This is a genomic window from Paenibacillus sp. J22P90, from assembly GCF_059692195.1.
Genome location: NZ_JCAUAY010000002.1, coordinates 461374 through 576716, shown reverse-complemented (window position 1 = coordinate 576716; position 115343 = coordinate 461374). Strand labels below are relative to the sequence as shown.

Here is a 115343-nt window from a genome sequence, read left to right as displayed (position 1 = left end):
ATTTTGCGGGATTACACCTGTTCGCATAACCGAGATCGGACCGGTAAAGCCATCTTCACCAGAGAAGCGAGCCCAATGGTTGGAGAAAGTGAAACATCTTGGGACGAAGCTAGCGTAGCTCGTACATGCTATAGCTGATGGTTTGGTTGCGACCGCGACGTTTGGCCTCATATAAGGCTTTGTCAGCAATTTCAATCAATGTATCCTTGTCTCCGGCGCATGCAGGATAGGAGGCAATGCCCAGCGATAACGTGACAGGACGGCCGACTGGACTCAGGCTGTGGTTCATTGTATGGCGAATCCGCTCCGCGACAATGTGGGCCTGTTCTTCTGTTGCATAAGGCTGTAAAATCATAAACTCCTCGCCGCCGAACCGACAGCATACATCCCCGCTGCGAACTTCTTTTTGGATCACCTGTGCGAGAAATTGAAGTACTTCATCCCCTTTAGGATGGCCGAATTCGTCGTTTACGGCTTTAAAATGATCGAGATCTAGCATAATGATGCTAAATGGCAGCTGCAATTTCAGCCATTGTTGCATGTGATCGTCAATCATCCGACGATTTCCGAGTCTGGTGAGCGGATCTGTATTTGCCTCTTGTTCGAACGTTGCAACTCGGTTTTGAAGCAGACTGACCACTCGCAGTATGGTTCTGTTTAACGCATTGGCTTCATAGTTCCAGTGATGAATAAGAGGCGGAGCAGTGGGAGCAGCTTCATGATCAAACTGCAGCGCATATTCGGATAAACGGGTCAGTGGATCCGATAGTTTCTTTGAAATCCAAAGTACAATTAGGATAAGAAGCAGCATGAGCGGTAGTGTATTCGCCATCATATTCTTGATAAGCTTGCGAGAAGCGATGTGAACGTTGGCCTCCGGTGTTTGCGAGACAAAGCCCCATTTACTTTCATGAGCAACAGAGTATCCTGCCAAAAAAGGGACGCCTTTAGAGTTAATTAGCGCTTCCTGACCGCTTTCGCCATTCATCAGTTTTTGAACGACAGGATTGATATCTCCAACGAAATCACCTACCCGTTCAGGAAACGGCGAGTAAATGATTTGACCTTTTGCATCGACGGCGTAAAAATAGGAGCCGTTCTCACTGATTTCGTTTACTCCGAAAATTTGTTGAATGACATTTGAATCATGCAGGTAAATATTCCCGCCTAACATACCCTTGTAGTTGCCGTTGTCATCAAAAATAGGTTGATTAACAAAAATAACTAACCGATTCGTAGTTGAGGTGAACGCATCAGACACCATTGGCTGCTTAGATTCTAGTGCTTTTACGCCAGCAGGAGCGAGTACCTTTGGAAGTGCTTTGACGATTTCGTTAGGGGAAGAAAGCTTAACAAACCCATTAGCATCAACTAAAATGAGCGAATTGAAATAGTTGTTGGAACTGCGAAATGTATCCAAGTAAAACTGTTTCTCGGCATCATCTGGAAGACGCTTCAAAACATCTACGGATAAGGCGAGATTATTTTTCATGGATTTGAACAAGGAATCTGCTGTATTGCTAAGCTTCTCAGCGTTAATTTGATTAAGCTCGAGCATATTGTTAACAATCGATTGTTTCTGAGCTCTATAACTAGACAACGTACTTACTGTAAATGTCACGATCATAGCAAACAGCACAATGAAGCTTACAATATAGGTCAATTTAATGCCCTTGAAAGGTTTATGCATATCGATTCCCTCTATCGTAGTAGTGTTTTGGTAAGAAATGAACGGGACAAATGGACTATTGAATTAAGAATATAGACAAAATTCGACAAATTTATTCTGGTTTCCTTCCTTAAACGAGATAAGAATACAATGAAATTTTAAAAAATAAAGGCTATCCCTTAAGTCTTTTTCGGACTTTGGAGATTGCCTTTTCGTCATGGAAAACACTAAGAGCTTTACTTGTCTTTAGCTTCTTGCAGCTCTTTCACAATTTGCGGGAATTGCTTATCTAATTGATAAAAGTAAAGAATAATGGCCATGAGCACGCTAATAATGATGGGCAAGTAAATAAACATGAAGAGGATGGAAGAACGAGCAGATTCGCTGATATGGTCTTGACCTCCGACATAGCCTCCGAATGCGAGCAACCAGCCGACTAATGCCGCGCCAAGCCCGCTGCCAGCCTTGGAACCGAAGCTTCCGGCACTATAAACAAGGCCTTCTGTACGCATGCCTGTTTTCCATTCGCCATATTCGACTGTGTCTGCCAGCATAGCGAACATCGTTGCGGCTAGGGGGACGCCGCCGAGTGATTTGACCACGGATGCGATGATGACAATCGTCAGATCTGTCGGGTCGATGATCGTAATCGCGGCTCCTACTATGGAGATGAGTAATCCCATAATAGCGGAATTGCGTTTACCGAACCTTTTAATAATCGGAGCAACGAGCAGCAGTCCAAGCACCAACGGGACAAAGGAAATGAGGCCAAGAACGGACATTAAACTGGCATCACCAAGAATATATTGCGCGTAATAAATGTTAACGGCTGTACTAACAGAAGTCATGATGAAGCTAAGAATCAGGAAGATCACAAGCAACGCCCAATACTTGTTGTGGAATAGCGCCTTCATGGATTGGCTCAGCGGTACAACATCTTGGACAATCGCGGGCTTCACACGTTCTTTCGTTGTACGGAACGTAATTAAGAAAAGTAGCGTCGCAAGAACACCATACATAACGAAGGTCATTGTCCAACCGTGCTTGCCTCCTCCGAAACCATCAACAATTGGAACGGTTAGTGTTGAAACCAAGACAGCGCCAATAATCGCCATGAACATGCGGAAAATGTTAAGCAACGTTCGATCGTAAGGATCCTGCGTGATCAGAGAGTTGAGAACGCCATAGGGCACATTCGCGCCTGAATAAATCACATTAATTAAAAAGTAGGTAACATAGGCATATACGAGTGCTCCTGTAGGGCCTAAATCTGGCGCTGAGAACAGTAAGACACCGGAAATACCAAATGGAACAGCTAGCCAAAGCAACCAAGGACGAGCTTTACCGTGCTTGCTTCTTGTTTTATCAACTAACACGCCGACACCAATGTCTACGAAAGCATCAAAGAACCGGGCAAGCAATAACAAGGTACCTACGGCGGCTGCTGAGAAGCCAACGATATCCGTGTAGTAAAAGGTTAGAAATGTGGCGGCTGACGTCCAGATCAGATTACTAGCCAAATCGCCTACGCCATAGCCTAGCTTCTCAGAAAATGTGATTCGCGTTTGTTCCATCATGGGTTCCTCGCTTCTATGATTAGTTTTGTCCGTTTAGTTGGAGGAGGAGATGATCAACCATCTCATCTGAAAATGCGCCTTGGCTGAACGAAATCAGGTTGCGAAGCGGCATGGATATGAGTGCAGCTTGCATGATTTTGGCCATTTTTTCATCACCGTCCGAAATGCCCAAAGAAGCTTGGAAGTTCTGTGTAAGCGCCTGCATCATGGGTGCAGCAACAGGATTGCGCATGAGATCTCCGAGCAAAGAGTTGCGCGTATACGTTTGACGAAGCACGACGGTGGAATTCACTACAATCGTAGCTCGTTGTGCAAGCTGTCTAGACGATCCACCGATATGAATCTCAAACTCGCCACTCTCGACGTGCCAATCCTTCAGTTGGGTGTTGTAATAGGCAAAGGAACGCTTATCCAGTGTAAAAGTAATTGTCTTTTGTTCGCCTGGTTGGAGCTCTACCTTTGCGAAGTCTTTCAGTTCTTTGTCTGGTCTGGTCATGGAACTTTCGATGTCTCTTACATAAAGCTGAATGACTTCCTTTCCAACACAAAATCCTGAGTTTGTAACGGTAACCTGCACATCCACGGTATCTGTATCCAGCAGCTCAGTGCGGCTCACGGTAATATTAGAATATTCGAAAGTTGTATAGCTAAGCCCATGTCCGAAAGGGAAAAGAGGGGCCATTTTTTTCGTATCGTAATAGCGATAACCTACAAAGATACCCTCTCTATACTCCACGCGATCACCTTCACCAGGGAAATGCAGGAAGGATGGATTGTCTTCCAGCTGCATAGGGAACGTTTCTGCAAGCTTGCCGCTAGGATTGACATTCCCGAACAGTACATCTGCAATGGCCCCGCCAACGGCTTGCCCGCCTAGGTAAGCTTCAACGATACCGTCTACTTGCGGTGCCCAAGGCATTTCCAACGCGGAACCGTTCATGAGGACGACAACGACGTTGTTCTGTACCGCTGTAACGGCTTCAATAAGCTGTTGCTGGTTCTTAGGCAGCTTCAAGTGTGCGCGGTCGGCCAACTCGGATTCGAAGCCATCGGGTAACCCAGCGAAAATAATGGCGACCTCCGCCACTTGCGCTGCCAACTGGGCTTCTTCTAGCAAGCTGTTGTCGACTTCTTCGGAGTCCAACGCGTAGCCAGGTGCATAAGTGATCGAATCTGGCTGTGAAGCGATTTGTTTGATTTCTTCTAAAGGAATGTCCACCCGCGTCGGTACAACAAAGGCACTACCGCCGCCTTGGTATTTCGGTTTCTCAGCTAGTGCACCGATGATGGCTGTTTTGCTGCTTTTCGCAAGAGGAAGTATTCCCTCCTCATTTTTAAGCAGAATAAGGCTTTCACCAGCTGCTCTGCGTGCCAATCGATGGTGTTCATCCGCATTGAAAGCAGCATTTTCTTTTTTGTTATCAAGGTGCATGAAAATCAAGAACAGCAGTCTTTCCACTGCATGGTTTAACCTTTCTTCGGTCAAAACCTCACTTTGCACAGATTGTATGATTTTCTTAGCACTGATGCCATTGCCGGGCATTTCAAGATCAAGGCCGCCATGGATGGCATCCACAATTTGGTCAACAGCCCCCCAGTCGGAGACGACTAATCCTTCAAAGCCCCATTCATTTCGGAGTACGTCATTTAACAAATGTTCGTTTTCCGAGGCGTAGTTGCCATTTACTTTGTTATAAGCGGTCATGAGCGTCCATGGCTGCCCTTTCTTAACGGCACCTTCAAAGCTAGCCAGATAGATTTCACGCAGTGTGCGCTCGTCGATAATGGCGTCGTAAGACATCCGGTGGTGCTCTTGATTGTTCGCGGCAAAGTGCTTCAATGAAGTCCCAACACCTTGGCTTTGCACGCCTTGGATATGACTAGCGGCCATTTCAGCGGATAGGTACGGGTCTTCTGAAAAGTATTCAAAATTGCGTCCACCAAGCGGTGAACGTTTGATGTTAGCGCCTGGCCCAAGCAGCACGGCGATATTTTCAGCTTGGCACACTTCGCCAAGCGCGACACCCACCTCGCGAATCAAGTCGCGATTCCAAGTGCTTGCGAGTCCAGCAGCAGTTGGAAAGCAAGTGGATGGCATCCCGCCATTCATCGCGAGCCCTTCCGCGGAAGGGCTTTGTTTATGAACGCCATTTGGACCATTGGCTACCAGAATAGATGGAATACCTAGACGTTCAACTCCTTTTAGATGCCAAACATCCAAGCCAGAGCACAGATCAGCTTTTTCCTCCAATGTCATTTGTGAAACGAAATGCTGTATATCATGGTTCATTTTGATTCCTCCTATGTGAAAATGGGGATTTTTTAAGCGCTTTCATTTCCTTGTACAGACTTATTATAAGGAATGAAATGATGAAAATATGGTATAATTCTTTGAAAAATCGTAAATTTTGTAGGAGCTATTCGATGGAATTTAATCCTTTATTTTTAGCTAAATTGATACATGAAAGTTTGCAGCTACCTGTCTTTTGGCGGAGTGCGGAAGATCAAGGCGATCAGGCGTTTTTTGAACATGAATCGCGTATTCCGATTGCTTCCTTAGAAAATCCCGACTACTTGCAGCAATTAATTCAACGCAGCTGGGATAAGGCTTTTCCAGTCATTCAGACGACAGAGTTTCTGGAGCAGTTTGTTTTGCAGCCTGTCTATGTGGAGGAGAAGCGGGTAGGGACGATCGTCATTGGTCCTACCATCGATCACATGCCTAACGAGGAAACCATTCGAAATCTGATGAATGATAGTCAGATTCCGAGTAAATTTCATTTATTTTGGGCGGATTATTTGCGTACTCTTCCTCTTGTTACCAAACAGCGATTATTTCACATTGGATTGATGGCACATTGGATCGTGAATCGTGAGGCTTTAGAGCTGACTGACGTACTTGAATCTAATTTTCGGATGGAGCAACGATTCTTGTCAGAGGAAGACATTGAGCATACGATGTCCGATATGAAGGAGTTTAATGGACTTCATACGAGTCCAGAACTTGAACAAATCATATTGCGGCATATTAAGAACGGGGATAAAGAAGCGCTTAAAAAAATGTTTGTATTGGGATCAATCGGAGGGGAGGCTGGGACACTTTCCAAACGAAGTTTATTGAGAAGCCGCAAAAATTTGGCTATATGCGCAATTGCGATTGGCGTTCGAGCGGGGATGGAGGGTGGACTTTATACCGAGCTTGCATACCGATTAAGCGACACGTACATTCAGCATATTGAAGATCTGAACGATATTCGATTGGTGGAAACTGCGATGATTGATGCATTTTTGGATATTGCGGGGCGCGTAAGCGAGAACCGAAAAGGGTCGGTCTCGAAGCCAATCGCGCAGTGCCGCGAGTACATATACAATCATATTTACGATGCGATTCCCATTTCCGAGTTGGCTGAGAAAACGGGCTTGAATGGGACGTATTTATCTTCCCTTTTCAAAAAGGAAACCGGTATGACAATCAGCCTCTTTATTCAGCAAGAAAAAGTGGAAGAAGCGAAGAAATTGCTGGATTTCACAAGTGAATCGGTTTCTACGATTGCGACTCGCCTGAACTATTATGATCAGACCCATTTCATCAAGTCTTTTAAGAAAATTGCCGGTGTCACCCCGAAGCAATATCGGGATCGTAAGGCGGTTAAGAGCTGAGGGCCAGTGAATGACAGAACTAAAACCCCCATGTCAAGGACATGGGGGTTCTTAGCGTTAATCTCACTAACCTAACGATGTTCAACCAAATCAATGGCTCCCAAGATGACATGGGCAACGCCAAAGCCAAGGACGCCGACTACTATTCTTCAGGTAGTAACATTGACCATTCGTGAATACAATTGGTTCTGAGGAGGGGACTTATGGCGATGTTTGTTCGGCAGGCATGGAGCAATGAGAAAGCGGAAAAGCATCTCGATACATATTTTACGAGCGTACTTAAGAACAGCCGCTATCAGAGTGGCTTGCAAGTGTTGATTGAAACCAGCGGATTTCAGTATGTCTATGCCGCAGGGAAAATGTCAGCGAGGAATGGCGCAGCAATTTCAGCCCAGCCCCCTTTTCATACGGCGAGTATTGGAAAAGTGTTTACAGCTGTGTTAATCATGAAACTGGCGGAAAGAGGCTGTATTTCGCTGGAAGATACGGTTGCTACTTATTTGCCGTCTTCTGCTCTGGAAGGACTCTTTGTGTATCGAGATCAAGATTACGCAGAGAGCGTGACGATCAAACAGCTGCTGAATCACACATCGGGGTTGGCGGATTATTTTGAAGATCCTGTCTTGCAGAAACCTGCGTTTATGCAACGAATAGTTGAGAATTCCGATGAGCGGTGGACACCGGAGGCTTTAATCGATTTTACGCGACATAATCAAACCAATCTCGGGCCGCCAGGCTTGCGGTTTCATTACTCCGATACTGGTTATATCCTGTTAGGGCATATTATTGAGCTTGTTACGGGGCTATCGTTCAGCGATAACCTTCATAAAGAAATCTTCAATCCACTGCAAATGAATGATTCCTATTTGATGATTTATTCGCAGCCGAAGCATACACCCGTGGAACCAATTCAAGATATTTGGTTGAATAAGGTTGAGATTAGCCGTTTTCCAAGCTTAAGCTGCGATTGGGCGGGGGGAGGCATCGTGGCGACGCCGCAAGATCTTCTGCTTTTTCAAAAAGCACTCTGGAATGGAACATGTATCAGTGCTGCATCGCTTAAGGCAATGACAACCTTCACACATAAATTCCGCAGCGGCATTCATTATGGATTGGGGATGATGGAACTCCATTTCGAGGAGTTTTTCTTTTTGCTCAGAGGCTTGCCGAGGCTGCAAGGACACAGCGGGATTCTAGGAACACAAATGTACAGTCATCCTGAAACGGATACGCATATTGTGATGAATTTTGGCTCCAGCAAAGCGATCGTTAAAAGCATGAAGGCGTTGATTGAAGTGGTTATGACGTTGAGGAGGATGGGGTTGGTTTAGTGGATACACTACATCACCAATCCGTTACCCCAGGTCCCGTAGCAACCGCTACCCCCGCCATCCCACCATCCTTTCTTCCCCGCTAACGGACACAGTAGGCACTATTTAGCTGTTGCTCTTTTTAAACAGGTAGATCTGAGCATTTAGCGTCGTTCGTGTCCGTAAGCATGCACAAATAGCCAGATTTGCAGAAATAACGGCACTGGTGTCCGTTACGCATCACAATTAATGTTGCCTGCTCCAAGCCGTCACCACGCACGCAAAGAACCCTCATGATTTCATGAGGGTTCTGTTTTTCTGCAAGCCTCGCTGCGCTTCCTCTCGGTAAGCTTTCGGTGATTTCAAGGACACTCGTCTGAACACTTTGTTGAAGAAGCTCAAATCCTCAAAACCAACCTGCTCTGCGATGACAGCAATTTTATCTTCAGTGCGGACAAGCAGGTCCTGCGCCACCTGAATCCGTATTTGATTCCGGTACTCGACGAAGGTGTGGCCGAAGTGGGACTTGAATTTTGAAGAAAACGTGGATAAGCTCATCCCGCATAACGCGCTCATTTGTTCCAGACTTAGTGGACTAGCATAGTGAAGTGAAATAAATTTGGCCATATCTTCAAACAAATCCTGCACGTCCTGAACAGGCGGCCAAGTGGGTTGGACGTAGTTCGCGTAGCGTCGGCTCAAGTCGATCAGCAGCTCAATTAGCCGATTTTTAATCACAATCTGGTAGCCCATTTCCTTGCTATGAAACTCTCGCAGCAGACGGTCGAGATGGAGAACGATCTCTAGATGCTCATGGTGACTCAGAGTCAATCTTGTCTGAAAATCCGTATAGTTCCGAAAAAACGGCTCCATATAATAAAAGTTTAAGAAAGAGGCTTCCTTGGACAGAGCCCCAATCTCCGAATCTAGGACGGATGACTGAAAAAGTACATTGTAGACAACCAACGGGCCAGTTCCCGCTTTATATGCGTGAGGAACATTGGGTTCGATGACGAAGACATCGCCTTTAGCAATTTCGTAAGTCTGTCCGCGATATGTATGTTTGCCAGCACCTTCCGTTACATAAACGAACTCCACGAACTGGTGCGCATGCATGGGAATGACCTCTCCAGGTTCGAATATATATCGTGCGGTGTAAAAGGGAAAGTCCTTACTCTCCAACCACATCTCGTCCGTATAAAATAGCGTCTCTAATTCCACCTCGCAGAATCACCTCATTGAAACACAAAATCGACCAAGATTGCGCAAATTGAATTCGCTTACAATAAGAACAAAGCAACACTTCTTTTATTCTCACATGGAAAAGAGGATTTGACAATGACACAGGCGTTTCCTATTGAAACCTTCCAATCCGAATCGTTTAAAAATCAACTAGGCGGCTACTGGATGCGAGTTGCCGACCAAATTCAGACGTTGAATAGACTCGTCTTTCTAGAATGGGCATCCGCCCGCGTCATCGCAGGTTGGGTACCTGCTGCCCCAGAGCTGGAATGGAAGTGCGAAATGTCGCACATCATGTGGCATCAGATGACTTTCGCTGAGCGTTTACTCACCCGTAAGGAAGAGCTGGCCAGCAACCGCAAGGTGACGATTCCGTCGACCGCGCTGGAAGAATTGCTACAAAACGTCTCGCGTGCGGATACGTTTTTTGCCTTCATGGCGGGATGGTTCCTTGAAATGAATCGCTCCATGGTCGATGCGTATGAGCGGTTACTGGATGCGCTCGATCCCATCTTCGATGCGCCCACCATAGAGCTGATCGAGGACATCATTCCCAAAAAACGGAAGCATAACGAATGGGCTCGGTTAATTGTCCATGAAGCTGTTAAGCAGCCAGACGTGCTGCATAGCATAGAACGATTTAGAGCTTACGCAAGAGCTTCACTTAAGCATATCGGCAGTGTCGACGAGACGCAGCTCGAAGCCACAGGCAGCACGCCTCCTGCTTTTCTAATTAATGAACCTTTAGGGCCAGCACCTCGTAAACGCGCCAAACCCAACAAGGTGAAGACTACGTCCGAATTCATTCCGCCAGATGAGGTTGCAGACAGCTTAAAAATCTTCATGTGGCACTACATGACAGAAATTCAAGTCGTTGATCCGATGTGCTACGTGTTCTACGGACTCTCGGATATGCCTTTTGAATTTTACATTGACTTTAGCCGTCATATTTGGGATGAAACGCGCCATCATCAAATGGGTGTGCGTCGCTTGCAGCAGATGGGCTTTGATACATCTGAGTTCGCTATTCCGTATGGCGAAGATGCGATCAGCGAGTTTGAAAATTATTACTCAGAGTTGTCGATGGTTGGAGAGACATGTTCGTTCACAAGGAAGAAGAAATCGATGGAATCGTATTATGAGAAAGGCGATATGCTGTCAGGAATGACGGCAGAAATTGATATCATTGATGAACGAACCCACGTGAAGTTTGGCAAGAAGTGGATACCCGTGATGCATAAGAATCGATCTGGGCAGGAGCAAAGTTTGGATGAAATTATTCGCGAGATCATGAATCGCTGGATCGATCAGGACCAGTCTGGACTAGGCAGTCTGCAGGGGAATCCCGAGCTCGCCAAGCTTCCGGAAGAGGAGAAGCGGAGTATTAAACATTTTGCCTTTTGTGGGAAGATTGAGTTTAAGGATTTGAATTTTGAACGGTTGTAAACCTAATGCCCTCATGGATTTCCTTGAGGGCACTTTTCATTCTCTACTCAGCAAACCCGAAGCTAGGTTGGTGTTGGGCGGGGAATCCGCATACATGGCTTGGATCTGCTTCCTGTCTGACTAGAATAGGAGCGTGCAACTAAACGATTTTCATGATCTTGCCATCCTGTGTGCACAAGTACAGCTCGCCAGCTGCGTCCGTTCCGAAGGAAGCTATATGCAAGCCTGATTGGAGTAGGGTTTTATTTTTGACAGTGCCGTCACTAGGTTGAGACAATGCCCAAATGTTACCCGAACCATAATCCGCGTACACATACCAGCCTTTAAGGTCCGGGAGTTTGGAGCCCCTGTACACAAAGCCTCCAGTTACGGAGACACCTTGATCACGACCATAGGTGAAAATAGGTTGCTCTAAGCCGGTCTTATTGCAGCCAACCTTCGGTTCGTAACACTCGAATCCTTCTTGTATGTGCCAGCCATAGTTTTTGCCTTTTTCCACGATATCAATTTCTTCGAATTTGTTTTGGCCAACATCTGCTGCCCAGAGCTTGCCAGTAGCGGTGTCGAAGCTGAAACGCCATGGATTCCGCAGTCCGTATGCATAGATTTCCTTAGCCCCTTTGTCGATAAATGGATTGTCAGCGGGAATCGCATAATGGAGCCCGTTAGCTTGTTTATCTACGTCGATGCGCAGTATTTTTCCTAGTAAAGATTGCAGGTTCTGGCTGTTATTTTGCGGATCGCCGCTGCTGCCACCATCTCCGGTTGCTATGTATAAATAGCCATCCGGCCCGAATGCTAGTTGTCCGCCATTATGATTGGGGTAGGGCTGTTTAAAGGTCAGCAGTACTTGTTCACTCTTTGGATCAAGAAGAGCAGGGTTCGTGGAATCAGCGTCATAACGCGCTATAATCGTATGCGTTTCCGTTGTGTAATTCACATAAGCCTGATTCGGATGCTTCGGGTGGAAGGCTAATCCAAGTAAACCTTGCTCATTTCCGCTATCGTTTACGCGATCGGTAATATCTAAGATGAGTGTCGGCTTTTCCTTCGGCTGATTGACGTTCACGCTCTTGATTCGACCCGGCTGCTCGATGACATACAACAGATCAGGTTTGCCAGCGCGATGTTCAAGCCCAACGGGACGTTCAAAGGTGTGCGGATCAAAAATATTGCTTAGCGAAATGCCGTTCGTTGTCGTGGACGAAGGTTCTGTTTCCTTTGACCAAAAGCAAGCTGTCAGGAAAACCAAAAGGAATAAGCTCATCAAAGCAAGGCTATAACGCTTCATCAATAACAACCTCCAAGTTCATCTTATAGGAATGTTGGCAGCTATCATTCGAGATTTTTCGCCAGCAGTGCTATACTAGAAAGAAAAAAGGGAGCTTCCACATGAAAGATTCGGACAAAGCAGTATGGCTCAAGAGAAAAAAATTAGGTCGTTCCAAATATTTGGTTATGTATGGAATCGTTCCTTGGGGAATAGGGGCAGCGCTCTTAACGACCCTCATTGAATTCATATTTTTCAATTCCGTTAATTCGGTTTGGATTCCAATTCGTTTGCTCGTATTCGCGTTTGTCGGCTTTTTCGTTGCAAACGGACGTTGGATGACGATGGAAAATCGTTTTGAACCACCTGCACCTAGACGACCGTAAGGTCGTTTTTTCTTTTTCAACCACTCGGCATGACCCATATTTCCCGAAAATCAATCCATCCCAAATCGTTAATTGTCACGCCTTTAATCGAGTCGTGATACGTCGTTTGTTGCGAGCGATGCAGCACGAACAGGAACGATTTCTCCGCTTGAAGCTCATCAATCAAGGCATGTAAACCCGCAATTCGCTCATCGAGACTAGGATTGCTAAGAATCCCCTCCATTTGCAAATCTACCCACGTTAGCCGCTCTCTATTCAAATGTGCACGAACATAGCTGTTGCTTTGTTTCAACGTTTGGATTATATGAAGGTCATAATTGCTTTCCATACAAATGTGGTAAAAAATAAGATCCGCTTCATCAATCGTATCCAGCTGCATCATGTCAGATTCACTCCGAATCGTGATTTCTACGGGAATCCCAATCTGTGCACACTGACGACAAATCCACATGGCATCGTCATTGTTATTCCGATAAACATACATGTGCAGTTTGTCGCCTTTGTAGCCCATTTCATCCAGCAGACGCTTCGCTTCAGCAATATCCGTTCTCGACATCACAAGGGCATCCATTGTGGGCAAAAAGCTGCCTGCAGGCGCTTCTCTAAAACCGCCAAGCTCTTCAATCATCCGCTCGCGATCAATCACGAGATCAACGGCTTTACGGAAGTTTGGATGGCATTGTGGACCTCTTTTATTTCGATTAAACGTTAATAAACTGCAGCCCATAATCGTCTGTTCAATTTGATGCCATTCGGAATCCTTATCAATCGCGCCTACGGGATTATGCGAATTCGCCCCTCCACGAAACACCTGAACCGTATCCCAGCTTGGTGTCGCTTCTTTCAGATCAGAGGGCAAGAGCCAAATTTCAATGAGATCTAGATGCGGACGCACGCCAAAATAATTATCAAACGCTCGCAGCTTACAAATGTAATCATCGTTTCGTTCCAGCCTGAACGGACCTGTGCCAATGGGCATCCGGCCAAAAATAGATTCATTATCCCGGCAAATTTCTTCTGGAACAATAGCTGTAGAAATATGTGCTAGCTGCTGAAGAAACAGCACATTAGGCTGACTTAATTCAATGGCCACTGCACTTCGATTCAGCACAGTTATCGTCTCAATACTCTGGGTCATCCAGCCTTGCGCTGCGGCATGACCTAGTTTTTTTAAACGCGATAACGTGTAACTAACATCATGCGCGGTCATCTCTCTGCCGTGATGGAAAAGCACGCCTTTTCGCAAATAAAAGGTATAATGCAAGCCGTCTTCACTGATTTCCCAGTAATGTGCGAGGTGCGGTTCGATCACTTTCGTTTGCGAATTATAACGAACGAGGGAATCGAAAATTTGACTAACCAGATGAAAATCAAAAGCATAAAATGAGTGGGCTGGATCCAGCGTTACCAGCCATTTGTAAACAGGAATACGCAGCGTATCCTTGAAACGCTCCTCGTGTTCAACCGTCCGATAGCCAAAAAAGCTGAACAACCACTCGATGAAGGAGTCTTGCAGCGCTTCTCCCTTGCCAAGTTGATGAATCAGCTCAATGGTGCCTAAATAATCGCCCCGATTAGCAAGCGACATCGCTTGTTCCGAGACCATATCCTCTGAAGAGACCAAAAAAGTAAGCTCGGAAATATTCCCTCTGCCTCGACCTGGCTTCCAGGAAAGCCAATTTTGATCGCTCATTTTTTTCAATAAAATCTTAACATTGCGTGTGGAACAGTACATTCGATCCGCTAATTCTTCTAATGTAATCGGCTGCGGCTTATGCTCAATACCATGCTCAAAACCCGCACGAAGCTCCAAAAAATGAGTCAGTAGCTGCATCTTCAACGTCCTTTCAATAAAAGGGGAAATCATTGAAGTGAATTATACTCTTTTTGTTCCCCTTATTCCAGCGTAAACTAAGGGTATCAGGAAAAGAAAGGAAAGTGAACCGCATATGCAACCAACAGACCTCTATGTATCAGAGAAATTAATGGAGTGGCAACAGCAAGATCTGGAAAGCCAATCCCGCGAACATTGGAAATGGAAATCCGTTCGCAAAAGAAAAGTCTACGTGCTTCTAACTAGCTTGTTTTTTTGGATCTAATTCGTTTTCTTATCACGACCACCAACACAACCAGAATGAGCGCACACACTATACCAACTCCATCGACGAAGACATCGATGCCGTGTCCCGTTCGGTCCTTCACGAACGACTGATGCCATTCATCCGACATTGCATATAGCAACGATATGAGGAAGGAGCTGATCAAAGCTATGTTCATTCTGACAGGCTTCGCTAGCAAGGCTATCGACCAAAGCAGGGCAAGCACAGCGTATTCGCTAACGTGCCCTGCTTTTCTTATGAAGAATTCGATTAAATTAATCGGATCTTGCCATGAAATCACCTGTTTATCATATGTAAACTTAACTTTGGGGATATGCTCTTTTAACTTCTCCGTGGAAAACTTTGATTCCAAGTAGGGCTTTAAGCTCTGCTGATGATAAGGTTCGGCAGACTTTATATAGATGAAGACCATCCATAAAATGGCTGCAATGAGGAACACGTAGAATACCGCTTTCGATCGTGTTAACTTCGGCATAATTGCCCCTTTCTCTTATGGGTTTAATTTTTTGCGAATGCTGAACAAGGCAAAGAATTCAATAACCATTAAATTCACAGCGGATACGCCGTAAAAAGCCATCCCGAACATCATCTGGAACTTATCTGTTGTTACCGATTTCCACCAAAAGACGGCCAATAGGGTAAGTACAATATTCAATGCCGTCGTGATCCAAAACGAAAACCCTAAGCGGTTCGTTTTCCGCATCAAGAGAACACCAATGACAAACGGCACCACAAAAGCGACACCTAAGAAAACCCAATATAATACTGCGTTTGACACTTCCACGTCACTCCTAAACGATCTACTAGTTTATAGTACTAGGTTAGCATGAAAATACGCATGAAAACAACGTTGAGCACCTTTTGCAACAGAAATGACAAACAGCTGGCTGGAAATATTTATGAATCAAAAATCTGATGAAGCAGGTATTGCCTGTCATCTCATATTCATGTATAATACAAAAAGTCGACGTTTGTAAGCGACATCACGGGGCCTTAGCTCAGCTGGGAGAGCGCATCGCTGGCAGCGATGAGGTCAGGGGTTCGATCCCCCTAGGCTCCATACAAAAAGAAGCACTGCAACCTAATGGTTGTGGTGCTTCTTTTTGTTATGGAGACACGGGGCGGTTCGCCGTCTTCTTGAAATGTACGGTTGAGAAAGACGTAAGCGAAAAGGGCAGGCGATTCCGCAAGCACGGTCGCGCCGTTTCGCGTTTATGAGGACGGTGCGCGTGCAGTGCCTGCGTCACCCCCTGCGCGAACGCTGATTATCAGTAGCTAAGAGATAAAGAAAATAAGGTGCCCCTATAATGGCAACAATTATCCCTGTGGGGATACCGGCAGGCGGTAGAATAACCCTGGATAAAGTATCCGCAACAGACACTAGCAAAGCGCCAACCAGCGCACACACGGGGATCAGGATAATATGTCTGGAGCCTACTAACCGTCTAGCGAGGTGAGGTGCAATCAGCCCCACGAAGCTTATACTTCCGCTGACAGACACACAGGAAGCCGCCAAAGCCACAGAAACGAATAACATATTTCTGTGCTGTTTCGCAACCGAAAGACCTAAGCTGTGTGCGGTGTCTTCACTCATGCTCAGTACATCTAATTTTCTCGATTTGTAAATTAAGTAGGGTATTAAGATGAGAAGCCACGGAAGCAGGGCTAGCACAAATCGCCAATCCCCTCCCCATATATTTCCTGCTCGCCACACGGCTACAAAGTCGAACTGTTCCTCGTCTAGCTTGATGACAAGAACGGTGGTCAGGGCAGAGATTCCCGCCTGCATGGCAATTCCTGTTAAAATCAATCGCATAGGCGCAATGCCATCTGTTTTTTTGTAAGCAAGGACATTTATCAAAATAGCCGTCAACCCGGCACCTATTAAGGCTAAAAAAGGCAGAGTAAAAACAGACAAGAAAGATGCCGTGCCAGCAAACATGGTAAATAGAATAACCATAAGCCCTGCGCCTGCTGATATACCAATCAGTCCAGGATCTGCCAACGCGTTTTTTGTTACTCCCTGAACTACACATCCAGATAAAGCGAGCCCAGCACCTACAAGTATTGATAAGGTTATTCGTGGCAACCGGAAATCAAATAATATGACATTTTCCCTCTCCGTTCCTCCCCCGAATAAAGTGCGCAGGGTATCAAGCGCGGAGAGCTTTGTGTGACCAGTATTCATACTAACAATAAAGGAAACGGTAAGTGCGCACACAAACATGAGAACTATCGTTGTATTTCGAAACGCCACCTTTTTCTTGTACGCTTGATTCTTCTTAATCAGATCATTCATTACACCGCCCTCCTTTGCCTGCGCGATAAATAGAGGAAGAAAGGAATGCCAACCAACGCAGTCAACACACCAACAGGTGTTTCAAACGGTGGGTTTAACATACGCGCACCCAAATCCGCGCTCACCATCAAGATTGCTCCTAATACAGCCGATACAGGTATAATCGAGCGGTAATCAACTCCTACCAGAAATCTTGTTACGTGGGGTACGACCAAACCCACGAAACCTACCGCGCCTACCACTGATACCGAAGTGCCGGCTAGAACCAGCACAGTCAGTGAGCATAGCATAGTTATAAGCTTAGTATTTAAGCCCAAGCCCTTTGCAACATCTTCTCCCATATTGAGGATCGATATATACCGAGAAAGGACAATAGCACTAATTAATGCTATGCATATCCAGGGAGACATGAGAATAATCTGTTTCCACGTGGAACCAGCAACACCGCCCGCCATCCAAAACATGATGTTTTGCGCAACTTTGCTATAAAGCGCAATACCCTGGCTTAGCGCGGTAAACAAAGCACCGACAGCCGCGCCTGCCAGCACGATACGCATGGGCGTTGCAGCGCTACGGCGAAACATTGCGATTCCATTGACCATTAAGTAGGCGATTGATGCACCGATAAAGGAAAAAACAATGATATTACTGTATCCAATTTGCGGAAAAAATGCGAAACAAACGGCCAGAGCCAAGCCAGCGCCGGCATTAAGACCCAAAAGGCCGGAATCAGCCATGGGATTGCGCGTTATGCCTTGCATGACTGCGCCTGAAACTGCAAAAGCAGAGCCGACAAGTGCGCTAACAAGCACACGAGGGATGCGTGAGTCTACAATGATTATGTGTGACATGTTGTTGCGGTCAAGGTTGAAGATAGCTTCCCAGATATTTGAAAGCGGAATATTTTTGGCTCCCTGTGTAACAGAAAATGCCATCAAAAGTAGCAGGGCGATACTTCCGCCAAGCATAATAAGTAAAGCTGTCATTCCGTTTTTATTATGAATGACGGAAGATGTAGCAACGGATTTAGAAACCATACTGAACGCCCTCATTCTACTGAATATAACACAAGAAATCGGGCCGACTATACCAGTCTCCCGATTTCTTATGCGGTTTTATTCTCTATTTAACAATGCTTTCTACCACTTTTTCTATAGCAAGTTTCTGGCTTAGTGGGGCACCTGCCATAGAGCCAGGAGGAAGCTTGAAAACGTTATTATTTTTTACAGCCTTCAAATTCTTCCATATTGTAGTGTCCTCTGTACCAGGCTTAGTCCAAGTTGGCGTGTAATTGTCTTTCTCCGCACCATCTATATTATCTAAGAATATGTAATCCGGATCCAATTCTGCCAATCCTTCTAGTGATATCTGGGTATATTTCTCAGGGTAACCTTTCGGTGGGGTCAAGCCATACCCTACAGTCTTATCAAACCATGCGGTTCGATTCGTAGGACCGGAGCCAACAAGGCCAAAGGTTTTATTACCCAGGTCGCTCATAACAACAGAAGTTTTGTCCTTGTATGGAGCCAACTTTTCACGGGATTTCGTTATTAAGCTTTCTAGATCGGCGATGATTTTCGCAGCTTCTTTTTCTTTGCCCAGGATCTGAGCATAGTCGTTTAAAAGATCTTGCCAAGTTTGAGAGTCATATATCAGTGTGGGTGCAACCTTATTGTATGCTGCATAATCACCTTTATCATTAGCAGTTACTACAATTAAATCTGGAGAGACTCCCATCATTTGCTCATATTCTTTTGAGCCACCTAATTCTTTAATGTTCAATTTATCTGCCATTGGCCTGAGCGCTTGTCTAGTCATAACAAACGATTTTGCGGTTGGTGCTGCAATCGGCGGCACACCAAGCGCGATAAGCGTTTCTATGTGTCCGAAATAAGCTGGAATTATTCTTTCAGGGGCCTTTGCAAAAGTAACGGTATGCCCAAAATCATCCGTGATAGTTCTCGGCCACACGCTTGCGGAAGTTGATGCCGTTGGCGCCGCTGAAGGCGTTGACGCTGTTGATGCCGTTTCTGCAACCTTGCTTTCTGAAGACGTGGATGCACAACCTGTCATCATACCCACAACTAATCCGATAGATATGATTGTACTAATATTTTTCTTCATTATTTCCTCCTGGTTTATGACATTGATAATGATTATCAATATCGTTTTCTTTCCAGAATTTTAAAGGCATCAGCGTTAATTGTCAATACTTTTTTTAAAATCGGATTCGACCAACAAAAAGATGACTCCTGATCAATCCGATCAATCCAGAAGCCATCTTTTCATAATGGCAATCAGATATATGACTACTCAACAAATTAACCCTCGTTCTTTATTGATTTTGTTAAGGAGAAAAGTGGGACAGTTTATGAAGTCTACAAAGACGAGGGAGTAAGCGGAGACGTGAGAAGGCTAAGAAAGGGAAAGTTTAACTGCTCGAATGGCCAAGGTGATCTGGCTGTAATGAGAAACGTACGAAAAAATAGTTGGAAAGTTCGAATTGTATAAGTTGCTGGATGAAAGCAGGGATGCATTGAAGAAGAAGGTTCGACCTTTTCGTGAGGCACTTGCAGACATCGAGCAGGGAATTCAAGAGTGAGCCTAAAGTATCTATTAGTGATCACTGAACTGGTAGAATCGGATTTGCGAGACATCGCTAACTATATCGCAAACGAATTATTGGACCCGACGACTGCAAGTAAATTGATTAGCAGAATCGCTGAGGCCACTTTTCAATTGGAGCAAATGACTTTTAGAAATGGATTAGTTCACGATGAACGATTGGCAGCGAGTGGCATTCGACATTTACTTGTGGACTCTTTCATCGTGTTATATGTTATCTCGGAAATAGAAGAAACCGTTACAATTATTCGGATTCTTTACGGAAAGAGGCACTGGAGCAGCTTGCTCTAAGCTTTTTGGTTCGATCCCCTAGGCTCCATATAAATAAAAACCGCGATCCTTTTTGATCGAGGTTTTTAATATGGATCAAGCAGAGAGACCCCTCATGTTTCGGACATCCCTTGCTTTTGGGTTTTTACTGGCATCCAAATTTCGCTATATACATTTTCGTAAGTACCAGTGTGTTTTGTAAAAGAGATCCCAGGTATATCTGCAATTTCATAACCAGAAGAAGGCAGCCATTCCGAATAAATTTTAGCGGTAGTTTCTTGAAGCGTAACAGGAAATGGTCCTTGATTAGGGAAAATTGCCCATAAGCTTTCTTCAATAGAAAGGTGCTCTAAATCATCGAATGTAGTTTCTTTTGTAGTTGCAAAACCGATCATATGAGTTAGATATCCTTTTTCTTCCAAGTATCCATCATCAAAATCATAAGATACATTTAAGACTTGATGAGGATATAAATCAGCTAATTGATGCATTTCATTTCTTTGTTGCTCGGTAATGGACTTGGCTAGTTCTATGATAGAATTATTTACACCTTCGAATTGAATGGGCACTCGTTTAGATAGTCCTACAATATTAAATTTCGCCTTCTTTTCGATTTTGAATTCCATTGATATTCCTCCTCTTATATCTATAAAAAATGAAAATTTGGGAAATGATTTTTGAATCTTGTTTTTGATTACTTCTGAAGGTAAAAAACCACTCCAATCACGAAAGGCTCTCGAAAATCCTTCTACAGATTGATAACCATATTTATAGGCAATATCTGTCACCTTTGCTCCGTTAATTAATTCAACATTTGCAACGGATAATCTCCTATTTTTGATGTACTCATTCAACGACATATTAGCCATATACGAAAACATTCTTTTAAAATGATAATCAGACAGGCCAACAATTTTGGATATGTCTTTTCCAGAGATTTCTTCCGTTAGATTTGTTTCAATGTAGTCCATTAATTGATTGAATTGTTGTATCATTCATTTCCCTCCTTTACAAAACTATTTTATCGGTAAAATTAATTATTTACTCGATATATAGTATACGGAATTTATCGGATATCCTTGCTTTTGGATTATTAAAGGTATCCCCAATACTAATGGCAGAAATGCCGTTTTTCTCATTCTCTTCGCCTAATTTTCTAATCGAGCAAATATGTACAAACTCCCAAACTGAGTTTCCCATATTCTACTAGAAAGTAAGCAAGGGAGGGGTTTGCGATTAGTCAAATTAAAGTCATTGCGACGATTCCAGTAGGGAAAAGGCCGTCAGATATCGCGTTAAACCAAAGAACGAATTTGATATATGTGCCGAGTAATGGAAGTGATACTGTGTCCGTGATTAGCTCTCGATCCAATCGCGTGATTGCGACAATAGAAGGGATTGAAGGGGCGGTTTCTGTGGCTGTCAACCCGCGAACGAATCAGATTTATGTGGCTGGATTGTCAGGTAAACTGTTCCTCATTGACGGTAGGAAAAATAAACTTACCCATACATTCAATGTAGGAGGGGGCTTTGCAGCGCTCGCTGTGAATGTCAAGACGAATAAAGTGTACGCGGTAAATCTTGATCGAAATTCGGTAACGGTTTTGAATGGGAACCAAAAGAAAATCGTTGCGACAATAAGCGTAGGCGCGCAGAGATCGAGCGTTGCGTCCCCGCACTCGATTGTTGCCAATCCGTTTACGAATCGCATTTACGTGCTGAATCCGGGAGCAGACACCGCAACAGTCATCAAGGGCAGCACCGATCGCGTAACGGGCACGATTAAAGTTGGACAGGGACCGTTTTCACTCGCCATTAATTTGCGAACCAATCGATTATTTATCGCACTCGAAGAGAACGGCAGCGTCGCTGTTGTGAGTGGGCGAACGAATAAATTGCTGACGACCATTCCGAATGTTGGCGATATCGATACGCTCGCTGTCAATCCTGTAACAAATCGTGTCTATGCGCCAGACGATACGACGAATAGTTTCAAGGTAACGGTGATTTCAGGAAAAACCAATAAAATCATCGCCACGATCCAAAATGGCGAATCGCCGCGAATTCCTGTCATTAACCGCAAGTTGAATCGCATTTACATCGCAACTTCGGGGGAAGAAACGCCGACTAGCCTAGCGAGTGTCTTGAACGGAGTGAATAACAAAATAATAAAATCAAACCTGCAAATCGGGCGTGGGGCATCGGCAGGTGTTGTCAATGAAAGCAACAACCGCGTTTACTTTACTAACGAAGAAGGAAATACAGTTACGGTGCTTTCGGGATAAAATCACTTTACATGTAGGCTGATCGTGGTATATGATTAATTGTGACACCGATTGGTGTCTTAATTAATTGAGAAAAGAGGGTTCAGATGTTCATCCTATCCATTGTTATGCAAAGTTGGCTGCTGTTCTCCATGGCCTTCTTTGGCGGAAGCAAGCTCGCAGGGGCAAAGCATCAGATTGATCTGTTTGATTCGGTTAAACTACCTCAATGGTTCCGCGTGGTTACAGGCTGTATTCAAATTTTAGGATGCATCGGGCTCATACTCGGGTACTGGTATCCGGGCATTGCAGCGTGGACCGCAATCGGGATTGGTGTCATGATGGTAGTAGCGATCATCTCGCATCTCAGAGTCAAGCATCCATTTGGTAAAATAATGCCGGCTACATTAAATCTTGTGATAGCTCTTGTTGTAGTACTTTTATATGCGGATGAACTGTCTCATCCTTTTAGTTAGTTCTACAAACCCTCCCTGGAGGGTTTTTTCTATTTGTCTATGGTAGTATTTTCCCATAAAATGCTTGTACTACATCCATATTTTAGTATAATGAAAACACATACATTAGCAGTTACAGGATGCATCATCGTCACAAGCGATAACGCAAAGGCAAGGATCACCGTTTTCCACTACAAGGAATTCCGATGGACTACCAACCTCTTAGCTGCTAAGAGGTTTTTTTGTTATGTTTGAGAGATTGTACATCTATGAACAGGAAGGGACATCCTTGATGAAAACCGTAAAAACAAAGATCATGATTGCCATTATGTTGTGCTCGGTCGTTGCAGTTCTTGTAGTTGGACTAATTGGAATTAATACGGCGAATCAAATGCTTAAACAATCCTCCGACGAAGCGGCTAAGCTGAACGTTGACACGAAGGCGAAGAGCTTAAATCTAACGATTGAAGCGATCGAACAGTCAGTAAATGGCCTTGCCATTTCAGCCGTCTCCATGCTTGACGATGTAAAGAAGTTTAAGACAGATGCCAAGTATGTGACGGAGTATCAAGAGAAAATTAGACCGTTAGCCGAGCAATTCTCGCAAAATACGAAAGGCTCAATGGCGTTCTATATGAGGTTTAATCCTGCATTTACCGCGCCTACCTCAGGATTATTCCATGCCGATTCGGACGGAGACGGTAAGATCGAGAAGTTGACGCCTACTGATTTCAGTCAGTACGACCCGACCGACCTCGCTCATGTTGGGTGGTATTATATCCCGGTTAAAGCAGGCAAGCCCGTATGGCTAGACCCGTATGTGAACGAAAATATTAATGTCAAAATGATTAGTTATGTCGTGCCCATTTTCAAAAATGGAGAGTCCATTGGGATTGTAGGCATGGATATTAACTTCGCTTTGTTTACTGATATCGTCAATAGTATCAAACCATATGAGAATAGCTTTGGTGCTTTACTCAACGCAAATCTCGATTTCTTAATTCATCCGGAAATGAAGCAAACCGATAACTTGGCAAAAGTGCATGGAAGTCTTGCAGAAGAAATCAAAAAACAAGAACTTGGGGTGATGACGGTTCAAGAAAATAACGAAGACAAAATGATTTCCTTTGCAAAATTGTCCAATGGCCAAACGCTGCTGATCGACTCTTCGAAAAGTGATATTTATAGCGATGTGAACACGCTCACGAAGCGCATTATCATCGTTTTGATCATTGTGGCAATTGTAGCTGCTCTTGTTGCTTTCTTCATGGGAAGCCGCATTTCCAAGCCGCTGAAAACACTCATTCTCGACATGAGACGTGTAAAAGAAGGCGACTTTATGGTTCGCACATCAATACGTAATAAAGACGAGATCGGTGAGATTGGTTCGAATTTTAATGGTATGGTCGAAGAGTTGGAAAACCTGACGAGAAATATCCGAGCGGTATCCAGTCAAATTCATTCTTCGTCTCGTTCCCTTGCTTCCGTTGCTGAGGAGGTAACAGCTTCATCGGAGGAAGTTTCCGCTTCCCTGCATGAAATTGCTGAAGGCAATCGAATGCAATCCCAGTCGATCGAGAAAAGCTCGGAAATTTCCGAGAATTTGTCCGACAAGTTTAAGCAGCTATACGACAATACGAACGTCATTCTTCAAGTCGTAGACGGCATGCAGGCCAATAATGAGAACGGTATGTCATTAATGAAAGATTTGAACGCTATCAATCAAGATAATGGTCAAGCCATTAACAATATTGAACGAGAAATTTTTAATTTGAATGATAAAACACAAAACATCTCCACAATCGTTGAGCAGTTAAGCCACATCGCTAGTCAGACAAATCTGTTGGCATTGAACGCTTCCATTGAGTCATCAAGAGCGGGTGAGGCTGGAAGAGGCTTTGCTGTTGTAGCGAGCGAAATTCGAAAGCTGGCCGAACAGTCGAGGATTTCGACGGAAAATATTAATGAAATCATTGTGAATGTGCAAACGGATGCTAGCCATACTGTCGAAGCGATGAAGCAAGTGAAAATGCGGGAGATGGAGCAATCCGAAGCCGTTCAGCAGTTAAGTCAAGCGTTCGGGCTATTATCAGGCACCATCAATCAGATTACAGAAATCCTGAAAACAAACGGAGCCTTCATCACGGAAGTATCGGGCGATTCAAGTCTATTGGCCAGTGAAGTCCATGAGATGTCGTCGATCTCCGAAGAGAGCGCAGCTTCATCTGAGCAAGTTTCGGAAACGATGACAGAGCAAGTAAAAGGCTTCGGAAAAGTCGTCGAGGAAGCAGATGCGTTAAATCAATTGTGTGAGAATTTAAATGCGTTGGTTAAGAGATTTAATGTCAGGGAATAGCGGCAAAATGAGAGAGTGTTGGTTACGGAGATAAATCCGAAGCCGGCACTCTTTTATATTCCAGATGAACAATTGCCGCATAATATGGTAGTATAAGGAAGTTGAAAGGGGGAAGGACATTGCTTTTAAAAATATTAATCTTTGGTTTACTGTGGCGAATTGTTGGTAATCCGTTTCTTGCGCTGCTCATCTTACTCGTGATTCTGTATGTCTTGGATCGAAGATACGTTGGCATCATGCCGAATATTTGGCGGCCGTTCCAGTTACGTCGGAAGGCAACTCGCTTGCGCGCTGATCTCCATGCCAACCCGCACAATACGTCTGCGAAGCTAGACTTGGCGCGTATCCTGATTGAACGCAAAAAATATCAAGAAGCGCTGCCCTACTTGGAGCAAACGTTACCGATCATGCAGGAATCTGCTGACGTTCATTATGAAATTGGGCTATGTCAACTGAAGCTAGGACGAATAGCCGAAGGGGAAACGTTCATGCTGAAAGCGATCGAGCTCAATCCGCGTGTAAAATATGGCGAAGCCTACCTCCGCCTCGGCGAGGCTTTGGCTCCCCTTGCGCCGGAGCGAGCGGCGCAGTTTATCGAACACTTTCGCGACCTTCACTCCTCATCGGTCGAGGCTTACTACCGGCTCGGCCAGCTGTACCAGCAGCTAGGCCGCCTAGAAGACGCCAAGCGCGCGTATCGCGAGGCGTTGGACATTTACCGCGGCTTGCCACGCTACAGCCGCAGACAGCAGCGGCGCTGGGCTTGGCTGGCGCGCATGAAATAAAAGGTTCCGCTCATCTGCGAGCGGAACCTTTTTTTACGACGCGAGCGTAGCCCCGCGTGAGCAGCCAAGCACCTAGCAGCCCGATGAGGACGGCTGCTACGGTGTGTAGATCGTAGAGCCAGATGCGCTGAGGCGCTGGCTCTGGCGCGACGCGATCCCACAGGGTGAGGATCGCGGGATGCACGAGATAGATGCCGAAGGACGCTGCGCCTAAGGCAGATAAGAAGGCACCGCAGCGCGAGCCGCGTGCCAGCAGTTTGCGCGCCCACGGCACGCAGAGCAGTGGGATGGACAAGCAGTAGGTGAGGAGCGCGAGCTCGAACCAGGTGTTGTCCAAATCCGTGTGACCATATTGCTGCAGCATGAGCATGCTCACAAAAGCGCCCCCAGCAAGGAGAGCGGCGGTCCAGATCCACTTTTTAAACCGGGAAGCCCATGCCATTAACGCATTATAATAAATGCCCGCAAAAGCGCCGAAGCTGAACATAGCCGTGTAGCCTAGGAACAAGGAGGCGTATTCCGGCAGCGGAAAAATCCAGTAATGCAACGTATAGGATACGGCTTGAAAGGCGATACCTATAGGAATCAGACCTCGACGCAGCCAGCTGAATCGCTTGACCGCTGTGAGCAGAAATGGGAATAAGATATAAAATTGCACAATAATGACGATGTAATACAAATGATAGCTCGCATTGCCCGATAGAAGCAGCTTTAGCACATAGAAAGCATCGACATGCAGGGTACCATGGAACAAGATTTGGTTATAGCCATAATAGAATAGGGACCATAGGACATAGGGGATGAGAATCTTTTGCAGCCTCTTTGTCCAGAAAACACGCGCCATCCCTGGCTCCCACCGGTCATAATACGTGTAAAACAACACTAAGCCGCTAATCCAAATAAAAAGAGGAACGGTAAACAAGCCAGCTTTGTTAATAATGAAAAAAATAGTCTGTGAGCCAGTCCCTAAGGGAAGCTGAGTCGCACTGGATGTCCCATGAATGAGGACGACAGCAAAAATCGCAATCGCGCGAACAATATCGATTTCTGATAGTTTTGGTTTGGATGACATGACACAAAATCCCTTTCTTCTCTCTCTCCGTTCAATGTATCATGATCCTCGAAGTAGGACAATAACTCTATAAATGAAAGCATGCGTAGCTTGACGCTCACATCCACGAGAGATAAACTGTTGATAGCATGTACAATGAGAACAATCAAGAGGGTGAATGAACGTGAGTTATGAATATTTGATGCAAGCTGTTTTGCTCATATTTTTGGTGATTATCACTTTTTTTGCTATGTTGGCTTGGACGAAATGGCGAAAAAGAGGACGGAGATAGATCATGTACTTTATTAATCATGAACAAATTTATGGACTAATCGAAGGAAAGATACAATTTTTATCCTTTTTATCAGAAGCAAGCCTGCAACTAATGACACAGTGGACACAAGGCCATAAAGATCTGGTGTGGCAGTTTGCTCAAGAACGTGTACTGCATTTGGCGATCGAGACTGTGACTGATATTGGCAGCTTATTAATTGATGTTTTTATTTTGAGAGATGCTAGCAGTTATGAGGATATCGTTGACATTGTCTACGGCGAAGGGGCTTATTCAGACTCATTAAAAGCGACTTTGCTCCAATTAATGAAGCTGAGAAAACCGCTTGTTCAGGATTTTGTAGAGTTGGATCGCCAAGCTTTGCATCCGCTAATTCCTCAACTCCCATCAGTCTTTGAGGAGTTTACATCGAGTGTACGTGCCTTTATCAAGAGCGAAATGGCATAACATACATAAGTGTTTCTTAATTTACTTATTGCCTAGGATGCTGTAAAATGAGTCCTAAATGAGGTCCGAGGGTAGGTGAGCGCGTGAATCAAACACTAGAAACATCAACACGTAAAGTGATTCTTTCCATGCTCAAAACGCAAGGGCCATTAAGTGTACAAGAAATTGCTAAGCAGCTTGAAATTACGGAGATGGCGGTTAGAAGGCATATTCATTCGATGGAAAAAGATGATTTGCTTGAGGCTAAGCTCGTTCGACAAGCGATGGGGCGTCCCACAAGTGTGTATACCTTAGCACCGCAGGCGGACGAATTATTTCCCAAGAAATATTCGCAGTTAACGTTGGATCTGTTAGACGAGTTAGTGGAAGATGAAGGCCATGAGAAAATTGAACGGCTCTTTGTAGGCAGGCAGGGGAAGCTTGAAGCTCGTTATCAATCTCGGATGCAAGCCAAGAGTTTAGAAGCTCGAGTAGCTGAGTTGGCGCTCATCCAAAACGAGAATGGCTACATGGTAGACTGGTCTGCGCAAGGTGAAGACGCTTATATATTCAACGAACATAACTGTCCAATTGCTATGGTCGCTAACACGTTCCAGCAGGCTTGCCAGTGTGAGCTGTCCCTGTTCCGTAATTTGCTGGATGCGGATGTCGAGCGTACAGAGTGTCTTGCCAAAGGTGCTAACAAATGTGTGTATATCATACGTCAAAATAAATAGTTTTGTTTAAAGGAGTTAGGCAGATGGGAATCTGCTTGGCTCCTTTTTTGTGTTGAATACACGTATTGTTGGCGGTAGCCATTTGGCGTAACTCGAAAATTTCGAGTTACGGATCTGCATTTATCTTTGTTGCCCTACATAACTCGATTTTTAAGAATGTCGATTAACTAATGATCATGAATACCTTATGCAACCAGTTGGGGATTTTGTGCGCGAGCAAGCAGTAGCCGGCTTTGACAAGCCCAAATGCACGATTATTTAGAGTTACAGACCTGGATTTGCCATTGCCGCCCTCCGCAACTCGATTATTTCGAGTAACGCACCTGGATTTGCCATTGCCGCCCTCCGCAACTCGATTATTTCGAGTAACGCACCTGGATTTGCCTTAGCCGCCCTCCGTAACTCGATTTTTTCGAGTAACGCACCTGAATTTGCCTTTGCCGCCCTCCGCAACTCGATTATTTCGAGTTATAGACCTGGATTTGCCTTCTCCGGCTCGCGTAACTCGATTATTTCGAGTTACAGACCTGAATCTGCCTTTGCCGTCCTCCGCAACTCGACTATTTCGAGTTACAGACCTGAATTTGCCTTCTCCGGCTCGCGTAACTCGATTTTTTCGAGTTACGGACCTGAATTTGCTTTTTTGCATTCCGTAACTCGATTATATTGAGTAATGCACCCGAATTACCTTTGTCGCCCTCCGTAACTCGGTTCTATCGAACTACAACTCCTTCTTTTTATCTACTTGACACCACTACGCCCCCATCCCGCCATTATCAGCCTCACTCCCGCAGCAGCCGCCAATCTCCCACCTTCAGTAAACTTTCAGCTAACATTCATTCCCTTATCAGCCCAATTTAAGACTCACTTCAGGTTAGCGGCCTATACTGAACCTATCAAACGAGAGGCGGTAATCCTATGAACGAAGATATGAACATGAATACTAATAAGGACACGAATGATATAAAAATTAACAACAAGCTTAACAACTCCAAGGTGAAGCCGATATTTGCAGCATTTATGGCCGGAGCCGTTGTTGTCGGCGGATTGATGTTTACTTCGGATAAGCTAAACCTTTTTGGCTATGATACGCAAACAGTGCAGTCCAGCGTCGCTGCTCCATCAGCAGCTAACTCGGCTGCGGCCGGCGTCCAAACAGCATCGCTGAACAATTTAGGGACGAACAGCATTTCAGCCATTTCGAAGGCGTCGAGCCCTGCCATTGTCAAAATTGAAACGAAAGTCAAACAAACGGCCACACAAGGAAATCGAAGAAATCCCCTTCAACAGGGGACAGAAACTGGTGACACTATCGAAAATGGCATCGGTTCAGGCTTCATTTTTGAAGACAGCGGTTATATTTTAACCAATGAACATGTCATTGAAGGTGCGGATGAGATCGACGTTTACGTACAGGGTTATGATACCCCGTTTACAGCAACGTTACTTGGAAGCAGCTATGATTTAGATTTGGCTGTGCTCAAAATTCAAGGAGATCAACCATTTCCTGCACTGAAATTGGGCAAATCGGACGCTACGGAAGTAGGCGAATGGGTCGTCGCGATTGGGAATCCGTATGATTTTGATTACTCCGTGACCACGGGTGTATTAAGTGCCAAAGAACGTGAGATCAGTATTGACGATGAGCAGGGCACACGTAATTACAAGCATTTGCTGCAAACAGATACGGCGATTAACCCAGGTAACTCTGGAGGTCCGCTTTTGAATTTGAACGGTGAAGTGATTGGGATTAATACGGCTGTGAACGCCGAAGCGCAGGGGATGGGCTTTGCCATTCCAGCGAGCACCATTAATGCTGTCGTAGATAAGCTGAAAAACAACGAAGAGATCCCGAAGGATCCAGCACCGTATATCGGCGTAGCGCTGCAGAACATCTCAAATGACATGCTGCAGGATTTGAAGATCAACAGCACGAATGGCGCCGTAGTAGCGGAGGTGCAGCAAGGCTCGCCAGCTTTCAAAGCGGGCATTCGCCAGTATGATGTGATCACGGAAGTGAACGGTAAAGGTATTGCTAACTCCGAGGAACTAACGAAAGCAGTCCAAGCCGTGACAGTTGGCGAGTCTTTGAAAGTAAAAATCTCGCGCGATGGTCAAACGAAAGACGTGACGATTCAAGTTGGCGATAAAAACACTGCGACAGCATATCAAGGTTAAAAATAGGGTTAAAAATAAAAACGGAGTCTCGCAATTTTGCGGGCTCCGTTTTTTTCACTTTAGGCCCGCGCAGCCGCGAGCAATTGAATAGCCTTGTCTGTAATCCAGCCGAAATTACCGGCTTCAATCTCTTTCAGGTTGATCAGCGAGCCGCCAATGCCTAAGCCGTAACAGCCGATGCTCAAAAATTGCTTGATATTGCCCTCCGTAACGCCCCCGACAGCCATCATCGGGATTTTGTCCAGAGGTCCCATTAATTCCTTAATATAAGGCAAGCCTAGGCTTGCACTTGGAAATATTTTAACCGCTGTAGCCCCAGCTCTCCATGCTTTCACAACCTCTGTTGGTGTCATCGCACCAGGGAAAATCGGAATCCCCTCCTGCCGTGACCAGCCAATGACCTCTTCATCCAAGTTTGGTGTGACGAGAAATGCCGCACCGGCAGCAACAGCTTGCTTAGCATCCTCCAGATCCAGCACAGTGCCAGCACCAATGAACATTTGCTCTCCCCATTGCTTCTGAAGATTCGTGATCATGGTCAGCGCGCCAGGCGTGTTTAAAGTGACCTCCATTACGGTGACGCCGCCTGTGAGAAGTGCTTCAGCAACAGAGAGGATGTGCGCCTCCTGCACGCCGCGGACGATTGCGATGATACGAGTACGTTCTATTTCTTGTAGACCTTGTTCCCTGTTCATATCGGTTTCCCCCAACTCATCTAGCATGCTTTTGTCATTTATTATGACAGGTTCCAGAAATTTTTCCAATCCGTTTGTGTCAAAACAAGCCCTACCTACCTATACTGTAGTAATTCATAGGCATTCGTCTAGAAGCCTCATCAACCCATAAAGCTTTCAGTCTACTTGGAGGTGACCATCATGACTTGGAGCGAGATCAGTATCGTTAGCTTGGCTGTCGCTTTTTTAGTGCTCATTGTGTTTACCGTTCGTATGTTCATCACGGCTACACGAACGCTTCGCTTGTTAGGGGACACGGTTGTTGAAGTTAAACAACATATTGGCCATACTACAGAACAAGCGGAGAATCTAATGAAGCAATTAGGGCAGCTTACGGAAGAGGTACATTTGCAAATCCTAGCCTTAGAGCCAAGTATACAATCGGTTGAGAAAGCAGGAATTGCTGTCGGGGAAGTCGCTTCCACGCTGCGCAAGGTCTCACGTATGATGAACGAGTCCTTACATGGTGCGGAAAAAGTCGTACATACGCACCAGAAGCGTATACACGACGTCATGGAATGGGCAACGACAGGGTTTGAGCTGTGGCAGAGATGGCAGGCGCATCGGAATGCGAAATCAGAACATTAAGGAGTGGATATTACATGTCCAATGGAAAAAAAGGTAAAGATCTTCTTATCGGGGCTGTCGTAGGCGGTTTGGTTGGCGCAGCAGCAGCGTTGTTGTTTGCACCGAAATCCGGTCGTGAGCTGCGCAGTGACATCGCAGAAGGCGCGACTGCGGTCAGCGACAAAACAGTTCAACTCGCAAGCACGGTGAGTCAAAAAACGCAGGCAGCAGCCAAAACAGTAAGCTCCACCACAACGGATCTTGTTGGTAAAGCGAAAGACACGGCAGCTAGTGTTGTTGAGACAGTTCGCTCTTGGAAGGATTCCCAAACAGGTGATGATGTTGTGGATGAGATCGCAGCATCGGAAGCTGCAGAAGACTTAGTCATCGTAGGCCGCTAAACGCCAAAAAAACAAGCAGAGTTCTCCATTAGGGAGCACTCTGCTTGTTTTTACGTTTTACACGGTTACCACTTGGACGGATCAATTTTAGTAATATCGAGCCCTTCCCAGACGTTCTTAATGACAGCTGTTTCCGGATTATCGAAAAGCAGCCAAGCGGTAGGGAGGTATCTTTCGCCATATTCACTAGATGGTTTATTGATGATAGCATTATTATGGACAAGCACCGTTGAAGCTCCCCCATCTAGGTTCGCCGCGGTAATTGCACCATGAGCTAAGAAAATTTCTTGTATATCGTAAAGCGTTGCGCCAATGCTGTGCGTTTGTCTGCCATCGATAATCGCAAACAGAATAGAACCGTCTTTGGTTTGAGCCATGCATGTACGCGGCGCAATACCCCAGCCATCCGCTTGACTCTTAATTTGTCCAACACCGTTAACGATGAAGCGAGGGCTAAACGAAACGGCCTCCTGGACACCCATTTCGAGCAGTTCAGATACTTTGTATTTGCCAGAAATCATGCGGCCTTGCTTATCAATTCCGACGATCTGTACAGTTCCGTTCATACCCTTATCATTGTAAAAGATTTTACCGCCTGAGATGACGACGCCTTCTGGCTGAAAGCCGTTGCCTTCCCAATTCGGATCGATGAATCCGCCGCCGTTAACACCTAGAATGGCTCCGGTGCGTTTGACCATCGAGGAAACCTTTTCGCCTTTGCCTGCTTTCTCTGGCACCGCGATTCGAAGCTTAGTAGGGTCCGTAATGGTAACGAGCTTGCCCTTGAAGTTTGTGCCTGAAATATTTTCAATCGTCACGAGCTCTTTTTTAACGGGAACTTCAACAGCTGGCGTGTAAGAAGGGACCGGTGCAATTTCTACGAGTCCTAGATCCTTTTCCGTACCCATTTCATCAAATTTTTTGGAGTAAGCCTCAACCCGCTTTTGCAATTCGGATGTACCAATCAAATATTTGGCCCAATCTCGGTGCTGAGTTGTAATGATGGTATCCGCCATCATGAAACGCAGACTGGAACCAGAGGACGTTAAGAAAAACCAGCCTAAACCCAAGGTGGCAATAATGGTCAAACTAAGGATGGTAACCAACATAAATTGCAGTCCCGCAGATCGTTTATGTTTTATACGACCTTGCCTGGTCGACTGTGGGGTGGTTGTTTGTTGAACCGCCATGGTAAGTCATCTATCCTCTCTAACGCAAATCAAGCCATATTGTCATCTATTAAGACGAAAAGAAAGGAGAATAAGTTTCAGATTTCACTGAAATTTTTCTCCTTTTTTTGTAAAATGCTTAATTTTGTCGTTGGACTGATGAAAGTCTAGCGTCTGCTAACCGATTTTTATCATAGTGAAATTCAAGCTCAATCCCAGAATTCTTGGACACACTGCGAATGATGAGATCATGGTATTTTTTTTGCCGAAAAGCCGCCATTGTCACACTCACACTAACACCCAGTGGATCAAAATAAAGCTTGCCTTCATGGGCATCATACTTCTTAACGTGAGACAAGTTAACGAATAAATCGGTATCCATTTTCTTAAAGCCTTGTTCTTCTAGTTGGTCTAAGAAATGACTGAAATCCAATAGGGACATCATAGGGATCCTGCGTTTACCGATCCGCGTATGGTAGATCATTTCGGTGGAACCAATTTCGATAAAAAGTATGTCTGTCAAAGGAAGTGCCAAGGGTGAAGTAAGACTATCTTCGAGGTTCTCTTTTTCAAGATAGCCAGCTTTCTCCATGAGATCTGTATATGAGAACTTATAAGCGTCAGACAGTTTCTTTAAAGTGACAGGGGATGGCTTAATTTTTTCATTCGTCGAACGATTTCGTTCTAATTCCAAATCTCGAATATAGGCATGGGACAGTCCACTCTTGTTGGCCGCTTCACGCAAGGACATTTTCCCTCGCAAGCTCTCCAAAAATTTACCGAATCCTTCAAATTGTTTCATCATAGGAATCCCTCCATATGTTAATTGTAATAGAATTGGCGCAAAATAGAAACGTTAATAGCACTTAATGGTACTAATTACCTGAGCGATGAGAAGACTTCATATATTGTTCGTAAGCAGTTTGTGAATTTAGTAGGTCGAGAGAATCAATCCCGTGACTTCTTTCTTCTATTTTTTTATAATGGGTAGTAGAAAGGGGACGATATCAAGATGAACAAAAAATGGTTAAGAGACAACGGCATGCATCTATCTTGGTTCATTGCCTTAGTAGCCACGCTAGGAAGCTTATATTTTTCGGAAATTATGCATCTGGCGCCTTGCAAGCTTTGCTGGTATCAGCGCATTCTTATGTATCCATTGGTCATTATTCTAGGGATTGCAGCTGTCCGCAGAGATTACAAATTAACAATTTATGTACTGCCAATGACGATTTGGGGTGCATGCATCTCGATCTATCACGTTTTATTACAAATGGGTGTTTTCAAAGAAACAGGTACAGGGTGTGGCCCCATCGCTTGTGATACCGATTACTTAAACTGGCTTGGATTTATTACAATTCCGATGTTAGCCGGGACAGCGTTCATCTTACTTACTGTTTTACAATACTTAACCTATCGAGCTACAAAATAACCCTCGTAAATCAAAGGTTGGGCAGGTAATTTGTCAATCACTGTCGAATAGGATGGAAGAAGAAGTCATTTCCTATCGAGGTGTAACTCATGACAAAACGTACCCATAATGCTGCACTGCTGATCATCTTGAGCATCAGTTTGGTCGGTTGTGCAGACATCAGCCTGACAGCTCCTGTAGGCAATGAAGCTGCTTCCCAAGCAGTTCCTACACCTTCCGCTAAAATATCGCCAACACCTGTGCCTACGCAAGTACCGACGCCGTCACCAACTGCTACACCTAAACCTACAGCCCAAACAACAACACAGCCAAGCGCGGCACCTAGCGTGACGCCTACTGCGACGCCAAGTGCATCACCGAAAGCGGCAGATGCTTCCAAACCTAAAGCATTGCCAGCCGATCGGACGCCGTATTCTTGGTACTATATGAAGAAAAAAACAGGCCAGGTTCCTGATTTCCCGCATGAAACCAAAACCTTTACCAGTGACCAGAAAGCGGTCTGGGTGGGGACAGGGAAAAAGGTCTATTTAACCATCGACGCAGGTGGACCTCTAATCGAGGTTGATCTAATGTTGAAATCGCTCAAAGCAAATAACGTCAAAGCGAATTTCTTTATCACGGGCAATAACATCAAGAAGAACCCTGATTATTTGAAAAGAATCGTAGCAGACGGTCATTACGTTGCTAACCATACGATGACACATACGGATTTTAATGAGTTGACGGATGATCAAATTCGCAAGGAAATTAAAGATTTTGAAGTGATGTATAAGCAAATAACCGGCACAGAGGTGGGGAACTATTTCCGATTCCCTTACGGTCACTATAATCCACATAATTTGAGCTTGGTATCGGAGATGGGCTATACGTCTGTGTTCTGGTCTACAGCGATGCGAGATTGGGAGCCCAGAGCGAATGGCGCGGAGGATCCGTACAACGATATCATGAATAATCTGCATGACGGCAATGTGATTTTGATGCATCAGGGGTCTATTGAGAACATGCAGGCGCTGGATCGCATTTGTAAGGAAATCAAGAAGAAGGGCTATGAATTCGGACTCGTGACGGAGCTGCAGCCTAAGAAGTAACAAACATTTGGTCTAAAACTGTGTAGTACTCTTGGTACCTTTAAGCTTGTCCTCACATATCCTAACCATGTGGTTTATGAATTCATCAACCGGCAAAGGAAGCGGATATGTGTGCAGCAAGCGATAGCCGTACTGGACTCCGGAGTCGGAGGATTAACTGTTGTAAAAGAAGTGATGAGACAGCTGCCGCATGAAAGAGTCATTTATTTTGGAGATACAGCAAGGAGTCCTTATGGGCCTCGACCTGCGAATGAAGTTCGTCATTTTACACGTCAAATCGTAGAGTACTTACTTCAGTTTAATCCCAAAATGATTGTGATTGCCTGTAATACAGCGACTGCTGTCGCGATAGAAGACATTCGAGCATGCGTCTCGATACCTGTTGTAGGCGTCATATCACCGGGGGCTAGAGCAGCTATTAAAATGACACGAAGCGGGATGGTCGGTGTCATTGGCACGGATGGAACTATTCGCAGTCAAGCATATGAAACAGCATTGAAGCAGATTTCGCCAGACATTCAAGTCTATAGTGAAGCATGTCCGTTACTCGCACCTTTTGTGGAGAGAGGGCTGTTTAGCAGCGATAGCGCGCATAGCGTCGTGGAACAATCCTTGCGTCCATTAAAAGGGAAGCCTATAGATTGTTTAATCTTGGGGTGTACGCATTATCCTTTTCTTATGGAATCCATTTCGAAGGTCATGGGCCCGGATGTGATGTTGATTTCTTCGGCAGAAGAGACAGCCAGAGATATAAGCACGATTCTGTTTCAAAGAGGGATGCACACCCAATCCCGAGAACTGCCGGTTCATCAGTTTTTCTGCAGCGGCGCACCTAACATCTTCCGGCAGATTGCGGAGAATTGGCTGAAGGAATATATTCCTTTTATGCCTGTTGTTTGGCAGGTGCCGACTATTATCTAAGCGACGAAAATAGACCCTTCTGGGTCTATTTTTTATTCCTGCCAGATTCGCAGATGCCGCATGATTCCTGGACCAAGGGCATAAGCATAGCCATACGAAAGAAGTAAATGGGTGTGAGGTGGTCTTATGCTAGGTTATGATTATGAGACATTGACTAAGGAGCTGAATCGTTTAGGCAAAATATACCCCTTTCTGCAAATCGCTTGCATCGGCGAAAGTGTGATGGGCAGAGACTTATATGCGCTTCGCATTGGTCACGGTTCGAGGGAAATCCATTTCAATGCGGCTATGCATGCGAATGAGTGGATAACTGCGCCGCTGCTGATGCAATTCGTTGAGGATCTAGCTTGCTCCTATGCCAGAGGGACGGCGTGGGAGGGGCGTAACATAAGGCGGATTTTATCGGAGTATTCGCTATGGGTCGTTCCCATGGTTAACCCAGACGGGGTCGAGCTTGTACTTCATGGGCTGACAGAAGAGCATCTTCATCGGGAAGCGTTATTGGCATGGAATAACGGCTCATCGTCGTTTATCAACTGGAAAGCGAATATTCGAGGCGTGGATCTCAATGATCAATTCCCTGCCCATTGGGAAGAAGAGAAAGCAAGAAGAGAGCATGATGCACCTGGCGAGCGTGATTACGGCGGAGAAGCACCATTATCTGAACCAGAGGCCGCGGCACTAGCACATTTTACCGAATGCCATGAATTCGAGCTTGTCGTTGCGCTACATACACAAGGTAGAGAAATTTATTGGAATTATCGTGACTATGAACCTGCCGAATCCGAAGCGTTAGCGGAGCGGTTAGCCCTAGCAAGTGATTATGAGGCGGTTAAGCTGTCTGGCAGCGACGCTGGATACAAGGATTGGTTTATTCAACAGTATCGCCGACCAGGCTTCACTGTCGAGGTTGGGCTAGGCGTGAATCCGCTGCCTGTAGAAACATTTGCTTCCCTATATGAGGAAGTCGTTCCCATCCTTTTGACAGCGTTGGAATTGTAAAAGAGGAAAAGACAAGTCGTGCCAACTTGCGTGTGCTCGCCACGAACCGATTAGCCCAGCCTTCATATACTGAAGCAAGGAAGCTGTTGGGGAGGCGTTAATATGGCACCACCTAAAGGTAAAGGCAAAGTAATTAAGAAGAAAAAAGAACCTTCATCTCGCGCACAATACACCATGAGAACAGTTGAGTCAGCTACGTGTGCGGTGTGCAAAACACAGTGTGCAAGGGGGTTGCGCTATCTGGAACATATGTCGCATCCAGGTGCTGTTGGCCATGGAGTCCCGTGTATTTTGACACGTAAGAGAATCAATTAGATGGATCCGCCCCTTGGATGGGGGCGGATTTATTGTTTTATAGGAGCCGGAGCGGGGAGTTCGCGAAACCTGTCCTGTCCGACTCGTCGTTAAGGCCCCAAAAAGGCGTTAACGGTGCCCGCTTGAGCGTCCGCCGCAGGAATAACGCCTTAAAAGGGCGTTAGGGCCGTCGAATACGGCTAGTTCGGCGCACACCTCAGTCGTTAACACCCCAAAGGGGCGTTAACAGTGCCACCCCGCCCGTCTGCCGCAGCAATAACGCCCCAAAAGGGCGTTATTGCCGACGGACTCGGCCATCTTACTCTCTAACTAGCTCTTTTAGGCAGTGCGAGTCCAAGCTTATAATGCTCCATTCGGGCTAAGTGACCCGCGCTGGCAAAATAGGCTCATAATAAATAAAAGCCCCGCGATTTAGCATCGCGGGGCCGATATGTGTATGAATTAATGGTTAGGTGTGAGTAGTTTATCTGCTAAGGTTTGTTTCAGCTTCTTGATTGCGTCTGTTTCGATTTTTTGATTTTGGACGAATTTCGCGCCAGTTAGTGCAAGCGCTTCCTTGACTGTCATTTCAACACGAATAATTTCTTCGCCATGCGGAATTTGTAACATTTTCATCACTCCCATGTCAGCTTTTTATTTCGAAAACGTTGATTCTACGCACTTTTAATATAACACATCGTGTAAGGTTAAACAAGGGGCGAGGGTGCCTATTTTTCAAGAAATTGGGAGTGCTTGTCCCACTCAATTGATCCTTATGACGTGTCCCAAGGCGGATAACCAGGACTGTTTTTCAAACTCACAAAATGCTAAAAGAACCGATCGCAACCACAGCTCGCGTGGCCAAATCGGTTCTTCCAGAAACCTATTTTAACAATAACAACGTAATTCCACGATTTCGGCGCGCGCTGAGCCATTCGTTGACGCAACAAGGACACGAAGACGGTTCGTCGATACCGGACTGCTTAATTTATGAACATGATGCCGAGTGTGATTGTTCGTCTGCTCAGCAACTGTTGTCCATGATTCCCCAACCCAAGCTTGCAATGAATAATCCTTGACTAATTCAGGAATGATTTCGAATTCCGTGCGATGGTGATGCAAGTTAATCAAGTCCTCGTTCACGTCATCATTGAACGTTACATGCACTTCGCCGATGCTTTGAGTATCTGTCCAGCTGGCTTCGAGCCATTCCTCAGCACCGCCACCAGCTGAAGACCATAGGTGTGGACTGCCGTATGGTCGCTTGTGCCCGTCAGCTGCTTTTTCAGCCGCAAAGGCGGAAGTAGGCGAGAGGAGTCGGAAGCAGATCGGTTTCCGATTGAAGTTTTTCGGACTCCAGTCGATCACAGGTTGATCAGGTTGCATTTCCCCGAAATCAGCGGTACTTGTCGTGACGGCATTGTTTTTGAAGGACAGCACGCCAGATTGCGGGCGATCCGATAGATGAACAGCGAGAGCAGAGTTGCCTTTGAGCACGATAAAAGCGTTCTGAGCGTATGCTGGCTCCCAATTTAGTGCAGCAGTAACCCATTGCTTAGTTCCCTCAGCTACTGGTACGACAACAGACGCTATAAGCATATGAGGGACGTAATTCTGAGGCTTGCCTGTGTCCCACAGTTCGACAGTAAGCTTTGTAGCGGCAGTCGCATCGACGAATAGCTCTATGCCATTAATAAACGGATCTACGGGCACTAGAAGGCCCAGAGGCGTCTCCATAGGATAAACACCAGCCGACTGCTCCAAAGCCAGCTCTGTCAGCGTGCTGGAGGCCGTCAGCGTCGCGCTGTGAATAAGATCAGCCTCGTCGTTATTCACGACGCCGAGAATCGACGCATCCTGCCGCAGCAGCGTCTGCTGCAGCTCGTTTAAGTGCTCGCCGTGCAGCTCACGCGGCGAGATGCCCTTCTCCGCGCACAGGGCTGCGCCCGTGCCCGCGGCTTCGCCAATGACCGCACACGTCGCCATGACGCGTGTGGTGCCAAATGCAACGTGGGACGCGCTGATATTGCGTCCAGCCATGAGCATATTCGACACGTTAGTCGAATAGAGGGAACGGAACGGGATATGATAGGAACCATCCATATGCATATGTTTAGAGCCGCTTTCCGTCGAATACATCCCTTGCGGCGGATGCAAATCAATCGACCAGCCGCCGAAGGCAACGCGGTCTTCGAAAAGCTCCTGGGCGATTACGTCATTTTGATTCAGGACGTAGTCCCCAACAAAACGGCGGTATTCCCTTTTCCCCGGAATAGAGCCGATCCATTCCAAAGTTAAATTGGCGCTGTCAAATTTCCCTGAGTTTTTGATATAGTCCCATATCCCGTAAATCACAGAGGAGAGCTCATCCCGAATTCGCTCATTCTCATGGACTGTATCATGCTCGCCCCCCCATTCAATCCACCAGTAAGCGCATCCATTGTCACCGCTGCGAATGACTCGCTTCATCGGAATCGAGGTTTGGGTAATATCTTTCGCGAAGCTTGGCGCTATATATTTGACAGGTCGGCCTGCATCCTTCGTATAGAAGAGCAGTGTGCTTCCTAAAGTAATATCATCCGGAACAAGAGGAGCCCATTCCTCGTTAAATTCATGTTGGGCTTCACGGCCAATACGGAATTTAGCGCCTGCTAGGAAACCAACGAGACCATCCCCAGTACAGTCGAGAAACACACGACTTTCGAAACGAATTCTACGTTCAGAGCCCATCATCCAACCTGTGACGGCTTGAATGGTGCGATTATGATCATCACCTGAGGCATCGACCTCATGCACATCTGTGTTTAAAAATAAGGTAATATTCGGCTCAGCTTTCACCTTTTCAAGGACAATTAAATCCCAGATATAAGGGTTGCCATCGATATTGCGATATTGATTTTCGACGAAAAGCTCGCCCATGATGCCGGTTTCCCGTGCATTGCGGTGGACACCATGTGAGGTGGCACCACACACCCATACGCGTACTTCACTGCTGGCATTACCGCCAAGCACCGGACGATTTTGAACTAGAGAAACAGTTTGACCTAATCGTGCTGCAGCAACTGCTGCACAAACGCCTGCCAAGCCACCGCCAACGACTGTGATATCAGATGTAACGATTTCATGCTTCATTATGAGCACCTCACTAGTATTTGAATATCCATGCTTTCATTTTAAAATAGGTGATATCCTTTTAACATACAGTGAGTTACAATTAGCATATACTTTATTTCACTATTTGGAGAGTGTGACATGGCCTATCGCGATCCAGCCTTGAAACTCCTATCTCATGTGTATTGGCATCAGAAAAAAGAGTTTATGTTTGAGCGTGATGACTACCCTTGCTGGACGTTGTTTGCGGTTGAGGAGGGGAGCTTCTTCTATGAAATTCGTGCGGAGCAGGGGGAGGCTAGATTCGGAGATCTTGTGCTTTGTCCCCCTCGTACCGTGTTTCGTAGAAAAACATTGGAGCCGCTGACCTTTCACTTTCTACAGTTTATTGGGGAGCCCCATATGGAACAGGAAGCTACTTGGAAGGGGAAACTGTCCGTACAAGATTTGCCGCGCCTGACATCCGGTTATCGGTATTTGCGTACTTTGCAGGGCTGGGATGAAGAGAGTACAGCGCACAAACTGCATATTGTGAATGATCTCATGCGAATGGTGCATATGGATAAGCTCATCGAGGAGAGTCCTCCGGCCACAATCTTGGATGGACAGATGGACGAAGCGCGGAGCTTTCTCACGGATCATGCATTCGGGAATCTGTCGATGTTGGAGTTAGCCACGACATTGGGAATGACGCCTGTTCAATTTACCCGCAGGTTTCGGAAAGCATTTGCCCAAACACCAACCGAATTTATTAACGACTTGCGCCTTACACGTGCGAAACATCTTTTGGAAAATACGACATTCACCCTAGATATGATCGCATCCCAATGCGGTTATGAGAATGGCTTTTATTTGAGCCGGGTATTCACGCAAAAAATCGGCAAGGCTCCCTCTTTATATCGCAGCATGCATCGGGTCTAGCAAAAGAAAAGGAGCTAAGCGCATTAATGTGCTTAGCTCCACTTTTAGTTGCCCGTATAAGGCAGCTTGCCTTCTGTATACTCATTTTCAGGCCGACGAATCCAGCGCTGTAGATATCCTTGCGTATGTAAGGCCTTGATTAGAATGATCAGAACAGGCGACAGGATGACCCCTGCGACACCAAATAGCGAAAGCGATACAATCATGAATGCTAACGTTGTGAATGCCGATACGCCTAACGATTCACCGGTAATTTTCGGCTCCATGATTTGTCTGACGAGAATCACGACAAGGAGCAGTGCGCTTAGCCAAATCGCGAGTGTCGTATTGCCAACGATGAAGAGGTAGATAATCCACGGTATGAACAAAGTGGAAACCCCGAGCAATGGCAGCACATCGAAAATTGCTGACAGAAGTGCGATCGAGAATGCGTTGTTCACATTAAGCACAAGCAAGGCGATAAAAACAACGATGAAAGTCAAGGTGATCAGCTTGGCCTGCGCTTTTATGTAAGACACAATACCTTTAACGACGTTCTCTTTGAGGAAAAAGAAGGCGGATTTAAAGGTATTTGGCGTTTGTTCACTTGCAATCCGTTTCCAAGATTCAATTTCGATGCTTAAGAAGTATGCGAGAATGATGCCGACGATGAAATTGAACATGAACGTAGAGAAGGAGGTAAGGGAAGCAACCAAGCCTGATAAAAAGGCAACAAGGAACGTAGAAGCTTTTCCGGCAATTTGACCCGCATAGTCTTTGGCTTTGCCAGTCACATCTTCAGGCATTGCTTGAAAGCGATCGTTCAATTCGGCAATCCGATGAATGACCTGGTCATTAAAAATCGCTGCGTAATCATCGATTTTATCAACGAGACTCATGATCTGACTGGTGAAAATTACGATGGCCCCTGCGAATGCCCCAAGGATGACGAGGACGAACACCAAAGTCGATATCGCGGAAGCTAATGATTTGCTCATCCCTTTTCGATTCAAGAAGCGAGCTAAAGGCTCGATCATCATGAAAATGATTAAAGCCAGAAAAATTGGCGTGGCGATGGCGTACAAATAACTGAATAACAGCATGAATAAGTAGACGGTTAGTGCGATGAGCCCAATGTCAAATACCGTTCGCCAATATTTCTTGTAAAAAGAAAGCATCCCTGTTCCTCCAAAAAAGTTATTGTTCAGTTAGAATAATCGGTCCATTGCTTGTAATCGCAATCGTATGCTCGTACTGTGCAGATAAGCTGCCGTCGTACGTTCTAGCTGTCCATCCATCTTGGTCTACTTTGGAATGATATTTCCCAACGTTGAGCATCGGTTCAATCGTGAAAACCATACCTTCCTTAATACGCGGCCCTTTCCCGGCAGGTCCATAGTGAGGCACTTGCGGCTCTTCGTGCATCTCGGAGCCAATGCCATGGCCAATGAAGTCTCTCACGACGGAGAAGCCTTGTGACTCTGCATAAACTTGAATAGCATGAGAGACATCGCCGATGCGATTGCCAACCACAGCTTTTTCAATCCCCTTGTAGAGGGATTCCTTCGTCACTTGAAGCAGCTTTTCAGCTACTGGAGAAATGTTGCCAACCGCGTAGGACCAAGCAGAATCGGCTAACCAGCCGTCGATGCGCACAACCATGTCAATCGTTACAATATCGCCGTCATTTAATGGTTCTTTTTTCGGGAAGCCATGACAAATGACATCGTTAACCGATGCACAAGTTGCATATGGGTAGCCATGGTAGCCCTTTTGTTCCGGAGTGGCCCCGTGTTTGGCCAAGAAGCCTTCAACGAATTGATCGATTTCCCATGAGGTAATGCCTGGGCGAATCATTTTGGCAATTTCTTTATGGCAATCAGCAAGAATCCGGCCTGCTTTGCCCATGGCTTCAATTTGTTCTTTTGTTTTAATTGTAATCATCAAGTACCTCTCCTCTTCGTGGATCCCTAAATATACATTATGTCCATTTTGCTGACCAAAGCTTCATCTCTTTAATAATTTGATGCAAATCCTGCCCTTTTGGTGTCAACGTATACTCGACGGTAACAGGTACGGTCGGGAACGCCATGCGCTCCAGAACCCCATGCTCTTCAAGATGGCGCAAAATATCCGTGAGGGATTTCGGGCTAATGCCTGTAATTTGACGCTGCAGCTCGCCAAAGCGCTTCGTTCCGCAGAACAATTCTCGAAGAACGAGGAATGCCCATTTTCCGCCAATAACTTCAAGCGTTCGTTCAATGGAACATTCGATTTCCTTCGGTATTTTGGGAACATAATTGCTAAGTGGAGCGACTTTTTCATTTTCAAGAGTTGACACGAGATCGCTTCCTTTCATCAAAGTCGAGTAGGATACTTACTTTGAGGTAAGTAAGTTAACATTTTGTAATAAGGGATGATTAGTCACACTACTATTTATTTTAAAGTTCCCTATAGAATTTGGCAATAGAAGGGCTGGAATTGGACAGGTTGATTTCGTGCCGTAGATTCTTTACAATAGTATTAAAATTTATTGTTTCAGGAGATGTGTACATATGAAAGTCAAAATTTCTCGCAACGCAGCAAAAGTACTTCAATTGGAGCTTAATAAAGAAGAAAACAAAGGTTTGTTGGTTCGTGTACAAGTGACACATAAGCATGGTGATCATGCTCACTATGGTTTGGGTCTTGACGATAAAACAGCAAATGATGTTGTAATTAGTACTGACAAGGGTATTGATGTTTTGCTAGATCAAACAGAGCCGCTTCTAGACGGTATTCGTATTGACTACTTCTACACGCCAGAAGAAGGTTTCATGATCACGAACCCAAGCAAGGGGAACCACGGAGACCACTAATGCCGAATGATATTCGCATTTGTGATAAATGCAAACACATGAAGGTGAAATCGGCGCTTGCCAAAATAAGTGCCATTGCACCCGACACCGAAGTCAAAGTTGCGTGCAAATCGTATTGCGGTCCATGTTCGCGGTTCGCATTTATATTTATTAATGGCCGATATATTACGGGCGCAACGGAAGACGAAGCGATCGAAAAAGCGAAGAAATACGTGAAATGAGCAAAAAGCATCCGTCCATTGAGGACAGGATGCTTTTTTTTATCTCAGCTAGGCGAGTTAGGCATGAGCAGGAGACTTTTCCAGCAGCTTCTGAATTTGCTTTTCAATATTGCGCGGCGTCGTTGTCGGTGAGAAGCGTTTGATTACTTTACCGTTCTGGTCCACGAGGAATTTGGTGAAATTCCATTTAATACCGGAACCGAATAGCCCAGTTGCCTCACTCTTCAAATGACGGTATAGCGGATGCGCATCAGCGCCATTTACATCGATCTTAGAGAACAGCGGGAAATTGACGCCGAAATTAATTTGGCATGCTTGTTCAACCTGTGCGTCATCACCAGGCTCCTGATCTTTGAATTGGTTGCAGGGGAAGCCAAGTACGCTGAAGCCTTGATCTTTATAGGTGTCATGCAGCTCTTGAAGCCCTTTGAACTGAGGGGCAAATCCGCATTTCGTTGCTGTATTGACAATAAGCAGGACTTGGTTTTTGTAGTCGGCAAGGGACTTATCCTCACCGCGAATCGTCTTCACTCGAAATTGATGTACGCTCATAAGGTCACACCCTTTATTTAATATATTTTATACAATTCAATTGTACACAATTTTAATCCGAAAGGGAAGTTATTTTTTCACACTGAACAAATCTCCAAGTGCTCCTGCCAGATAAGGGTGCCGAAAATCAAATCCATACTGTTGCAGAACATGCGGCAGCACCTTCTGTCCTTCTAGCAGCAAAACCGAAAGCTCTCCAAAAATCAGCTTCATCATGATAGCCGGAACTGGAAATAAATTCGGCCTTCGCAACGTGGTCGCAATCGTGCGTCCGAATTCTTTGTTCCTGACAGGGTGGGGGGCGGTGGCGTTTACGGGACCGGAAATGGCTTCATTTTGAATGCAAAAATCGATCAACCTCACCATATCTTCGATGTGAATCCACGAATGCCATTGTCTGCCGCTGCCGACAGTACCGCCTACGCCAAGCTTATAAGGGAGCGCCATCTTGGGGAACGCGCCTTCTTTATTGTCCAAAACAAGTCCAACCCGAACCTTGACGATGCGAGTTCCACGAATTTGATCAGCAGCAGCCTCCCACTGCTTGACAACGGCAGCCAAGAAGTCCGTATTGCGAAAGGGACTCTCCTCATCAAAGGTTTCCGTTTCAGAAGTGCCGTAATAGGACATGCCAGAAGCATTCACAACTACCATAGGTTTAGGATTTAGCTTTGCAACAAGCTTGGCAACACGATCTGCCGCCTGTAGTCGGGATTGAACAATCCGCGTCTTGGCCGCGGCTGTCCAGCGCTGACTGATGGATTCACCAGCCAAATTGACGATGGCATCAAGATCTTCTAGGCTTTCCGTGTTTCGCTCCAATTCGTCCCACGTGATCGTTCTGACACCGGGTACCTGCGTCCCGGATGAGCGAGATATATTGATGAGTTCGTGACCTTGTCTCAACCAGAACTCAATTAAACGTCGGCCAATAAAGCCGCTGCCGCCTGTGATCGCTATTTTCATCGCAAGCACCTCCATATCGCCATTATAGAACCTTCACCCAATAAATACCATCTGCGCGAAAGGAAGGTGACAAGGTAAAAATCCCAGTTCGAAATTACGACACAGTTCCCTATTTTCGTGTATAATTGGAATTCAGTGTTTTTTATTAACCATGGGTAATTTATTTGTCGGCGAGAGGAGTCAACATCTAATGAATCGTATGCGTCATTTTCTTCAATCCTATCATCCCATTGTACATACGCTAATCTTAGGTACTGTGATGGCTCGAGCTGCCTCCTCAATGAGTTTACCGTTCCTAGCCATTTATTTGGCCAAGCACTCTGATATGAGCCCCGGACTCATTGGTATCGTGATTGGAATGGGCGCTTTAGCCGGAACGTTCGGCGGATTTGTTGGCGGCACGCTGTCAGACCGATTTGGAAGACGAGTGATCATGCTCGCTGCTCTCTTTGGATGGGGGTTCGTTTTCTTAGGCTTCGGTGTTGTAAAACTACCTGTCCTGTTTATGCTGCTCAATATGCTTAATGGGCTATGCCGCTCATTCTATGAGCCTGTATCGCAAGCGCTAATGGCAGATTTAACGGAGCCGGCCAAAAGGAGGCAAGTATTCTCACTCCGCTACATGGCGATTAACGTCGGTGTGGCCGTAGGTCCTCTACTGGGCGCATTCTTTGCGACAATGAACGGAGCCTTGCCCTTTTTGCTTACAGGGATTATCTATTTGATCTATGGGATCACACTTTACGCACTTCTCATTAAGTTCGGCATTAAAAAAATCGAAGGCGAAAAGAAATCCATTATTACTTTCCGCTCGGCGTGGGATGTTATTCGTAAGGATATGACCTTCCGTTTATACATTATCGGTGGCATTATCGGAGCGATCGGTTATTCTCAGGTTATGGTGACGTTGTCACAGTACCTTCAGAGGGATTTTGCAGATGGGGTCAAAATGTTTGCGATCCTCATGAGCGCCAATGCCATTGTCGTCATCGCGATGCAGATCCCCCTTGGGAGATGGGCGGAAAAGTATTCACCTTTAACAGCCATCGTCGTTGGAAACTTGATGTTTGCGATTGGTGATTTCGGCTTCGCTTTGTCACATTCGTTAGCTTGGCTCATCGTCTCGATGGCGATCTTCACGTTCGGTGAAATTTTGAATTATCCTGCGGCTAACATGCTGATTGATAAGCTGGCGCCTGAGCATATGCGTGGAACCTATTACGGTGCTCAAACGTTAACGAACATCGGCCATTTTATGGGACCTTGGATTGGCGGCTTTTTACTCGTATCCTACGGTGGTCAAACACTATTTATGATCATTGCAGTTTTATCGTTGGTTGGATCAATTTTCTATTGGAGAGGCACAAAACGTCAAAAAAACGTGAAAATATCGTCGAAAATGCAAACTTTTTGATGAATTTCGTAAAAATAGTTCCTCCGCACTATTCGATTTCAAATCATCATCCCTTATCCTTGAAGTATAGGAAGTCATGATTTAGTAGACTCAACTTCACAGATTTTGCAAGTACTCACGACAAAGGCAAAACTGGCGAAAGCCAGCGACGCAAAGCTACAGGGGCTTTACTTCTCCTGCACAGGACAAGCAGCCAGCCAGCCGCCGAACGATTGGGAATTCACTTTAGAACCCCTCTAGTCGGTTCACTACGGTGGGGGTTTTTCTCTGTCATAGCGAAAAAAATGAACAATTTGCACTAAGGAGGCCCTAGCGGCATGAAATCGGACAATCAATTACATGAGGAACAGAAGGCAACATCGTTATGCGGTAACCATGTTGCGCGTTTGGTGCCATCGATGGATGGACCTAAGCTCATGATCAACCGTGAAGAATATGCGCTCAACGAAGCTTGTTGGGATGTCGAAATGTTTCACGGAAGAAACAATAGCATTCTCATTTTTTACTGGAAAGGTGAAGTTAAGCTTTCTGTGAAAATGCCCCCAATGGCGCAAATCGAAGGCTTCGTCACAAGACTTTTCCAATGTCTTTCATCCAAATTGAGAGCGGTTCAACCTATCTAGGTGAATCGCTCTTTTTTTCGCACAAAAGTTAGAGATTTTCTCGTTGTCACGAATCGACACTAGCTGATATAATACTTACAATTAGTAGTTCTTAGGGACTATGTCGAGGGAGATGCATAGCATATGAGATTGATCACACGTTCCGATTTCGATGGTTTAGTATGTGCAATGCTCTTCAAACAATTAAACATGGTGGATGAAATGAAATTTGTCCATCCCAAAGATATGCAGGACGGGCTGATCGAGGTCTCTGAGAACGATATTTTGGCGAATGTCCCTTATGTACCGGGGTGTGGGCTATGGTTTGATCATCACTCCAGTGAGCTCACACGGATGGGGGAAGCCGTCGAATTTAAGGGGGAAACGCGGATCGCTCCAAGCGCAGCGAGAGTTGTGTATGATTACTATGGCGGAAAAGAAACCTTCGGCGATATCGATGATATTATGCAAGGCGTAGACAAAGCGGATTCCGCGCAGTTTAGCAAAGAGGATATTTTGAATCCGAGCGGCTGGGATTTGCTTTCTTTTATTATGGATGCTCGTACTGGGTTAGGGCGTTATCGGGATTACCGCATCAGCAACTATCAGTTGATGGAGGATCTGGTTGAGCATTGTGCAACGAAATCCGTTAGTGAAATTATGGAGCTTCCGGACGTGAAGGAGCGTGTTAGTCGATACTTTGAGTTGGACGCGCTCTATCGGGATATGCTGCAAACGTACACGCGGGTGGAAGGTAATGTGATTATTACGGATCTTCGCGATGTGGAAACCATTTATCCAGGCAATCGTTTCATGGTTTATGCACTTTATCCGGAGCAAAACACATCCATTTGGATCGTAGATGGCCGAAATAAACAAAACTGCGTATTCGCATGCGGTCACAGCATAATTAATCGTACCGCACAGACGAACATTGGTGATCTGATGCTTCAACATGGCGGAGGCGGTCATCAGGCTGCAGGAACATGCCAGGTGGCTTATGAGCAGGCGGATGAGATTTTGAGTAAAATTGTTGAAACGATGCAAGCAGCAGGTTAGAATAGATAGATAAGCCGCAGGATGGGTGCAGCCCAGCATGCGGTTTTTCTTTGTAAGGAGGTGTCACAGAATGGAATTAAAGCAAATTCATCATGTTGCGATTATTAGTTCGAATTACGAAATTTCTAAGCATTTCTATGTGGAGTTACTCGGACTCACCTTCATTCAGGAAACATATCGCGCCGAAAGAGATTCGTATAAATTGGATTTACGCATTGGGAACACGGCACAAGAGATTGAATTATTTTCATTTCCGAACCCGCCTTTACGGGTCAATCAGCCGGAAGCGCGGGGATTACGACATTTAGCCTTCGTTGTTGCGGATATGGACCAAAGTGTACAAGAACTAGAAAGTAAGGGAATCACGGTTGAACCTGTGCGAATCGATCCCATTACGGGTAATCGTTACACGTTTTTCGCCGATCCGGATGGACTGCCGTTGGAGCTAGTGGAGATTGTGGAGTAATGGGGAGTAATGGGCGTTTCCAGCGGACAGATGAGGAACCCAAATTAGCGATGGCCAAAGGGTGCCTCTGGAGCATTCTCTTGTCCATTCCCTTGTGGGTGCTGTTGATTTATGTCATTTGGGTAAAATAAAATCCCTCCAAGCGCACTCTCCTACTGCTGATAAACAGCAGGGAGGTGAGTGAACTTGTGAGGGATTTATTGTAATTACGGATTACCTGCGCGGAGGCAGAGGTCCGAGATATTGGAACAAATTACATTCGATCCGACCGTTAAATAACTTGCGCTTCTTATCGGCGCGGCGGTTCATATATGTCTCCAGCTGAGTGCTGGGGCTTAAAATGAACAGACTCCACGACGGCATCGGTCGTGTTAATGCGCCGAGCTCGCGCAGCGCGAGCTCAACATCCGGTGCTTCACCAAGTCGCTCGCCATACGGCGGGTTGGTGATCAAGCAGCCATAGTCGCCGCGCGGCCGCGCTTTGGCGATCGGCTCAACCTTCAGCTGGAACTGCTTCGTCAGTCCAGCTGCCTTAGCGGCCGCCTCTGCCACTGCGATGGCAGAAGGGTCAATATCGCTGCCGACGATGTGCAGCGGCACGTTGTCTTTCACCGCGTCGAAGGCTTCGTCGCGGGCTTTGTCCCACAGCTTGCGGGGAATGTTCCCCCAAGCTTCACTAGGGAAGCTGCGCCGCAGACCTGGCGCGATGTTCCAACCGATCATGGCCGCTTCGATCGGGATGGTCCCCGACCCGCAGAACGGGTCGTAGAGCGGCCGATCAACGTTCCAGCGGCTCAGCAGGATCATGGCAGCCGCCATCGTTTCCTTCAGCGGCGCTTCGGTCACGAGCTTGCGGTAGCCGCGCTTATGCAGGCTTGGGCCGGTTGTGTCGATCGTCAGCGTTGCGATATCGTTCAGCAGCGCAACTTCAATCACGTAGCGTGCCCCGTTCTCGGGGAACCACTCCGTGCCGTAGCGAGTCTTCATTTTCTCAACGACAGCTTTCTTGGCGATCCCTTGGCAAGCGGGAACGCTGGAAAGCTGTGACTTATGGGAACGGCCCTCGACAGGGAATTCAGCATCGTTCGGAATCCAGTCAGGCCATGCGAGAGCTTTGGTGCCTTCAAATAGCTCATCGAAAGTAGTTGCTTTGAATTGCCCCATAAGCACGAGGATACGATCTGCCGTACGCAGCCAAAGATTGGTGCGACAGATGGCCAATTCGTCACCAAAGAAACGGACACGTCCATTCTCAACGGTCATTTCCTCATAGCCGAGGTCACGGATTTCACGGGCAACGATAGCTTCTAGTCCCATCGGGCACGTGGCGATTAGTTCAATTTTTTGTGGCATAGGTGTAGTCCTTCCATCCGGGTTGTGCAACGCTCAGAAAACTCATACAATTAACAAGTATAGGACAAATAGGTTACACTTACAAACGGGTATTACAAAGAGCGTACAATTGTTGCGAATTTAGGAGGACAAATACATGGAAACGATGACACCAGAGAGCTATATGGAAGGTTTATATGAAGAAGATGCTGTGCTAGCACGGGTTAAGGAAGTCATTGTCGCTAACAATATGCCGGAAATCTCCATCGCGCCAGGTTATGGCAGACTGCTAACAATGATGGTTACCATGATTGGTGCGAAGCGAGTGCTAGAAATCGGTGCGTTAGGCGGATATAGCGGAATTTGCTTGGCGAGAGGGTTAAAAGAGGGCGGTAAGCTCATTTCGCTAGAGCTGAAGCAGGATTTCGCCGATGTGGCGAAGCAAAACGTGATTGACGCCGGTCTTGGCGAATTCGTTGAGTATCGGATTGGCGAGGCTCTCCATCACTTGAATGAGCTGTTGGAGCAGGGGAAACGCTTCGATTTCTTCTTTATCGATGCGGATAAGGTGAACTATCCGAACTACTTGGAGCTGGCGATCCAGCTGGCAAATCCAGGCGCAATCATTGCTGGTGATAACACGCTGATGCGTGGCAAAGTCGTTGATGAGAAGCAAACGAAAGCATCGGTTCAAGCGATGCGAACGTTTAATCAACGTATCGCAACGGATGAGAGGCTGGAAAGCACCATTTTACCAGCATATGATGGATTGGCTTTAGCTCGCGTGAAATAATGCTAATGAGAAAGAGCGATCGACTGCAGTTGCAGTTAATCGCTCTTTCTCTGTGTTTAGGATGCTTTTTCCTTCGTATGTAAATCTGAATCGATTTTATTCGTTTCTATAATAGGTCGTGGAACCTGTGTAAGGGGGACCTCAGGCTGCTTCTGCTTGGTAGGGGCGAGGTGAGTTGTCTGCTGTTTCTTAAAGCTCATAGTGCTCAGGCTGTTCCAGTAGATAAACAAACACTCCGCACAAACGATAATTAGTAAGATTCTACGCCAATTTAGCCTCATTCGTTTCCATACCTCACTTTCCATCGTACACCTATATTAGCATGTAATGGAATTGATTTCCATAAAGTTTCGGTAAAGAATAAAATGTTACGGAATCCGTTGAGGGTCTTATCCTACCCCGAAAACCGGCGAACCCCAAGCCCATCACTGTAACCTCCTTATGAGAGTGTCGATTATTCTTTCAAAGATTAATAAGCATGCAGCTTAGTGAATTTTTATGAAAATGGTCGATTTCAGAAGCAGTTTACCCCTATGTTACAAAGGTGCGCTTACAATTGTGAGCAAGAACTATGTCGAAGCCGGCAGTTGCTTGCTAGGGCACAAAAATTGTGCGCATCTGCCTTAAGACAGTCTCCTATTGGGCGTTAAGTCGTCCACTGCCCCTCACTCCCCCAAATGCACCAACCCCGTCGTAATCTCTAACTCATACCGTCGACTATCCGGCATCTGCACCTCATACGCCATCTGAACAGCTCGCTGGACATCATAGGGAACTCGCACAAATTGGAGCGAAAACCCTGATGGGATCTCCGGCTCCTTTTCGCCTTCAATTACACAGTAGCTCGCCTGAGGTACACCATCATAAGGTACCCCGACGCTCCCTACATTGAAAAGCAGCAACCCGCTGCGTTTGACTCTTGTAGACTGTTCAGAATTATCATTCTGCAGCAGCACCTCCCTCTCGCTCGAAGCATCGCGCCTCAGCTCGGCGACTCTTGTAGACTGCTCAGAATTATCATTCTGCAGCAGCAGGCCCTCCCCCGAGATATCATCCCTCTCCGAAGGATTATCCAACGTCAACATATAAGGGATATGAATATCCCCATAACCGACAATATCCGGCTCATTCCCACCCAAAGGGGAACCGGTCATCTCCGTATTTTCAAACATCGCTAATCGCTCAACCTTAGAAGCTTCTCGCTTCAATCGGTGGAAGACGCTCTGTGCTGATGCGTGGAACAATCGGAGATGCTTCCCACTTAGCACCAAATCGATCGAGAACGGAAGCTCACGCAGATAATGCAGACGCTCATCGCCCAAAGCTTGCTGCTGCCACAAGCCAGCAGGCAGCTCCTGCGGCATCGTAATGCCGAGATCCCAATTGCCCTGCACAACGGCTTCACACGTCCCTCGAACGAGGTCCACCACTTCAACTGAGCTGGGCCCTTTGCCAACAAGATCGCCTAAACAAAAAATACGCGATATGCCACGACGCTTAATATCGAGAAGGACGGCTTCTAAAGCAGGCAAGTTTCCGTGAATATCTGAAATAATAGCGATTTTCTCCAAGCGAATCGTTTCCTCTCTTTTCCAATGCAATGATTCTGTTATACCACAAGGCAGGCAATCTGAAAATGTGACTCACTCACTATTACCCAACGATGTCGACATCTGTTATAATTTGTAGGGGGAAAGGGGAATGTTTTAATTGGAATCCAGACAAGATCGTCACGGTAAATCGAAAAAAAATTCAAATCCGAGCAAAAAACCTTCACTTAAAGTGTTAGGCGGCTTCACAGTTGCTGCGGTTGCTTGTTTTGCTATTGGAATCGGGGCTTCCTATTGGACCTCCAATTATAATAATGGGGAAGAAGATGGAGCTGCTTCAACACCTATGGCGGTCATTTCGCCTAAACCAACGACATCCACTGCGAATGGCAATTCGGCCCCGCAAGTTAGTCCCAAAGCTTCTACCACCGTTACTCCGACATCGACACCAACACCATCTGCCAATGCAACTGTGGTTAAGCAAGAGGGAACAGGCTCACAAGTGAAGTTAACTTTTGTGGGTGATGTCATTATGGCCTCTAAGGTGGAAGATATTTTAAAGCAAAAAGGCTACGATTACCCGTATATGCATGTGAAAGACTTTTTAACGAAAGCAGATTTTACGATTGCTAATTTGGAATCTCCGATAACTACGGGAGGTACTCCTGCTAAGAACAAAGACTTTGTGTATCGTTCTTCGCCGGAGGCACTGCCACCACTTAAACAAGCAGGCGTCGACATTGTCAACTTAGCCAATAATCATATTAAGGATTATGGGGACGAAGGCTTATTGGATACGATGAAACTACTAGACCAACAGGGCATTAAGCGAATGGGAGCAGGCAAGGACAATACCGAAGCTTATCAACCTGTTATCGTGGAAAAAGATGGCCTGAAAATTGCTGTATTTGGCTTCAGCCGCGTCGTGGAAAATGCTTCTTGGAAAGCTGCGCCTAACCATCCTGGCGTTGCGGAAACGTATAGTTACAAGGTTCCTGTTGAGGTGATTGAGAAGGCCAAAGCATCCGCCGATCTTGTCGTTGTTGTCGCCCATTGGGGGATAGAACGCGATGATAATCCAGATAAAAATCAAAAAGAGCTCGCGCACCGTTACATCGATGCAGGTGCTGATCTTGTCATTGGCGGGCATCCACATGTGCTGCAAGGTTTTGAGCAGTACAAAGGCAAATGGATTGCGTATAGCTTAGGCAATTTCATCTTTACAACGAACGACACGCCTAAAACGTGGGAAACCGTTATTTTAGAAGCCGCGTGTACCAAGGATAAGTCCTGTAATATTCATCTTGTACCGATATTGACCAAAGCAGCACTGCCAACACCGATGAATGCTGAAGATGGAGCAAAGCTTTTTCAACGATTAAGCAAAATCTCGATTGGTGCTGAGGTGGATGCGCAAGGTAATGTGATTAAGAAATAAGATAAGGAGTTCAACTACCATGACAACAACGATTCGCAATATTTATTGCGTTGGACGCAACTACGTCGCACATGCGGCAGAGCTTGGGAACGATGTTCCTGATCAGCCAATGATTTTTACTAAGCCTACGCATGCATTAGCTTCTATTGATGGAAGTGCGCTAACGCTTCCTAGTGACCAAGGAGAGATTCACTATGAAGCTGAACTCGTTCTACATATCGCTAAGCCATATACAGAAGGCGTGAAAGTCGATGAGCTCGTGGATCAATACGCGCTTGGGATCGATTTTACACTCCGTGATGTACAGAATGTGATTAAGAAAAAGGGCCAGCCTTGGCTGCCTGCCAAAGGGTTCCTGAAGTCGGCGCCGATTACGGCTTTCCGCCCGTTCCCAGGAGCGTCCGAGCTTACGAAATCGAACTTCCAGCTTCGTAAGAATGGACAGGTTGTGCAAGATGGCAATATCTCTCTCATGATCTTCGATCTTCAGACCATCGTGGATTACATTGCGAAGCACTATGGACTAGGTCCTGGCGACATTATTTACACAGGAACGCCTGAAGGTGTAGGCCCTGTTAAAGACGGCGACCGTTTGGAGCTTCTCTGGGGAGAAGAGCAATTCGGAGCTTTTACAGTAAAGGTATAGCATAAAAGGGCAGTCTCCTAAGGTCTTGATCGACCTGAGTGAGCTGCCCTTTTTGTTAGTTTTTGTTTATGTTTCAATAGGATTCGCTAAGGCTGCATCCGAGTACTGCTCTCTTACACGAAGAATTGCGGGCAGTTGTTTGAAAAAGGCATCAACCACTTGAGGATCGAAGTGCTCACCGCGCTCCTCTTGAAACAATTGAAGAATCCGGTCGAGCTCCCATGCTTTTTTGTAGACACGATCACTGCCGAGTGCATCGAAGACGTCGGCAATGGCTGTGATGCGGCCGTAAATATGGATGTCTTCTCCCTTAATGCCGCGGGGGTAACCACGACCGTTCCATTTCTCATGATGCTCGTAGGCAACTACCGCGGCCGTTTTGAGTATATGGCGGGTTGAGTTCCGAAGCAGGTTGTAGCCAATCACGGTATGATTTTGCATGAGCTTGAACTCGTCATCCGTTAGTTTGCCGGGCTTATTGAGCACCGCATCAGGAATCGCGACCTTCCCGATATCGTGCATTGGCGAGGCTATTTTCAATAGCTCCGCTTCCTCTTGACTCATGCCTAACTCTAGCGCCAGCAAATACGAATACTCGGCAACACGTTTCACATGATTTCCTGTTTCTTTAGAGCGGCTTTCGCCAATTTCGCCCATGCGGAAAATAATTTCTTTCTGCGTCTCTTCGATTTCCATCGTTAGCAGCGCAGACTCCAGTGATTTACCGGCATAGGAAGAGGCCAGCTTCAAATATTCCATATCTTTATCAGAGAATTGCTCGCTGGCGGTTAATTTATTAATCGCTTGATAAGCACCCATAATCTCGCCCTGACTGTTTCGGAAAGGGATGACCATTAAGGCTTTCGTGCGGTATCCGGTTTGTTGATCCGTGCGCAGGGCACCATTTTGCAAATAAGATTTATATTCTTCATTGGTATAAGCATCATGTATAAAGACAGCTTGATCATTCGTCACGGCATAGCCAACTAGGCCAGCGGTGCTTGGGATGCGAATTTCATCCAGTCCATGAGCCACTTTGGACCATAGCTCATTCTTTTGGGTATCGAGCAGCCAGACGGTACAACGATCGGAGACGATCATCTCACGGCCCATATCCGCCATTAGCATAAGAACACGATCTAGCAGCCGTTCATTGGGAATCTTGGCAGCATAGTCGAAAATGACACGCAGCATTTCCTCGGGCTCCAGATCTCTTTTGAATCGGGAGTTGGTTATGATTTGATCTTGCTCCATGTCAGCCTCCAATCGCTTGTCTCTCTCATAGTATCATATATTTGCCAATTATTGATGAACATTTTGCAGAAAAAACCGAAAAATGTCGAATTTATTTTACGAATAGGGAAAGTAAAGAGACTTAGGCGGAATATGATACAATACTCATAATCAATCTATGCTTCTATAATTGGAAAATGAAAGGGGAGTGCTTCCTATGCCGTTGGTCTATGGATTCGTTGGAAGCCTTGTGATAGCTGGCGCAGCTTATTGGAAACGTTCTTTGTCAGTATCCGGGCTAATTGCAGCCGTGCTGCTCGGAACGACGATGTACGCGCTAGGCAGCCTTGCGTGGTTTGGCACGCTGATCGCATTTTTCATCTCCTCGAGCCTTCTCTCTAAGCTCAAGCATCAGCGGAAAGCTGAAGCAGAAAGCGGTTATGCCAAAGGGGGCAGAAGGGACGCCGGACAAGTTGCTGCTAACGGGGGACTAGGTTTATTGCTTTGTATCGGAAATGCCATTTGGCCTAGTCCTGTATGGTGGTTTATATATTTAGGAGTTATGGCAACGGTCAATGCGGATACGTGGGCAACTGAAATTGGCGGAATGAGCAAGTCGGTCCCCAGGTCCATTGTAAATGGGAAGCGGGTCACGGCAGGAACTTCAGGGGGCATTACGGGATTAGGATTGCTAGCTTCCTTGCTTGGCGGGGCGTTCATCGGTCTCATAGGGGGACTATTCAATCAACTTGGGGCATCACAAGAGGTGAGCAGCTCACTCGGTATCATAATCTTGATAGGTGCAATTGCCGGATTAGGCGGATCTCTAATCGATTCTTGGCTCGGGGCGACACTGCAGGTGATGTTTCGTTGTGAAGTTTGCGGTAAAACGATTGAGAAGCAAGAGCACTGTAATCGCAAAGCAAGGCAAATTCGTGGTCTCCGATTGATGAGCAACGATGTGGTTAACGCAGGCTCCTCTTTCGTCGGAGGGTTTATTTGCCTAGCTTTAGGCTCAATTCAAATTATACACTAGGCTCGTTCTGTTCAAGGTTGGATCCAACTGACGACGATTCGGCTGCCGGATGAATTGCATCCTGAAGCTGTTTCTCCAATTGCTTTACTTTCCGCTGCAGCTTGTATTGACGAACCATACCGAAGAGACCCACAATGAGACCGCCTAATAAGGTTGAGGTTAAAATGACAAGAATGAGAGGCGTGGATGTTGTTGTGAACACGAAGTTCACTTGGACTGGCTCCACATTCACGACAGCAAATACAGCAGTAATTAGAGCAAATACTAAAGCGCTGATGAGAATCCATTGCATCTTCATATAGCCATCATCCTCTCTACGTTGAGAAAAAGGTTGAAAGCCTCTGCTTTCAACCTTTTTGTTTTATCCCTGGAGCTTACTTCGTTAGCTCTTCCATTTGATCCAGCAACGAGCTGAATACGCTCATTGCTTGTTTAATCGGCTCCGGTGTGGACATATCCACGCCGGCTTTCTTAAGGATGTTCAGCGAGTAATCGCTGCCGCCGCTCTTCAGGAAGCCAAGGTAGCGATCCACCGCTGGCTGGCCTTCATCCAAAATCTGCTTCGCAAAGGAAGTAGCAGCCGAGAAGCCTGTCGCATATTTATACACATAGAAGCTGTTGTAGAAGTGAGGAATGCGAGCCCATTCCATCTCGATATCTTGATCCACAACCATGTCATTGCCATGGTAGAGCTTATTCAAGCCATAGTAAATTTCACTGAACTCTTGTGGCGTCAAGGAGTCGCCTTGTTCGGATTTCTCATGTGTAATCATCTCGAATTCAGCAAACATCGTTTGACGGAATACCGTCGTCCGGAACTGATCTGCATAGTAGGTCAGCAGGTACATTTTTTCCTTCGGATCGGTTACACGTTTCAATAGATAATCCATGAGCAGGGCTTCATTCAGCGTTGACGCGACTTCGGCTAAGAAGATCGTGTACTGCGCATAACGATATTCCTGGTTCTCATCAGACAAATAGGAATGGATCGCGTGACCCATCTCATGTGTCAACGTGAACATGCTGTTTAAATTGTCTTTGTGGTTCAACAGCACGTAAGGATGCGTACCGTAAGCACCCCAGCTGTAGGCACCATTGCGCTTATTTTTGTTCTCATACACATCGATCCAGTGGTTGTCGAAGCCGTCTTGAAGAATTTTCAAGTAATTTTCGCCGAGCGGAGCCAAGCTTTTCTTGATTTCTTCTTTTGCTTGCTGGTATGTAATATCCATTTTGAACTCTTCGACTAGCGGTGCAAATAGGTCATACATATGTAACTCATCGACCTTGAGCAGCTTTTTACGGAGTTTGAGATACCGCTGCAGCTGTGGCAAGGATTCATGAATGGTGGAAATTAAGTTCGTATACACTTCTTTCTTAATGTTATCCCCGAATAGCGTGGACTCAAGAACAGAAGGGTAGTGACGTGCTTTGGCATAAAAAATGTTTTTGTTGATGTTCGCGCTTAGTGTAGCACCAATCGTATTGCGGTTGTTGCGATACGTTTCATAGACAGCTTTGAACGCATTTTTCCGAACCTCAGGGTCACGGCTCTCCAAGAACTGGATATAGCTGCCGTGGGTAAGCTCGACTTCTTCCCCTTTTTCGTTCTTCACCTTAGGGAACTTCAAATCCGCATTGTTCAGCATGCCGAAAATCGTGCTTGGCGCGCCCGCCATGTTGCCCGCTTGCGCAAGAAGGGCTTCTTGTTCTTTGGACAACGTATGAGGCTTCTGACGAATCATTTCTTCTAGCGTATCTTTATAAAAAGATAAGGAAGGATCATTCACAAGCTGCCCAAGCTTCTCTTCCGAAAGGCTTAGAATTTCTGGCGAGACAAAGGAAAGCGCTTCGCCGACCTCGACGCTGATTTTTTTCGCTTTTTCCGATAAGGCTTGATAAGTAGGTTCCGCTGTATCTTCATGATGCTTCATGTTGGCATAAACATATAATCTTTCCATTTTCACCGAGAGTTCATCTTCCAACTGGAAGATTTGCTTCACCGATGCAGCATCGGTAAGTTTTCCTTGGAAGGCACTGACTTTGCTAAGCGAGCTTTTCACATCTTGAAATTCCTGATCCCAAGCCTTCTGATCGGCAAAAATATCCTCTAACTGCCAACGGTGCTCGGCCGGTACTTGCTTGCGGTCCAATAATTGAGTCATCGGAGCCCTCCTGTCCTTGTTTTGAAATTGGGGTAAGCTGGTATCCTTTGCGTGTAAATCAGCGATGGGGACGGTGCTTAGAAGAATTCCCATTGCTGCCGTTACATAAAGAAGGCGCATTGCGGTCACGCTCCCGGCATGTTCCCATGAGGGACGTTCTAACTGAAATCCCATTTCATGGTTTTCACCTAGTATGACCGATTGCATGTTCAATTATTATACAAAACAAACGACTCCGTCGTCCATTGAGGACGATGGTGTACGAATGGTTTATATCACGAAATTCAAGTTCCTGCTCGGAAGAAGCTTAGCACAATCAGTATGAAGGAAATGGAAACCATCACAATCGCCAATAAGGCAAGATAACGTTTCATTTGTGCTGGGAGAGAGTCTTTTTTCATTATCAAAATAATCGCCAGGCAAAAGGATACAATTACAAATGTGAGAATAGATCCAGAATCGGTCATCGAAAATCATCCTTTTTCCTATAGAGTATGATACTTGTTCCAAAATATAGAATTTATATGTTCACTTAATAAATCGGCTATATTTCTCCATAAACGCTCTCGTCCGCATAGGACGGCGGAGTCGTTTATTTTGTATCATACTAATTTTCGCTACATGGGGTCAAACTCCTTTTTCATCCGGCATGCTGCATCGTATCTCTCGTTGATTCCTCATCTTCTTCCTCTTTAACGAGGATGAACTTGCCGCGCGAATCCATCTTGACCGTATAGCGGTCCTCAGGGGAAATTTGTGCTTCTTCACTTAACTCTTTAGGCAGTGTTAACTGTCCGCTATCCCCGACATGTACTTGATAGCCAATCATTTTGGACCATTTGCCTGCACCGAGCACAAGGACGATAAGCAGACCGATAAATAACCATTTGCCTAACGGGTTAGATGCGAAGAAAGGGGATAGGAACTTTTCTCCCGTAATCATTTTTCCTGCCGTAAGTGCAAGCACACCCGCACCGATGTAAATAATCGAGGGAAATTTTTCGATCCATTTGATGAACAGAGTGCTTCCCCAGACGACGATAGGGACACTAATTAAGAGACCGATAACCACAAGCAGGAAATTTCCGTGTGCCGCGCCAGCGACAGCAATGACATTATCTAACCCCATGACGGCATCTGCGATAATAATCGTTCGAATGGCGGCCCACATGGTGTCTTTGACTTGCATATTCTCGTGATTTTTCTTCTCGCTGAGAAGCTTATACGAAATCCATAGCAGCAGGATCCCACCGATCAACAGTAGACCAGGTATCTTGAGCAACGTTACAACCAACAGCGTGGCTAGTGCACGAATGACAATCGCTCCGACCGTACCCCAGAGAATAACCTTCTTTTGCGTTTCTTTTTTCAAATTCCGTGCAGCCATCCCAATGACAATTGCGTTATCCCCTGCCAGTACCAAGTCAATTAGAATAATGCTAAGCAGTGAGACGAAAAAGCCTGTTGATAACCAATCCATACGCGAACACACTCCTTCAGGTTTTTTAGATGCAAAAAGAGCCCAGCACCATTGTCCGGTGAAGGCTCTAATTCATCAAAAAAGACCTTCACCAATTGTATTTGGCAAAGGTCTTGCTAACAACGTTGTCGTTGCCAATAAAGCCGGGACCTGATGAGGATCCGAATTGACGACTTTACTGTATCAGCTACTCCCCTTTGGAGTGTTACTATGAGTTTATACGTTTAGTATATGCGATGCGTTTCAAAATAGTCCTACTTTTTAAACGTTTTTAAAAGCGTCCATAATGGCTTGCCATTCTTCTTCTGTGCCATCGAACTTATCTTTGGCAAAACGCTCGCCAGCCCAATGCAGCATGGCAGGTCGTCCAATAAATGTGTGGCACTCTTCGCCCCATTGATCGCTGATTTCTGTCAGGACAATTTTCGTGCCTTGCACCTCGACATTTAGCATGTTCCATTTATCTTTTTTATAAATCGTATGTCTCTTAAAGGGTTGATGTGACATGGCTGTTCCTCGTTTCTGTAATAAGCTTATAGATGTAACAATGGTATCATAAAATCTAGCTATTTCCAAACAGGCTTATCTCATGTTAAAATCCTCCTAATCCTTTCCAGAGGGAAGGGGTTATGAGCCGAGTTAGATGAGGAGAGATGAGCATGGAACAGAAGCGTGTTTATGAGCAAGTTGGGGTTGCAATGACCTCGAGATCGTATGTGGAATACGAGAAAATGTTTATGTTGCAGACAGAAGATTTAATTGGCAAACGAGTACTAGATGTCTCCGGTGGTGCCTCTTCGTTTACAACAGAAGCAAGGCAGCTGGGAATCGACGCAGAAGCAGTTGATCCCTTATATGAGAAGTCGCCAAACGCAATTGCTGAGCATGGGATGCAAGAAATTGAGTTTGTTGCCGTCAAAATGGCGAAGTTAGTAGATGTCTATGACTGGACGTTTTATGGTTCTATCGAGCAGCATAAGCAAGGAAGGGTTCAAGCGCTGCAGCGATTTATTGATGATTATTCCAGCTCAGAAGGTGCGGCTAGGTATCATACAGCTTCCTTACCTTCGCTGCCGTTTCATGCGGAGAGCTTTGATCTTGTCATGTGCAGTCATTTTCTATTTCTGTATGAAGAACAGTTTGATTATGCATTTCATTTAGCAGCCCTTAGAGAGTTACTTCGTGTGTGCAAACGAGGCGGCGAGGTGAGAGTGTACCCGCTGCTGAATTTCCGTACCGTGGAATATACACATCTTCAAGACCTTATTGTTGAATTGGAAAATGAGGGATTCACCCTCCAGAAGAGAGAAGCTAGTCTACCTTTTCTACCGAATTCTCACCAATTTTTAAGCATAAAAAAAGAGCCCTCTGCATAGTGGAAAACCTTGGTGCATCAACAAATTTCAGCTTATCCACCGCGGAATTTCCGTTGATTTTTCACCATGCAAATGGTATAATTTCCTTATTCGTCATAGATGGCGATATTTTTAGGAGGTTGTTCATTTGAAGGGTACAGTGAAATGGTTTAACGCAGAAAAAGGGTACGGTTTCATTTCTGTTGATGGAGGCGACGATGTATTCGTTCACTTCTCCGCAATTCAGGGCGAAGGATTCAAAACATTAGAAGAAGGCCAATCCGTTGAGTTTGATATTACTCAAGGCAACCGTGGTCCTCAAGCAGCTAACGTCACCAAATTATAAGATTCTGGGACTCCCTACTTATAAATAGTGTCATAGCACAAGCAATAAAGACAGTTCTCGGGTTCACTCGGGGCTGTCTTTTTTGTTTGCTGGGCATGGAATAAATTGCAAAAAAAGCAAGCTTAGCACTTCCTTAACAGGGAGTTTGCATAGGCTTGCTTTTTTGTATGCTTATTTCGGCGGGTATAAGCCGTGCCATAGGATGTCAATAATTTGCGTAGCGGCTTCCCCTTCATGAGGAAACATTTTATCCCCATTGCCATCATGCGCATGTCCCATCATGAGAAGCGAGGTATAGGCGCGTGCTACGACACGAGGATCTACTGCACCAATTTCACCGGACGCGATCGATTTGCGGAACTCCTCCTCCAACGCATCCAGAATGCCCTGTTCGGATTTGCGCATGGCTTTCATTTGCTCCTCGGAAAGTGTAGCTTCCATCTTGCGCATGAAGGAATGCAGATCGAAATCGATCGCTTTCAGATGTCCCTCGGTAATCCGAAGCAGTCTTTCGCGAAGCGATGTAGGCGCGCTTAAATGCTTAATCGTTACGCGTCTCACATTTTCCATCAACTGTATCATGGAGGCAGTTAGAAGGTCTGATTTGGAAGGAAAATAATAATAGACCGATGCTTTCGTGACCTGACATTCTTTGGCGATATCGTCCATGGAGACAGAATCGAAGCCCCGCGACAAGAACAAGGGGATGGCTGTCATTAAAATTTTTTGATTAAGAGGCAATTCGCCCTGTGAGACACGGGGTCTGCCCAGAGGTTTTGATTTTTTTTCCATAAGTTGTGTCACTCCTGAGGCGTTTCTAAATAACGCTTGATTAATTAACTATGTAGTATATATAATTAATTCTGCACTAAGATTAATTATATCACTAATTCATTTAATAGGAGAGAGGCTCACGATGCACGAAAATCCTTTGTTCAGTAAAATAGGCGGTATGGTTGCAGGTCGCCGCAGCAAATGGGTAACTCTGGCCGTCTGGATTTTACTTACAGGCATATTATCTGTCTTTTTACCTAACGTCAATTCACAAGAAAATAACGCAGCACGGCAGCTGCCAACTGATTCATGGTCGCTTGAAGCAGCGGCGCTCATGAAGGAGCAGTTCCCAAGTAACGAAGGCGTCCCGGCGCTCGTTGTTTGGTATCGTGGAGCAGGATTAACGGATGCAGATTTGGCTGGGATTCAAAAGGTTTCCAAACAGCTAACCGATGTCCCGTTAGCCGGTCAAAAGGGATTGCCTCCACTGCATACGATGCCGGCGCCAGCGCTAAAGAGCATGGTATCCAAGGACGGCAAGCTCTTGGTTATGCCGATTTCGTTTAATGAAGGGACGGAAACGGAAGTCCTTCAGGAAAGCATGACGAAGCTGGAAGAGGTCGCTGTCAGTCAATTAGGGAGTGATCCCTTTGAGGCTAAGGTAGACGAAGAGGGGCTGCATGCCCGCATTACCGGGCCAGTCGGCATTCAAACGGATGCTACGGCGCTTTTCAAAGGAGCAGACTTTACGCTGTTGTTAGCAACGGTGCTGCTTGTACTTATTCTGCTTATTTTATTATATCGCTCGCCAATTCTAGCTATCATTCCATTGATCGGTGTCGGATTTGCCTATGGCGTCATTTCACCTCTACTGGGATTCATGGCTAAACAAGGCTGGATCACAGTTGACGCACAGTCGATCTCGATTATGACCGTATTGCTGTTTGGTGCTGGTACGGATTATTGCCTCTTCTTCGTTGCCCGTTATCGCCAAGCGTTATTGGAGGAGAAAGACAAGTATAGTGCACTTCGCACTTCATTTGGAGGATCAACAGGTGCCATAGGGATGAGTGGACTCACCGTTATTGTTTCCTTACTAGGCTTATTATTTGCTCAGTATGGTTCGAATCACCGATTTGCAATCCCGTTCAGTGTTGCCATCTTCATCATGGCTTTAGCAAGTCTTACGCTTGTACCAGCGCTGCTCGCCATCATTGGCCGCGTGTCGTTCTTTCCGTTCATCCCATTGACCGCGGAGATGCGGGCAGAGAAAGAAGCGCGCAAAGGGAAGCGTATTCGCGAGCAAAAGCCTGTTGGTGCAATGAATGCAGCACTTGGCCGTATCGTGACGGAAAAACCGAAAAGTGTACTTGCCGTCTCTTTGATAGTTCTCATCACGCTTGCGGCGTTTGCGCCGCAAATCAAGTTTACGTATAACATTTTGGAGTCTTTCCCTTCCACGATGGCGTCCCGCGAAGGCTTTAGCTTGTTATCCGAGCATGTATCGCCAGGCTCATTAGCGCCAGTTAAAGTGGTCGTCAATACGGAAGGTAAAAGTGTGGATGTCCAAGGAGCGCTTACGAAGCTGCCTTATGTAGAATCGGTAAGTAAACCAGAGGATAGCAAGAAGGACGCCAGCTATAAGGCGTATGAGTTGATTTTCAAACAAGATCCATATGATTTGGAAGTGATTGATCGGATTCCTGAAATTCGGAGCACGGTGGAGATGAAGCTGGCAGAGGCAGGTGCAGCTGCGGGGCAGGTTTGGGTTGGCGGTGAAACCGCAACGCAATATGATACGAAAACCGTTGTAGAGCGCGATACCAAGATTGTTATTCCTGTTGTTATCACCGTAATCGCGATACTTTTACTCGTATATTTGCGTTCCATTGTTGCAACCATCTATTTGATCGCGACTGTGTTACTCTCGTATTATTCGGCTTTAGGCGCCGGATGGCTCATTTTGCACTATTTCATGGATACAGCAGCCATTCAAGGATTAATCCCGCTGTACGCGTTCGTCTTCCTCGTGGCCTTAGGAGAGGACTACAATATTTTCATGATTTCGAGCATTTGGCAGGAAAGAAATCGATTGAAGCTGAAGGATGCCATTCGATTAGGCGTGAGCTCAACGAGCAGCGTCATTACCTCCGCCGGATTGATTTTGGCAGGCACCTTTGCGGTTCTAGCCTCGCTGCCGATTCAAGTGCTTGTGCAGTTCGGCGTCATCTGTGCAGTCGGTGTAATCCTCGATACGTTCATTGTAAGGCCGTTCCTCGTACCTTCCATAACGATGCTGCTTGGTGATGCTGTTTTCTGGCCAAGTAAAGTGAAGAGAGGGTCGCAGGTTCAGGAGACATTAACCAATAATTAGTAGAAAAAAGGAGCTGCCCGCATGTTGCGGACAGCTCCTACTAGTTAGTCGATAATTTGAAGAATCTCGTCTACTTCTTTACGTGCCATTTTACCAGGCTTTTCCTTCGGATAACCGAGGGAAATGACCATGTTGATTTGATATTCAGCAGGAATATCAAGATAAGCTCTGATTTGATCCTGTGCAAGCAATACAGGACCTGTCATCGGGCATGTTGCTAAGCCTCTAGCATGAGCGGCAAGCATCAGGTTCTGGGAAGCTAAGCAGGAGCTCTTGATACCTTCCTCGGCCCAAACATGGTCATCAACCAATTGAATCGGGTCGAAGATACGATCACGGAACTTGGACTCATACGGTGTCGCCAAGCAAATGATGAGAACAGGCGCATCCGAGAAAGCCGTTGCGTAAGGTCCGAATGATCTTACGAGCATGCGCGCTTCTCTGGATAGTCCCTTCTCCTCAGCCTCCGCGGCACGCAGGTGGAGCTGATCCCAGGTCAATTGCTCAATATGTTTGATTTTTTCTGTATTTCGAATGGCGATAAATTTCCACGTTTGTGAATTCGTATCACTAGGAGCATAGCGTGCACAGTCGATAATCTCACGAATATCTTCTACTGCGACTGCTTGCTCTGTAAAGTTGCGGATGCTGCGTCGTTCTAAAACAATTGCTTTGAAATCTTCATACTTCATAGTAAATGTGTACCTGCCTTTGCTGCTCATATTATTCTGTAGAATTTGTTACTTGGTACTAAGACTATATCCTTATTATAGGGGAGATAGGCTGGGAGCACAACTACCGCGAAGCGTATAGATGTGACGTTTTTCTTATCATCGACTAGGAAGAGCATCCTCATTCTTTTGAAACAGATATGTACACAGAAAACCGATGGCTGATGTTGTCGATAAGCAAGCGGCTATGAAATATACGGTACTTCCACCTGCTGCATTATAGAGCCAACCGCCAGCTGTGCCGCTAATTAAGCCCGCGATACTGGACCAGGCGACAGCGAAAATAGCTTGGCCTGAGGAGCGATACTCATCCGGAATAATTTGGCTCAAATAACGATTCGCCGTGAATAAGAAAACACCGAACGTTAAGCTGTGCAAAAGCTGAATGCCGATGACCCATGTTGGATCTTGGATAATGCCCATCATGATGAAGCGGAACGCATAAATCACCCCGGCAAAGGCTAGTAAGGGAAGCTCTTTAAACCGATGCCCGTGCTTGCTGAGATAGAAAAAGACAGGAATTTCACTAAGCGCCGAAGTCATCCATGCGTAGCCAATGAGCGAATCCGATGCGCCTAGCTGACGCATATAGAGGGCTAAGAAACCGTCATTGAATCGATGTGAAACCGACATGATGACCACGAGCAGTAGGAACCATAGGAATTTTTTGGAGCGAATGATTTGCACCATCCCCCCGAAAGCCATCTTCTTGCCGCCTTGACGCGTATCTTTTAATAGTAGAAGAATGACTAACGTACAGCTGATTGTGATAAAAAGCAGGACAGGCGTTAGCCCTGTGCCGTATAAGCGAAGCAATAAACCGAAGACGCCAGCAGACACCGCAAAGCCGATGGATCCGTACGCGCGGAAAGAGGCGTAGCTTTTCCCGCTGGAGCGAATATGCAGCATGACTTGACTGTCATTCAAGGAATTTACCGGCTGCTGAAAGAAGAAAAACGCAGCCAAGCAGACATAGAGCAGGGAAAACCAGCCTGCCGTAAATACCAAGACCGCGGTGACAAGCTGACCGAGGATCAGAATAATCATGATTTTTTTAACAGTTTGATAGCGATCGCTGAGGAACCCCCAGAGAAGGTTGGTTGCGATGCCAATCAAAGGTCCGATGGCATATAACAAGCCGATTTGGATTTTAGAATACCCTTTGTAATCGAAATACAGCGGGAAAAAAGTAACAACAATTCCCATCGTCATAAAAAAGGAAAAAGTAAACATTTTAAGTAAGCGGTCATTCGTATCCGCCGGATTAGATCTAGACAAGCGTAATCATCACCATTTCATTACTTATTTTCTTGCACTTGGCTAGGTTGCTGTACGTCAGCTGTTCGTTTGAGCACGTAGATAACGACGAGCAACTCTGCCAGCATGCCGATAGATTGTGCCAGCGCGCCAATCATGCCGTTCCAGCCGGGAACCGTTGCAATGGCAACGAATAAAGTGAATACCGTAATAGTAGCATTCGCAGATTGCGAGAAAACCATGATTTTTGTTTGGCCCCGCAGCATAATAATGCCATTCATATAATCAAGCCATGGGAATACAATCGTCATAATCATAAAAATACGCATAGCGCTTAAACTCGCGTGTTTTAACTCGGCATTGACGCCCATCACATGTGTCATAAACCAAGGGCCAATCGGTGTGTAGGCCAGTATGGCAATGAGTGTTCCTGGAATGAAGCTCAGCAGGAGAATGAATTTTTTAACACGTTCAGCATCTTTGCGATAGAAATTAAGAACGATTTGATGTATGTACGAGAAAAAACTCATCACTAATTGAGTCAAGGAGCCAGCGATCGCAAAAGACGAGATGGCGAGATGGATATGTGTTGTTTTGCCTAACATCGCATTAATAGAAGGCCCGATAATAACGGCAATTACAGATGAATATAAGAGCGGTTTATAAAATGTGAAAATTTGCTGCTTCGTCTCAATTGGATGGTTCGGTGCTTTTTCAGGAATGACGCGCTTCAGTAAGCTTGTACCTTCCCAAATCGCAATAGAGGCCTCAATGATCATCCCGACGAGGAAAATAATGGCACCTACTTTGCCGCTGGAGACATTATCCGTTGTGATGAAATATAAAGATAACAAGTACATGGCAATGATTCTGACGCCCATACCAATGGTTAGCCATTTGGTCCGCATGTTGAAAATAATAATCCCGTGAAATAAACAACGTAGTCCCGAGAAGATGCTCACGTACATGAGAATACGGTAAACACTTAACGTTGCGGCAAGTATTTCGCGTTCAACGCCAAAAAAATAAAGAAACACCCATTCGCCAACCGGTGTGTAACAGAGTATGAGACCAAGCAGTATGATGCAGGCAAACACATAAGAGCTGACAACGCCCATGGCGCGGAACGAAACACGGTCCCTGACAAGTGCAGAGCAGGCTTGTCGGAGCAAGACGACGGGTCTTTCCGTCAATCCTAGAAGACTTAGGGGAATAGCATAGGTGGCGATGACGAGCTCGGGATTATCGGCTCTGGCCAACGTACTATTGATAATAACATGTGAGAGGGTTACAAGCGTTGCAGAAAGTCCGAGGGGGAGGAAAAAGGAGATGAGCTGTTTCCATGTGATTGTTTCTGGTAATGTCTTAGCGGTCATCCAAATCGCACTCCTTCGTGTTTTGCAAAACATTTCTTAAGTATATCAGAAAATGAAATGAGGATGACATACAATTTTAACTGGAAACCCAAGGATTGAAGTGATACATTTAAAGGTAGAATGTTTCTTGAACAAGACATACTGCTTTGCCTGCAAGGAGGTATTAAGGCATGAATAGTTATTTTCAGTTCGATGAGAGGCTCGGTATTGAGATTCCCGTTTTGGATTTGGAATGGGAAATGTACGATGCTGCTGTTCGCATCGATCTCTTATTAAGGTGGGAGCAAATACGAGGCGTTATTCCAGATCGTATTGTGAAATTGGAAGCACAAATTATTGAAAAGCAAAATAAACTCGATCAGGAAGACGATTTTATAACCTCTTGCCGTTTGAATTCCGATATTGCTGACTTGGCTTCAATCATAAATGATCTTCATCTCTGGTTCCGTACTAATCAGGATTTGGAATCAAAAACGCACCATTAATGGTTGTCTATGAAGGGAGAATGACTGCATGCAAAGCAATAAGGATGGGAATAACTGGGTAGGGACGATAGCCAAACCTCTTCTGGAACATCTCCCTGCGCTTTATCCGATTGAAGAATGGGATGTGGCGATGGATGCACGTATAGATACGCTGTCAGCTTCGCTGATTACGCAAGGAAGTCCTGAGCAGCTGCCCTACGGTCTAGCGATTAAAGCCGGTCTTTTTCTTCTCAATGAAAGCCTTGATAAATCACACGAAATCGCGCAGGACATTACGAATCCAACTGGAAGCTACTGGCATGCGCTGATGCATCGTATGGAAGGCGACTATAGCAATGCGAAATACTGGTTTAACGATGTTGGCCATCATCCTATTTTTTCTAATCTAATCCAATGTGTAAGAGATAATTTATCGCTCAAGGACTTTATGGAGTTGGAAAATGATGCTCTGCGTCATAAGCTTGAAGTACTTGTAACATCGCCTGTCTGGAATCCTTATGTATTTATTGATGTGGTTGAGATCCAAGTCTCTTTAGTGCAAAATCCAACCGTGGACGGCTGGTTACGGCACATACAGCGAGCTGAAATGCAGTTATTACTTCAATTTTGCTATGAACAAAGTTGTGGAGGAAGTTTGCTTGAAGCAATTGGACAGAAGTAGGATAAGGATTAGGAGCCATGCGAAGGTTCCGCAAGGGCCTGTTCGGTTAATGTTTAGTGTGTATCGCTATATTTTACCAGAAGTTAATGAGCAGTTGACCCGCTGGAAAAGAAAAGCCGCGAATATTACCGATGAAGAGCTTCGTACTCAAGCGCTAGCTAGCATTGCGACGAAGCAATTCCATTGCCAAGGAGGAGCTGTGTATGCAGCTGCTCATTTATCGATGCGCCATGTGCTCATTCCACTTATCGTAGCTTTCCAATCGATCAGCGACTACTTAGACAATTTATGTGACCGCAGTACGTCACTGGACCCGCTGGATTTTCGCCAATTGCATCAAGCAATGCTGGATGCGGTGGATCCTGCGAAGCCTCAGCACGATTATTATGCGTTCCGAGATGAGAAGGAAGACGACGGTTATTTACTTGAGCTTGTCCAGCAATGTCAGACATCAATTAGTCAGATGCCTTCGTATCCGAAGGTCGCCGACCAAGTGAAAGAATTCGTTGCTTTGTACTGTGATTTACAGGTGTACAAGCATATTCGTAAGGATTTGCGTGAGGCCCAGCTGCATCAATGGTGGAATAACCATCACCATAAGTATCATCAAATCGACTGGAATGAATTTGCTGCCGCTACGGGTTCGACCTTAGGCATGTTTATGCTGTTTCTGGCTGCTTGTGATCCTGATCTGACGGATAAGCAGGTGGAAGCTATTCGAGAAGCGTATTTTCCTTATGTTTGTAGTCTACATATCCTGCTTGATTATTTAATAGATCAAGAAGAAGATAAGGAAGGCGGAGACCTCAATTTCTGTACCTACTATGACTCCTTGGATACAACCGTAGAGCGAATCGCTTTCATCGTGCAAGAGGCGAGAAGTAAAATTTTGTTCTTGGAACATCCGAGATTTCATCGTATGATAATCGAAGGTTTGCTTGCTCTCTATTTATCTGACCCGAAGGTCAACAGTCAACACCATGTGAAGAAAATCTCAAAGCGTCTGATGAAAAATAGTCCATTAACCAGGCTTTTTTTCTGGATAAATAGCATGTATATCCGTACGACATCATGAATGTCATGCACAAGAATTATGAAGGAGGAAATGTAAAATGTCAGCAGTAAAGTCAATTGCCGTTTTAACAAGTGGAGGAGATTCTCAGGGGATGAATGCAGCCGTTCGAGCTGTCGTTCGAAGTGCATTATTCCATGGGCTCGAAGTGTATGCAGTACAACGCGGGTATCAAGGTCTGATCAATGATGATATTCGTAAAATGGATTTGCGCAGCGTAGGTGATATCATCCAACGTGGTGGTACGATCCTGCAAACAGCTCGTTGCAAAGAGTTTATGACACCGGAAGGACAACAAATCGGTGCGGATAACTTGCGTAAACGCGGTATTGATGGTTTGGTTGTCATCGGTGGGGACGGTTCTTATCAAGGTGCTAACAAGCTTAGCAAATTGGGAATCAAAACAATGGGGCTGCCGGGAACGATTGACAATGACATTCCATTCACAGATTTTACCATCGGATTTGATACAGCGGTTAGTATCGTAGTTGACGCGATCAACAAATTGCGTGATACGATGACATCCCACGAGCGTTCATCTGTCGTTGAAGTTATGGGACGTCATTGCGGTGAGATCGCGTTGTACGCAGGACTTGCGAGCGGTGCTGAAACGATTATTGTTCCTGAAGTGGATGTTGATATTACAGAAGTAGCGAATCGGATGAAGGATAACTTCAACCACGGCAAGCGTCACAGTATTATTATTGTGGCTGAAGGAGCAGGTACTGGCGAAGGTATTGCTAAGCAGATCACAGAGACGAACGGTATCGAGCCGCGCGTTACAGTGCTTGGTCATATTCAACGCGGTGGCGCACCTACGCATAACGACCGTATTTTGGCAAGCCGTTTAGGTGATTTCGCAGTTCGCAAGCTTATGGAAGGTGATTCTTCCAAGGCATGCGGTATCATCAAAGGTGAGCTTGTGGCAACAGATATCGATCTTGTTGTAAACACGAAGCGTACCTTTAATATGGAGCTTTACGAATTGGCGAGCCGTTTGTCACAGTAAGCCTAATTTCGGTAAAGCGTGTTGATCTTCTAGCGGTTTTCGGTTATAATAGCCAACAACGTACACATCAACATTATGTCAATGAAGAGCATCCAACTCGGAGACACTTATGACGATCGGAAGGATGTTTCCTTTCTCACTAAATAGGTCGGCACCGCCCGTTATCGCGGAACCAAGCGGATGAATGACTGTCATGTCATTATCAAGTTGGGTGGCACCGCGAGCAGAACGCTCCTCGTCCCAATCGGACAGAGGGCGTTCTTTGTCTTTTTCACACATTGGAAGAGGGAGCGGTGACGGAAAATGCTGGATATCAAATGGATTCGTAACAACCAAGAGCAAGTGAAAGCTGCAGCAAAGCTAAAAGGAGTGGAATGCCACGTAAAGGAACTCCTTGAAGTCGATGAGAAGAAAAGGGAAGTGCTGGGGCAAGTCGATCAACTTCGTGCAGACCGTAATCGAGCTTCGGAGCAAATTGCGACTTATATGACGCAGCGGAAGGTTCTCGAAGCGGAGAGCTTGAAGGAGCAAGTGCGTGGCTGGAATCAGCGCTTAACCGTTCTGGAAACGGAATTGAATGCCTATGAACAAAGGTTCAAGGTGCTCATGCTGACCATCCCCAATTTATTGTCGCCGGAAACGCCGATAGGAGCGAGCGATCAAGACAATGTCGAGCTTCGGGTCGTGGGGGAAAAACTAACATTCGGATTCGAGATGAAAGATCACCTGCAGCTTGGTGAAGCGTTAAACATAATCGATGTTGTTCGTGGCGTTAAGGTCGCAGGCAGCCGAAATTATTATCTGAAAGGCATGGGGCTCTATTTGCACAGAGCTGTGCAACAGCTCGCCATTGACCTGCTCACCGACCGCGGCTTCACCGTGATGGATGTACCACTTATGGTGCGGGAGGAAACGCTGTTGAACGCGGCTTTTTTCCCAGCAGGCAAGGATCAAACCTATGAGCTATCGGATGAGAACACATGGTTAGTCGGGACTTCGGAAGGCCCATTGGTTTCGTATTATGCCGGAGAGATCGTCGATCTATCGGAGGGACCGATGCAGTTAGCAGCCGTTTCGAACTGCTTCCGCAAAGAAGCGGGTTCGGCGGGAAGAGATGTAAGAGGACTGTATCGTGTTCATCAATTCGCGAAAGTGGAGCAAGTGATCCTCTGCGAGAATAACGCAGAAGAGGCGGATTGCATGATGCATCAGATCACCCAAAACGCTGAAGATTTACTTGCTCTCTTGGAATTACCGTATCGGGTAGTCGCGGTGTGTTCGGGAGACATGGGAGCCAAAAACTACAAGCAATTCGACATCGAAACCTGGATGCCAAGCCGCGGAGCTTACGGTGAAACACATTCGTCGTCGAGCTTGCTGGACTTTCAAGCGAGACGGAGCAATTTGCGTTATCGGGATCAAGAGGGCGTGCTGCGCTATTGCTACACGCTTAACAATACAGCTGTAGCCTCGCCGCGTATTCTCATTCCTTTGCTTGAGAATCATCAACAGGCGGACGGTTCGATTTATATCCCGCCTGCGTTGCGACCGTATATGCGGGGACTGACTGCAATCCAGGCGCTCTAATTGAAAAGCACCTTATCCTAAGTAGTGCAGTAGGATAAGGTGCTTTTTTCATTCCTTCTAGTAGCCTTCCGCTAAGTCCACGACATTGATCATCTCTCCGCCATCGAGCATCACACGTAAGTTGTGGTAAAAAATGGACGAAACACGATCCGTATAATGCACAGACGACCCTGCGATATGAGGGGTTAGGATCACATTTTTCATTCCCCATAGTGGAGAAGTGGCAGGCAGCGGCTCTTGTTCAAAAACATCCAACGCTGCGCCAGCAAGCTTGCCTTCCTGCAAAGCTTGGATCAATGCTTCTTCGTCGAGAACATCACCGCGCGCTAAATTAATGAAAAAGGCACTCGGCTTCATAAGCGCTAGATGCTCTTTTTGCAAGAAGCCACGCGTTTTCACTGTGCTTGGAAGCAAAACGACAATGAAATCGCTTTGTGACAGCAGCTGCTGAAGTCCATCTTCGCCATGAACCGTCGTATCAAAGGCAGCTTGTGGTGTCCCTGAGCGATTCAGGCCGATGACCGACATGTCGAATGCTTTGGCCTTGCGGGCTACGGCTTCACCGATGGCGCCAGCGCCTATAATACCAAGCGTCTTGCCGTGCAGCTCGCCAAAGCGGACTTGGTTGTCCCACACGTGCTGCTGTTGGTTATCATGAAGCAAATTAGCTTTCCGCACCCATTGCAGCATGAGACTCAGTGCGAATTCACTCATTTGAATGGTGTGAACACCACGGGCATTCGTAACAATGATTTGACGTTGCTCAAGCTCCGCGAGAGGCAGTTTATCAACACCAGCGGATATGGTTTGCACCCATTTCAAGTTCCTTGCTTGTTTAACGATGTCAGGGTGTAACCGCCCTGCTGTCATGATCACATCTGCATCAGTAATCAGGTCTCCGGCTTCTTTTGAAGAGGAGAACCAGTGGAACTGGGAGCGCTCTTTCAAGTCTTGCGGCATCTGCTCTTGCATAGAAGATAAATTCATACCTGTCATAGCTACGATTTTAAGCATTGACTCACATCCTTACAAGATTTCGAAATGAATACTACCATGATAAAGCAAATTGAAACTGAATGTAAACTTTAGCCCCATGTGAAAATACCCTGAAAGCGAAATGTGCTCCCAGGGTACTTAAATGCTATACAATTAATAGTTTACACCAGCTGTATAGTTATTGTTGGCGTTCCATAATAGATACTCGTTAATGCCGTTGTCTTTAAGGGCACGAATTTGCTCATCTAATTCATGTTTGCCGTATTTAATATAGCCAGGTACCCAAGATGCGGTGAAATCCTGTATCCAAGGGCGAACAACCGGCTTCCAACCTTTTTTATCAATATTTTCGAGCTTCTTAATTGTATCCTTGGAAGCGCCATTGATCGTAGCGTACGGTGCTGCATCCGGTACTTTGGATCCGAACCAGCCTGTGCTGTAATGGCTTGGATAAATCATCGGAGCGATAACGTCGACATTCTGCGAGATTTTTTCGAAATCTTGACCGATACCTTCGGCAGCAGGCACAGAAGCCGCATAGCCAAATATATCGACCGAAACGCGAACGCCTAACGGTGTCAATTGTTCTCTCGCATATTTCACGAAGGAAGAGACAGCATCAATCCGTGAACGCTCATCTTTGGTGTATTTGAGAATGTCTGCTCTTTTCTCGAAGCCTTCCGGGAAACGGACATAATCAAATTGAATTTCTTTGAAGCCTGCTTTGACAGCTTCCTTGGCAACAGCGATGTTGTAATCCCATACTTCTTTGCTGTATGGATTCACGAAGCTGTCAGGTGGGTTTTTCCCATTTCCCCACAGTGTGCCATCAGGATTAACGAAAGATATTTCTGGTTTCTTTTTGGCAAGAACCGTATCTTTGAAGACAACAATTCGTGCAATTGGATAAATGTTATGTTCTTGGAGTGTAGTCATGAGGCCTGGCATATTGCCGATGATTTTCTGAGTGGTTCCCATCGCATCAAGCTCGGCATTCCCGGTTTCCCAGGTGATGTAACCCCAGTCATCTTTCACATCGACAACCATGGCGTTCAGATCGGTATCATCAAGCAGCTTTACAAGCGTATTGAGTCGCGAACCGCCTGCACTATGGGCAGTTGCGTAGATCCCTTTCACAACAGGGGCATCTTTCTGCGGATCTACCTTGTTGACAGGCGCGAGTGGATCCGTCGCTTCTGCAGGGGTGGCTGGAGTTACAGGTTGAACGATCGCTACAGCATTCTTCGCATCAAGCGAAGCCTGAACAAGCTGTTCGAAGCTTGCATCGGGGTTTGCGGCTGTAACATTCCCCCAAATGAGGGCAAGTGAAGCTAGTAAAATTTCCATGATGTATAAGTCCACTCCAATCCTTGTTTCTAGCTTTCATTATAAGGCAAGCAGGAAACTACGCACAGAGGAAATTTGTAGGCTTTTGTAGAAGTTTGTTATGAGTATTTAGACGCATATGCAGCAAGTCTTTTGTAGAAAAAAATAAAAACACCCAGAAGCTCGGCCTCCAAGTGTCCAATTATGTGTTACTTATTAACTTGTCCTGATTCGCTATTCGTGACTTCAGGGTTAATTTCTTTCCGTGCGATCGTAGGTTGATCATCCGTGGATGAGTTGTTGCCATTGCTGTTCGTTGCATCTTTAAATTCGCGGAACATTTTGCCAAAACCACGACCAAGCTCAGGCAGTTTATTCGGCCCAAACAAGAGTAGGGCAACAATCGCAATAAGAATGATGTGCCAAGGAGATAAAGCTCCCATTCCAGACACCTCCAGTAAAATTTATGTTAACCTTATTATATCATGGACTTATCATAACCTATATAGCCTATTTATTACAATTTTAATAACACTATGCGTAAAAGAAATGCAAAAAAAGACACCCTCAATGGTACAGGGTGTCCTTATGATGTTCCGAAATGCTGAATTGAATAATTTCCATGACATCTTCCGCTGCGAGTGCCTCTATACCGAACCGTAGTACGATCTCGGATTCCAACTCATTGCTGGTTAAAGAGGGGTATAACTCGGGCGTTAATTTCATTACAATCCTGGATAATTTGACTGTCTCCACAAGCATCACCCTTCCAATCAGAAGATTAGAATAAGAACTACGCCTGAACCTACCATCGATGAAAACCAGAACTATATGAAATTACATTCATTATAACACAATTCAAACTGGAATAAAGGGGCAGTTGGCTGATTTATCATTTGGGCTTTCTAAATTCCCCAACAACACCAACTGTTTCGACGATATTCACGAACGCTTTCGGATCGATCTCTTTAATAATTCGCTTTAATTCTACGAGCTCATATCGCGTCGTAACCGTCATCAACATATCATGCTGCTGTTTCGTATACGCGCCTTCCGTTTTAATTAATGTAACCCCTCTGGGGATCATAAGAAGCTTATTTATGATGGCATCCTTATGTTTAGTGACAATAAACGCGGTTACTTTAACATGGCGGATATGTATCGTATCAACCGTTTTTCCGCTTATGAAAATGGCTAACATGGAGAATAGGGCGAGATCCCAGTTATCTTTAAAATATCCGAGTGCAACGATAACGATACCGTTCATTCCAGAGAGAATGGTTCCAAGCGGAAAGTCGTATTTCCGTGTTAAAATCAAACCCACAATATCGAATCCGCCGCTGGAGCCGCCGATGCGAAGCGTGATCCCGCTGCCGATGCCGATCAGCACACCGCCAAAAACAGCGCCTAACATCGAATCTTTAGCAACGAAGCTCGTCGGAATAATTTGCATCATCCACGTTGTGAGAACAACGGATGCCACGCTGATCATGATAAAACGTTTCCCAATGGAAACGAGACCCCAGATCATTAATGGCATGTTGAACAATAAATAAAGAAACCCGATATTATAGTCTGTAAAATAACCAATAATCATGGCGATTCCTGAAACGCCGCCGCTGAGCAGCTGATGGGGAATAAGGAACATATTGAAGCCTACTGCGACAAGCAGTGCGCCAACTAGAATGATTAGCACGTCTAGCGCTTTTTTCAAAACAAATCACCTCTAAAATAGTATGCAGCATATTGCAAGTATAATTCATTCTTCTAAAACTGCAATCATTATTTAACCAGTGGATAATTAATCGAAAACGCATGAAAAAAGCTGTGCCCAAGGATGGACAACAGCTTTTCTTACCACATAAGAATTAATAAGTTTCCGGTGCACGGAAAACAAATTTTTATTGGCGATAAAAACTACCTTTAAAACGCGGTCGCTCATCCTCGAAGTACTTCGATAGAAGTTTTTCTCATCGGCGCTTGAAGGAGCCCGTTTTTTTGGTTGTAGAAGGCTTGCTAGTTGATGGCTTTGTTACCTTATTAGGGGTTGAGCCGTCATTCTTACGGGCATTTGAAGAGCTCCCGGAGCTTGGGTTCGCTGCACCACTCGTAAAGCCACCGGTTCGATCTGTCGTAGTAGGCTTCGTTTCTTTGGTAGTGCCCGTCGTTGGTGTAGTTTTGGTCCCCGAGCCTGATTTGTAATACGGTGATTGCGTGTAACCGCGGTAATCATAGGACCCTTTATTGTTATACCAGCTTCCACCAAATAAGGATTGAAGCAATGTGGCAGTTAAATAGCCTTGTAAAAAAGAGGAGTCATAATGGCTCTTCGCGTATTCGATGCTGTCGAGCTGTACTAATGTATTCTTATTATCGCTGGGATCCTTCTGGATGTTAATAACCTTGTCCTTATAAACAAGGAACATCTGATCCTCAGATTCCTTACTTTTCTCAGTAGGTTTTTCTTTGGCGGCTAGTTCACTCGCAACTGTCGGCACGTTCTTGCCTTCAACAGAGTAAACTTTGGACATACTACTTCCTTTGCCATCTACGCTTACTAAAGGATATTCATCTTTGATATAACGTCCGGCATCAGCGCCACATGCGGTTAGAAGAGCGATAATGATGAGAAAAGAAAGCCATGAAGTCCATCTCTTCATTTTCGAGTAGTCCTCCTTTCAGGGTTCATCGGAAGCTTGTTTCCATGATAACATACGTTCAACGTCATCAGTGTCAATTTCAAGAATTTTTCAAAAATTTGATTTGATTGCCGGGCGTGCGCTCGCCTTCGAGGGCTACAAATTTACCATCCTGCCATTGAAGGAAGAAGAAGCGCTGATCTGGTCCGAAATAACGCCAGAAGATGATATCGTCGCCGCTACGGAAGTCTGTGTTGCCTTCAGTGCGGGAGACATCGTTCCGATGGAACTCTAAGTCGAAGGTTATATCCCCATCGAGCTCTAGTCGAGTAGGTACATCATTGGGGTCATCCAATGCTCCTTCAATAAAGCTGCACAAGAAGCAGTCATAGGTTCTGCCTTTTTCCACAATCAAACACTGAATATTTTTGCCGCTTTGTAGATAATAGGCATAACGATGTGGCGCAAAGCCGCGGTCAAAATAAATGACTTTTCCGGAAATCACATATTCCTCTAAGTCGACATTCACAATATCACCTACACGTGCATCTTCCAGCGGGTTGCCGTAGGCTTGGGTGGTTGGTGGAGCTTGCTTTTGACTGCGCAGGATGCTGCTAACTCGTTTGAAAATAGACATAAGAAACTCTCCTCTATAAGGTCCGTTTTATTGTTCTCCCCTTTAATACGAGTTACTTATTCATTCGGTTTCGTTCAAATGTTTATCCGGCAGCCACTGGCAATGGCATATCACATGTGCTATAATATTTTAGATGTTCTTAAGGGCGGCCAGTTGGATCATGGAAGATGACGAGTCGAAGTGTATTCCATCAAGATACTATAGAGACGGATAGGAAGTCGTACTTAAGGGTAAAAAAGATACAAGGCATTAGCCTGCCCTGTACAAAAGGAGATTGAATTTATTTGAAAACATTTCAGGAGTTTGGTTTAGACGCATCGGTATTACGTGCGATTACGGAAATGGGCTTTGAAGAGTCCACACCAATTCAAGAGAAAACAATACCATTGGCCATGGATGGCCGTGATTTGATCGGGCAAGCACAAACGGGAACTGGTAAAACCGCTGCGTTCGGTATTCCACTAGTGAACAAAATCAATATAAAAGAAGAGCGCATTTCGGCATTAATTATGTGTCCAACACGGGAACTTGCCATTCAGGTTGCGGAAGAGATTGAAAAACTCGGTCGTTTCAAAGGCATTCGTTCTTTGCCAATTTACGGTGGACAGGATATCGTAAAACAAATTCGCGCTTTGAAAAAGAAACCACAAATCATCATCGGTACACCAGGACGTCTTCTTGACCATATTAACCGCAAAACAATTAAGCTTGATGATGTTCAAACGGTTATTTTGGATGAAGCGGATGAAATGCTTGACATGGGCTTCATGGAAGATATCCAATCTATCCTTAAGCTTGTTCCAGAAGAGCGTCACACAATGTTGTTCTCGGCTACAATGCCAACGAACATTCAACGTCTTGCTCAGCAGTTCCTACGTAACCCAGAGCACGTTTCCGTTATCCCTAAGCAAGTTAGTGCTCCTACAATCGAGCAAGCATACATCGAATTGCACGAGAAGCAAAAATTCGAAGCGCTTAGCCGTTTGATTGATATGGAAGCTCCAGATCTAGCGATCATCTTCGGACGCACAAAGCGTCGTGTAGATGAGTTGGCAGAAGCTCTTCAAAAGAGAGGCTATGCTGCTGAAGGTCTTCACGGTGACTTGTCCCAAAATCAACGTGATAACGTAATGAGAAAATTCCGTGACGGCAGCATTGATGTGCTTGTAGCAACTGACGTTGCAGCCCGCGGTCTAGACGTATCAGGCGTTACTCACGTAATTAACTTTGACCTTCCGCAAGATCCAGAAAGCTACGTTCACCGTATCGGCCGTACAGGTCGTGCAGGTAAAGAAGGTACAGCTTGGACTTTCGTAACGCCAAGAGAAATCGATCACCTTCACTTTATTGAGAAGGTTACACGCCATAAAATTAACAAAAAACCTTTGCCAAGTTTAGCAGAAGCTGTTGAAGGCAAGCAAAAAATGACAGCTGAGCGTATCTTGGATATGCTTCAAAAAGAAGAGCATGGCGAATTCAAAGGTCTTGCTATTCAAATGCTTGAGCAATACGATTCCGTTAATTTACTTGCAGCAGCGATGAAACTTCTTACAGGTGACAAGAAAGATCTTACGATTGAATTGACACCAGAAGATCCGATTCGTGCAAGAAAGAAAAAATTCGATGTTCGCAGCTCAGGTAGACGTGTTGGCGGTGGATACGGTTCAGGATCAGGCTCCAGCGATCGTCGTCAAGGCGGCGGTTATAGTGGATCAGGTTCAGGTTCCTCCAATGGTGGATCCCGTTACCCGCGTAAGGACAGCAGAGACTACGGTTCAAACAGAGAAGGCGGAAGCAGCTCATCTTCGAGAAACCGTGAGTACGGAAGCAATAACTCCGGAAACCGTGATCGTTCCAGAGCGCCGCGTAAAAGTGAAGATACACTTGTAAATAAATAAGATTAGCACCAAAAAGGCGGAGATCCTAGGATCTCCGCCTTTTTATTACATTGTATATTGGATTAGAGTACGAAAGCGCTAGTGATGATAACTAACAAGATGAATAGCACCAAAATTGCAGCAGCGGATGTTCCAACAGGATAAGACATAGTATCAACCTCCTGAATAAAGATATGGGGGTGGTGCGACTAGACAATACTATAGTATGTAAAAGTACCTATAACGACTAGACGGCTACCTATATGATGAAAAATAGGCTATAATTAAAAATATAGACAAATATGACATGCTTATCGTCATGTCCTAGCAATCAACGTAGAAAGTTTCCAGATGGAAACGCTAAGGAGGAAGCAGTTTTGGAGTTTAAGGGAGTTATGGGAGGGCTGTACAGAATATCGGAGTGGATTATGCGGTTCTCCGTTATTAATTTACTTTGGATGCTTTGCTCGATTCCGGTATTCTTTTTCCTCTTTATGGGGTTGGTAAGCCAAACACCGGACGCGTTACAAGCGACGCTGCCGATTCTTGCAATTTTGGCACCGTTTACTTTATTTCCGGCAACGACTGCCATGTTTGCAGTAGCTAGGAAATGGGTGACTGGAGAAGAAGATGTTCCATTGTTAAAAACGTTTTTCCGCGGTTACAAAGAAAACTACTTGCAAAGCATGCTCGGTGGTATCTTCTTTGTACTCATCTTCGTCATTATTGGCGTGAACTATTTCTTCTATTTAAAGCAAGGCAGCTCGTTGAAAGTTCTAGCCGTCTTGTTTATCGCTTTTACGGTTATTATGATCATTGCTTTGTTTAATTTCTTTTCAATTATCGTTCATTTACACATGAAAATTTTTCAAATTGTTAAGAATTCAATCCTCATTACCATCGGTAACCCAATTAGTTCGATTGTTTTGCTCATTTGTAATGGTGTTATTGTTTACATTTGCTTAACGAAGTTCAATTTCTTCCTAGTTGTTTTCTTCATGGGATCGATTGTTGCGACGTTCTCGTTCTGGCAGTTTAATCGTAGCTTTACGAAGTTGCAAACCAAACAGCAAGAACTGGAAGAGAAGGAACAACAGAAGCTGGCTGAAGCAGAAGCAGCAGAAAATGAAAATGATGCTGATGCTGAGCGTGTAGAGAACGATTCACCAATTAGTCTGCATAAAAAAGATGAGAATGACAAGACTAGAGAATAATCCTACCAGTTGATAATCAGCGAGGTTGGATCTATAATAAGAAAACAGAAGAAATCTGCGATGCTCGTAACGGTTTTAAGTTGTTTTAAACCAATGACTGTTTCTAGGGAGACCTATATCGAAGTGTGGCTGACATGCCCTCGAAAGGGGACCTCAAATACACCTCTGCGGACACCCACCTGCGAGAGCGGGTTTGAAGCACAAAAACCGGACGGCATAGGCGGGTTTCTTCGAATAAAAAAGAGGTTGAACAGGATTCCTGTTCAACCTCTTTTTTTTTGCTGTTTAGTTTATTGTCTCTGCTAAATCCGTTAATTGATGGAACGTGCTTTGTAACGTTGGGTATAGGGTACGATAAACCTTGTAGTAGGCTTCATATTTTTGTTGATTAACCGGGTTAGGCTCTACGCGGTCTGTCACTTGAATCCAGTCTTCGCAAAGTTTAGGAATTTCAACTTGAAGCACACCGGACGCAGCCATGATCGCTGCACCATAAGCAGGGCCATCTGTTGAATTGACGGTAACCACCGGTATGCCGAAAATATCAGCAATCATTTGACGCCAGAAGCGGCTACGCGCTCCACCGCCGTTTACACGAAGCTCTGTTACTTCGATGCCCGATTCACGAATTAATTCCATGGAATCGCGCAGACCGAATGTAATCCCCTCGAGAACAGCGCGGGTTAAGTGTGCTTTCTCATGTCGGAGATTGAGGCCGATGAATCCGCCGCGTGCTTTAGGATCAGGATGCGGCGTCCGCTCACCTGATAAATAAGGAAGGAACAGCAAGCCTTCGCTGCCAAGCGGTGCAGTTGCAGCATCAGCCGTCAATATTTCATAGACGTCTCTGCCTTCTTGCTGCGCGCGCTCAAGCTCTTCGCTGGCAAAGTGGTTGCGCCACCACTGAAACGAGCCGCCAGCCGCGAGCATAACCCCCATGCGGTGCCATTTGCCTGGCACGCCGTGACAGAAGGAATGAAGCCGGTACGCTTCATCCACTTGATAGGTGTCGTCGTGGACGAAGACGACACCGGAAGTGCCGAGCGCCACCGAGGCGATGCCTTGGCGGACGACGCCGACACCGACGGCGCCGCAGGCTTGGTCGCCGCCGCCGACAACAATCGGCGTGCCTGGGGCTAAGCCGGTGAGCGCTGCTGCCTCCGGCAGCAGGTGCCCGGCGATGTCGCCGGACTCATAGAGCGGCGGCAGCCATTCGAGCGGGATCTCTAACCGCTCCGCGACGGTTTGGGACCAGCTGCGATTGGCTACATCAAGCAGCAGCGTTCCGCTGGCGTCGGCCATGTCCATGCCGAACGCGCCCGTCAGGCGCAGCCTGACGTAATCCTTCGGCAGCAGCAGATGCCGAACGCGGGCGTAGTTCTCCGGCTCATGCTGCCGGAGCCAAAGAAGCTTGGGCGCGGTGAAGCCAGTCAGCGCCCGATTGCCTGTGAGGCGGCCGAGTTCGGCTTCGCCGACGGTCGCCTCGATGTAGGCGCACTGCTCCGCGGTGCGCTGATCGCACCAGAGCAGCGCAGGCCGGATGACCTGCTGCGCCTCGTCAAGGAAGACCGAGCCGTGCATCTGGCCAGAGAAGCCGATGCCGGCTATGGCATCAGCAGATACGCCTGTGCTGGCCAAGAGACCTTGAATGCCTGCGATGGTGGCGTTCCACCAGTCTTCAGGATGCTGCTCAGCCCAGCCTGGATGTGGTTGTTGCAGTGGATATTCGGCAGAATGTGAGCCAATGACAGTGCCGGCTTCATCCACGAGAATGCATTTAATCGCAGAAGTACCAAGATCTAAACCCATAAAATAAGACATGAGGATCACCCTTTTATAATGAATTATGGTCATTCTTTTGATATTCTTTGTTTGTTTATTGAATATACAAAGATAACTATTTCAATGTATTCGCCCATGCTTTCAAATATCCTTCTTTTTAACTCCATTTTTCGCATGAATTTTTGCTGAGAGTAGCTTGTACTAGAAGATATTGTATAAAAATTTTCCTTAGGGAAAAATAATTTCACTGTCACATAAATGTTTACCTGTAGCATAAGATGAGGATATGTAGTATACTACATATAAAAGTTTCCCTAGAACAACATTATTGGTCTTGCGAAAGAAGGGTGAAGCTATGGATTTTGCAATGAAGAAACCAGACCAGGAACCGAGCGGATGGCGCAAAGATTCCTCCATGCCAAGTTTACCTGAAGTTCATCATAGTATGAAAGTACCTAAAAAAGCGGGTTTTTTCCGAAAGCTGTTAGCCTTCGTGGGACCCGGTTACCTAGTAGCTGTCGGATATATGGATCCAGGAAACTGGGCGACCGATTTAGCGGGCGGCTCACAATTTGGATATACACTCCTTTCAGTGATTCTAATTTCGAATTTAATGGCTATTCTCTTGCAAGCATTATCTGGGCGTCTTGGTATTGTGACGGGGCGAGATTTAGCACAAGCGTGCCGTGATCATTACAGTAAGCCAGTGTCTTTCGTGCTTTGGATTTTATGTGAGCTTGCCATTGCGGCTTGTGATCTAGCTGAAGTCATCGGTGCCGCGATTGCCTTACAATTACTCTTTGGATTACCGCTCATCTATGGTGTGATTCTGACAGCGTTAGATGTGATCTTGGTGCTGATGCTGCAGAAGAAAGGCTTCCGCTATATTGAGGCCATGGTTATTAGTTTAATTGCACTTATTATGGTTTGTTTTATTATGGAACTCATTTTCTCCCAACCTGAATTTGCTGCTGTAGCGGCAGGCTTTATTCCAACTACTGAGATTGTAACGAATCCAGCTATGTTATATATTGCACTAGGTATTCTAGGTGCGACGGTTATGCCGCATAATTTATATTTGCACTCCTCCATTGTTCAGACGCGTAAAATTGAACCAACAATTGAAGGTAAACGCGAAGCGATTAAATTTTCGACCATCGATTCCACAGTCGCATTAATGCTTGCTTTATTCGTGAACGCGGCGATTCTCATTCTCTCGGCAGCCGCGTTTCATTCAGCCGGGAAAGAAGTCGCCGAAATTCAAGACGCTTATCATCTCCTGGGGCCAATGTTAGGCACAGGGGCGGCAAGTATATTATTTGCAGTCGCGCTCTTAGCATCCGGACAAAACTCAACACTCACGGGTACACTTGCCGGACAGATCGTGATGGAAGGATTCCTCAACATCCGATTAACACCTTGGCTTCGCCGGTTGATTACACGATTGATTGCCATTATTCCTGCGGTTATTGTCATTGGTATTTACGGAGAAAGCGGAGCGACGGATTTGCTGATTCTCAGCCAAGTCATTTTATCCTTGCAGCTATCTTTTGCAGTAATCCCGCTCGTGACATTCACCTCGGATCGGAAAAAGATGGGCGAACTCGTTATACCGAAATGGATGGCGATTTTGAGTTGGTTTGTTGCCATTTTAATCGCAGGATTGAACGTATATTTGCTGTATGGGACATTTTTTGGATAAAATTGTATAGAATCAGTTGAATCGGGGGAGCTGTCCTCCGATTTTTCATTTACCTCTTTTTCTAAAGCGTAATCAATGGTATTATAGAGAATAGTGTTGAAATGGCAAGTGGTCTACATGCACTTCATTGAAGGGGGAAAGGGCTTTTGCTAAAGAGAACTTTAATCGGATTAGTACGTAGTCATGAAACGACAGGGGAAAAGGCTAGAGATCCTTTACTTAAAACTAGATATTTTAAGCTGCCAAAAGAGCAGGTTTGGGAAGAAGTGACGGCAGTTTTAAAGAAGACACCAGGTTACAAACTGCTTCATGAGGTACCGAATGTAGGGGAAATTCTTGCAGAGCGCAGAACAGTGACAGGGAGAACGCAAGACGTAACTTTGACATTGTTTGCTATCAATCCTGTGAAAACAGCTGTTGATATTTATTCCGCTTCACGCGGTTCCATGGGTGACCTTGGCTCCAATTATCGTACAATTCTAGATATTTATAAACAATTAGACCGTAAACTTGCTCAATATAAAATTGATGGATAACAAAAACAGCAGGGAAGCTTGGCCTCCTTGCTGTTTTATTTTTAAGGATTAAACTAATTTCTTAACAGCTTCTACAGCTGATTCGTAGTTCGGGTGAGCTGTCATTTCGCTCAGGTACTCAACGTATTGAACAGTGTCATTAGCGTCGATAACGAAAATAGCACGCATATCCAATTGAAGTTCTTTGATCAATACGCCGTAAGCTTCGCCAAAGGATTTTGTCTTGTAATCGGACAATGTGATCACTTTGTCGATACCAGCAGCGCCACACCAGCGAGCTTGTGCGAAAGGAAGATCAACGCTAACTGTAAGTACAGTTACATTGTCGCCTAGGTTTGCTGCTTCTTCATTGAAACGACGAGTTTGTGCATCACAAACGCCTGTGTCCAAGGAAGGAACTACGGAGATCAATTTCACTTTACCTGCATAATCAGCAAGTGTAACTTGTGTCATAAGATCTTTGTTCAATGTGAAATTAGGGGCTTTGTCACCCACTTTGATTTCCGGTCCTACTAGAGTGATCGGATTGCTTTTCAGGGTAGCTACACCAGTACGTTCTTGAGCCATTGAATGTTTTCCTCCTTTATTATCCATGCTAAATAACAACTTACTTATTATAAGCTTTTTGCAGATAAGTTGTCCAATCGTTACGATAGCGCTATAATCGGAGTCATTAAAGGAGTTTGCATCGTTATTAAGTAGTTAATTCGGGGGATTTACTCACGTGGAATTAAGACAATTGCAATATTTTGTGAAAGTAGCAAGGAAACAACATGTCACACAGGCAGCAGAAGAGCTCCATGTGGCCCAGTCTGCGGTTAGTCGCCAAATCCATTTGCTCGAGGAAGAGCTTGGTGTTGATCTGTTTGTGCAAAAGGGCCGGAACCTACATTTGACCTCTGTAGGTCATTTGTTTCTAAGTCGTGTGGAAGGTATTCTGACGGACTTAGAACGCGCAGTCGGTGAAATACACGAATTTCTCGATCCAGAAGCAGGGGAGATTCGAATTGGATTCCCGCATAGCTTGGTCATCAACTTACTTCCTGCGGTTGTTGCCGCTTTTAAGAAAAATCATCCAAACGTGAAGTTTAGATTGCGTCAAGGTACATACACCTCTTTGATTCGAGATGTATCCAGAGGGGAGATTGATCTCGCCTTTATTTCACCTTTTCCAGAATCGCATGAGCATGTGACAGGTGAGCTTTTATTGACGGAGGAGCTGTATGCGATTATTCCTTCCAATCATATTTTGGCAGACTATACATCGATTCGACTCGAGCAGTTGAAGAATGAGCCTTTTGTTATGTTTAGTGAAGAATACACGCTGCGAACGATTGTGATGGAGGCTTGTAATAAGGCCGGCTTCGTACCTAAGATTGAGTTCGAAGGTGAAGAGACGGATACGATTCGGGGGCTTGTTGCCGCGGGAATGGGAGTTAGCTTGCTTCCAGCGATGGCATTATTGGAAAGTGGCCAAATGCAGCCTGTCAAAATTCGTGTAACGGATCCGCAGGTAACAAGGACCGTTGGTTTGATTTGCCGTAAGGATGTGAAGCTGCCTTTGGTAGCTGAAGTGTTTCGACGTTTTCTATATGATTATTTCAAATGAGAAAAGCTCTCCCTACAGGTTCCGAAGGGACCCTGTAACGGAGAGCTTTTATATTTAGTCGTCGTTATTGCGACCATTGAAAATCATGATGTATTTCAGAAGCTCCAATACGGAGATTAAAGCGGCAGCCACATACGTTAAGGCAGCTGCGTTCAAGACCTTCGCCACGCCGCGTTCTTCATTATTAGCGATGAACCCTTGCGCGATCATTTCGTTGCGTGCTCTGTTGCTGGCGTTAAATTCAACGGGTAAAGTTACTAATTGAAAAGCAACCGCTACTGCGAAGAAAATAATGCCGAGCTCCAATAACCAAGGGATGCTTGAAAAAAAGAAGCCCGCTAAGATCAGGAATGGTGCAACGCCGGAAGCAAAGTTAACGACGGGGAACATCTTGTGCCTAGCGACCAGCATCGGATAGTGAACTTGGTGTTGGATCGCATGACCCACTTCGTGACAAGCGACTGAAACAGCGGAAATGGAGCTTTGAAAGTAAACGGGCTCCGATAATCGAACTGTTCGAGCTATTGGATCGTAGTGATCTGTCAGTGTTCCGGGAACAGCTTCGACCGGTACATCATATAAGCCATTCGCATCAAGCATTCGTCTCGCGGCCTCAGCTCCCGTCATGTGAGAGTAGACAGGCACGTTGGACCATTTGTTGAAGGTTCCACGCACTCGGAACGACGCCCAGATGGAAAGACCGAATGCAAGGAGAATTAGAATGTTCATCGGGTGAAATAACATAGGGCACTCCTCCGTAATTCAATTATGAGAACGGATTTTTACCTAGAAGGACAATAAGTGCTTCGATGCAAGCAGCGGTTGGCTGTGTCAGGATATGATACAGCTTTTTTAGCTGTTTGGGCTTTAATTGCTGGACGAGCGGGCTAAGCTCTTTGGCTTCCTTCATTAATTGTTCAAGGTGCAATTGAAGGGATGTGAGCTTATCTGTCACCGATTCATCGGAGGACACTTTACTCCACTGTTGTAAATGAACTTTGATTTCCTCTAAGGTATATTTCTCGTTCTTCATGGATTCAATACGCTTGAGACGATGCAAGGTTTCATCGCTGTATAGACGGTAGTTTGTGTCCGATCTTTTCTCGGGTTCAATTAAGTTCAGCTTGGTGTAGTAATCAATGGTACGAGGGCTGATTTCGGCAAGCTTCGCGAGCTCCCCAATTTTATAAAGCTTCTCATTCCCCATGCTAAATTCACCTCTACTTCACTGGTTTCAATTTGTTTCTTCTATATATAAACATGATAACTGATTACAAACCGTACAGTCAAACGTGATGCTTCGCAAACCTGACATTGGATTTGGGGGTAAATTCGGTGTTTTTTGATCGCCTATGAGCCGAAACACGAATTATGCCTGTTTCATGTCAGGTTATTTTTCGTTTTTTTCTATTTTTTAACGAAAATCCTATTGTCAAACCCATTTAACATGTATATAATGACATTAAGAGTTTCATTACATGTTACTTAATCTAACATTAAAGGAAGTGGTCGTATGGTTAAGAAATTGTTGTTAGCTTTCGGCGTTATGTCATTACTGTTCCCTACACTCGCATTTGCAGCGGATGAGGCGACAGCACCACAACTACAGAGTGCAATTGATGCAGTATGGGTAATGTTAGCAGCAATCTTAGTCATCTTCATGCAAGCTGGTTTTGCACTTTTAGAAGCGGGGTCAACTAGAATGAAAAATGCCGGTCACGTAGCCGGTAAAACGATTTTAACTTTCGGATTATGTGCTATTGCATTCTGGGCTGTAGGATTTGGTTTCGCCTTCGGTGATGGAAATGCATTCTTCGGTGAAACGGGCTTCTTCGTAACAGGTTTAGAAGATCAAGCTGCAGCAGCGTTCGGATCTCTATCCTTCTCTGATGTTCCAATCGGTATTAAATTCTTGTTCCAACTAGCTTTTGCTGGTGTATCCCTTGCGATCGCATGGGGCGGTTTTGCAGAGAGAGCGAAACTTCCAGTTTACTTCATTTTCGGAATTCTTTTCACAGTCATTATCTATCCAATCGTAGCGCACTGGGTATGGGGCGGCGGCTGGTTGAGCAAATTGGGTATGCAAGATTTCGCGGGTTCAACTGTCGTTCATTTACAAGGTGCAACAGCAGCGTTAGTAGCAACCATCTTGCTTAAACCACGTATTGGCAAATATAATAAAGATAAAACGCCAAACCTGATTCCTGGTCACAACCAAGTATTGTCTGTTCTCGGTGTTATCATTCTTTGGATCGGTTGGTTCGGTTTCAACCCAGGTAGTACGCTAAGTGCAATGGGTGATGGGTTCTTTGGTTATATCGCATTGACAACGAACATGGCTGCTGCAGCGGGTGCTGTTGCTGCATTGATTATCTCTTGGATGTACTTCGGTAAAGCGGATATTCCTAGCATGTTGAATGGTGTTTTGGCTGCTCTTGTTGCCATCACTGCAGCATGTGCGTTCGTAGACGCTTGGGCTGCAATCGTTATTGGTGCAGTAGCGGGTATCGTAACATTCTTCACGGCACAATGGTTCGAAAAAGCAGGTATCGATGATCCGATCTACGCGTTCTCTGTACACGGTATTGCTGGTATCTGGGGTACACTTTCCACTGGTTTGTTCGCAACGCCTGAGCTTTCTGCTAAAGTAGGAATCGGTGGCGCTGGATTGTTCTACGGCGGCGGTTTGCACCAACTAGGTGTTCAAGCGCTTGGTCTAGCTGGTGCATTGGCATTCGTACTCGTCCTTTCCTTCATCATCCTTGGTATTCTTAAAGCAACGATCGGTCTTCGTGTTACAGAAGAGGAAGAAATCATTGGTCTGGATCTGTCTGAGCATGGTTCTTATGGCTACCCAGAGCAAATGAAAAAAGCAGCTCAAAACGGCGTGTCCGTTTAATCACTTATATAATTTCTAGCAGAGCAAAGGGGATGCAACATGAATCATCTCTCGATGGAACGGATCCTGGAACGCATTCATCTCTCGGAGCAATTCGATGAAATGCGTATAACCAGAGATCAGGTACATGAGATGTTTCGGGAGCATCTCCTTTTTTCCAATCCAACTGAACTAGGGCAGCAAATAAATCAAGTGCATGATGCCTTGATTCAAAGGGTGGCCCAGATTGCTGAGCATTTACTAGAGGATGAAGGTTATGGGAGGCCTCCTGTCGAGTACGCTTTTATCTTATTAGGCAGTGGTGGGAGAAGAGAGCAGACGCTCTGGAGTGATCAGGACAACGGACTTATTTATGCAAATAGTGATAAGTATACACAAGATGAATTAGATGAGTATTTTAAAAAGCTTACCTCGTACATTCTTCGCGGCTTGGATGTGTTGGGTTATCCCCCGTGTGAAGGGAATGTCATTTCTAGTAATCCGCAATGGCGAAAATCGCTGCAAGGATACACGGAGATGATGATCGGATGGTTTGAGGAGCCTGATTGGGAGAATGTGCGTTACCTCCTCATTATGGCAGATATGCGTTGTATTCATGGTTCTGAAGTGTTGGTGACGCAACTGAAGCAATCGTTTCTAACTTATGTTCAAGAGCATCCGGGGATACTGAAATATTTGCTATCGAATACGCTCCATCACAAAATTTCATTAGGTGTATTTAATCATTTAATTACAGAACGATATGGCGAAGATGCGGGCGGGTTTGATATCAAATATGGCGCGTATATTCCGATTGTAAACGGGATTCGGCTACTCGCGATTCAAGCTGGTATACTGGCTGCTTCTACCTTAGAACGAATAAAGCAGCTGAAGGCGCTTGGTGTTGTTTCAGACCAGATCGCCAACGATTGGGAAGTTGCATTTAGCATCGCACTCAAGCTGAGAGATAGCACTCCTTTCCAAATTGATGAGGAGAAATATACGACGAGAGGTAAGCTTACAGCTGATCAGCTGAATAAGGAGACGCGCGTGCAATTGAAGCGATGTCTGCGGTCAGGAATTGAACTGCAGAAATATGTTAGTAAATCCATTGGAATCCACATAGAGAGAGAAAAAGGTTAGATATATCGGAATCGGAAATCACGTTTCGTCGTATAGGGAGAGGTGACACGCGTGAAAGATATGCGTCCAGCAGGTCGGATGTGGCATTTATACAAAATGGGTGGCTTAACGCCAGCCCTAACCTCGATGTTTGATGCCCAAAGTGCGCAGCAAATGGCTTTCATTCGGTCGATGCTGAAGGAGCAACGGAAGGATTCACTGTTTGAAATTCCCTTGCATTCTATGGAAATTGTGGTGTTTGACCTGGAAACGACTGGCTTCTCGCCATATAACGGGGATGAGATCATTTCGTTTGGTGCAGTCTCCGTTATTGGCGGTGAAGTACAGACGAAGGATACTTTTTATAAAATGGTGAACCCCAAGCGTAAGATTCCAGATGACATCGTGAAGCTTACCGGAATAACGAATGAAATGGCGAGTGATGCGCCTGAATTAATTGGTGTTTTAAGTGATTTTTTGGAATTCGTACAACAGAAAATATTAGTTGCGCATGCCATTGGCCATGATAAAAACTTTCTCAACTCGGCCTTATGGCGTACGTCGAAAGTAAGCTTGTCGCATCGTGTGCTGGATATTATGATGATTGCGAAATGGCTTATGCCTAAACGTAAAAATTTAAGCTTAGACTCCCTTCTTCACGCCTATGACATTCCCGTTACTGTACGCCATCACGCGCTAGAAGATGCGCTTATGACGGCGGAGTTATGGTCTCGATTCATGGAAGAAATAAGAGCCAGAGATGTAGATACGCTCGGCGATTTATATGCGTTATTAAGCCATCATTGACCGATGACAAACGAAAGTTTGTGATATGCGGTAGTGGTGGTTTTTTTTAGGCGATAAATTTGAAGGTTTGGATGCTCTGGATCTTGTAACGATAATATCCAGTGGGTCGGAATGGTGTGCCACAATGTAAGAAGATCCTCAGTTGAAGGGACTGGGGCGGCTGTTGGGTGTGAATGAATGATGCCTATGATGGGACGATTGCTATCAGTCAGAAAGGGTAGCATGTCGATAGGATTAATGATGAATTGTCTTGTTGGCTCAATGGCGTGATTGCGAAGTGGGATAAATGTGTGTGCATGCGTGTGTGTGGGAGTGTTTTCTCCTAGAAGGAGGCCGCATGCTTCGTTGGGGAGCGAGCGCAAGCTGTGCGTGATGATTTCATCATATAACGTCCTAGTTAAATGTACGCTCACAGTCGCTCCCCCTCACATGACATCGAATGAGGTTAGTATATCACGTTTGTTCGGCCAATTCTGCTTGGGGCTTAATGAAGAAAAAGACTAAGGTAAGCATCAGCAAGGACAATGAGGCAACCGTGATAAAAAGTGTCTTATGCGAGATGCTCATGAGCCAACCGAATAAAGGCGGACCGAAGGCGACGCCGATAAAACGCAAGCTATTATATAGCGAGGTGATCATGCCGCGTTGCTCGCGCTCGACCGACCCGGTGATGAGTGTGTTCAAGCATGGGAGGAGAAGTCCTGTGCCTATCCCGCTAAGTGATAATAAGCCGATGAAGATATAGAGGTTCCCATTGAGGAATGTAGCTAAAGACAGTGATATGACCATGATCATAAGGCCGATATTCATAAGCCAACGCATGAGTTTACCATTTTGCTTGATTTTAGCTCCTGTGGTATAAGAAGTGATGACAAGGCAGAGTAAAGGGATTGCGAGGACAAGTCCTTTGCGTACGCCTTCAATGTTGTAAGGCTTCTCTTCTAATATCTGTGAGAGATAGAAAAGTACACCGAATAAAATAAATAAGGTGATCGAGCCGGCAAAAAAGGCAGGCAGCAGCCAATGACCTTTGCTTTTCAGGATTGTCTTGATTTGCTTTAAATATGGCTTAAGCGGCGTAGCTTCTTTCTCTTTGGCAGGTTCTTTGATCATAAAAATAACGGCAAGTAAAGCGAGTAAACAAAAAAGCGGAAATGCGAAAAAAGGCGCGAACCAAACGATTAACGCAAGCAGTGAACCTAAAATGGGACTAACAACTTTGCCGATGCCGTTGGAGGCTTCGATGAGCCCGAGCGCTTTGCTGGCCTCAGCTCCCTTGTAGATATCACCGACTAGGGCCATGGCAATAGAGGCTGTGCCTGCCGCTCCAAGGCCTTGTAAAGCGCGTGAAGTGATAAGGATAGGGTACGAGTTCCAAACGGCGCCAAACCCTGCCAGAATCCCAGCAGAACCGTACACAATAAGCGAGGGGATAATGACAGCCTTGCGGGTAAATCGATCTGATAAATAACCGGAAACCGGAATGATAATGCCAGCAGTCAGTGAAAATAATGTGATGATCAGCGAACTCTGGAAACGGGAAATCGTCATTTTCTCTTGTAGGTCCGGTAGGATGGGGACGAGCATGGAATTGCCTAGGACCAGTACGAGTGGAATGGAGGCAAAGGCGAGATATTGCCAGATGCTCCCTTTCTCGCTGGTTCCAGTTTTTTGTTTGTTGGAAGATTCTTCTTCTTCGTATTCGTAAACATGCATGGGATTAACCGGGGCCTTCCCCTTATGCTTAATGGCAGCTTGCTTCATGTGAACATCCTTTCATCGCAAAGAGTAGGATTACTTTTCCCTAATTGGAAGAAAGCATACTTCCGCATGCGATGTTGGAATTTTCGTTCATTTGGAGATAATATAGAGGGAGTGGAGGTTGATACTGTGAAGAAGAATCTCATCGTGATTGCTTTCGTCGTCCTATTGACGGGCTTTGCGATTTATCAAAATGTGCGACATGAAAATAAACAAACGCTAATGCCAAGCGAGCAAGCGGCAAAAGTGAATTTCTTGGCTCCTTCTTTTACATTGCAAGGGTTAGATGGGAAAGATTATTCCGTTGGTGGTCCGCGCGAAAAGCCGATGTTCGTGAATTTCTGGGCGTCCTGGTGTGGTCCCTGTGAGGAAGAAGCGCCTGATCTTGTCAATTTGTATAAGAAATACGAAGGGAAATTTGATCTTTATGCGGTGAATGTGACGCCTGGGGATAAAATGGACAACATTAAAAAATTCGTGGACACGTATCAGTATCCTTTCCCGGTGCTGCTTGATAAACAAGGAACGAATGCGGACACCTACAATGTTATCGCGATTCCCACAAGCTTTTTGATAGATAAAAATGGCGTGATCCGTGACATCATTCATGTGCTTTCCCCGAAGGAGCTCGACAAGAAGATGGCGAGTCTTCTGAAGGAAGAATGAAAAAAAGCTGCAGAGAGCTATGAGGCTCTTGCAGCTTTTTCGCATAGATTAATGATTCACTAAGCCTAGACGTTCTTGTTGCTCTTTGTTAACAGGCTCAACGCGTTTACGGCTGATGAGGGCGTAACGCAAGCTATCAACAAGCGCATACCAGCTAGCTTCGATAATGTTACTGGATACACCAAGTGTATTCCAGGTTGTGTTGAAGTCTGTTGTTTCCATCAAGACGCGAACCTTACCGGCAGTCGCGCCTTTCTCATCCAATACACGCACCTTATAGTCAGAAAGATGGATATTCTTAATATCCGGATAGTACTGAATGAGCGCTTTGCGTAGAGCGTTATCGAGCGCATTGACAGGACCATTGCCTTCAGCCGCGGTATAGATCGTTTCGCCATGTACTTTGACCTTGACGATTGCTTCTGAAACAACCGCATGATTGGCGGTTTTCTCAACGAGCATTTTGAAGGATTCAAGGGTGAAAATTTCTTCAAGACCTTCGAATGCTTCACGTAGCAGAAGCTCGAGCGTTGCATCCGCGCCTTCGAATTGATAGCCTTGATGTTCCATTTCCTTGATCTTCTCAATGATTTCTTTGGTTTTCTGGTGCTCTTTGTTGAAATCCAAGTTAAGTTCTTGTGCTTTAACAAGCACGTTACTTTGACCGGCTAGCTCGGAAACAAGCACACGCTGTTTATTTCCAACAAACTCAGGCTTCGTATGCTCATACGTGCTTGCGTCTTTTAGGATCGCAGAGACATGGATACCGCCTTTATGAGCAAATGCTGCATTCCCGACATAAGGCTGGTTAACAGGCATGTGCATGTTGGCAATTTCACTGATATATCTCGAAACGGACGTAAGTGATTTCAATTGGTCTGGGGATATGACATCATACCCGAGCTTCAACTGTAGGTTAGGGATGACGGAGCTCAAGTTAGCATTCCCGCAGCGCTCTCCGTAGCCGTTGATTGTGCCTTGAACTTGTCTAGCGCCGGCTTGTACGGCAGCAAGCGAGTTCGCTACGCCTAATTCACAATCATTGTGGGCGTGAATGCCTACAGGTGTAGAAACGTGCTGTGTCACGGTTGTTACGATCGCTGTAATCTCGTTCGGCAAGGAACCACCATTCGTATCGCACAGCGTAATCCAATCCGCTCCAGCGTCTTGCGCTTTTTTGATCGTTTGCAGGGCGTAATCAGGATTATTCTTGTAGCCATCAAAGAAATGCTCGGCATCATAAATAACTTCCATTCCGCTGCTTTTCAAAAAGAGTACGGAGTCGTAAATCATATTCAAATTTTCTTCGAGCGTAGTTTGAATCGCTGTAGTCACATGAAAGTCCCAGGACTTGCCGAAAATCGTAGCGACTGGAGCGCCGGATTCAACGAGTCGATTTAAGTTAATATCATCCGCGGCAAGCGAGTCTTTCCGTCTTGTGCTGCCAAACGCAGTGATCTTGGCATTCTTGAAAGTCATCGTGCGAGCCCGCTCAAAGAATTCAATGTCTTTGCTGTTGCTGCCCGGCCATCCGCCTTCAATATAATGAACCCCAAGCTCGTCGAGCTTACGGGCAATTTTAATTTTATCCTCTACGGATAGGGAGATTCCTTCTCCTTGCGTTCCGTCTCGTAGGGTGGTGTCGAAGATTTTGACTGATGTTGGCATGGGTTCCTCCTTCAAAAGCTAGCAAAGTGTCGTCGATGTAAGTATTGTAAGTAGTTTCGCTTGCTTTAAAGCGCTAATGTATAATTTACGATTATAACATAAATGTACCGCTAAAGACATCATAACGTAAAATTGCGTTTGCATGAATGATTATTTTTTTGACATCTCCAGATGGTTATGTTTCACTCGAATAGACGGCTCTGAAATCTCATTACATTCCACCTGGGAGGTTATACATATGGTGTCCACTGAGCATCATTATCCCAAGCAAGGCAGAGTCATTTTACATATTGATATGAATGCTTTCTATTGCTCAGTTCATGAAGCAGTAGAGCCTGACACATATAAGGGGAAACCTCTGGCTGTTGCTGGGAGTGTCGAGCTGCGTAAGGGGATTATCGTTACTTCATCATATGCAGCTCGGAGGGTAGGGATCAAGACGGGCATGCAAGTTAGGCAAGCGTTGAAAATATGTCCCGATCTCATTTTAATCCGACCTGACTTCGATCTCTATCGCAATTTCTCGAGGCGGTTTATGCAGATAGTCTATGAATATTCACCGATGGTAGAATCTATGTCGATCGATGAGTGTTTTGTTGATATCACAGGGTCCAAACAGTTCGGAACACCGCTTGAAATTGCAAATCAGATTCAAAGTAGAATAATGAAAGAATTGAAATTGCCGTGCTCGATTGGTGTAGCTCCAAATAAGCTATTGGCCAAAATGGGCTCCGATATGAAAAAGCCAAACGGGATCACAGTTATGCGGCTCAGGGATGTACCTACTGTGTTTTGGGACAAGCCTTGTAACTACTTATACGGGATCGGTAAAAAAACAGCGGAAAAGCTGACCCGACTCGGGATCCATACGCTAGGGCAGTTGGCCGTGGGCGACGATGCTTTGTTAAGTAAGCACTTTGGCGTCTTGGGGGCGCACTTGAAGCGCTCTGCCAATGGGATTGATCACTCTCTGGTGAATCCAGAGCATGAACAGAGTAAGTCAATCGGCCATACGACGACGTTGCCCCGGGATTATACGGATCGCATAGAAATTCATCGCGTTCTGCTTAATTTAGCTGATCAGGTAGCAAGAAGGTTGCGCAAGCAAGAGCTCATGACGTCAACGATTCAGATCACGATCCGTGATCCTGAGATGAGGACGATAACGAGATCGCTGACACTGCCTACGCCAACTGAACATATGGATGATATTTATAAGACCTCCTGCCAGCTTTATGATCATCAATGGGAAGATGGGAGCCCTGTTCGACTCTTAGGTATTACGCTGCAAAATTTGATTGCCAAGGAAGAATCCTACGTTCAGCTAGATTTATTTGATTACGAAAAACAGCCGCGCAGGGAGAATTTGAATAAAGTGATGGACGGACTGCGGGATAAATTTGGCGAAGGTGTCATTCTTACCGCAGGCATGATGAGCGACGACCCATCTTCTTTAATACGAAATCACAAAGTGAGAGGAACGTCTTTGCAAATGGATCATTTGCGAAATAATCCGCTTCACAAAGATATGGGGGAGTGAGACATGGCTCACTGCTTAGGCTTCGCGGGATATTCCAATAGCGGGAAAACCACGTTGGTTGCTAAGCTTATTATTGAAATGAAGCTGCGCGGCCACCGAATAGCGGTAATGAAACATGATGCGCATGGACATTATAAAGAAGCGAAAGGAGCGGACTCTACGTTTTTTGTCGAGTCGGGCGCAGATGTTGTCGTTACCCTCTCTCCTGATGCCATACATGTTTATGAGAAGAAGGAAACGCCAAGCTTGGAAGAGCAGTTGCTAGCCTATGCCCATCTTGACTTTATTTTTATTGAAGGATTCAAGAAGGAAAAGCATCCAAAGATCGCTGTTTATCGTACAATAGAACAAAAAGAAATGATTGAGGCGCTCGTTCCATTCCCTATAGCTGCTGCGACCGATTTAGCTTTGCAAGATCAGGATGGCAGCCATCCGCTATTCGATTTGGATGATATTAGTGGAATTGCAAACTTTATTGAGCAGTATTTTCTGGATTGTCAATTTTAAGGTTTGAACTTTGTCCGTATTTATATTATATTTTACAATGAGGATAATTTGAGGAGGAGTAGAAAACATGGCTAAGTATACATTCGTTGATAAAGATACTTGCATCGCTTGCGGCGCTTGCGGAGCTACAGCTCCAGATATCTATGATTACGATGATGAAGGTTTGGCAGAAGTAATTTTTGATGGTGATGGAAACAAAGGGGTTACTGAAATTCCTGAAGATCTATTTGATGATCTACAAGATGCTCAAGATGGCTGCCCAACAGACTCCATTAAAGTTGCGGATTCACCTTTTAGCTAATCATAAATTAAAGTATCATTTTGTGGAAATATCACGAAATGTCGAAAGAGCTCGTTTCCTATACGGAAATGAGCTCTTTTTTTGCTGAAAAGGCGTGAAATTTGTAACAATTTATTGCCAATTCCTACATAGCATCTTACAATGAAACTAGTAAACTCGGGGAGGATTATATGGGTAAGAAGAAATGGATTAAGACTTTAGTAGTAGGACTATTGTTGATGGTAATTTCGACATATTTCTACACAGTGAACTCGAGCGGTTTATTTTACTTTGTTGAAGGTCCACTCCAAGATGTTTTGCGCGGCGCGAAATCGGTCGATGAACGTCAGCCGGATGATCGCATCAAGATTGTTAAAATCGATGAGAAATCACTTTCTGCCATTGGAAAGTTTCCATGGGATCGAAGTACATATGCGCAAGTCATAGAGAAGTTGGAGCAATCCGGCGCTGCCGCAATTGGGATCGACGTTGTGCTTGCAGAGCCTTCAAAGAACCCGGCTGACGATAAAGCGTTAGCTGATGTGCTAGCCAAGTATTCTAATATTATTTTGCCAGTACAAATCAATTACCCCTCCAAGCAACAGACAGCAGGCGAACTAGTTCCTGAAAGAATTGATTATCCCTCCTCAACCCTAACGACCAAAAGAGATCAGATGGCACATATTAACGTGTTTGTTGATAAAGACGGTAAAGCACGTAAGCTGCCGGTTGGATTGCCAGATGAGAAAGGTACTTATATACCCGCGTTCAGCGTTGCTCTTGCGAATTTAGTTTTAGATGACAACGAAAAGGTGAAGCGTGATCCAGCAACTGGAGAATGGAAGCGCGGGGCCGAAGTCGTACCAACGAACGAAAGAAATCAGGTAACGACAGAGTTCTTTACACAGCCAAGACAAAAGGTAGATGCAACTACCGGTTATGAACTATTGTCATTCGTTGATGTGCTTAATAGTACGAAACCGTTACCTTTGAAAGGAAGCATTGTGCTCGTAGGTCCATTTGTTACTGCTATGCAGGATGAATACCCTACGCCGATCTCCTCGGTCAAAATGTTCGGAATTGAAATTCATGCCAATATGATTCAAACCTTGTTAGAGAGTGTTTTTTATAATGAGGCTTCGAAATCAGCTGGTGTAGTGATTATTCTACTTATTTCCTTGCTAGCAATCTTCTTATTTGAAAAATTCAATGGAAAAACGGCACTATTCATTTTCATAGGATTGTTTGTGGTATATGGCTTAATTTGGTTAGGATTTTATAGCATTGGGTCATTATTCCTACCGCTGGTGTATCCGCAATTTGCGCTGGTTACGATCTATGTGTGGTCATTGGTTAGCCATTACTTAGAAGAGCGGAAGGAACGGAATCGGGTTACGGGTATCTTCGGACGATTCGTTTCCAAAACCGTTGTGGACGAGCTCCTTCAATCCGGTGAAGATGTGAAGCTAGGTGGAAGTCGTAAGGATATTTCCTTGATATTTGTTGATATTCGCGGATTTACACCGATGTCGGAACGACTCGAGCCGGAACAAGTAATTCAGGTGCTAAATGAGTATCTAGATGTATGTACCAAAGCAATCTTCAAGTTCAATGGTACGTTGGATAAATTCATTGGTGATGGGGTTATGGCGATGTTTGGTGCGCCGATTGAATATGAGAATCACCCTGAAATGGCCGTGCGTGCTGCGATTGAAATGAAGTCTCAAGCGGATATTCTAGAGCAGAAATTGATAAAGAATTATGGGATTGGCGTGAAATTTGGGTTAGGCATCAATAGCGGCTCAGCGGTAGTCGGTAATATTGGATCCGAGGATCTGCGACTAGACTATACGGCCATCGGGGACACCGTTAACTTGTCGGCACGTCTTGAATCCAATGCGAAGCCTGGACAAATTTTAATAAGTGAACAGACGTATGAGCGTGTCAAAGGTTTATTCGCAATCGAATCTATCGGCGAGATCAAAGTAAAAGGGAAAGAAAAACCGGTTGCTGTGTACGAAGTTATCGGACATATATAAGAAAGTTGCTGGGAGGCATGCAGAGTGAGAAATAAATCATTTTTATCCATACTATTAAGCTTTAGCTTGATGTTTAGTTTAGTATCTGTGTTGTTCACTGCGCCAGTGGGAGCGAAAACAGTACGTGTTGCTATTATTTCAGCCTTATCTGGAGACGTGACGATTAAAAAGGGCGGCGGCTCTAAAACTTATGATGCGTATCAGAATATGAGTTTAAACCAAGGGGATACGGTATACACCGGGGACAGCTCCTCCGTAACGCTTAATTTAGCAAGCGGTGACGCTGATGTCACATTAAGTGACAATGCCGAGTTAAACGTTTCAGATCTTAATTCCTCGAATGGCAATAAGAAGTCCAAGCTTAAGGTTTGGGCGGGTTCCATGTGGGTCAAGGTGAAATCGTTGGCTGGCGCGGATGATGAATTTGAAGTGGAAACGCCAACTGCGGTCATGGGTGTGCGTGGAACACAATTCTTCGTTTCGGTTGACCCTGTTACAGGTAAAACGAAAATGGCTGTAGGTGCTGGGAAAGTTTCCGCATCGACTGTGACGACTAATGCGGATGATACGCAGACGACATCGATTACTTACTTATATCCGACCCAACAAATCTCGCTGGATGATCGTGATGAAACATTGGATTTGGATTTGAAAGTGGAATTCCTCGATCTTGAAGACTTTATCAAACAAGCATCTCCAGAAATCATTAAAGAGTTGATTCTAAACAAAGCAGAAATGGATAAAGAGAACGAAGCGTTTATTGAGAAAAAGAAAAAAGAGCTTGAAGCGGGTATTATTTTAAATGACCAAACTTCCATGAGTATTAAAAATTTATCAGATTTAGATAAAGTTAAACAAAACTTAGATAATTTGGTCGGTAATATTGCTAAGGGAGCATTGGCTGAGAATAAATTTAATCAACAGTCCTTAGATAAAATTATTGAGGATACGAATAAAAAGATTTCCCTAGAAGATAAAAAACTAGATTTATCTAAAGTTAAACCGTTGGATACAACGGCTGGTGTCGATCCAGATCTAGAGAAGAAGAAACAAGAAGCGCTGAAAAAGCTAGAAGAAGAGAAGTTGAAAGCAAAGCTGGAAAGTGAGAAAAAAGCAGAGGAAGCGAAGCAAAAGCTGGCTGCTGCGTTGAAAAAGCTTGAAGAAGAAAAGAAAAAAATTGAGGAAGCGAAGAAAGCTGCTGAGGAGAAAGCAAAGGCTGAGGCAGAGGCGAAGTTGAAGGCGGGTATGACGGAGCAAGAAAAACAGAAATTTGAAGAAGATAAGAATCCACCGAAGAAGGATGTGCCAATTACAATCCCTAATCAAGGCACAGATCCGGGATCGGTACCAGAAGTTCAGAAGCCAAAAGTAAGTTTGGACATAGAAGAAGTTGACTTTGAAGATTTAGTCACACCACAAACACTGATTAATCCGGAAGTGCCAAATATAATCCCAATTTCTTCGTTATCTTATTATCTTAATATTAATCTAGCTAACTTTACTGAACAAAATGATATCTATGCAGTGGAAGTTCATTTAAGTTATGGTTCTAATACATCTTATTTTGCTCCAGTACCTCTAACAAATAAAAATATTTTTCATGCAACACCAACAGAGGCCGAAACGAGTGCTGACTATATCAAAGCATATGAATCTGGTCCTGGTAGTGAAGAACGTAATGAACTAATTTATGCTGTAACCAAATTTGGGAATGCAAATAACATTCCAGTCAATGGGACGAAAAAGTTAGTAAGTATTCCGATGTTAACCTCTGGTGATGATCATATAAGCGTGAGTAAAATTGTAATTGTAAGGAAGATGGGGCAATCCATTGTGAAGATTATTATTACTCCAGATGAGATTGACTCAAGATTCATTGACGGACCTTGAGATTCCTGGCGTTTAATGTTCACTAGATAAAAAAGGAGATTCCAATGAAACCATTACAACAAATATTTGTTTCTAGTATAATCGTGGCTGCTTTGCTTGGAGGCTCATCGGCTATGGCTGCTGGATTAGAAGCGGATGCTTTGAAATCTAGTACGGGTCAGATTTTATCCGATGTAACTACCTTAGCGGGTATCGGTGATTTTGAAGATCAGGACGGGGCAGCTTTACAAGCGGCATTTCGTGCTCCCGGTAGTGTGCTGCAGTTAGCGGATGGAAGTCTGCTAATTGCAGATACACGGAATCATACCATTCGTAAGCTGAAGGATGGCCAAGTGACCACTTTCGCTGGTCCTGATGTCGTCGTTTTGAAGAATAGCCAGGGCTTCCCGACCGGTGGACTTCTGGATGGGACGGCATCGGAAGCCTTCTTTAATGAGCCGACAGGGCTTGCTTTGGATGCCAAAGGTAACGTTTATGTGGCGGATGCTGGCAATCATGCGATTCGTAAAATTGATGTAAATGGCAACGTGTCAACGATTGCAGGCAATGGTGTTCCTGGCAACAAGGACGGCAAAGGTCCAGAAGCTAGCTTCAATCACCCAAGCGACCTTGTAGTTGCTGCAGACGGTTCTGTGTATGTGGCTGACTCCCTCAACCATGTGATACGTAAAATTGCTGTGGATGGCCGTGTGACAACATTGTCAGCAGCTGTTACACGCGTAATTCAAGTGCGCCCTGGTGAAGCATCCTTCGCTGGTGAGTATCGTGATGGCAGCCTTGCTATGGCGTCGTTTAATGAGCCTTCGGGACTAGCGCTGGATAGCAAAGGGAATCTGTATGTAAGTGACACGGGTAATCAACGTATTCGTTATATTGACTTAGCAGCTGGTCTTGTGACGACAGTTGCAGGTTCAACTCCTACGTTTACGAATGCAACGATTTATGGGAAAAATGAGCTGTTTGCTGAAGGGGATTTTGCAGATGGCGAAGCCTTGAAAGCGAAATTCGACTTTCCGAAGGGACTTGCTGTGACTTCCGAGGGTGGTCTTTTAATTGCGGATAGCTTGAATCACTCTGTTCGCTATTTGTTAAATGGCCAAGTAACGACACTTACCGGTACACTTCAGACAGGTGAGGCTGACGGTGTTGAGCAATCCGCTGAATTCTATAGCCCTTCGGATGTACTTGAGACATTGCAAGGGAACTTGATCGTAGCGGATGCATCGAATAACAAAATTCGTAAAATAGCACCGTATCAATTGCCGGCGGATGTATCCAAAGATGGGCAGGTAAAGGTGGTTAGCGGCAATAAGCTAATTACATTTGATGCTCAACCGGAAATCCAAGGTGGACGCACAATGGTACCGGTTCGAGCGATCAGTGAGACGTTTGGTTATAAGGTGACCTACATCGAAAAGGCTGGAAAATCCATTGTGCAGCTCGCCAAAGGTGATCTGACTGTGGAGTTGACGATTGGTGAAACGGGTATTGTTCGTAAGCAAACAGGTGTGCAAGATCTTAAACTAGAGACGGATGCAGCGCCTTACGTGAAGCAAGATCGCACGTATGTCCCAATTCGCTTCTTCGCTGAACAAATCGGATTGGATGTGCAGTGGGATGCACCGCATCAAACGGCCATTTTACGTGTGAAATCCTTTATAAATTAGGCATATTATCAAGAAAGGCTTGGCAGGGATAACTCCTTGTACAAGCCTTTTTTTCATTGGACTTCAGCTTTAAGCCGCAGTTGCCGATAAAAAACGGAGAGAGTACGAAGCGGATTGGGGGGCTGAAGCTTGAAGTCGAATCATCGAAACGATCAATTGGACCGATTTTTTCAACATAATCCGATCGAGGATCCTCAGTATCTCAAAAAATATGTCAAAGAGCATCCTGATCATAAAATGGCCTGGTATTTGCTTGGTAGAGAATACACAGCTCAAGGCAAAGCGGGCAAGGCGGCTTATTGTTTTGCGCAAGCTGGTGAAATTTATGAAGCTTTCGAGCAGCGTAAAATCGTCTTGGACGGGCCTGTTCCAACTAGTTTAGCAGTGTCCATTTTGAACAAAGAGGCAGTGTCTGTAGAAGGTCAGTCCAAATCACATGGCAAAAAGAAATGGTTGCTACCGTACCTTTTCGTGTTACTGCTACTGGCTATTCCTGCGGGTATGGATCTAGCGAAGTCGGATGTGGCTGAAGTTGTGGAGGCAGAGCCGGCTGTGGTTGAAGTGCCGTCTGTACTTACTAGTATTCAGAACGTTAATCCTGGAATGAAGCTATATTATTCGGATGGTGATTGGGGGAAAAAACTTCAGCAAATTTTACTACCTTCAGGTCGAGTAGGAGGGGAATCTGTTGTCATGGATGCCCCTGTCAGTACAGATGGGCAATGGAAGGATTGGTATCGCGCAGTGAGTCCGCTTCTAAGTGTAGAGCATACAGGAGCGAGTGGAAATGAGGCTGTATTGAAGTATTACCAGGCACAGCTTTGTAACTGTCAGGTTGCGGATAGCTCCAAGCTAGTTCCTGTTATTGCGGCTTGGATGCATGAGCGTGAAGAAGCGATTATTTTGCAAAGTGCGATTCAAGCTTATCAGAAGAAAACGGGAGCTTTACCAGAACAAGCGCAGCAATTGACAAAGCCTTATCCGGATAATCTGTTGCCGGGTCTTACGCCGCGGATGAAGGAAGCTTTTCCTGAAGCTTTAAAACGAACGGCGGAGCTTACTAAACAGGGTCTTGCTCAGGCTCAGGCGCCCAAACCAGCAGGGAGTACGAAAGATGAGCAATCAACGCAATCGAAGGGTGAGCTAGCTGCGAGCAGTTCTCAGCCTCAAGACTCTCCAGATCCGTTGCGAGAGCCTCTCCGGATAATCATTGATACCGAACTGCATCAACTGGCTGTAGCAAGCGGAGATTTTATTCTGCGGCGTTACCCGATCGGTTTAGGCGGAGCTAAAACACCGCAAGGTGATTTTATCATCAGTGAAAAAGTTCGCAACCCGAATGGGAGATCCAATGGTGAGTTTGGCAGCCGCGGGATGACATTGTCGGGTACGCTCTATGCGATTCATGGGACGAATAAGCCAAAGAGTATTGGCAAAGACGAGTCTCATGGTTGTATTCGCATGCTTCAGGCGGATGTGGAGGAGCTATATAATATGGTCCCCCAACAAACGAGGGTGACAATTGGCAAAGGGGTTCTACCACCCGGGGGAAGTGGAGAAGGAATCGGAGCTGGGGGCGGCAATCCTCAACAAGCGATTGGCTTGCCTTTGGAAACGAAGGACAACAATCCTGGTAAAGTATATCGATGGTTGGATTGAGAAAAAGGAGAGGGCAAGTACGAAACTTGCCTTCTCCTTTATTTGTGATAAGTATGTAAGTTCGGACGTGAATGAGTGGCAGCAGTTTTAAGAAAACTGCAAGTTTACTTCTTGACAAGAAAACAGAAAGCGATTACAATTCGAAATGTGAAGTTTTCAATCACTTTGTAGAAATCATTTGTTCAAAATGAGCAGTAAAGTCATGGCGATGATGACGACTACGAAAATCGATCCTGTCCAGTAGATGGCTTTCATATTCACTTCGTTTTTAGGTCTGCGAGAAGCAACTACCGGTTTGCGTTTGGCCATAAGAATCACCTTTTCCATTAGGATTAAACGAGATGGTTCTATCATATCATAAGTAAGCGGATTCATCGAACAAAGAAAAATGAGTGAATTGAAAAAGAAGTATTGACGTCCATGTCATTATATTGTAAGATTTAATCACACGGAACACCTATAACAATTAAATATGTCAGTTTTAATAACATGTTACCGCAAGGGCATTAGTTATTAGAAGAAATGCAAGTCTTCTTCTATAACTATGCCCTTTTTATTTTTCCCAAAATGTGAATTATGAAAGGGGTTGGTAGTGCAAACTAAAGGCAAGTTTAACTATCGGGTACACGCTTCACCAATAAATAACTAGATGATTTAAAAAAGGGAGAAGATGATCACATGAACATGAAAAAATGGTCAACAATTGGCTTGGCAACGTCTATGGCACTCGTAGCTGCAGGTTGCGGAAAAGGCACCCCAGCAGAAACAACAAAACCAGCAGCGTCTGTAGCTCCAACAGCGGCAGCATCCGCAGCTCCTACTGCAGCAGCTTCAACTAAACTTACTGGTGATTTTGAAATCCAATACTTTGTTGGCGGATACGGCGACAAATGGTGGAAAAAAGTTATCGCTGATTTCCAAGCGAAAAACCCTGATTTGAAAATTAAAGAAAGTGCGGGACCAAAAATCAACGAGCAAATGAAACCCCGTTGGATCGCTGGTAACCCACCTGATTTCGTATACATCGATGGACCTGAGTTGTTCGACCGCCAAATGGTAACAGACGGACAACTGGAAGATCTAACGGACTGGATTAAAGACGCAAAAAACGTGGATGGCGAGAAAATCATTGATTTGCTTGCACAAAAACCACAACAATTTGATGGCAAAACGTACAACATTCCTTTCGTCATGAGCTCATGGGGTATCTTCTACGATAAAGCCTTCTTTAAAGATAAAGGCTGGGTTGAGCCGAAGGATTTCGAAGAGTTCTTGGCTGTAAGTGAAAAAATTAAAGGTGCTGGTGTGAATCCTTTCATCCACACTGGTAAATATCCGTACTACATCAACGGCGGCGTATTGCTTCCAGCGATCGTATCTGCGAACAACAACGACTACAAATTGCTGCAAGATATGTCCACAAACAATCTTGAAGCGTGGAAAAACCCAGCAATCCTCAAGGGTCTAAACAAAATCGTTCAAATGCGTGACAAAGGCTACATCGACAAAGCATCCGTACAAATCAACCACACGGATTCCCAATCCTTGTTCCTACAACACAAAGACGCGTTCATCCCGAACGGTCTATGGTTACCAAACGAAATGGCGAAAGACGTTCCAACTGGCTTTGACTTCGGATTCATTCCATCCATCACGCAAGATAAAGGTGGAAAAGTTGTAGCGAACACGTCAACAGCTACTTTCGGTATCGCGAAAAAAGCGAAAAACAAAGATGCTGCTAAAGCATTCATGCAATTCGTATTCTCCAAAACACAAGCTTCCCAATGGGCTGAGCTAAGTGGTGCTCCATCCAACGTTAAAGGTGACATCTCTTCTTCCAAAGCGCCTAACTTCGTTAAGGATGCTGCGAAATTCTTGTCCTCACCTGACACTGTTGTAGTACCAACAGTTTCCTTCGCTGCAGACGTTGATAAAGCAATGCAAGATGCAACAGTTGCTTTGACAATCGGAACGATTACACCTGAACAATGGGTAACGCGTGTAACAGATGTTGTAGCAAAACAAAAGAAATAGGAACAGAATGAAGCAGTGCGGAGAACTTCAAAGGCAAAGCTGCCTATGGCGTTCTCCGCCATTTTAATGATAGGACGGTGACGATAGAATGAAGACCAACTCGAAAAAATTGAAACGGAATTTGTTCATCGCTTCATTCATCATTCCGACTTTTCTTTTCTTCTGCGTATTTACGATTTATCCCGTTATACAAGCCTTACAGAAGTCCTTTTATGACTGGTCAGGAATGTCTGAAAACAGCGAGTTTATTGGGTTTGACAACTTCGTTGAACTATTCAAAGATCCGATTGTACTAAGAGCTATTGGTAATGACTACTTCCTAGTCGTAGGTAAAGTGATTGGGATTATGATTCTGGCTACATTCTTCGCAGTAGCATTAACGAGATTTAATTTGAAGGGTTCCGGTTTCTTCCGAGCGATCTTCTTTATCCCGAATGTCATTTCCGTCGTAGTTATCGGTGTGCTATGGAATTTCATTTACAATCCGCAAATCGGTTTCTTGAATGCGTTTCTCTCTCTTTTTACCGAAAAGAAAGTGGATATTACTTGGTTAGGTTTTCCTCAGCATACGATCTGGATGCTCTTACCTCCAACAATTTGGGCGGGTATTGGTTTCTACATGATCCTCATGATTGCTGCAATCGTGAATATTCCTGCTTCCTATTATGAGGCAGCTAATATAGACGGAGCCGGTCAATGGTCGCAATTCCGCCACATCACCATGCCGCTCATCTGGGAGCAGATTAAGGTTTCCATTATTAACATTGTAATTACAACGCTTAACGGTTCCTTCGTCATTGTTCAGTTAATGACCAACGGAGGACAACCAGATAATACAACGCAAGTTATGGGTTCTTATCTGTATCGGATGGCTTTTCAACAGTATCATTTCGGTTATGGAGCGGCCATTGGTGTCATGATTCTTATCGTGTCACTCATCACGACACTAATCTTGCAACGTATCATGCGCCAAGAGACCATCGAAATGCACTAAGTCATCATAGACAAAGATACTGAAGGAGGGAAACCCTGTATGACTGTCAAAAATCCATTAGCTAAAATGTTAGTCTGGATCATTCTGATCATATGGAGTGTCGCGGTGCTCTATCCACTCGTGTGGACATTGCTCGATGCGCTCAAAGATAATGAACAATTTTTCTTAAATGCCCCATGGGCATTGCCTAAATTCCCGTTACTGTGGTCGAATTTCTCCTACGTCTGGAGTAAATACAATTTCAGTACATACTTCCTCAACTCCATTGTTGTTACAGTAGGAAGTACACTGCTTGGGATGATTCTAGCAGCAATGACGGCTTATATTTTGGCGAGATATGATTTTAAAGGGAATAAAATTCTCCTAACGATCTACATCTCCTCCATGATGATTCCGTTTGCACTTGCCTTGATTCCACTATTCTTCTTGTTGAACGATCTGCACTTAATTAATACCTGGTTGGGGCTAATTCTCGTCTATGCTGCGCTCAACTTGCCCTTCGGGATATTCTTGCTGGTGGGCTTCTACAAATCGCTTCCAAAAGAAATTGAAGAAGCAGCCATTATTGATGGCACGTCACACTATGGTACATTTTTCCGAGTTATGCTACCATTGTCACAGCCAGGTCTAATTACGGTTATGATTACGAACATGCTAAACAACTGGAATGAGTATTTCCTAGGTGTCGTTTTAACGAATGAGCCTACTAAATATACGCTTCCAATCGGATTGGCAGTTATGCAAGCTGAGATGCAATATCGTGTTGAATGGGGTCCATTATTCGCAGGATTGCTGATCACAACATTACCGACTTTGATCGTTTACATCATATATCAACGCCAAATTGCAAGTGGGATTACGGCTGGAGCCGTGAAATAACGATATATGGGAATGCATAGAAAAAACACCTTAACCTAGAGGAATTTATCCTTTCGGGGGGGTGTTCTTTCTACTATAATGGGGATAGGTAAAAAGCAAACAAGGAACGGCCAAACTTGTGGGCTATAGGTGAATCAGATGAGTGTTATGTATGCATTTCAGAAGATGGGGAGATCCTTAATGATCCCGATTGCGGTGCTGCCGGCAGCATCCATCCTTCTTCGTATTGGTAAAATGTCGTTTAATGATCCGTTCCTCGTGCATGTGGCTCAAATTTTTGAGCTTGGAGGCAGCGCCATATTTGATAATTTGCCGCTAATCTTTGCGATTGGCATTGCCATTGGGCTTACATCAGGAGATGGCATTGCAGCATTAGCAGCGGCAGTCGGATATTTGGTTTTTGACAATGTGCTTAAACATTTCCAAGTTAGTGCTGGTGGATCAGAAACGCTAGATACAGGTGTACTTGGAGGTATGATGGTTGGGATGCTTTCAGCCACATTCTTTAATCGATTTGGGCAGATTCGGTTGCCGAAGGCGCTTGGATTTTTCGGGGGGAAAAGATTTGTTCCACTTGTGACTTCGTTAGTCATGGTTTTCCTTGGGGTGTTGATTGGGTTTATATGGCCTCCTGTACAGCGGGGGATCAGTGAAATTGGAATGTGGGTTGTCGATAACGGAAACATCGGAGTTTTCATTTACGGTGTGATGAATCGTTTGCTTATTCCAACGGGACTTCATCATGTCATTAATAATATCGCATGGTTTCAAATTGGGGATTTCGTTACGCCAGCAGGCAAAGTGGTCCATGGGGATATCTCACGCTTCTTCGCGGGGGACCTATCAGCCGGAATGTTTATGACAGGGTTTTATCCGGTCATCATGTTCGGTCTGCCAGCAGCAGCCCTCGCAGTAGCTCGAAGTACTTCTTCAAACACTCGGAAATTTGTAGCGCCTGTGATGCTAACTGCAGCACTGACTAGTTTTCTAACTGGCATTACAGAACCTATTGAATTCGCATTTATGTTTGTAGCGCCTGGACTTTATATCATTCATGCCGTGTTAACTGGCTTTTCGATGTTGATCATGAACATCCTGCAAGTGAAAATGGGATTTGGCTTCTCAGCCGGATTTATTGATTTTGTATTAAACTGGCATTTGGCTACGAATCCATATTGGATCATTCTTATCGGAGCAGGGTACTTTATCGTATATTTTGCAACCTTCCGAGCGTATCTGCACTTCTTCCCTTTGAAAGTAACAAATAAGGATGATGTTGAGCAAACGAATTCAGATGAAGCTGCTGCTGTAAATGACACGATAGTTGAAGACAGACCTACCAGCATTCTCAAGTACATTGGCGGGGCATCTAATATTATATCCATTGATGCCTGTATTACCCGACTGCGTTTACTTGTTAAAGAAGAGGTTCTTGTCAAAGATGGAGAGCTGAAGGAACTAGGTGCTATTGGTGTGATCCGGCTAGGAAAAGGCAATGTTCATGTTGTGTTCGGGACGGAGTCGGAACAAATTCGTGAAAGCATTAAACCGATGCTCGGTACAAGTAAGAAATAATCAGGACAAGCCTAAGAATGCGGAGGTGTCTTATGATTGAACGGACGATCATACATGTTCTATCCCATAACGTCGTGATGGCGCATTTGAGTTCAGGGAAAAATTCCATCGCATTTGGAAAAGGGATTGGATTCAAGAAAACACCGGGCATGATGATTAATGAAGGTGAAATCACACAAGAGTTCTTGTTACATACATCAGAAGTGATGAAAAACTATGAGCAAATTCTAAATGCGGTTGACGTTAAAATTATTGGGATTACCGAGGAAGTCATTGCTTACGCGCAAAGCATGCTGGAGGGGGATTTCTCAGAAACGATCCATGCCTCACTCGTCGATCATATTAACTTTGCTGTTGAGCGGCAGAAACGCGGGATTTTCATTACGAACCCATTTGCTTATGAAATTGGTTACATGTATCCCGAGGAATATAAGGTTGCGAAGAAGGCCGTTGAGTTCCTAAATGAGCATCTGGATGTGAAATTGCCTGAGGATGAGGTTGCCTTCCTGACGATGCATTTCAACAGTGCTCGTAAGAAAGAGAAAGCATCGGATTCCCTTGCGGTAGTCCGGGTAGTGTCACAAACGATTGAATCGGCGAAGGAGCTTGGCTTTAATTTCGATGATTCATTCTCGACCCTTCGTTTTATCTCACATCTGAAAGGTGTCATTGAAAGGGTTAAACAAAGGAAAACACTTCAAAATTCACTCCTTTCTAAAATCAAAGAAGAGTATGGCGATACGTATGTGAAGGCGAAAGTGTTATCCTTAATGTTGAGTGATGCCCTCCAATTAGAGGTACCTGACGACGAAACGGGATACTTAACGATGCATTTGGAGCGATTACTGCAACGTACCGAAGTGTAGGCACAAATAAATAGCATGAGAGCATTCCCTTGCAACCTTCGTGGAGCAGGGATTTTTTGTGTGAGTACGAGCTTTTAATCCTTGATTGGATTGCATATTTCTACAATGTCAGCTAAACTGACTGTTAGAGTACTTAGAGAACGGAGTGCATAGGACATGCTGTATAAGAAGTTAGCCAAGCCTTTTTTGTTCCGAATGGATCCGGAAAAAGCGCATCATTTGACGATTGACGGCCTTAGTGTTGTCGGAAACTTACCAGGTGGCAAGCAATTGCTTAAATCCATGTATGGGGTGCCAGACTCACCGCAATTAACACAGAAATTATGGGGATTACACTTTGGTAATCCAGTAGGCCTTGCTGCAGGGCTGGATAAGAATGCGAAAGCGGTAAAAGGATTTACGCAGTTAGGTTTTGGTTTCATGGAAGTAGGTACGATTACACCTAAGCCACAGCCAGGTAACGAGTTGCCGCGTCTGTTTCGTCTTCCTGAGGACAAAGCATTAATTAACCGCATGGGTTTCAACAATGTAGGTACAGCTGAGATGGCACAGAACCTTGAAAAAACAGGTAAACGCGCGATACCAGTAGCCGTAAACATCGGTAAAAATAAATCAACGCCAAACGAGCAGGCTGAGGAAGATTATCGAGCTTGTATTGGGGCGTTATATACATATGGCGATTTCTTTGTTGTTAACATAAGCTCACCAAATACACCTGATTTGCGTAATTTACAACATGGCGATGATTTGAAACGCTTGTTGTCCACTGTGCGAGACGAAATGCAAGCGCAGCATAAGAAGCATGGCGGTGCCGCGAAACCGGTGCTTGTCAAAATCGCGCCAGATCTATCCGACGATGAGCTTGTTCTTACCGTGCAGATTATTAAGGAAAGCGGAATTTCAGGCATCATTGCGACGAATACGACATTGAGCAGAGAAGGCTTACGTCATGCCAATCGCGAGCAAGCGGGTGGTCTGAGTGGTTTGCCATTAACACAGCGCTCAACAGATGTCATTCGACGTGTGTATCAATTAACGGAAGGCAAATTGCCGATTATTGGGGCAGGGGGGATTTTTACTGCGCAGGATGCGTATGACAAAATCCGTGCCGGGGCAAGCCTTGTTGAGGTATATACGGCATTAATTTACGAGGGACCGGGCCTGTTAGGTCGGATAAATAAAGGTCTTCAAGAGCTGTTAAAGAAAGATGGGTTCACACATATTTCCCAGGCAATAGGCGTGGATTCGCACTAACTTCATTCAGGATGGAGGATACATGGATGGATGGACGAGACTGGAAGAAGTTTTTACTGCCCTA

The 115343-nt window shown here is 45.2% G+C and carries 112 protein-coding genes, 1 tRNA gene, 1 other RNA gene, 1 pseudogene and 1 riboswitch (2 of these 116 only partly in view); of the genes and pseudogenes, 65 read left to right on the top strand and 50 right to left on the bottom strand.

From position 1 onward, the window contains the following. Positions 1-118 carry the 3' end of an NAD(P)H-dependent oxidoreductase gene (locus AC58UX_RS07430; RefSeq protein ID WP_497251007.1) on the top strand. 464 nt of this gene lie to the left of the window's left edge, so only the last 118 of its 582 coding nucleotides appear in the window; the start codon falls outside the window, past its left edge; it ends in the stop codon at positions 116-118. Here AC58UX_RS07430 and AC58UX_RS07425 read toward each other — a convergent pair. The 3 genes from AC58UX_RS07425 to AC58UX_RS07415 form a co-directional block, all read right to left on the bottom strand. Further along, a complete protein-coding gene (locus tag AC58UX_RS07425) occupies positions 110-1690 on the bottom strand; it encodes a sensor domain-containing diguanylate cyclase (RefSeq protein ID WP_497251005.1) in 1581 nt (526 codons plus the stop codon). The genes AC58UX_RS07430 and AC58UX_RS07425 overlap by 9 nt on opposite strands. 215 nt (positions 1691-1905) lie before the next feature. Continuing rightward, complete coding sequence (locus AC58UX_RS07420) at positions 1906-3243, bottom strand: MFS transporter (protein ID WP_497251003.1); 1338 nt, start codon at positions 3241-3243, stop codon at positions 1906-1908. A gap of 22 nt (positions 3244-3265) precedes the next feature. Further along, positions 3266-5536 carry a glycoside hydrolase family 3 C-terminal domain-containing protein gene (locus tag AC58UX_RS07415; protein ID WP_497251001.1) on the bottom strand — a complete coding sequence of 757 codons (2271 nt, stop codon included), beginning with the start codon at positions 5534-5536 and terminating at the stop codon, positions 3266-3268. A 134-nt stretch (positions 5537-5670) separates the two neighbouring features. On the opposite strand from AC58UX_RS07415, the gene AC58UX_RS07410 reads away from it, so the two are divergent. Both AC58UX_RS07410 and AC58UX_RS07405 read left to right on the top strand, forming a co-directional pair. After that, positions 5671-6906 (top strand): helix-turn-helix domain-containing protein, encoded by a 1236-nt coding sequence (locus AC58UX_RS07410; protein WP_497250999.1) that lies wholly within the window; start codon positions 5671-5673, stop codon positions 6904-6906. A 203-nt stretch (positions 6907-7109) separates the two neighbouring features. Continuing rightward, on the top strand, positions 7110-8237 hold the full coding sequence (locus tag AC58UX_RS07405; RefSeq protein ID WP_497250997.1) for a serine hydrolase domain-containing protein: 1128 nt from the start codon (positions 7110-7112) through the stop codon (positions 8235-8237). Between the two features lie 270 nt (positions 8238-8507). On the opposite strand, the gene AC58UX_RS07400 is transcribed toward AC58UX_RS07405, so the two are convergent. Then, the gene (locus tag AC58UX_RS07400) at positions 8508-9437 is read right to left on the bottom strand and encodes a cupin domain-containing protein (protein ID WP_497250995.1); all 930 of its coding nucleotides are present in this window, start codon (positions 9435-9437) and stop codon (positions 8508-8510) included. 117 nt (positions 9438-9554) lie between these two features. Between AC58UX_RS07400 and AC58UX_RS07395 the strand changes: the two genes are divergently transcribed. Then, positions 9555-10904 carry a DUF455 family protein gene (locus tag AC58UX_RS07395; RefSeq protein ID WP_497250993.1) on the top strand — a complete coding sequence of 450 codons (1350 nt, stop codon included), beginning with the start codon at positions 9555-9557 and terminating at the stop codon, positions 10902-10904. A 56-nt stretch (positions 10905-10960) separates the two neighbouring features. After that, positions 10961-11047 (top strand): annotated as a pseudogene (locus tag AC58UX_RS07390) (DUF5701 family protein); the annotation flags it as partial. Here AC58UX_RS07390 and AC58UX_RS07385 read toward each other — a convergent pair. Then, positions 11044-12195 carry a PQQ-dependent sugar dehydrogenase gene (locus tag AC58UX_RS07385; RefSeq protein WP_497250991.1) on the bottom strand — a complete coding sequence of 384 codons (1152 nt, stop codon included), beginning with the start codon at positions 12193-12195 and terminating at the stop codon, positions 11044-11046. The pseudogene AC58UX_RS07390 and the gene AC58UX_RS07385 overlap by 4 nt on opposite strands. A 101-nt stretch (positions 12196-12296) precedes the next feature. Here AC58UX_RS07385 and AC58UX_RS07380 point away from each other — a divergent pair, with 101 nt between their 5' ends. Then, positions 12297-12560, top strand: a complete 264-nt coding sequence (locus tag AC58UX_RS07380; protein ID WP_497250989.1) for a hypothetical protein — start codon at positions 12297-12299, stop codon at positions 12558-12560. A 16-nt stretch (positions 12561-12576) separates the two neighbouring features. On the opposite strand, the gene AC58UX_RS07375 is transcribed toward AC58UX_RS07380, so the two are convergent. From AC58UX_RS07375 to AC58UX_RS07365, 3 genes are all read right to left on the bottom strand, one after another. Then, the gene (locus AC58UX_RS07375; protein ID WP_497250987.1) at positions 12577-14394 is read right to left on the bottom strand and encodes an SgrR family transcriptional regulator; all 1818 of its coding nucleotides are present in this window, start codon (positions 14392-14394) and stop codon (positions 12577-12579) included. 242 nt (positions 14395-14636) lie between these two features. Next, positions 14637-15155: a VanZ family protein gene (locus AC58UX_RS07370; protein ID WP_497250985.1), complete on the bottom strand. Its 519-nt coding sequence runs from the start codon at positions 15153-15155 to the stop codon at positions 14637-14639. 15 nt (positions 15156-15170) lie between these two features. Next, entirely contained in the window at positions 15171-15458 is a 288-nt protein-coding gene (locus AC58UX_RS07365; RefSeq protein WP_497250983.1) for a hypothetical protein, read from the bottom strand. 209 nt (positions 15459-15667) lie between these two features. On the opposite strand from AC58UX_RS07365, the gene AC58UX_RS07360 reads away from it, so the two are divergent. Further along, a tRNA-Ala gene (locus tag AC58UX_RS07360) sits at positions 15668-15740 on the top strand. 183 nt (positions 15741-15923) lie between these two features. Here AC58UX_RS07360 and AC58UX_RS07355 read toward each other — a convergent pair. From AC58UX_RS07355 to AC58UX_RS07345, 3 genes are all read right to left on the bottom strand, one after another. Continuing rightward, entirely contained in the window at positions 15924-16979 is a 1056-nt protein-coding gene (locus tag AC58UX_RS07355; RefSeq protein ID WP_497250981.1) for a FecCD family ABC transporter permease, read from the bottom strand. Beyond that, on the bottom strand, positions 16979-18016 hold the full coding sequence (locus AC58UX_RS07350) for a FecCD family ABC transporter permease (RefSeq protein ID WP_497250979.1): 1038 nt from the start codon (positions 18014-18016) through the stop codon (positions 16979-16981). Before AC58UX_RS07350 ends, AC58UX_RS07355 begins: the two co-directional genes overlap by 1 nt. Before the next feature lie 85 nt (positions 18017-18101). Next, positions 18102-19103 carry an ABC transporter substrate-binding protein gene (locus AC58UX_RS07345; protein ID WP_497250977.1) on the bottom strand — a complete coding sequence of 334 codons (1002 nt, stop codon included), beginning with the start codon at positions 19101-19103 and terminating at the stop codon, positions 18102-18104. A gap of 495 nt (positions 19104-19598) precedes the next feature. Here AC58UX_RS07345 and AC58UX_RS07340 point away from each other — a divergent pair, with 495 nt between their 5' ends. Beyond that, positions 19599-19895: a type II toxin-antitoxin system RelE/ParE family toxin gene (locus tag AC58UX_RS07340; protein ID WP_497250975.1), complete on the top strand. Its 297-nt coding sequence runs from the start codon at positions 19599-19601 to the stop codon at positions 19893-19895. A 92-nt stretch (positions 19896-19987) separates the two neighbouring features. Here the strand turns inward: AC58UX_RS07340 and AC58UX_RS07335 are convergent, their stop codons facing one another. Next, entirely contained in the window at positions 19988-20869 is an 882-nt protein-coding gene (locus AC58UX_RS07335; RefSeq protein ID WP_497250973.1) for an AraC family transcriptional regulator, read from the bottom strand. A 351-nt stretch (positions 20870-21220) separates the two neighbouring features. Between AC58UX_RS07335 and AC58UX_RS07330 the strand changes: the two genes are divergently transcribed. The 4 genes from AC58UX_RS07330 (at position 21221) to AC58UX_RS07315 (ending at position 25734) form a co-directional block, all read left to right on the top strand. Further along, positions 21221-22159 (top strand): YncE family protein, encoded by a 939-nt coding sequence (locus AC58UX_RS07330; RefSeq protein WP_497250971.1) that lies wholly within the window; start codon positions 21221-21223, stop codon positions 22157-22159. A gap of 86 nt (positions 22160-22245) precedes the next feature. After that, entirely contained in the window at positions 22246-22614 is a 369-nt protein-coding gene (locus AC58UX_RS07325) for a DoxX family protein (RefSeq protein ID WP_497250969.1), read from the top strand. A 226-nt stretch (positions 22615-22840) separates the two neighbouring features. Further along, positions 22841-24949, top strand: coding sequence for a methyl-accepting chemotaxis protein (locus tag AC58UX_RS07320; RefSeq protein ID WP_497250967.1), 2109 nt, complete (start codon positions 22841-22843; stop codon positions 24947-24949). Positions 24950-25068: 119 nt separating this feature from the next. Then, positions 25069-25734 carry a tetratricopeptide repeat protein gene (locus AC58UX_RS07315; RefSeq protein WP_497250965.1) on the top strand — a complete coding sequence of 222 codons (666 nt, stop codon included), beginning with the start codon at positions 25069-25071 and terminating at the stop codon, positions 25732-25734. A 10-nt stretch (positions 25735-25744) separates the two neighbouring features. On the opposite strand, the gene AC58UX_RS07310 is transcribed toward AC58UX_RS07315, so the two are convergent. Beyond that, the gene (locus AC58UX_RS07310; RefSeq protein WP_497250963.1) at positions 25745-26806 is read right to left on the bottom strand and encodes an acyltransferase; all 1062 of its coding nucleotides are present in this window, start codon (positions 26804-26806) and stop codon (positions 25745-25747) included. Positions 26807-27080: 274 nt separating this feature from the next. Between AC58UX_RS07310 and AC58UX_RS07305 the strand changes: the two genes are divergently transcribed. The 3 genes from AC58UX_RS07305 (at position 27081) to AC58UX_RS07295 (ending at position 30418) form a co-directional block, all read left to right on the top strand. After that, complete coding sequence (locus tag AC58UX_RS07305) at positions 27081-27524, top strand: DUF86 domain-containing protein (RefSeq protein WP_497250961.1); 444 nt, start codon at positions 27081-27083, stop codon at positions 27522-27524. An 83-nt stretch (positions 27525-27607) separates the two neighbouring features. Further along, positions 27608-28240 carry a helix-turn-helix transcriptional regulator gene (locus AC58UX_RS07300; RefSeq protein ID WP_497250959.1) on the top strand — a complete coding sequence of 211 codons (633 nt, stop codon included), beginning with the start codon at positions 27608-27610 and terminating at the stop codon, positions 28238-28240. 918 nt (positions 28241-29158) lie between these two features. After that, complete coding sequence (locus AC58UX_RS07295) at positions 29159-30418, top strand: S1C family serine protease (protein WP_497250957.1); 1260 nt, start codon at positions 29159-29161, stop codon at positions 30416-30418. Positions 30419-30477: 59 nt separating this feature from the next. Here the strand turns inward: AC58UX_RS07295 and AC58UX_RS07290 are convergent, their stop codons facing one another. Beyond that, complete coding sequence (locus tag AC58UX_RS07290; protein ID WP_497250955.1) at positions 30478-31113, bottom strand: bifunctional 4-hydroxy-2-oxoglutarate aldolase/2-dehydro-3-deoxy-phosphogluconate aldolase; 636 nt, start codon at positions 31111-31113, stop codon at positions 30478-30480. Between the two features lie 180 nt (positions 31114-31293). Between AC58UX_RS07290 and AC58UX_RS07285 the strand changes: the two genes are divergently transcribed. Beyond that, entirely contained in the window at positions 31294-31740 is a 447-nt protein-coding gene (locus AC58UX_RS07285; RefSeq protein ID WP_497250953.1) for a DUF948 domain-containing protein, read from the top strand. Between the two features lie 14 nt (positions 31741-31754). Beyond that, positions 31755-32120: a YtxH domain-containing protein gene (locus AC58UX_RS07280; RefSeq protein WP_497250951.1), complete on the top strand. Its 366-nt coding sequence runs from the start codon at positions 31755-31757 to the stop codon at positions 32118-32120. A 65-nt stretch (positions 32121-32185) separates the two neighbouring features. Here the strand turns inward: AC58UX_RS07280 and AC58UX_RS07275 are convergent, their stop codons facing one another. Together AC58UX_RS07275 and AC58UX_RS07270 are read right to left on the bottom strand one after the other, a co-directional pair. Continuing rightward, positions 32186-33310: a phosphodiester glycosidase family protein gene (locus tag AC58UX_RS07275; RefSeq protein ID WP_497250949.1), complete on the bottom strand. Its 1125-nt coding sequence runs from the start codon at positions 33308-33310 to the stop codon at positions 32186-32188. A 118-nt stretch (positions 33311-33428) separates the two neighbouring features. Beyond that, positions 33429-34094 carry a helix-turn-helix domain-containing protein gene (locus AC58UX_RS07270; protein ID WP_497250947.1) on the bottom strand — a complete coding sequence of 222 codons (666 nt, stop codon included), beginning with the start codon at positions 34092-34094 and terminating at the stop codon, positions 33429-33431. A gap of 207 nt (positions 34095-34301) precedes the next feature. On the opposite strand from AC58UX_RS07270, the gene AC58UX_RS07265 reads away from it, so the two are divergent. From AC58UX_RS07265 to AC58UX_RS07250, 4 genes are all read left to right on the top strand, one after another. Then, positions 34302-34721, top strand: a complete 420-nt coding sequence (locus tag AC58UX_RS07265) for a disulfide oxidoreductase (protein ID WP_497250945.1) — start codon at positions 34302-34304, stop codon at positions 34719-34721. An 89-nt stretch (positions 34722-34810) separates the two neighbouring features. Then, complete coding sequence (locus tag AC58UX_RS07260; RefSeq protein ID WP_497250943.1) at positions 34811-35809, top strand: polysaccharide deacetylase family protein; 999 nt, start codon at positions 34811-34813, stop codon at positions 35807-35809. A 111-nt stretch (positions 35810-35920) separates the two neighbouring features. After that, positions 35921-36730, top strand: a complete 810-nt coding sequence (gene racE / locus AC58UX_RS07255; protein ID WP_497250941.1) for a glutamate racemase — start codon at positions 35921-35923, stop codon at positions 36728-36730. A 126-nt stretch (positions 36731-36856) separates the two neighbouring features. Beyond that, on the top strand, positions 36857-37732 hold the full coding sequence (locus AC58UX_RS07250; protein WP_497250939.1) for a M14 family metallopeptidase: 876 nt from the start codon (positions 36857-36859) through the stop codon (positions 37730-37732). Between the two features lie 756 nt (positions 37733-38488). On the opposite strand, the gene AC58UX_RS07245 is transcribed toward AC58UX_RS07250, so the two are convergent. Together AC58UX_RS07245 and AC58UX_RS07240 are read right to left on the bottom strand one after the other, a co-directional pair. Next, entirely contained in the window at positions 38489-38656 is a 168-nt protein-coding gene (locus AC58UX_RS07245; RefSeq protein ID WP_497250937.1) for a hypothetical protein, read from the bottom strand. 258 nt (positions 38657-38914) lie between these two features. Beyond that, a complete protein-coding gene (locus AC58UX_RS07240) occupies positions 38915-41158 on the bottom strand; it encodes an FAD-dependent oxidoreductase (RefSeq protein WP_497250935.1) in 2244 nt (747 codons plus the stop codon). A gap of 120 nt (positions 41159-41278) precedes the next feature. Between AC58UX_RS07240 and AC58UX_RS07235 the strand changes: the two genes are divergently transcribed. Further along, entirely contained in the window at positions 41279-42058 is a 780-nt protein-coding gene (locus tag AC58UX_RS07235; RefSeq protein ID WP_497250933.1) for an AraC family transcriptional regulator, read from the top strand. A 44-nt stretch (positions 42059-42102) separates the two neighbouring features. On the opposite strand, the gene ytvI is transcribed toward AC58UX_RS07235, so the two are convergent. The 3 genes from ytvI to AC58UX_RS07220 are packed head-to-tail and all read right to left on the bottom strand — an operon-like array spanning position 42103 to position 44378. Continuing rightward, complete coding sequence (ytvI, locus tag AC58UX_RS07230) at positions 42103-43215, bottom strand: sporulation integral membrane protein YtvI (protein ID WP_497250931.1); 1113 nt, start codon at positions 43213-43215, stop codon at positions 42103-42105. Between the two features lie 19 nt (positions 43216-43234). Beyond that, positions 43235-43981, bottom strand: coding sequence for a type I methionyl aminopeptidase (gene map / locus AC58UX_RS07225; RefSeq protein ID WP_497250929.1), 747 nt, complete (start codon positions 43979-43981; stop codon positions 43235-43237). A gap of 37 nt (positions 43982-44018) precedes the next feature. Then, the gene (locus tag AC58UX_RS07220; protein WP_497250927.1) at positions 44019-44378 is read right to left on the bottom strand and encodes a winged helix-turn-helix transcriptional regulator; all 360 of its coding nucleotides are present in this window, start codon (positions 44376-44378) and stop codon (positions 44019-44021) included. A 214-nt stretch (positions 44379-44592) separates the two neighbouring features. Here AC58UX_RS07220 and AC58UX_RS07215 point away from each other — a divergent pair, with 214 nt between their 5' ends. Both AC58UX_RS07215 and AC58UX_RS07210 read left to right on the top strand, forming a co-directional pair. Next, positions 44593-44895 carry an iron-sulfur cluster assembly accessory protein gene (locus AC58UX_RS07215; protein ID WP_497250925.1) on the top strand — a complete coding sequence of 101 codons (303 nt, stop codon included), beginning with the start codon at positions 44593-44595 and terminating at the stop codon, positions 44893-44895. Beyond that, positions 44895-45116, top strand: coding sequence for a DUF1450 domain-containing protein (locus AC58UX_RS07210; RefSeq protein WP_310222399.1), 222 nt, complete (start codon positions 44895-44897; stop codon positions 45114-45116). The genes AC58UX_RS07215 and AC58UX_RS07210 overlap by 1 nt, the downstream gene beginning before the upstream one ends. 57 nt (positions 45117-45173) lie before the next feature. On the opposite strand, the gene AC58UX_RS07205 is transcribed toward AC58UX_RS07210, so the two are convergent. After that, positions 45174-45668 (bottom strand): glutathione peroxidase, encoded by a 495-nt coding sequence (locus tag AC58UX_RS07205; protein ID WP_497250923.1) that lies wholly within the window; start codon positions 45666-45668, stop codon positions 45174-45176. Positions 45669-45737: 69 nt separating this feature from the next. Beyond that, entirely contained in the window at positions 45738-46634 is an 897-nt protein-coding gene (locus AC58UX_RS07200) for a TIGR01777 family oxidoreductase (RefSeq protein WP_497250921.1), read from the bottom strand. 190 nt (positions 46635-46824) lie between these two features. On the opposite strand from AC58UX_RS07200, the gene AC58UX_RS07195 reads away from it, so the two are divergent. From AC58UX_RS07195 to AC58UX_RS07175, 5 genes are all read left to right on the top strand, one after another. Further along, a complete protein-coding gene (locus AC58UX_RS07195; RefSeq protein WP_497250919.1) occupies positions 46825-48048 on the top strand; it encodes an MDR family MFS transporter in 1224 nt (407 codons plus the stop codon). Between the two features lie 115 nt (positions 48049-48163). After that, a riboswitch (cyclic di-GMP riboswitch) is annotated at positions 48164-48257 on the top strand. A gap of 108 nt (positions 48258-48365) precedes the next feature. Next, on the top strand, positions 48366-48671 hold the full coding sequence (locus tag AC58UX_RS07190) for a hypothetical protein (RefSeq protein WP_497250917.1): 306 nt from the start codon (positions 48366-48368) through the stop codon (positions 48669-48671). Between the two features lie 123 nt (positions 48672-48794). After that, positions 48795-49709, top strand: coding sequence for an exopolyphosphatase (locus AC58UX_RS07185; protein WP_497250915.1), 915 nt, complete (start codon positions 48795-48797; stop codon positions 49707-49709). Positions 49710-49779: 70 nt separating this feature from the next. After that, positions 49780-50175: an SMU1112c/YaeR family gloxylase I-like metalloprotein gene (gloA2, locus tag AC58UX_RS07180; protein WP_497250913.1), complete on the top strand. Its 396-nt coding sequence runs from the start codon at positions 49780-49782 to the stop codon at positions 50173-50175. Then, positions 50175-50306, top strand: a complete 132-nt coding sequence (locus tag AC58UX_RS07175; protein WP_497250911.1) for a hypothetical protein — start codon at positions 50175-50177, stop codon at positions 50304-50306. Before gloA2 ends, AC58UX_RS07175 begins: the two co-directional genes overlap by 1 nt. 82 nt (positions 50307-50388) lie before the next feature. Here the strand turns inward: AC58UX_RS07175 and AC58UX_RS07170 are convergent, their stop codons facing one another. Beyond that, positions 50389-51528, bottom strand: coding sequence for a THUMP domain-containing class I SAM-dependent RNA methyltransferase (locus AC58UX_RS07170; RefSeq protein ID WP_497250909.1), 1140 nt, complete (start codon positions 51526-51528; stop codon positions 50389-50391). 136 nt (positions 51529-51664) lie between these two features. Between AC58UX_RS07170 and AC58UX_RS07165 the strand changes: the two genes are divergently transcribed. After that, on the top strand, positions 51665-52300 hold the full coding sequence (locus tag AC58UX_RS07165; protein WP_497250907.1) for an O-methyltransferase: 636 nt from the start codon (positions 51665-51667) through the stop codon (positions 52298-52300). A 665-nt stretch (positions 52301-52965) separates the two neighbouring features. On the opposite strand, the gene AC58UX_RS07160 is transcribed toward AC58UX_RS07165, so the two are convergent. Next, positions 52966-53871 (bottom strand): metallophosphoesterase family protein, encoded by a 906-nt coding sequence (locus AC58UX_RS07160; RefSeq protein ID WP_497250905.1) that lies wholly within the window; start codon positions 53869-53871, stop codon positions 52966-52968. A gap of 139 nt (positions 53872-54010) precedes the next feature. On the opposite strand from AC58UX_RS07160, the gene AC58UX_RS07155 reads away from it, so the two are divergent. Beyond that, positions 54011-55288: a CapA family protein gene (locus tag AC58UX_RS07155; protein WP_497250903.1), complete on the top strand. Its 1278-nt coding sequence runs from the start codon at positions 54011-54013 to the stop codon at positions 55286-55288. A gap of 19 nt (positions 55289-55307) precedes the next feature. Beyond that, positions 55308-55934, top strand: a complete 627-nt coding sequence (locus AC58UX_RS07150; protein ID WP_497250901.1) for a fumarylacetoacetate hydrolase family protein — start codon at positions 55308-55310, stop codon at positions 55932-55934. A gap of 66 nt (positions 55935-56000) precedes the next feature. On the opposite strand, the gene AC58UX_RS07145 is transcribed toward AC58UX_RS07150, so the two are convergent. Further along, positions 56001-57188 carry a GAF and HD-GYP domain-containing protein gene (locus tag AC58UX_RS07145; RefSeq protein WP_497250899.1) on the bottom strand — a complete coding sequence of 396 codons (1188 nt, stop codon included), beginning with the start codon at positions 57186-57188 and terminating at the stop codon, positions 56001-56003. A 196-nt stretch (positions 57189-57384) separates the two neighbouring features. On the opposite strand from AC58UX_RS07145, the gene AC58UX_RS07140 reads away from it, so the two are divergent. Next, positions 57385-58203: a DUF92 domain-containing protein gene (locus AC58UX_RS07140; RefSeq protein ID WP_497250897.1), complete on the top strand. Its 819-nt coding sequence runs from the start codon at positions 57385-57387 to the stop codon at positions 58201-58203. On the opposite strand, the gene AC58UX_RS07135 is transcribed toward AC58UX_RS07140, so the two are convergent. From AC58UX_RS07135 to AC58UX_RS07120, 4 genes are all read right to left on the bottom strand, one after another. After that, on the bottom strand, positions 58193-58501 hold the full coding sequence (locus tag AC58UX_RS07135) for a LapA family protein (RefSeq protein ID WP_497250895.1): 309 nt from the start codon (positions 58499-58501) through the stop codon (positions 58193-58195). The two genes, AC58UX_RS07140 and AC58UX_RS07135, sit on opposite strands and share 11 nt — an antisense overlap. Before the next feature lie 76 nt (positions 58502-58577). Then, positions 58578-60368 carry an oligoendopeptidase F gene (gene pepF / locus AC58UX_RS07130; protein ID WP_497250893.1) on the bottom strand — a complete coding sequence of 597 codons (1791 nt, stop codon included), beginning with the start codon at positions 60366-60368 and terminating at the stop codon, positions 58578-58580. Positions 60369-61008: 640 nt separating this feature from the next. Beyond that, complete coding sequence (locus AC58UX_RS07125; protein WP_497250891.1) at positions 61009-61848, bottom strand: TerC family protein; 840 nt, start codon at positions 61846-61848, stop codon at positions 61009-61011. Positions 61849-62109: 261 nt separating this feature from the next. Beyond that, positions 62110-62355, bottom strand: coding sequence for a hypothetical protein (locus AC58UX_RS07120; RefSeq protein ID WP_497250889.1), 246 nt, complete (start codon positions 62353-62355; stop codon positions 62110-62112). A gap of 152 nt (positions 62356-62507) precedes the next feature. Here AC58UX_RS07120 and AC58UX_RS07115 point away from each other — a divergent pair, with 152 nt between their 5' ends. Together AC58UX_RS07115 and AC58UX_RS07110 are read left to right on the top strand one after the other, a co-directional pair. Then, positions 62508-63224 (top strand): class I SAM-dependent methyltransferase, encoded by a 717-nt coding sequence (locus AC58UX_RS07115; RefSeq protein WP_497250887.1) that lies wholly within the window; start codon positions 62508-62510, stop codon positions 63222-63224. 127 nt (positions 63225-63351) lie between these two features. After that, on the top strand, positions 63352-63549 hold the full coding sequence (locus AC58UX_RS07110) for a cold shock domain-containing protein (protein WP_028556542.1): 198 nt from the start codon (positions 63352-63354) through the stop codon (positions 63547-63549). A gap of 171 nt (positions 63550-63720) precedes the next feature. Here the strand turns inward: AC58UX_RS07110 and AC58UX_RS07105 are convergent, their stop codons facing one another. Beyond that, positions 63721-64341, bottom strand: a complete 621-nt coding sequence (locus AC58UX_RS07105) for a TetR/AcrR family transcriptional regulator (protein WP_497250885.1) — start codon at positions 64339-64341, stop codon at positions 63721-63723. A 124-nt stretch (positions 64342-64465) separates the two neighbouring features. Between AC58UX_RS07105 and AC58UX_RS07100 the strand changes: the two genes are divergently transcribed. Next, positions 64466-66697 carry an MMPL family transporter gene (locus AC58UX_RS07100; protein WP_497250883.1) on the top strand — a complete coding sequence of 744 codons (2232 nt, stop codon included), beginning with the start codon at positions 64466-64468 and terminating at the stop codon, positions 66695-66697. A gap of 44 nt (positions 66698-66741) precedes the next feature. Here AC58UX_RS07100 and AC58UX_RS07095 read toward each other — a convergent pair whose 3' ends face one another. The 3 genes from AC58UX_RS07095 to AC58UX_RS07085 all read right to left on the bottom strand — a co-directional run bounded on the left by AC58UX_RS07095 (position 66742) and on the right by AC58UX_RS07085 (position 70061). After that, positions 66742-67389 (bottom strand): nitroreductase family protein, encoded by a 648-nt coding sequence (locus tag AC58UX_RS07095; protein WP_497250882.1) that lies wholly within the window; start codon positions 67387-67389, stop codon positions 66742-66744. Positions 67390-67527: 138 nt separating this feature from the next. Further along, a complete protein-coding gene (locus AC58UX_RS07090) occupies positions 67528-68706 on the bottom strand; it encodes an MFS transporter (RefSeq protein WP_497250880.1) in 1179 nt (392 codons plus the stop codon). A gap of 20 nt (positions 68707-68726) precedes the next feature. Next, on the bottom strand, positions 68727-70061 hold the full coding sequence (locus tag AC58UX_RS07085; RefSeq protein WP_497250878.1) for a multi antimicrobial extrusion protein MatE: 1335 nt from the start codon (positions 70059-70061) through the stop codon (positions 68727-68729). A gap of 170 nt (positions 70062-70231) precedes the next feature. On the opposite strand from AC58UX_RS07085, the gene AC58UX_RS07080 reads away from it, so the two are divergent. The 5 genes from AC58UX_RS07080 to serS all read left to right on the top strand — a co-directional run bounded on the left by AC58UX_RS07080 (position 70232) and on the right by serS (position 74875). Then, positions 70232-70546, top strand: coding sequence for a hypothetical protein (locus AC58UX_RS07080; RefSeq protein WP_497250876.1), 315 nt, complete (start codon positions 70232-70234; stop codon positions 70544-70546). A gap of 28 nt (positions 70547-70574) precedes the next feature. Further along, the gene (locus tag AC58UX_RS07075) at positions 70575-71207 is read left to right on the top strand and encodes a hypothetical protein (protein WP_497250874.1); all 633 of its coding nucleotides are present in this window, start codon (positions 70575-70577) and stop codon (positions 71205-71207) included. Between the two features lie 49 nt (positions 71208-71256). Then, positions 71257-72282 (top strand): tetraprenyl-beta-curcumene synthase family protein, encoded by a 1026-nt coding sequence (locus AC58UX_RS07070; RefSeq protein WP_497252105.1) that lies wholly within the window; start codon positions 71257-71259, stop codon positions 72280-72282. A 37-nt stretch (positions 72283-72319) separates the two neighbouring features. Next, entirely contained in the window at positions 72320-73288 is a 969-nt protein-coding gene (gene pfkA, locus AC58UX_RS07065; RefSeq protein WP_497250872.1) for a 6-phosphofructokinase, read from the top strand. A gap of 303 nt (positions 73289-73591) precedes the next feature. After that, the gene (gene serS / locus AC58UX_RS07060) at positions 73592-74875 is read left to right on the top strand and encodes a serine--tRNA ligase (RefSeq protein ID WP_497250870.1); all 1284 of its coding nucleotides are present in this window, start codon (positions 73592-73594) and stop codon (positions 74873-74875) included. A 57-nt stretch (positions 74876-74932) separates the two neighbouring features. On the opposite strand, the gene AC58UX_RS07055 is transcribed toward serS, so the two are convergent. The 7 genes from AC58UX_RS07055 to AC58UX_RS07025 all read right to left on the bottom strand — a co-directional run bounded on the left by AC58UX_RS07055 (position 74933) and on the right by AC58UX_RS07025 (position 80473). After that, positions 74933-75889, bottom strand: a complete 957-nt coding sequence (locus tag AC58UX_RS07055; RefSeq protein WP_497250868.1) for a D-2-hydroxyacid dehydrogenase — start codon at positions 75887-75889, stop codon at positions 74933-74935. A 135-nt stretch (positions 75890-76024) separates the two neighbouring features. Further along, on the bottom strand, positions 76025-77218 hold the full coding sequence (locus AC58UX_RS07050; protein WP_497250866.1) for a putative glycoside hydrolase: 1194 nt from the start codon (positions 77216-77218) through the stop codon (positions 76025-76027). Positions 77219-77406: 188 nt separating this feature from the next. Beyond that, entirely contained in the window at positions 77407-77640 is a 234-nt protein-coding gene (locus AC58UX_RS07045; RefSeq protein ID WP_497250864.1) for a Sec-independent protein translocase subunit TatA/TatB, read from the bottom strand. 124 nt (positions 77641-77764) lie between these two features. Next, the gene (locus AC58UX_RS07040) at positions 77765-77923 is read right to left on the bottom strand and encodes a hypothetical protein (protein ID WP_397340150.1); all 159 of its coding nucleotides are present in this window, start codon (positions 77921-77923) and stop codon (positions 77765-77767) included. 166 nt (positions 77924-78089) lie between these two features. After that, a complete protein-coding gene (locus tag AC58UX_RS07035; RefSeq protein WP_497250862.1) occupies positions 78090-78911 on the bottom strand; it encodes a YitT family protein in 822 nt (273 codons plus the stop codon). A 256-nt stretch (positions 78912-79167) separates the two neighbouring features. Beyond that, positions 79168-79857: a DUF4247 domain-containing protein gene (locus tag AC58UX_RS07030; RefSeq protein WP_497250860.1), complete on the bottom strand. Its 690-nt coding sequence runs from the start codon at positions 79855-79857 to the stop codon at positions 79168-79170. A gap of 79 nt (positions 79858-79936) precedes the next feature. Next, the gene (locus tag AC58UX_RS07025) at positions 79937-80473 is read right to left on the bottom strand and encodes a DUF4178 domain-containing protein (RefSeq protein ID WP_497250858.1); all 537 of its coding nucleotides are present in this window, start codon (positions 80471-80473) and stop codon (positions 79937-79939) included. Positions 80474-80757: 284 nt separating this feature from the next. On the opposite strand from AC58UX_RS07025, the gene cshA reads away from it, so the two are divergent. Continuing rightward, a complete protein-coding gene (gene cshA, locus AC58UX_RS07020) occupies positions 80758-82371 on the top strand; it encodes a degradosome RNA helicase CshA (protein ID WP_497250856.1) in 1614 nt (537 codons plus the stop codon). 62 nt (positions 82372-82433) lie between these two features. Here the strand turns inward: cshA and AC58UX_RS07015 are convergent, their stop codons facing one another. Next, the gene (locus AC58UX_RS07015; RefSeq protein ID WP_497252103.1) at positions 82434-82520 is read right to left on the bottom strand and encodes a YjcZ family sporulation protein; all 87 of its coding nucleotides are present in this window, start codon (positions 82518-82520) and stop codon (positions 82434-82436) included. 207 nt (positions 82521-82727) lie between these two features. On the opposite strand from AC58UX_RS07015, the gene AC58UX_RS07010 reads away from it, so the two are divergent. After that, complete coding sequence (locus tag AC58UX_RS07010; protein ID WP_497250854.1) at positions 82728-83564, top strand: YesL family protein; 837 nt, start codon at positions 82728-82730, stop codon at positions 83562-83564. A gap of 49 nt (positions 83565-83613) precedes the next feature. Beyond that, positions 83614-83795: non-coding RNA, 6S RNA (ssrS, locus tag AC58UX_RS07005), on the top strand. Positions 83796-83849: 54 nt separating this feature from the next. On the opposite strand, the gene xylB is transcribed toward ssrS, so the two are convergent. Then, positions 83850-85373: a xylulokinase gene (gene xylB / locus AC58UX_RS07000; protein ID WP_497252101.1), complete on the bottom strand. Its 1524-nt coding sequence runs from the start codon at positions 85371-85373 to the stop codon at positions 83850-83852. A gap of 328 nt (positions 85374-85701) precedes the next feature. On the opposite strand from xylB, the gene AC58UX_RS06995 reads away from it, so the two are divergent. Both AC58UX_RS06995 and AC58UX_RS06990 read left to right on the top strand, forming a co-directional pair. Beyond that, positions 85702-87048 (top strand): Nramp family divalent metal transporter, encoded by a 1347-nt coding sequence (locus tag AC58UX_RS06995; protein WP_497250852.1) that lies wholly within the window; start codon positions 85702-85704, stop codon positions 87046-87048. Positions 87049-87194: 146 nt separating this feature from the next. Then, complete coding sequence (locus tag AC58UX_RS06990; RefSeq protein WP_497250850.1) at positions 87195-87584, top strand: DUF1499 domain-containing protein; 390 nt, start codon at positions 87195-87197, stop codon at positions 87582-87584. A 48-nt stretch (positions 87585-87632) separates the two neighbouring features. On the opposite strand, the gene tpx is transcribed toward AC58UX_RS06990, so the two are convergent. Then, a complete protein-coding gene (gene tpx, locus AC58UX_RS06985; RefSeq protein WP_497250848.1) occupies positions 87633-88151 on the bottom strand; it encodes a thiol peroxidase in 519 nt (172 codons plus the stop codon). 157 nt (positions 88152-88308) lie between these two features. On the opposite strand from tpx, the gene gltC reads away from it, so the two are divergent. After that, positions 88309-89193, top strand: coding sequence for a glutamate biosynthesis transcriptional regulator GltC (gltC, locus tag AC58UX_RS06980; protein WP_497250846.1), 885 nt, complete (start codon positions 88309-88311; stop codon positions 89191-89193). A gap of 54 nt (positions 89194-89247) precedes the next feature. Here the strand turns inward: gltC and AC58UX_RS06975 are convergent, their stop codons facing one another. Together AC58UX_RS06975 and AC58UX_RS06970 are read right to left on the bottom strand one after the other, a co-directional pair. After that, complete coding sequence (locus tag AC58UX_RS06975) at positions 89248-89937, bottom strand: zinc metallopeptidase (RefSeq protein WP_497250844.1); 690 nt, start codon at positions 89935-89937, stop codon at positions 89248-89250. 22 nt (positions 89938-89959) lie between these two features. Continuing rightward, the gene (locus tag AC58UX_RS06970) at positions 89960-90400 is read right to left on the bottom strand and encodes a MerR family transcriptional regulator (protein ID WP_497250842.1); all 441 of its coding nucleotides are present in this window, start codon (positions 90398-90400) and stop codon (positions 89960-89962) included. 306 nt (positions 90401-90706) lie between these two features. Between AC58UX_RS06970 and AC58UX_RS06965 the strand changes: the two genes are divergently transcribed. Genes AC58UX_RS06965 through AC58UX_RS06955 form a run of 3 tightly spaced genes read left to right on the top strand, consistent with a single transcriptional unit; the run spans position 90707 to position 94000 of the window. Continuing rightward, positions 90707-92092, top strand: coding sequence for an ammonium transporter (locus tag AC58UX_RS06965; protein ID WP_497250840.1), 1386 nt, complete (start codon positions 90707-90709; stop codon positions 92090-92092). Between the two features lie 54 nt (positions 92093-92146). Continuing rightward, positions 92147-93214: a DUF294 nucleotidyltransferase-like domain-containing protein gene (locus AC58UX_RS06960; RefSeq protein WP_497250838.1), complete on the top strand. Its 1068-nt coding sequence runs from the start codon at positions 92147-92149 to the stop codon at positions 93212-93214. A 51-nt stretch (positions 93215-93265) separates the two neighbouring features. Continuing rightward, the gene (locus AC58UX_RS06955) at positions 93266-94000 is read left to right on the top strand and encodes an exonuclease domain-containing protein (RefSeq protein WP_497250836.1); all 735 of its coding nucleotides are present in this window, start codon (positions 93266-93268) and stop codon (positions 93998-94000) included. Here the strand turns inward: AC58UX_RS06955 and AC58UX_RS06950 are convergent. Both AC58UX_RS06950 and AC58UX_RS06945 read right to left on the bottom strand, forming a co-directional pair. Next, positions 93994-94413, bottom strand: a complete 420-nt coding sequence (locus AC58UX_RS06950) for a M67 family metallopeptidase (protein ID WP_497250834.1) — start codon at positions 94411-94413, stop codon at positions 93994-93996. The two genes, AC58UX_RS06955 and AC58UX_RS06950, sit on opposite strands and share 7 nt — an antisense overlap. Before the next feature lie 40 nt (positions 94414-94453). Further along, positions 94454-95716, bottom strand: coding sequence for an MFS transporter (locus AC58UX_RS06945; protein ID WP_497252099.1), 1263 nt, complete (start codon positions 95714-95716; stop codon positions 94454-94456). A 174-nt stretch (positions 95717-95890) separates the two neighbouring features. On the opposite strand from AC58UX_RS06945, the gene AC58UX_RS06940 reads away from it, so the two are divergent. Further along, on the top strand, positions 95891-96427 hold the full coding sequence (locus AC58UX_RS06940) for a TlpA family protein disulfide reductase (RefSeq protein WP_497250832.1): 537 nt from the start codon (positions 95891-95893) through the stop codon (positions 96425-96427). A gap of 48 nt (positions 96428-96475) precedes the next feature. On the opposite strand, the gene cimA is transcribed toward AC58UX_RS06940, so the two are convergent. Then, on the bottom strand, positions 96476-98095 hold the full coding sequence (gene cimA / locus AC58UX_RS06935; RefSeq protein WP_497250830.1) for a citramalate synthase: 1620 nt from the start codon (positions 98093-98095) through the stop codon (positions 96476-96478). A 238-nt stretch (positions 98096-98333) separates the two neighbouring features. On the opposite strand from cimA, the gene AC58UX_RS06930 reads away from it, so the two are divergent. The 7 genes from AC58UX_RS06930 (at position 98334) to AC58UX_RS06900 (ending at position 107677) form a co-directional block, all read left to right on the top strand. Then, positions 98334-99635, top strand: coding sequence for a DNA polymerase IV (locus AC58UX_RS06930; protein ID WP_497250828.1), 1302 nt, complete (start codon positions 98334-98336; stop codon positions 99633-99635). A 3-nt stretch (positions 99636-99638) separates the two neighbouring features. Beyond that, positions 99639-100142: a molybdopterin-guanine dinucleotide biosynthesis protein B gene (gene mobB, locus AC58UX_RS06925; RefSeq protein WP_497250826.1), complete on the top strand. Its 504-nt coding sequence runs from the start codon at positions 99639-99641 to the stop codon at positions 100140-100142. 67 nt (positions 100143-100209) lie between these two features. Further along, positions 100210-100443 (top strand): ferredoxin, encoded by a 234-nt coding sequence (locus AC58UX_RS06920; RefSeq protein WP_028556576.1) that lies wholly within the window; start codon positions 100210-100212, stop codon positions 100441-100443. 170 nt (positions 100444-100613) lie between these two features. Then, positions 100614-102461, top strand: a complete 1848-nt coding sequence (locus AC58UX_RS06915) for a CHASE2 domain-containing protein (protein ID WP_497250824.1) — start codon at positions 100614-100616, stop codon at positions 102459-102461. Between the two features lie 24 nt (positions 102462-102485). Then, the gene (locus tag AC58UX_RS06910; RefSeq protein WP_497250822.1) at positions 102486-104351 is read left to right on the top strand and encodes a FecR family protein; all 1866 of its coding nucleotides are present in this window, start codon (positions 102486-102488) and stop codon (positions 104349-104351) included. Positions 104352-104395: 44 nt separating this feature from the next. Further along, entirely contained in the window at positions 104396-106018 is a 1623-nt protein-coding gene (locus AC58UX_RS06905) for a stalk domain-containing protein (RefSeq protein ID WP_497250820.1), read from the top strand. Between the two features lie 129 nt (positions 106019-106147). Further along, positions 106148-107677 carry a L,D-transpeptidase gene (locus AC58UX_RS06900; RefSeq protein ID WP_497250818.1) on the top strand — a complete coding sequence of 510 codons (1530 nt, stop codon included), beginning with the start codon at positions 106148-106150 and terminating at the stop codon, positions 107675-107677. Between the two features lie 174 nt (positions 107678-107851). Here AC58UX_RS06900 and AC58UX_RS06895 read toward each other — a convergent pair whose 3' ends face one another. Next, positions 107852-107986 carry a hypothetical protein gene (locus AC58UX_RS06895; protein WP_497250816.1) on the bottom strand — a complete coding sequence of 45 codons (135 nt, stop codon included), beginning with the start codon at positions 107984-107986 and terminating at the stop codon, positions 107852-107854. A gap of 369 nt (positions 107987-108355) precedes the next feature. Here AC58UX_RS06895 and AC58UX_RS06890 point away from each other — a divergent pair, with 369 nt between their 5' ends. The 7 genes from AC58UX_RS06890 to yjbM form a co-directional block, all read left to right on the top strand. Beyond that, the gene (locus AC58UX_RS06890; protein ID WP_497250814.1) at positions 108356-109711 is read left to right on the top strand and encodes an ABC transporter substrate-binding protein; all 1356 of its coding nucleotides are present in this window, start codon (positions 108356-108358) and stop codon (positions 109709-109711) included. 88 nt (positions 109712-109799) lie between these two features. Further along, positions 109800-110705, top strand: a complete 906-nt coding sequence (locus AC58UX_RS06885) for a carbohydrate ABC transporter permease (protein ID WP_497250812.1) — start codon at positions 109800-109802, stop codon at positions 110703-110705. 39 nt (positions 110706-110744) lie between these two features. Further along, a complete protein-coding gene (locus AC58UX_RS06880; RefSeq protein ID WP_497250810.1) occupies positions 110745-111584 on the top strand; it encodes a carbohydrate ABC transporter permease in 840 nt (279 codons plus the stop codon). A 147-nt stretch (positions 111585-111731) separates the two neighbouring features. Continuing rightward, the gene (locus AC58UX_RS06875; protein ID WP_497252097.1) at positions 111732-113159 is read left to right on the top strand and encodes a PTS transporter subunit EIIC; all 1428 of its coding nucleotides are present in this window, start codon (positions 111732-111734) and stop codon (positions 113157-113159) included. Between the two features lie 32 nt (positions 113160-113191). Continuing rightward, positions 113192-114025: a PRD domain-containing protein gene (locus tag AC58UX_RS06870; protein WP_497250808.1), complete on the top strand. Its 834-nt coding sequence runs from the start codon at positions 113192-113194 to the stop codon at positions 114023-114025. 156 nt (positions 114026-114181) lie between these two features. After that, positions 114182-115279, top strand: a complete 1098-nt coding sequence (locus AC58UX_RS06865; RefSeq protein WP_497250806.1) for a quinone-dependent dihydroorotate dehydrogenase — start codon at positions 114182-114184, stop codon at positions 115277-115279. A 26-nt stretch (positions 115280-115305) separates the two neighbouring features. Next, on the top strand, positions 115306-115343 hold the start of the coding sequence (yjbM, locus tag AC58UX_RS06860; RefSeq protein WP_497252095.1) for a GTP diphosphokinase. It continues 760 nt past the right edge of the window; only the first 38 of its 798 coding nucleotides appear in the window; it begins with the start codon at positions 115306-115308; its stop codon lies beyond the right edge, outside the window.

Excerpts from the sequence above, each read along its gene's own strand:
- AC58UX_RS07425 (WP_497251005.1), bottom strand. The coding sequence starts at position 1,690 with ATGCATAAACCTTTCAAGGGCATTAAATTGACCTATATTGTAAGCTTC.
- AC58UX_RS07420 (WP_497251003.1), bottom strand. The coding sequence starts at position 3,243 with ATGGAACAAACGCGAATCACATTTTCTGAGAAGCTAGGCTATGGCGTA.
- AC58UX_RS07415 (WP_497251001.1), bottom strand. The coding sequence starts at position 5,536 with ATGAACCATGATATACAGCATTTCGTTTCACAAATGACATTGGAGGAA.
- AC58UX_RS07410 (WP_497250999.1), top strand. The coding sequence starts at position 5,671 with ATGGAATTTAATCCTTTATTTTTAGCTAAATTGATACATGAAAGTTTG.
- AC58UX_RS07405 (WP_497250997.1), top strand. The coding sequence starts at position 7,110 with ATGGCGATGTTTGTTCGGCAGGCATGGAGCAATGAGAAAGCGGAAAAG.
- AC58UX_RS07395 (WP_497250993.1), top strand. The coding sequence starts at position 9,555 with ATGACACAGGCGTTTCCTATTGAAACCTTCCAATCCGAATCGTTTAAA.
- AC58UX_RS07385 (WP_497250991.1), bottom strand. The coding sequence starts at position 12,195 with ATGAAGCGTTATAGCCTTGCTTTGATGAGCTTATTCCTTTTGGTTTTC.
- AC58UX_RS07380 (WP_497250989.1), top strand. The coding sequence starts at position 12,297 with ATGAAAGATTCGGACAAAGCAGTATGGCTCAAGAGAAAAAAATTAGGT.
- AC58UX_RS07375 (WP_497250987.1), bottom strand. The coding sequence starts at position 14,394 with ATGCAGCTACTGACTCATTTTTTGGAGCTTCGTGCGGGTTTTGAGCAT.
- AC58UX_RS07370 (WP_497250985.1), bottom strand. The coding sequence starts at position 15,155 with ATGCCGAAGTTAACACGATCGAAAGCGGTATTCTACGTGTTCCTCATT.
- AC58UX_RS07355 (WP_497250981.1), bottom strand. The coding sequence starts at position 16,979 with ATGAATGATCTGATTAAGAAGAATCAAGCGTACAAGAAAAAGGTGGCG.
- AC58UX_RS07350 (WP_497250979.1), bottom strand. The coding sequence starts at position 18,016 with ATGGTTTCTAAATCCGTTGCTACATCTTCCGTCATTCATAATAAAAAC.
- AC58UX_RS07345 (WP_497250977.1), bottom strand. The coding sequence starts at position 19,103 with ATGAAGAAAAATATTAGTACAATCATATCTATCGGATTAGTTGTGGGT.
- AC58UX_RS07335 (WP_497250973.1), bottom strand. The coding sequence starts at position 20,869 with ATGATACAACAATTCAATCAATTAATGGACTACATTGAAACAAATCTA.
- AC58UX_RS07325 (WP_497250969.1), top strand. The coding sequence starts at position 22,246 with ATGTTCATCCTATCCATTGTTATGCAAAGTTGGCTGCTGTTCTCCATG.
- AC58UX_RS07320 (WP_497250967.1), top strand. The coding sequence starts at position 22,841 with ATGTTTGAGAGATTGTACATCTATGAACAGGAAGGGACATCCTTGATG.
- AC58UX_RS07310 (WP_497250963.1), bottom strand. The coding sequence starts at position 26,806 with ATGTCATCCAAACCAAAACTATCAGAAATCGATATTGTTCGCGCGATT.
- AC58UX_RS07305 (WP_497250961.1), top strand. The coding sequence starts at position 27,081 with ATGTACTTTATTAATCATGAACAAATTTATGGACTAATCGAAGGAAAG.
- AC58UX_RS07295 (WP_497250957.1), top strand. The coding sequence starts at position 29,159 with ATGAACGAAGATATGAACATGAATACTAATAAGGACACGAATGATATA.
- AC58UX_RS07290 (WP_497250955.1), bottom strand. The coding sequence starts at position 31,113 with ATGAACAGGGAACAAGGTCTACAAGAAATAGAACGTACTCGTATCATC.
- AC58UX_RS07285 (WP_497250953.1), top strand. The coding sequence starts at position 31,294 with ATGACTTGGAGCGAGATCAGTATCGTTAGCTTGGCTGTCGCTTTTTTA.
- AC58UX_RS07280 (WP_497250951.1), top strand. The coding sequence starts at position 31,755 with ATGTCCAATGGAAAAAAAGGTAAAGATCTTCTTATCGGGGCTGTCGTA.
- AC58UX_RS07275 (WP_497250949.1), bottom strand. The coding sequence starts at position 33,310 with ATGGCGGTTCAACAAACAACCACCCCACAGTCGACCAGGCAAGGTCGT.
- AC58UX_RS07270 (WP_497250947.1), bottom strand. The coding sequence starts at position 34,094 with ATGATGAAACAATTTGAAGGATTCGGTAAATTTTTGGAGAGCTTGCGA.
- AC58UX_RS07265 (WP_497250945.1), top strand. The coding sequence starts at position 34,302 with ATGAACAAAAAATGGTTAAGAGACAACGGCATGCATCTATCTTGGTTC.
- AC58UX_RS07260 (WP_497250943.1), top strand. The coding sequence starts at position 34,811 with ATGACAAAACGTACCCATAATGCTGCACTGCTGATCATCTTGAGCATC.
- AC58UX_RS07250 (WP_497250939.1), top strand. The coding sequence starts at position 36,857 with ATGCTAGGTTATGATTATGAGACATTGACTAAGGAGCTGAATCGTTTA.
- AC58UX_RS07245 (WP_497250937.1), bottom strand. The coding sequence starts at position 38,656 with ATGTTACAAATTCCGCATGGCGAAGAAATTATTCGTGTTGAAATGACA.
- AC58UX_RS07240 (WP_497250935.1), bottom strand. The coding sequence starts at position 41,158 with ATGAAGCATGAAATCGTTACATCTGATATCACAGTCGTTGGCGGTGGC.
- AC58UX_RS07235 (WP_497250933.1), top strand. The coding sequence starts at position 41,279 with ATGGCCTATCGCGATCCAGCCTTGAAACTCCTATCTCATGTGTATTGG.
- ytvI (WP_497250931.1), bottom strand. The coding sequence starts at position 43,215 with ATGCTTTCTTTTTACAAGAAATATTGGCGAACGGTATTTGACATTGGG.
- map (WP_497250929.1), bottom strand. The coding sequence starts at position 43,981 with ATGATTACAATTAAAACAAAAGAACAAATTGAAGCCATGGGCAAAGCA.
- AC58UX_RS07215 (WP_497250925.1), top strand. The coding sequence starts at position 44,593 with ATGAAAGTCAAAATTTCTCGCAACGCAGCAAAAGTACTTCAATTGGAG.
- AC58UX_RS07210 (WP_310222399.1), top strand. The coding sequence starts at position 44,895 with ATGCCGAATGATATTCGCATTTGTGATAAATGCAAACACATGAAGGTG.
- AC58UX_RS07205 (WP_497250923.1), bottom strand. The coding sequence starts at position 45,668 with ATGAGCGTACATCAATTTCGAGTGAAGACGATTCGCGGTGAGGATAAG.
- AC58UX_RS07200 (WP_497250921.1), bottom strand. The coding sequence starts at position 46,634 with ATGAAAATAGCGATCACAGGCGGCAGCGGCTTTATTGGCCGACGTTTA.
- AC58UX_RS07195 (WP_497250919.1), top strand. The coding sequence starts at position 46,825 with ATGAATCGTATGCGTCATTTTCTTCAATCCTATCATCCCATTGTACAT.
- AC58UX_RS07190 (WP_497250917.1), top strand. The coding sequence starts at position 48,366 with ATGAAATCGGACAATCAATTACATGAGGAACAGAAGGCAACATCGTTA.
- AC58UX_RS07185 (WP_497250915.1), top strand. The coding sequence starts at position 48,795 with ATGAGATTGATCACACGTTCCGATTTCGATGGTTTAGTATGTGCAATG.
- gloA2 (WP_497250913.1), top strand. The coding sequence starts at position 49,780 with ATGGAATTAAAGCAAATTCATCATGTTGCGATTATTAGTTCGAATTAC.
- AC58UX_RS07175 (WP_497250911.1), top strand. The coding sequence starts at position 50,175 with ATGGGGAGTAATGGGCGTTTCCAGCGGACAGATGAGGAACCCAAATTA.
- AC58UX_RS07170 (WP_497250909.1), bottom strand. The coding sequence starts at position 51,528 with ATGCCACAAAAAATTGAACTAATCGCCACGTGCCCGATGGGACTAGAA.
- AC58UX_RS07165 (WP_497250907.1), top strand. The coding sequence starts at position 51,665 with ATGGAAACGATGACACCAGAGAGCTATATGGAAGGTTTATATGAAGAA.
- AC58UX_RS07150 (WP_497250901.1), top strand. The coding sequence starts at position 55,308 with ATGACAACAACGATTCGCAATATTTATTGCGTTGGACGCAACTACGTC.
- AC58UX_RS07145 (WP_497250899.1), bottom strand. The coding sequence starts at position 57,188 with ATGGAGCAAGATCAAATCATAACCAACTCCCGATTCAAAAGAGATCTG.
- AC58UX_RS07140 (WP_497250897.1), top strand. The coding sequence starts at position 57,385 with ATGCCGTTGGTCTATGGATTCGTTGGAAGCCTTGTGATAGCTGGCGCA.
- AC58UX_RS07135 (WP_497250895.1), bottom strand. The coding sequence starts at position 58,501 with ATGAAGATGCAATGGATTCTCATCAGCGCTTTAGTATTTGCTCTAATT.
- pepF (WP_497250893.1), bottom strand. The coding sequence starts at position 60,368 with ATGACTCAATTATTGGACCGCAAGCAAGTACCGGCCGAGCACCGTTGG.
- AC58UX_RS07125 (WP_497250891.1), bottom strand. The coding sequence starts at position 61,848 with ATGGATTGGTTATCAACAGGCTTTTTCGTCTCACTGCTTAGCATTATT.
- AC58UX_RS07120 (WP_497250889.1), bottom strand. The coding sequence starts at position 62,355 with ATGTCACATCAACCCTTTAAGAGACATACGATTTATAAAAAAGATAAA.
- AC58UX_RS07115 (WP_497250887.1), top strand. The coding sequence starts at position 62,508 with ATGGAACAGAAGCGTGTTTATGAGCAAGTTGGGGTTGCAATGACCTCG.
- AC58UX_RS07105 (WP_497250885.1), bottom strand. The coding sequence starts at position 64,341 with ATGGAAAAAAAATCAAAACCTCTGGGCAGACCCCGTGTCTCACAGGGC.
- AC58UX_RS07100 (WP_497250883.1), top strand. The coding sequence starts at position 64,466 with ATGCACGAAAATCCTTTGTTCAGTAAAATAGGCGGTATGGTTGCAGGT.
- AC58UX_RS07095 (WP_497250882.1), bottom strand. The coding sequence starts at position 67,389 with ATGAAGTATGAAGATTTCAAAGCAATTGTTTTAGAACGACGCAGCATC.
- AC58UX_RS07085 (WP_497250878.1), bottom strand. The coding sequence starts at position 70,061 with ATGACCGCTAAGACATTACCAGAAACAATCACATGGAAACAGCTCATC.
- AC58UX_RS07080 (WP_497250876.1), top strand. The coding sequence starts at position 70,232 with ATGAATAGTTATTTTCAGTTCGATGAGAGGCTCGGTATTGAGATTCCC.
- AC58UX_RS07075 (WP_497250874.1), top strand. The coding sequence starts at position 70,575 with ATGCAAAGCAATAAGGATGGGAATAACTGGGTAGGGACGATAGCCAAA.
- AC58UX_RS07070 (WP_497252105.1), top strand. The coding sequence starts at position 71,257 with ATGTTTAGTGTGTATCGCTATATTTTACCAGAAGTTAATGAGCAGTTG.
- pfkA (WP_497250872.1), top strand. The coding sequence starts at position 72,320 with ATGTCAGCAGTAAAGTCAATTGCCGTTTTAACAAGTGGAGGAGATTCT.
- serS (WP_497250870.1), top strand. The coding sequence starts at position 73,592 with ATGCTGGATATCAAATGGATTCGTAACAACCAAGAGCAAGTGAAAGCT.
- AC58UX_RS07055 (WP_497250868.1), bottom strand. The coding sequence starts at position 75,889 with ATGCTTAAAATCGTAGCTATGACAGGTATGAATTTATCTTCTATGCAA.
- AC58UX_RS07050 (WP_497250866.1), bottom strand. The coding sequence starts at position 77,218 with ATGGAAATTTTACTAGCTTCACTTGCCCTCATTTGGGGGAATGTTACA.
- AC58UX_RS07045 (WP_497250864.1), bottom strand. The coding sequence starts at position 77,640 with ATGGGAGCTTTATCTCCTTGGCACATCATTCTTATTGCGATTGTTGCC.
- AC58UX_RS07040 (WP_397340150.1), bottom strand. The coding sequence starts at position 77,923 with ATGAAATTAACGCCCGAGTTATACCCCTCTTTAACCAGCAATGAGTTG.
- AC58UX_RS07030 (WP_497250860.1), bottom strand. The coding sequence starts at position 79,857 with ATGAAGAGATGGACTTCATGGCTTTCTTTTCTCATCATTATCGCTCTT.
- AC58UX_RS07025 (WP_497250858.1), bottom strand. The coding sequence starts at position 80,473 with ATGTCTATTTTCAAACGAGTTAGCAGCATCCTGCGCAGTCAAAAGCAA.
- AC58UX_RS07015 (WP_497252103.1), bottom strand. The coding sequence starts at position 82,520 with ATGTCTTATCCTGTTGGAACATCCGCTGCTGCAATTTTGGTGCTATTC.
- xylB (WP_497252101.1), bottom strand. The coding sequence starts at position 85,373 with ATGGGTTTAGATCTTGGTACTTCTGCGATTAAATGCATTCTCGTGGAT.
- AC58UX_RS06995 (WP_497250852.1), top strand. The coding sequence starts at position 85,702 with ATGGATTTTGCAATGAAGAAACCAGACCAGGAACCGAGCGGATGGCGC.
- tpx (WP_497250848.1), bottom strand. The coding sequence starts at position 88,151 with ATGGCTCAAGAACGTACTGGTGTAGCTACCCTGAAAAGCAATCCGATC.
- AC58UX_RS06975 (WP_497250844.1), bottom strand. The coding sequence starts at position 89,937 with ATGTTATTTCACCCGATGAACATTCTAATTCTCCTTGCATTCGGTCTT.
- AC58UX_RS06970 (WP_497250842.1), bottom strand. The coding sequence starts at position 90,400 with ATGGGGAATGAGAAGCTTTATAAAATTGGGGAGCTCGCGAAGCTTGCC.
- AC58UX_RS06965 (WP_497250840.1), top strand. The coding sequence starts at position 90,707 with ATGGTTAAGAAATTGTTGTTAGCTTTCGGCGTTATGTCATTACTGTTC.
- AC58UX_RS06960 (WP_497250838.1), top strand. The coding sequence starts at position 92,147 with ATGGAACGGATCCTGGAACGCATTCATCTCTCGGAGCAATTCGATGAA.
- AC58UX_RS06945 (WP_497252099.1), bottom strand. The coding sequence starts at position 95,716 with ATGCATGTTTACGAATACGAAGAAGAAGAATCTTCCAACAAACAAAAA.
- cimA (WP_497250830.1), bottom strand. The coding sequence starts at position 98,095 with ATGCCAACATCAGTCAAAATCTTCGACACCACCCTACGAGACGGAACG.
- AC58UX_RS06930 (WP_497250828.1), top strand. The coding sequence starts at position 98,334 with ATGGTGTCCACTGAGCATCATTATCCCAAGCAAGGCAGAGTCATTTTA.
- mobB (WP_497250826.1), top strand. The coding sequence starts at position 99,639 with ATGGCTCACTGCTTAGGCTTCGCGGGATATTCCAATAGCGGGAAAACC.
- AC58UX_RS06920 (WP_028556576.1), top strand. The coding sequence starts at position 100,210 with ATGGCTAAGTATACATTCGTTGATAAAGATACTTGCATCGCTTGCGGC.
- AC58UX_RS06915 (WP_497250824.1), top strand. The coding sequence starts at position 100,614 with ATGGGTAAGAAGAAATGGATTAAGACTTTAGTAGTAGGACTATTGTTG.
- AC58UX_RS06905 (WP_497250820.1), top strand. The coding sequence starts at position 104,396 with ATGAAACCATTACAACAAATATTTGTTTCTAGTATAATCGTGGCTGCT.
- AC58UX_RS06895 (WP_497250816.1), bottom strand. The coding sequence starts at position 107,986 with ATGGCCAAACGCAAACCGGTAGTTGCTTCTCGCAGACCTAAAAACGAA.
- AC58UX_RS06890 (WP_497250814.1), top strand. The coding sequence starts at position 108,356 with ATGAACATGAAAAAATGGTCAACAATTGGCTTGGCAACGTCTATGGCA.
- AC58UX_RS06885 (WP_497250812.1), top strand. The coding sequence starts at position 109,800 with ATGAAGACCAACTCGAAAAAATTGAAACGGAATTTGTTCATCGCTTCA.
- AC58UX_RS06880 (WP_497250810.1), top strand. The coding sequence starts at position 110,745 with ATGACTGTCAAAAATCCATTAGCTAAAATGTTAGTCTGGATCATTCTG.
- AC58UX_RS06875 (WP_497252097.1), top strand. The coding sequence starts at position 111,732 with ATGTATGCATTTCAGAAGATGGGGAGATCCTTAATGATCCCGATTGCG.
- AC58UX_RS06870 (WP_497250808.1), top strand. The coding sequence starts at position 113,192 with ATGATTGAACGGACGATCATACATGTTCTATCCCATAACGTCGTGATG.
- AC58UX_RS06865 (WP_497250806.1), top strand. The coding sequence starts at position 114,182 with ATGCTGTATAAGAAGTTAGCCAAGCCTTTTTTGTTCCGAATGGATCCG.